This window comes from Nonomuraea sp. NPDC050733, from assembly GCF_040654215.1.
Taxonomy (GTDB): domain Bacteria; phylum Actinomycetota; class Actinomycetes; order Streptosporangiales; family Streptosporangiaceae; genus Nonomuraea.
This window is the reverse complement of the sequence record NZ_JBFAHO010000004.1, coordinates 55,937-167,521: the sequence shown is the minus strand read 5'-3', so window position 1 is coordinate 167,521 and position 111,585 is coordinate 55,937. Positions and strand designations below refer to the sequence as shown.

General features: G+C 70.7%; 110 protein-coding genes, 2 tRNA genes, 1 other RNA gene and 1 pseudogene (2 of these 114 only partly in view). 56 read left to right on the top strand and 58 right to left on the bottom strand.

Annotated features, from left to right (window positions below; genetic code table 11):
- On the bottom strand, positions 1-446 hold the 5' portion of the coding sequence (locus AB0H64_RS10365) for a LysR family transcriptional regulator (RefSeq protein ID WP_357622521.1). It extends 490 nt beyond the left edge of the window; the window shows 446 of its 936 coding nt (coding positions 1-446); it begins with the start codon at positions 444-446; the stop codon falls past the left edge of the window.
- Positions 447-525: 79 nt separating this feature from the next.
- Between AB0H64_RS10365 and AB0H64_RS10360 the strand changes: the two genes are divergently transcribed.
- The 3 genes from AB0H64_RS10360 to AB0H64_RS10350 all read left to right on the top strand — a co-directional run bounded on the left by AB0H64_RS10360 (position 526) and on the right by AB0H64_RS10350 (position 5,959).
- Positions 526-1,812, top strand: a complete 1,287-nt coding sequence (locus AB0H64_RS10360; RefSeq protein WP_357622519.1) for a pyridoxal phosphate-dependent aminotransferase — start codon at positions 526-528, stop codon at positions 1,810-1,812.
- A 141-nt stretch (positions 1,813-1,953) separates the two neighbouring features.
- A complete protein-coding gene (locus AB0H64_RS10355) occupies positions 1,954-2,598 on the top strand; it encodes a GNAT family protein (RefSeq protein WP_357622518.1) in 645 nt (214 codons plus the stop codon).
- 316 nt (positions 2,599-2,914) lie between these two features.
- The gene (locus AB0H64_RS10350; RefSeq protein ID WP_357622516.1) at positions 2,915-5,959 is read left to right on the top strand and encodes a BTAD domain-containing putative transcriptional regulator; all 3,045 of its coding nucleotides are present in this window, start codon (positions 2,915-2,917) and stop codon (positions 5,957-5,959) included.
- Between the two features lie 318 nt (positions 5,960-6,277).
- Here AB0H64_RS10350 and AB0H64_RS10345 read toward each other — a convergent pair whose 3' ends face one another.
- A complete protein-coding gene (locus AB0H64_RS10345; RefSeq protein ID WP_357622973.1) occupies positions 6,278-7,687 on the bottom strand; it encodes a class I SAM-dependent methyltransferase in 1,410 nt (469 codons plus the stop codon).
- Positions 7,688-7,847: 160 nt separating this feature from the next.
- Here AB0H64_RS10345 and AB0H64_RS10340 point away from each other — a divergent pair, with 160 nt between their 5' ends.
- A complete protein-coding gene (locus tag AB0H64_RS10340) occupies positions 7,848-8,150 on the top strand; it encodes a hypothetical protein (protein WP_357622515.1) in 303 nt (100 codons plus the stop codon).
- A gap of 23 nt (positions 8,151-8,173) precedes the next feature.
- On the opposite strand, the gene AB0H64_RS10335 is transcribed toward AB0H64_RS10340, so the two are convergent.
- Entirely contained in the window at positions 8,174-8,773 is a 600-nt protein-coding gene (locus AB0H64_RS10335) for a TetR/AcrR family transcriptional regulator (protein WP_357622514.1), read from the bottom strand.
- A gap of 26 nt (positions 8,774-8,799) precedes the next feature.
- Positions 8,800-9,282: a GNAT family N-acetyltransferase gene (locus AB0H64_RS10330; RefSeq protein ID WP_357622512.1), complete on the bottom strand. Its 483-nt coding sequence runs from the start codon at positions 9,280-9,282 to the stop codon at positions 8,800-8,802.
- Between the two features lie 60 nt (positions 9,283-9,342).
- On the opposite strand from AB0H64_RS10330, the gene AB0H64_RS10325 reads away from it, so the two are divergent.
- Together AB0H64_RS10325 and AB0H64_RS10320 are read left to right on the top strand one after the other, a co-directional pair.
- Positions 9,343-9,810 carry a helix-turn-helix domain-containing protein gene (locus AB0H64_RS10325; protein ID WP_357622511.1) on the top strand — a complete coding sequence of 156 codons (468 nt, stop codon included), beginning with the start codon at positions 9,343-9,345 and terminating at the stop codon, positions 9,808-9,810.
- A 480-nt stretch (positions 9,811-10,290) separates the two neighbouring features.
- Positions 10,291-10,962 (top strand): hypothetical protein, encoded by a 672-nt coding sequence (locus tag AB0H64_RS10320; protein WP_357622509.1) that lies wholly within the window; start codon positions 10,291-10,293, stop codon positions 10,960-10,962.
- 109 nt (positions 10,963-11,071) lie between these two features.
- On the opposite strand, the gene AB0H64_RS10315 is transcribed toward AB0H64_RS10320, so the two are convergent.
- Positions 11,072-11,719, bottom strand: a complete 648-nt coding sequence (locus AB0H64_RS10315) for a VC0807 family protein (RefSeq protein WP_357622507.1) — start codon at positions 11,717-11,719, stop codon at positions 11,072-11,074.
- A 240-nt stretch (positions 11,720-11,959) separates the two neighbouring features.
- Here AB0H64_RS10315 and AB0H64_RS10310 point away from each other — a divergent pair, with 240 nt between their 5' ends.
- Together AB0H64_RS10310 and AB0H64_RS10305 are read left to right on the top strand one after the other, a co-directional pair.
- A complete protein-coding gene (locus tag AB0H64_RS10310) occupies positions 11,960-12,775 on the top strand; it encodes an SURF1 family protein (RefSeq protein ID WP_357622505.1) in 816 nt (271 codons plus the stop codon).
- 198 nt (positions 12,776-12,973) lie between these two features.
- On the top strand, positions 12,974-14,170 hold the full coding sequence (locus AB0H64_RS10305) for an amidohydrolase family protein (RefSeq protein WP_357622504.1): 1,197 nt from the start codon (positions 12,974-12,976) through the stop codon (positions 14,168-14,170).
- A gap of 20 nt (positions 14,171-14,190) precedes the next feature.
- Here the strand turns inward: AB0H64_RS10305 and AB0H64_RS10300 are convergent, their stop codons facing one another.
- The 3 genes from AB0H64_RS10300 to AB0H64_RS10290 all read right to left on the bottom strand — a co-directional run bounded on the left by AB0H64_RS10300 (position 14,191) and on the right by AB0H64_RS10290 (position 16,351).
- Positions 14,191-14,535 carry a YkvA family protein gene (locus AB0H64_RS10300; RefSeq protein WP_310707840.1) on the bottom strand — a complete coding sequence of 115 codons (345 nt, stop codon included), beginning with the start codon at positions 14,533-14,535 and terminating at the stop codon, positions 14,191-14,193.
- 66 nt (positions 14,536-14,601) lie between these two features.
- The gene (locus AB0H64_RS10295; protein ID WP_357622971.1) at positions 14,602-15,543 is read right to left on the bottom strand and encodes an LLM class F420-dependent oxidoreductase; all 942 of its coding nucleotides are present in this window, start codon (positions 15,541-15,543) and stop codon (positions 14,602-14,604) included.
- A 139-nt stretch (positions 15,544-15,682) separates the two neighbouring features.
- On the bottom strand, positions 15,683-16,351 hold the full coding sequence (locus tag AB0H64_RS10290; protein ID WP_310707838.1) for a TetR family transcriptional regulator: 669 nt from the start codon (positions 16,349-16,351) through the stop codon (positions 15,683-15,685).
- Positions 16,352-16,627: 276 nt separating this feature from the next.
- Between AB0H64_RS10290 and AB0H64_RS10285 the strand changes: the two genes are divergently transcribed.
- The gene (locus tag AB0H64_RS10285) at positions 16,628-17,140 is read left to right on the top strand and encodes a hypothetical protein (RefSeq protein WP_357622503.1); all 513 of its coding nucleotides are present in this window, start codon (positions 16,628-16,630) and stop codon (positions 17,138-17,140) included.
- A 436-nt stretch (positions 17,141-17,576) separates the two neighbouring features.
- On the opposite strand, the gene AB0H64_RS10280 is transcribed toward AB0H64_RS10285, so the two are convergent.
- From AB0H64_RS10280 to AB0H64_RS10260, 5 genes are all read right to left on the bottom strand, one after another.
- Positions 17,577-18,635 carry an aspartate-semialdehyde dehydrogenase gene (locus tag AB0H64_RS10280; protein ID WP_357622501.1) on the bottom strand — a complete coding sequence of 353 codons (1,059 nt, stop codon included), beginning with the start codon at positions 18,633-18,635 and terminating at the stop codon, positions 17,577-17,579.
- A complete protein-coding gene (locus AB0H64_RS10275; RefSeq protein WP_310707835.1) occupies positions 18,632-19,906 on the bottom strand; it encodes an aspartate kinase in 1,275 nt (424 codons plus the stop codon). The genes AB0H64_RS10280 and AB0H64_RS10275 overlap by 4 nt, the downstream gene beginning before the upstream one ends.
- A gap of 111 nt (positions 19,907-20,017) precedes the next feature.
- Entirely contained in the window at positions 20,018-20,548 is a 531-nt protein-coding gene (locus AB0H64_RS10270) for a DUF5063 domain-containing protein (RefSeq protein WP_175590160.1), read from the bottom strand.
- Positions 20,541-21,140, bottom strand: a complete 600-nt coding sequence (gene recR, locus AB0H64_RS10265) for a recombination mediator RecR (RefSeq protein ID WP_175590161.1) — start codon at positions 21,138-21,140, stop codon at positions 20,541-20,543. The genes AB0H64_RS10270 and recR overlap by 8 nt, the downstream gene beginning before the upstream one ends.
- 3 nt (positions 21,141-21,143) lie before the next feature.
- On the bottom strand, positions 21,144-21,494 hold the full coding sequence (locus tag AB0H64_RS10260) for a YbaB/EbfC family nucleoid-associated protein (RefSeq protein WP_175604103.1): 351 nt from the start codon (positions 21,492-21,494) through the stop codon (positions 21,144-21,146).
- Positions 21,495-21,784: 290 nt separating this feature from the next.
- On the opposite strand from AB0H64_RS10260, the gene AB0H64_RS10255 reads away from it, so the two are divergent.
- The gene (locus AB0H64_RS10255) at positions 21,785-23,512 is read left to right on the top strand and encodes a GAF domain-containing protein (RefSeq protein WP_357622498.1); all 1,728 of its coding nucleotides are present in this window, start codon (positions 21,785-21,787) and stop codon (positions 23,510-23,512) included.
- Between the two features lie 481 nt (positions 23,513-23,993).
- Here AB0H64_RS10255 and AB0H64_RS10250 read toward each other — a convergent pair whose 3' ends face one another.
- A complete protein-coding gene (locus AB0H64_RS10250) occupies positions 23,994-26,714 on the bottom strand; it encodes a DNA polymerase III subunit gamma and tau (protein WP_357622497.1) in 2,721 nt (906 codons plus the stop codon).
- A 30-nt stretch (positions 26,715-26,744) separates the two neighbouring features.
- An RNA gene (ffs, locus tag AB0H64_RS10245) (signal recognition particle sRNA small type) lies at positions 26,745-26,840 on the bottom strand.
- A gap of 96 nt (positions 26,841-26,936) precedes the next feature.
- On the opposite strand from ffs, the gene AB0H64_RS10240 reads away from it, so the two are divergent.
- From AB0H64_RS10240 to infA, 4 genes are all read left to right on the top strand, one after another.
- Positions 26,937-27,024: transfer RNA gene (locus AB0H64_RS10240), tRNA-Ser, on the top strand.
- 285 nt (positions 27,025-27,309) lie between these two features.
- Positions 27,310-28,137, top strand: a complete 828-nt coding sequence (locus AB0H64_RS10235; RefSeq protein WP_357622495.1) for a hypothetical protein — start codon at positions 27,310-27,312, stop codon at positions 28,135-28,137.
- A 340-nt stretch (positions 28,138-28,477) separates the two neighbouring features.
- Complete coding sequence (locus AB0H64_RS10230) at positions 28,478-29,230, top strand: GNAT family N-acetyltransferase (RefSeq protein ID WP_357622494.1); 753 nt, start codon at positions 28,478-28,480, stop codon at positions 29,228-29,230.
- Positions 29,231-29,325: 95 nt separating this feature from the next.
- A complete protein-coding gene (gene infA / locus AB0H64_RS10225; protein WP_357622492.1) occupies positions 29,326-29,547 on the top strand; it encodes a translation initiation factor IF-1 in 222 nt (73 codons plus the stop codon).
- 129 nt (positions 29,548-29,676) lie between these two features.
- Here the strand turns inward: infA and AB0H64_RS10220 are convergent, their stop codons facing one another.
- Positions 29,677-30,117 carry a MerR family transcriptional regulator gene (locus AB0H64_RS10220; protein WP_357622490.1) on the bottom strand — a complete coding sequence of 147 codons (441 nt, stop codon included), beginning with the start codon at positions 30,115-30,117 and terminating at the stop codon, positions 29,677-29,679.
- Between the two features lie 9 nt (positions 30,118-30,126).
- A complete protein-coding gene (locus AB0H64_RS10215) occupies positions 30,127-30,903 on the bottom strand; it encodes an SDR family oxidoreductase (RefSeq protein WP_357622489.1) in 777 nt (258 codons plus the stop codon).
- A gap of 150 nt (positions 30,904-31,053) precedes the next feature.
- Here AB0H64_RS10215 and AB0H64_RS10210 point away from each other — a divergent pair, with 150 nt between their 5' ends.
- From AB0H64_RS10210 to AB0H64_RS10200, 3 genes are all read left to right on the top strand, one after another.
- Positions 31,054-31,344: a DUF1330 domain-containing protein gene (locus tag AB0H64_RS10210; protein WP_357622487.1), complete on the top strand. Its 291-nt coding sequence runs from the start codon at positions 31,054-31,056 to the stop codon at positions 31,342-31,344.
- 217 nt (positions 31,345-31,561) lie between these two features.
- On the top strand, positions 31,562-32,161 hold the full coding sequence (locus AB0H64_RS10205) for a TetR/AcrR family transcriptional regulator (RefSeq protein ID WP_357622486.1): 600 nt from the start codon (positions 31,562-31,564) through the stop codon (positions 32,159-32,161).
- Positions 32,162-32,268: 107 nt separating this feature from the next.
- Positions 32,269-33,444, top strand: coding sequence for an MFS transporter (locus tag AB0H64_RS10200; RefSeq protein ID WP_357622485.1), 1,176 nt, complete (start codon positions 32,269-32,271; stop codon positions 33,442-33,444).
- A 13-nt stretch (positions 33,445-33,457) separates the two neighbouring features.
- Here AB0H64_RS10200 and AB0H64_RS10195 read toward each other — a convergent pair whose 3' ends face one another.
- A complete protein-coding gene (locus AB0H64_RS10195) occupies positions 33,458-34,099 on the bottom strand; it encodes a LysE family translocator (protein ID WP_357622484.1) in 642 nt (213 codons plus the stop codon).
- Positions 34,100-34,264: 165 nt separating this feature from the next.
- Between AB0H64_RS10195 and AB0H64_RS10190 the strand changes: the two genes are divergently transcribed.
- Together AB0H64_RS10190 and AB0H64_RS10185 are read left to right on the top strand one after the other, a co-directional pair.
- A complete protein-coding gene (locus AB0H64_RS10190; protein ID WP_310707823.1) occupies positions 34,265-35,110 on the top strand; it encodes a neutral zinc metallopeptidase in 846 nt (281 codons plus the stop codon).
- Between the two features lie 94 nt (positions 35,111-35,204).
- The gene (locus AB0H64_RS10185; RefSeq protein WP_310707822.1) at positions 35,205-35,501 is read left to right on the top strand and encodes a type II toxin-antitoxin system VapB family antitoxin; all 297 of its coding nucleotides are present in this window, start codon (positions 35,205-35,207) and stop codon (positions 35,499-35,501) included.
- 57 nt (positions 35,502-35,558) lie between these two features.
- On the opposite strand, the gene AB0H64_RS10180 is transcribed toward AB0H64_RS10185, so the two are convergent.
- From AB0H64_RS10180 to AB0H64_RS10165, 4 genes are all read right to left on the bottom strand, one after another.
- Positions 35,559-35,645, bottom strand: a tRNA-Ser gene (locus AB0H64_RS10180).
- A gap of 10 nt (positions 35,646-35,655) precedes the next feature.
- On the bottom strand, positions 35,656-36,156 hold the full coding sequence (locus AB0H64_RS10175) for a nucleoside deaminase (protein ID WP_357622969.1): 501 nt from the start codon (positions 36,154-36,156) through the stop codon (positions 35,656-35,658).
- Between the two features lie 40 nt (positions 36,157-36,196).
- Complete coding sequence (locus AB0H64_RS10170; RefSeq protein WP_357622482.1) at positions 36,197-36,670, bottom strand: tRNA adenosine deaminase-associated protein; 474 nt, start codon at positions 36,668-36,670, stop codon at positions 36,197-36,199.
- A gap of 18 nt (positions 36,671-36,688) precedes the next feature.
- Entirely contained in the window at positions 36,689-37,198 is a 510-nt protein-coding gene (locus tag AB0H64_RS10165) for a tRNA adenosine deaminase-associated protein (protein WP_357622481.1), read from the bottom strand.
- 141 nt (positions 37,199-37,339) lie between these two features.
- Between AB0H64_RS10165 and upp the strand changes: the two genes are divergently transcribed.
- The 6 genes from upp to AB0H64_RS10135 all read left to right on the top strand — a co-directional run bounded on the left by upp (position 37,340) and on the right by AB0H64_RS10135 (position 41,400).
- A complete protein-coding gene (gene upp / locus AB0H64_RS10160; protein WP_357622479.1) occupies positions 37,340-37,978 on the top strand; it encodes a uracil phosphoribosyltransferase in 639 nt (212 codons plus the stop codon).
- A gap of 167 nt (positions 37,979-38,145) precedes the next feature.
- Positions 38,146-38,391: a hypothetical protein gene (locus AB0H64_RS10155; RefSeq protein WP_175590175.1), complete on the top strand. Its 246-nt coding sequence runs from the start codon at positions 38,146-38,148 to the stop codon at positions 38,389-38,391.
- Between the two features lie 96 nt (positions 38,392-38,487).
- Positions 38,488-38,646, top strand: a complete 159-nt coding sequence (locus AB0H64_RS10150; protein ID WP_357622476.1) for a hypothetical protein — start codon at positions 38,488-38,490, stop codon at positions 38,644-38,646.
- A complete protein-coding gene (locus AB0H64_RS10145; protein ID WP_310707816.1) occupies positions 38,643-39,173 on the top strand; it encodes a PH domain-containing protein in 531 nt (176 codons plus the stop codon). The genes AB0H64_RS10150 and AB0H64_RS10145 overlap by 4 nt, the downstream gene beginning before the upstream one ends.
- A 98-nt stretch (positions 39,174-39,271) precedes the next feature.
- Complete coding sequence (locus tag AB0H64_RS10140) at positions 39,272-40,615, top strand: helix-turn-helix transcriptional regulator (protein WP_357622473.1); 1,344 nt, start codon at positions 39,272-39,274, stop codon at positions 40,613-40,615.
- Positions 40,616-40,725: 110 nt separating this feature from the next.
- Complete coding sequence (locus AB0H64_RS10135; RefSeq protein WP_175604085.1) at positions 40,726-41,400, top strand: FadR/GntR family transcriptional regulator; 675 nt, start codon at positions 40,726-40,728, stop codon at positions 41,398-41,400.
- A gap of 165 nt (positions 41,401-41,565) precedes the next feature.
- Here the strand turns inward: AB0H64_RS10135 and AB0H64_RS10130 are convergent, their stop codons facing one another.
- The gene (locus AB0H64_RS10130; RefSeq protein ID WP_357622469.1) at positions 41,566-42,411 is read right to left on the bottom strand and encodes an SDR family oxidoreductase; all 846 of its coding nucleotides are present in this window, start codon (positions 42,409-42,411) and stop codon (positions 41,566-41,568) included.
- Between the two features lie 2 nt (positions 42,412-42,413).
- Positions 42,414-42,713: an antibiotic biosynthesis monooxygenase gene (locus tag AB0H64_RS10125; protein ID WP_357622466.1), complete on the bottom strand. Its 300-nt coding sequence runs from the start codon at positions 42,711-42,713 to the stop codon at positions 42,414-42,416.
- A gap of 57 nt (positions 42,714-42,770) precedes the next feature.
- Here AB0H64_RS10125 and AB0H64_RS10120 point away from each other — a divergent pair, with 57 nt between their 5' ends.
- Positions 42,771-43,235, top strand: coding sequence for a MarR family winged helix-turn-helix transcriptional regulator (locus tag AB0H64_RS10120; protein WP_357622463.1), 465 nt, complete (start codon positions 42,771-42,773; stop codon positions 43,233-43,235).
- 30 nt (positions 43,236-43,265) lie between these two features.
- Here AB0H64_RS10120 and dnaN (AB0H64_RS10115) read toward each other — a convergent pair whose 3' ends face one another.
- From dnaN (AB0H64_RS10115) to AB0H64_RS10105, 3 genes are all read right to left on the bottom strand, one after another.
- Positions 43,266-44,366 (bottom strand): DNA polymerase III subunit beta, encoded by a 1,101-nt coding sequence (gene dnaN, locus AB0H64_RS10115; protein WP_357622460.1) that lies wholly within the window; start codon positions 44,364-44,366, stop codon positions 43,266-43,268.
- A gap of 87 nt (positions 44,367-44,453) precedes the next feature.
- Entirely contained in the window at positions 44,454-45,107 is a 654-nt protein-coding gene (locus tag AB0H64_RS10110; RefSeq protein ID WP_357622967.1) for a response regulator transcription factor, read from the bottom strand.
- Positions 45,107-46,540 carry a sensor histidine kinase gene (locus AB0H64_RS10105; RefSeq protein WP_357622457.1) on the bottom strand — a complete coding sequence of 478 codons (1,434 nt, stop codon included), beginning with the start codon at positions 46,538-46,540 and terminating at the stop codon, positions 45,107-45,109. The genes AB0H64_RS10110 and AB0H64_RS10105 overlap by 1 nt, the downstream gene beginning before the upstream one ends.
- Positions 46,541-46,650: 110 nt before the next feature.
- Here AB0H64_RS10105 and AB0H64_RS10100 point away from each other — a divergent pair, with 110 nt between their 5' ends.
- Both AB0H64_RS10100 and AB0H64_RS10095 read left to right on the top strand, forming a co-directional pair.
- Positions 46,651-47,556, top strand: coding sequence for an ABC transporter ATP-binding protein (locus AB0H64_RS10100; RefSeq protein ID WP_357622454.1), 906 nt, complete (start codon positions 46,651-46,653; stop codon positions 47,554-47,556).
- Positions 47,553-48,287 carry an ABC transporter permease gene (locus AB0H64_RS10095; RefSeq protein WP_357622452.1) on the top strand — a complete coding sequence of 245 codons (735 nt, stop codon included), beginning with the start codon at positions 47,553-47,555 and terminating at the stop codon, positions 48,285-48,287. The genes AB0H64_RS10100 and AB0H64_RS10095 overlap by 4 nt, the downstream gene beginning before the upstream one ends.
- A 42-nt stretch (positions 48,288-48,329) precedes the next feature.
- On the opposite strand, the gene AB0H64_RS10090 is transcribed toward AB0H64_RS10095, so the two are convergent.
- A complete protein-coding gene (locus tag AB0H64_RS10090; RefSeq protein WP_357622965.1) occupies positions 48,330-49,235 on the bottom strand; it encodes an SMP-30/gluconolactonase/LRE family protein in 906 nt (301 codons plus the stop codon).
- A 68-nt stretch (positions 49,236-49,303) separates the two neighbouring features.
- On the opposite strand from AB0H64_RS10090, the gene AB0H64_RS10085 reads away from it, so the two are divergent.
- On the top strand, positions 49,304-49,744 hold the full coding sequence (locus AB0H64_RS10085; RefSeq protein WP_357622449.1) for an Lrp/AsnC family transcriptional regulator: 441 nt from the start codon (positions 49,304-49,306) through the stop codon (positions 49,742-49,744).
- A gap of 7 nt (positions 49,745-49,751) precedes the next feature.
- On the top strand, positions 49,752-50,264 hold the full coding sequence (soxR, locus tag AB0H64_RS10080) for a redox-sensitive transcriptional activator SoxR (RefSeq protein WP_357622446.1): 513 nt from the start codon (positions 49,752-49,754) through the stop codon (positions 50,262-50,264).
- Positions 50,265-50,280: 16 nt separating this feature from the next.
- Here soxR and AB0H64_RS10075 read toward each other — a convergent pair whose 3' ends face one another.
- Together AB0H64_RS10075 and AB0H64_RS10070 are read right to left on the bottom strand one after the other, a co-directional pair.
- A complete protein-coding gene (locus tag AB0H64_RS10075; protein WP_357622444.1) occupies positions 50,281-50,754 on the bottom strand; it encodes a universal stress protein in 474 nt (157 codons plus the stop codon).
- Between the two features lie 91 nt (positions 50,755-50,845).
- Entirely contained in the window at positions 50,846-53,575 is a 2,730-nt protein-coding gene (locus tag AB0H64_RS10070) for an AAA family ATPase (protein WP_357622442.1), read from the bottom strand.
- A gap of 71 nt (positions 53,576-53,646) precedes the next feature.
- Here AB0H64_RS10070 and AB0H64_RS10065 point away from each other — a divergent pair, with 71 nt between their 5' ends.
- Both AB0H64_RS10065 and AB0H64_RS10060 read left to right on the top strand, forming a co-directional pair.
- Complete coding sequence (locus tag AB0H64_RS10065) at positions 53,647-54,366, top strand: ABC transporter ATP-binding protein (RefSeq protein WP_357622963.1); 720 nt, start codon at positions 53,647-53,649, stop codon at positions 54,364-54,366.
- Between the two features lie 40 nt (positions 54,367-54,406).
- The gene (locus AB0H64_RS10060) at positions 54,407-56,845 is read left to right on the top strand and encodes an FtsX-like permease family protein (protein WP_357622440.1); all 2,439 of its coding nucleotides are present in this window, start codon (positions 54,407-54,409) and stop codon (positions 56,843-56,845) included.
- Between the two features lie 66 nt (positions 56,846-56,911).
- Here AB0H64_RS10060 and AB0H64_RS10055 read toward each other — a convergent pair whose 3' ends face one another.
- Both AB0H64_RS10055 and AB0H64_RS10050 read right to left on the bottom strand, forming a co-directional pair.
- Positions 56,912-57,604, bottom strand: a complete 693-nt coding sequence (locus AB0H64_RS10055; protein WP_357622437.1) for a response regulator transcription factor — start codon at positions 57,602-57,604, stop codon at positions 56,912-56,914.
- A complete protein-coding gene (locus AB0H64_RS10050) occupies positions 57,601-58,863 on the bottom strand; it encodes a sensor histidine kinase (RefSeq protein ID WP_357622435.1) in 1,263 nt (420 codons plus the stop codon). The genes AB0H64_RS10055 and AB0H64_RS10050 overlap by 4 nt, the downstream gene beginning before the upstream one ends.
- A gap of 610 nt (positions 58,864-59,473) precedes the next feature.
- Between AB0H64_RS10050 and AB0H64_RS10045 the strand changes: the two genes are divergently transcribed.
- Together AB0H64_RS10045 and AB0H64_RS10040 are read left to right on the top strand one after the other, a co-directional pair.
- The gene (locus AB0H64_RS10045) at positions 59,474-60,208 is read left to right on the top strand and encodes a hypothetical protein (protein WP_357622433.1); all 735 of its coding nucleotides are present in this window, start codon (positions 59,474-59,476) and stop codon (positions 60,206-60,208) included.
- A gap of 253 nt (positions 60,209-60,461) precedes the next feature.
- Positions 60,462-62,177, top strand: a complete 1,716-nt coding sequence (locus AB0H64_RS10040; protein ID WP_357622430.1) for a tetratricopeptide repeat protein — start codon at positions 60,462-60,464, stop codon at positions 62,175-62,177.
- Between the two features lie 273 nt (positions 62,178-62,450).
- On the opposite strand, the gene AB0H64_RS10035 is transcribed toward AB0H64_RS10040, so the two are convergent.
- The 3 genes from AB0H64_RS10035 to dnaB all read right to left on the bottom strand — a co-directional run bounded on the left by AB0H64_RS10035 (position 62,451) and on the right by dnaB (position 65,752).
- The gene (locus AB0H64_RS10035) at positions 62,451-63,299 is read right to left on the bottom strand and encodes a hypothetical protein (RefSeq protein WP_357622427.1); all 849 of its coding nucleotides are present in this window, start codon (positions 63,297-63,299) and stop codon (positions 62,451-62,453) included.
- Positions 63,296-63,808: a sigma-70 family RNA polymerase sigma factor gene (locus AB0H64_RS10030; protein ID WP_357622425.1), complete on the bottom strand. Its 513-nt coding sequence runs from the start codon at positions 63,806-63,808 to the stop codon at positions 63,296-63,298. Before AB0H64_RS10030 ends, AB0H64_RS10035 begins: the two co-directional genes overlap by 4 nt.
- 588 nt (positions 63,809-64,396) lie before the next feature.
- Complete coding sequence (gene dnaB / locus AB0H64_RS10025) at positions 64,397-65,752, bottom strand: replicative DNA helicase (protein WP_357622422.1); 1,356 nt, start codon at positions 65,750-65,752, stop codon at positions 64,397-64,399.
- 281 nt (positions 65,753-66,033) lie between these two features.
- Between dnaB and AB0H64_RS10020 the strand changes: the two genes are divergently transcribed.
- Together AB0H64_RS10020 and AB0H64_RS10015 are read left to right on the top strand one after the other, a co-directional pair.
- Positions 66,034-67,335, top strand: coding sequence for an MATE family efflux transporter (locus AB0H64_RS10020; protein ID WP_357622419.1), 1,302 nt, complete (start codon positions 66,034-66,036; stop codon positions 67,333-67,335).
- 67 nt (positions 67,336-67,402) lie between these two features.
- A complete protein-coding gene (locus AB0H64_RS10015) occupies positions 67,403-68,878 on the top strand; it encodes an amino acid permease (protein WP_357622416.1) in 1,476 nt (491 codons plus the stop codon).
- 18 nt (positions 68,879-68,896) lie between these two features.
- On the opposite strand, the gene AB0H64_RS10010 is transcribed toward AB0H64_RS10015, so the two are convergent.
- The 7 genes from AB0H64_RS10010 to rpsF all read right to left on the bottom strand — a co-directional run bounded on the left by AB0H64_RS10010 (position 68,897) and on the right by rpsF (position 73,286).
- Entirely contained in the window at positions 68,897-69,640 is a 744-nt protein-coding gene (locus AB0H64_RS10010; protein WP_357622413.1) for an amino acid ABC transporter ATP-binding protein, read from the bottom strand.
- Positions 69,637-70,500 (bottom strand): amino acid ABC transporter permease, encoded by an 864-nt coding sequence (locus AB0H64_RS10005; protein WP_357622411.1) that lies wholly within the window; start codon positions 70,498-70,500, stop codon positions 69,637-69,639. Before AB0H64_RS10005 ends, AB0H64_RS10010 begins: the two co-directional genes overlap by 4 nt.
- A 12-nt stretch (positions 70,501-70,512) precedes the next feature.
- A complete protein-coding gene (locus AB0H64_RS10000; RefSeq protein WP_357622408.1) occupies positions 70,513-71,397 on the bottom strand; it encodes an ABC transporter substrate-binding protein in 885 nt (294 codons plus the stop codon).
- Between the two features lie 187 nt (positions 71,398-71,584).
- The gene (gene rplI, locus AB0H64_RS09995; RefSeq protein ID WP_357622405.1) at positions 71,585-72,031 is read right to left on the bottom strand and encodes a 50S ribosomal protein L9; all 447 of its coding nucleotides are present in this window, start codon (positions 72,029-72,031) and stop codon (positions 71,585-71,587) included.
- 14 nt (positions 72,032-72,045) lie between these two features.
- The gene (rpsR, locus tag AB0H64_RS09990) at positions 72,046-72,282 is read right to left on the bottom strand and encodes a 30S ribosomal protein S18 (protein WP_020543048.1); all 237 of its coding nucleotides are present in this window, start codon (positions 72,280-72,282) and stop codon (positions 72,046-72,048) included.
- Positions 72,283-72,345: 63 nt separating this feature from the next.
- The gene (locus tag AB0H64_RS09985; protein WP_310707793.1) at positions 72,346-72,906 is read right to left on the bottom strand and encodes a single-stranded DNA-binding protein; all 561 of its coding nucleotides are present in this window, start codon (positions 72,904-72,906) and stop codon (positions 72,346-72,348) included.
- Between the two features lie 89 nt (positions 72,907-72,995).
- A complete protein-coding gene (gene rpsF, locus AB0H64_RS09980) occupies positions 72,996-73,286 on the bottom strand; it encodes a 30S ribosomal protein S6 (RefSeq protein WP_106242878.1) in 291 nt (96 codons plus the stop codon).
- Between the two features lie 264 nt (positions 73,287-73,550).
- On the opposite strand from rpsF, the gene AB0H64_RS09975 reads away from it, so the two are divergent.
- On the top strand, positions 73,551-73,787 hold the full coding sequence (locus AB0H64_RS09975; protein ID WP_357622400.1) for a hypothetical protein: 237 nt from the start codon (positions 73,551-73,553) through the stop codon (positions 73,785-73,787).
- An 81-nt stretch (positions 73,788-73,868) separates the two neighbouring features.
- Here the strand turns inward: AB0H64_RS09975 and AB0H64_RS09970 are convergent, their stop codons facing one another.
- Positions 73,869-74,048 (bottom strand): hypothetical protein, encoded by a 180-nt coding sequence (locus AB0H64_RS09970; protein WP_357622398.1) that lies wholly within the window; start codon positions 74,046-74,048, stop codon positions 73,869-73,871.
- 75 nt (positions 74,049-74,123) lie between these two features.
- On the opposite strand from AB0H64_RS09970, the gene AB0H64_RS09965 reads away from it, so the two are divergent.
- Positions 74,124-74,867: a deoxyribonuclease IV gene (locus tag AB0H64_RS09965; RefSeq protein ID WP_357622395.1), complete on the top strand. Its 744-nt coding sequence runs from the start codon at positions 74,124-74,126 to the stop codon at positions 74,865-74,867.
- An 82-nt stretch (positions 74,868-74,949) separates the two neighbouring features.
- Here AB0H64_RS09965 and AB0H64_RS09960 read toward each other — a convergent pair whose 3' ends face one another.
- From AB0H64_RS09960 to AB0H64_RS09945, 4 genes are all read right to left on the bottom strand, one after another.
- On the bottom strand, positions 74,950-76,032 hold the full coding sequence (locus AB0H64_RS09960) for a mannosyltransferase family protein (protein WP_357622393.1): 1,083 nt from the start codon (positions 76,030-76,032) through the stop codon (positions 74,950-74,952).
- Positions 76,029-77,384, bottom strand: a complete 1,356-nt coding sequence (locus AB0H64_RS09955; RefSeq protein ID WP_357622390.1) for a glycosyltransferase 87 family protein — start codon at positions 77,382-77,384, stop codon at positions 76,029-76,031. The genes AB0H64_RS09960 and AB0H64_RS09955 overlap by 4 nt, the downstream gene beginning before the upstream one ends.
- Positions 77,378-79,987, bottom strand: a complete 2,610-nt coding sequence (locus AB0H64_RS09950; protein ID WP_357622387.1) for a transglycosylase domain-containing protein — start codon at positions 79,985-79,987, stop codon at positions 77,378-77,380. The genes AB0H64_RS09955 and AB0H64_RS09950 overlap by 7 nt, the downstream gene beginning before the upstream one ends.
- Before the next feature lie 233 nt (positions 79,988-80,220).
- Positions 80,221-80,607: a DUF5318 family protein gene (locus tag AB0H64_RS09945; RefSeq protein ID WP_357622385.1), complete on the bottom strand. Its 387-nt coding sequence runs from the start codon at positions 80,605-80,607 to the stop codon at positions 80,221-80,223.
- A 133-nt stretch (positions 80,608-80,740) separates the two neighbouring features.
- On the opposite strand from AB0H64_RS09945, the gene AB0H64_RS09940 reads away from it, so the two are divergent.
- Both AB0H64_RS09940 and AB0H64_RS09935 read left to right on the top strand, forming a co-directional pair.
- On the top strand, positions 80,741-81,325 hold the full coding sequence (locus AB0H64_RS09940) for a PadR family transcriptional regulator (protein WP_355441304.1): 585 nt from the start codon (positions 80,741-80,743) through the stop codon (positions 81,323-81,325).
- A 13-nt stretch (positions 81,326-81,338) separates the two neighbouring features.
- On the top strand, positions 81,339-82,418 hold the full coding sequence (locus AB0H64_RS09935) for an inositol-3-phosphate synthase (RefSeq protein ID WP_357622382.1): 1,080 nt from the start codon (positions 81,339-81,341) through the stop codon (positions 82,416-82,418).
- A gap of 146 nt (positions 82,419-82,564) precedes the next feature.
- Here the strand turns inward: AB0H64_RS09935 and idi are convergent, their stop codons facing one another.
- Positions 82,565-83,158 (bottom strand): isopentenyl-diphosphate Delta-isomerase, encoded by a 594-nt coding sequence (idi, locus tag AB0H64_RS09930; RefSeq protein WP_357622379.1) that lies wholly within the window; start codon positions 83,156-83,158, stop codon positions 82,565-82,567.
- Between the two features lie 104 nt (positions 83,159-83,262).
- On the opposite strand from idi, the gene AB0H64_RS09925 reads away from it, so the two are divergent.
- Positions 83,263-84,552, top strand: coding sequence for an MFS transporter (locus tag AB0H64_RS09925; RefSeq protein WP_357622375.1), 1,290 nt, complete (start codon positions 83,263-83,265; stop codon positions 84,550-84,552).
- A 7-nt stretch (positions 84,553-84,559) separates the two neighbouring features.
- On the opposite strand, the gene AB0H64_RS09920 is transcribed toward AB0H64_RS09925, so the two are convergent.
- On the bottom strand, positions 84,560-85,963 hold the full coding sequence (locus tag AB0H64_RS09920) for a CCA tRNA nucleotidyltransferase (protein WP_357622961.1): 1,404 nt from the start codon (positions 85,961-85,963) through the stop codon (positions 84,560-84,562).
- 146 nt (positions 85,964-86,109) lie between these two features.
- On the opposite strand from AB0H64_RS09920, the gene AB0H64_RS09915 reads away from it, so the two are divergent.
- The 8 genes from AB0H64_RS09915 (at position 86,110) to trxA (ending at position 95,234) form a co-directional block, all read left to right on the top strand.
- Positions 86,110-86,631 carry a YbaK/EbsC family protein gene (locus tag AB0H64_RS09915; protein WP_357622372.1) on the top strand — a complete coding sequence of 174 codons (522 nt, stop codon included), beginning with the start codon at positions 86,110-86,112 and terminating at the stop codon, positions 86,629-86,631.
- A 47-nt stretch (positions 86,632-86,678) separates the two neighbouring features.
- A complete protein-coding gene (locus tag AB0H64_RS09910) occupies positions 86,679-88,907 on the top strand; it encodes a DUF6049 family protein (RefSeq protein ID WP_357622369.1) in 2,229 nt (742 codons plus the stop codon).
- Positions 88,904-90,511: a murein biosynthesis integral membrane protein MurJ gene (gene murJ / locus AB0H64_RS09905; protein ID WP_357622366.1), complete on the top strand. Its 1,608-nt coding sequence runs from the start codon at positions 88,904-88,906 to the stop codon at positions 90,509-90,511. The genes AB0H64_RS09910 and murJ overlap by 4 nt, the downstream gene beginning before the upstream one ends.
- A gap of 177 nt (positions 90,512-90,688) precedes the next feature.
- On the top strand, positions 90,689-92,209 hold the full coding sequence (locus tag AB0H64_RS09900; protein ID WP_357622363.1) for a protein kinase family protein: 1,521 nt from the start codon (positions 90,689-90,691) through the stop codon (positions 92,207-92,209).
- 16 nt (positions 92,210-92,225) lie between these two features.
- Positions 92,226-92,861, top strand: coding sequence for an RNA polymerase sigma factor SigM (sigM, locus tag AB0H64_RS09895; RefSeq protein ID WP_357622359.1), 636 nt, complete (start codon positions 92,226-92,228; stop codon positions 92,859-92,861).
- Positions 92,851-93,831, top strand: coding sequence for a zf-HC2 domain-containing protein (locus AB0H64_RS09890; protein WP_357622356.1), 981 nt, complete (start codon positions 92,851-92,853; stop codon positions 93,829-93,831). The genes sigM and AB0H64_RS09890 overlap by 11 nt, the downstream gene beginning before the upstream one ends.
- Positions 93,832-93,974: 143 nt before the next feature.
- Entirely contained in the window at positions 93,975-94,907 is a 933-nt protein-coding gene (trxB, locus tag AB0H64_RS09885) for a thioredoxin-disulfide reductase (protein ID WP_357622353.1), read from the top strand.
- A gap of 12 nt (positions 94,908-94,919) precedes the next feature.
- A complete protein-coding gene (gene trxA, locus AB0H64_RS09880; RefSeq protein WP_357622350.1) occupies positions 94,920-95,234 on the top strand; it encodes a thioredoxin in 315 nt (104 codons plus the stop codon).
- An 82-nt stretch (positions 95,235-95,316) separates the two neighbouring features.
- On the opposite strand, the gene AB0H64_RS09875 is transcribed toward trxA, so the two are convergent.
- On the bottom strand, positions 95,317-95,934 hold the full coding sequence (locus AB0H64_RS09875; RefSeq protein WP_310707773.1) for a GNAT family N-acetyltransferase: 618 nt from the start codon (positions 95,932-95,934) through the stop codon (positions 95,317-95,319).
- 267 nt (positions 95,935-96,201) lie between these two features.
- Here AB0H64_RS09875 and AB0H64_RS09870 point away from each other — a divergent pair, with 267 nt between their 5' ends.
- The 3 genes from AB0H64_RS09870 to AB0H64_RS09860 all read left to right on the top strand — a co-directional run bounded on the left by AB0H64_RS09870 (position 96,202) and on the right by AB0H64_RS09860 (position 99,896).
- On the top strand, positions 96,202-97,434 hold the full coding sequence (locus AB0H64_RS09870) for a PLP-dependent aminotransferase family protein (protein WP_357622959.1): 1,233 nt from the start codon (positions 96,202-96,204) through the stop codon (positions 97,432-97,434).
- 378 nt (positions 97,435-97,812) lie between these two features.
- Positions 97,813-98,769, top strand: a complete 957-nt coding sequence (locus AB0H64_RS09865; RefSeq protein WP_357622347.1) for a D-alanine--D-alanine ligase — start codon at positions 97,813-97,815, stop codon at positions 98,767-98,769.
- 80 nt (positions 98,770-98,849) lie between these two features.
- Complete coding sequence (locus AB0H64_RS09860; RefSeq protein WP_357622344.1) at positions 98,850-99,896, top strand: beta-eliminating lyase-related protein; 1,047 nt, start codon at positions 98,850-98,852, stop codon at positions 99,894-99,896.
- 730 nt (positions 99,897-100,626) lie between these two features.
- Here the strand turns inward: AB0H64_RS09860 and AB0H64_RS09855 are convergent.
- The 8 genes from AB0H64_RS09855 to rpmH all read right to left on the bottom strand — a co-directional run bounded on the left by AB0H64_RS09855 (position 100,627) and on the right by rpmH (position 106,252).
- A complete protein-coding gene (locus AB0H64_RS09855) occupies positions 100,627-101,592 on the bottom strand; it encodes a ParB/RepB/Spo0J family partition protein (protein WP_357622341.1) in 966 nt (321 codons plus the stop codon).
- 349 nt (positions 101,593-101,941) lie between these two features.
- On the bottom strand, positions 101,942-102,871 hold the full coding sequence (locus AB0H64_RS09850) for a ParA family protein (RefSeq protein ID WP_357622338.1): 930 nt from the start codon (positions 102,869-102,871) through the stop codon (positions 101,942-101,944).
- A gap of 137 nt (positions 102,872-103,008) precedes the next feature.
- Positions 103,009-103,680: a 16S rRNA (guanine(527)-N(7))-methyltransferase RsmG gene (gene rsmG / locus AB0H64_RS09845; protein WP_357622335.1), complete on the bottom strand. Its 672-nt coding sequence runs from the start codon at positions 103,678-103,680 to the stop codon at positions 103,009-103,011.
- 260 nt (positions 103,681-103,940) lie between these two features.
- On the bottom strand, positions 103,941-104,429 hold the full coding sequence (locus AB0H64_RS09840; RefSeq protein ID WP_310708157.1) for a R3H domain-containing nucleic acid-binding protein: 489 nt from the start codon (positions 104,427-104,429) through the stop codon (positions 103,941-103,943).
- A 20-nt stretch (positions 104,430-104,449) separates the two neighbouring features.
- Complete coding sequence (gene yidC, locus AB0H64_RS09835; RefSeq protein WP_357622332.1) at positions 104,450-105,400, bottom strand: membrane protein insertase YidC; 951 nt, start codon at positions 105,398-105,400, stop codon at positions 104,450-104,452.
- A gap of 4 nt (positions 105,401-105,404) precedes the next feature.
- Entirely contained in the window at positions 105,405-105,662 is a 258-nt protein-coding gene (yidD, locus tag AB0H64_RS09830) for a membrane protein insertion efficiency factor YidD (RefSeq protein WP_310708156.1), read from the bottom strand.
- 17 nt (positions 105,663-105,679) lie between these two features.
- The gene (gene rnpA, locus AB0H64_RS09825; protein WP_357622329.1) at positions 105,680-106,042 is read right to left on the bottom strand and encodes a ribonuclease P protein component; all 363 of its coding nucleotides are present in this window, start codon (positions 106,040-106,042) and stop codon (positions 105,680-105,682) included.
- Positions 106,043-106,114: 72 nt separating this feature from the next.
- Positions 106,115-106,252, bottom strand: coding sequence for a 50S ribosomal protein L34 (gene rpmH, locus AB0H64_RS09820; protein ID WP_043614899.1), 138 nt, complete (start codon positions 106,250-106,252; stop codon positions 106,115-106,117).
- A 458-nt stretch (positions 106,253-106,710) separates the two neighbouring features.
- Between rpmH and dnaA the strand changes: the two genes are divergently transcribed.
- From dnaA to recF, 4 genes and pseudogenes are all read left to right on the top strand, one after another.
- Positions 106,711-108,291: a chromosomal replication initiator protein DnaA gene (dnaA, locus tag AB0H64_RS09815; RefSeq protein ID WP_357622326.1), complete on the top strand. Its 1,581-nt coding sequence runs from the start codon at positions 106,711-106,713 to the stop codon at positions 108,289-108,291.
- A gap of 526 nt (positions 108,292-108,817) precedes the next feature.
- Positions 108,818-109,957, top strand: coding sequence for a DNA polymerase III subunit beta (gene dnaN / locus AB0H64_RS09810; RefSeq protein ID WP_357622323.1), 1,140 nt, complete (start codon positions 108,818-108,820; stop codon positions 109,955-109,957).
- A gap of 42 nt (positions 109,958-109,999) precedes the next feature.
- Positions 110,000-110,944 (top strand): annotated as a pseudogene (gnd, locus tag AB0H64_RS09805) (phosphogluconate dehydrogenase (NAD(+)-dependent, decarboxylating)); the annotation flags it as partial.
- A 90-nt stretch (positions 110,945-111,034) separates the two neighbouring features.
- Positions 111,035-111,585: the 5' end (the start) of a DNA replication/repair protein RecF gene (gene recF, locus AB0H64_RS09800; protein WP_310707763.1), read on the top strand. 679 nt of this gene lie beyond the right edge of the window; 551 of the gene's 1,230 nt are visible here — the first part of the coding sequence; the start codon lies at positions 111,035-111,037; its stop codon lies beyond the right edge, outside the window.

Here is a 111,585-nt window from a genome sequence, read left to right as displayed (position 1 = left end):
CAGTCGTCGACCAGGGCGATGTCCACCTCGCCCGACTGCACCTCGCGCATGCCCCGGCCGGACCGGCTCTGCCGGAGCCGGAGGGTCAGCTCGGTGTGGCGGCGCAGGGAGCGGGCGAGCGCGGGCGCGAACGCCACGGCCGCCGTCGGGAAGGCCGTCACCACGACCCGTCCCGAGGGGGTGCCGGCGTGCGCGGACAGGTCCGACTCCGCCTCCTCGACCATGGACAGGATGCGCTCGGCGTGCGCCACGAGCCGGCGGCCCGCGTCGGTCAGCTCGGCGCTGCGCGCGGTCCGGTCGAGCAGCGCCGTGCCGGTCTCACGCTCCAGGGCGACGAGCTGCTGCGAAACCGCGGACGGGCTGTAGCCGAGCGACGCGGCGGTGGCGGCGATGCTGCCTCGTCGCGCGAACTCGCAGATCAACGTCAATCGCCGCAAATCGAGCATCGGACCTCCTTACGCCTACCCACGAAAAGCCTCGCTTGTCCTGATGCAATACTTTACGCAGGCTGGGAACGTGACAAGGATGAGCATCACCCTCTCTGCCACATTGGCGGCCAACGAGGACATCGAGCGAAGACGGCGTGCCGGGGAGCGCGTGCTGAACCTGGCTTTCGGCGAGGCGGGCCTGCCGGTCCACCCGGCGCTGCGCGACCGGCTGGTCGCCGCGTCCGGCCGCAACGGCTACGGCCCCGTCGCGGGCGCCCCGGAGCTGCGCGACGCCGCGGCGGGCTACTGGGCCCGGCGCGGACTCCCCACCAACCCCGGCCTGGTCGTCTGCGGGCCGGGCAGCAAGCCCCTCCTGTACGCCCTGCTCCTCGCGATCGGGGGCGACATCGTCCTGCCCGCCCCGAGCTGGGTCAGCTACGCCGCGCAGGCGGACCTCGTCGGCTCCCGGTCCATCCTGGTACCGCCGCCCGCCGGCGAGGGCGGCGTGCCGGACCCCGGACGGGTCGCCGAGGCGGTCCGCCACGCCCGCGCGCGGGGCCGTACCGTGAGCTCCCTCCTCGTGACGCTGCCGGACAACCCGACCGGCCGCCTCGCCACCGCCGAGACGATCGGCCGGCTGGTGGACGTGGCCCGCGAGCTCGACCTCGTGATCATCTCCGACGAGATCTACCGCGACCTGATGCACGACCCCGCCCCGCCCTACACCTCGCCCGCCGACCTCGCGCCCGAGCGCACGGTCGTGACCACCGGGCTGAGCAAGAGCCTCGCACTGGGCGGCTGGCGGATCGGCGTGACCCGGCTGCCCGAGAACGCGCACGACCTGCGCGAGAGGCTGCTCGCGGTGGCCAGCGAGATCTGGTCGTCACCGGCCGCGCCGGTGCAGCAGGCGGCGGCCTGGGCGTTCACCGAGCCGCCCGAGCTGGCCGAACGCGTCGCGCTGAGCCGCCGCCTGCACGGCGCGGTCGCGCGGGCGGTCCACGCCCGCTTCGCCGCGGTCGGCGCCCGCACGCCGGAGCCGCAGGGCGGCTTCTACCTCTACCCCGACCTCGGCCACCTCCGCCTCGGCGGCTCGGCCGCCGTCACCCGCCTGCTGCTGGAGGAGCACGGCATCGGCGTCCTGCCCGGTCACGCGTTCGGCGACGACCCCTCCGCCGCCCGCGTGCGCGTCGCGGTCAGCCTCCTGTACGGCGAGACGGCCGAGCAGCGGCTGGCCGCCCTGGACGCCCCGAACCCCGTCACGCTGCCGTGGATCTCGGCCGCCCTGGACCAGCTCTCGGACGGCCTGTCGGGGCTCGCGGAGGGCCGCCCGGAAGCGGCGCGTGAACGACGGCCGGCGCTCGTGCCGACCGCATGTCACGGTTAGGCGAAATCTTCGCCCGGCGGGCCCGTCCGAAACCCGGAATCCCCCCGCTGACCTGGGCAAACACCATGTTGCCCGAAACCCGCCGAAGAAGGTGCTCGCGGCCTGGTCACAACGGGCCCGGTCAGCCCTCATCATGTGCTCATGCCCGCTCTTGTCACCCTGTCCGGGCGCCTCGTGCGCCTGGAACCTCTCAGCCCCGCGGCGATCGACGACCTCGTCGCCGCGGCGAGTGAAGACCGCTCCACCTATGCCTTCACTCGCGTCCCGAACGGCCGGGACGAGATGGTCTCCTACGTGGAGGCCGCGCTGGCTGAGCAGGCGGGGGGCCGCACGCTGCCCTTCGCCATCCGGTGGCTGCACACCGATCGCCTGATCGGTGCCACCCGTCTCATGAACCTGGAGTACTGGCAGGGCCCCATGCCCTGGCCTCCGGGCGCACAGAGCGTGGTGGGCGAGGTCCCGTCCGTGGCGGACATCGGCTACACCTGGCTGGGCGCATCGGCCCAGGGCACGGGTGTCAACCGGGAGAGCAAGTTCCTGCTGCTCTCACACGCCTTCGAGACCTGGAACGTCCACCGCATCACGCTCAAGGCTGACGTACGCAACGTCCGATCCCGGGCCGCCATCGAGGCCCTCGGCGCACACTTCGACGGGGTGCGGCGAGCGGAAAGCCGGGGCGCCGACGACACGGTCCGAGATACGGCGTTCTATTCGATCCTCCACTCCGAGTGGCCGGCCGTCCGTGAGCGGCTGGCGCGAAGACTCGGGCTGGTGGAGGCCGCGTAGGAACCATGTCCGCCAAGGCCCCGCCCGGATGATCAGGGCGGGGCCCGTATTCCGTTCCGGGAGGCATGACCGCCCCCGCGTCGTTCCGGGGCCATGCCTCACTTGATGCTCAGCATCCGCTCCGGTGCTCAACGCCCGATCAACACCGAATCAACGCCTTAACCCGGAAATACGAAGAGAATCCCGTCACCGCCCCTTTCGGCGAAGATCGCGATGTGCCGGAAGTTTTCCCGGCAGAGGGGCATGCCTATGTGTTAGGCAAGGTTCGCTCTATGATTTGGTAACAAATCGTTCCATTGCCCTGGAGACATACGGCATGGCTGGTCAGAGCGTCGAAGGCGGCATGCGGTTCGCCGTGCTCGGTCCCGTGCGCGCGTGGCGTGAGGGCGAGGAACTCGACCTGGGCACGCCCCTGCAGCGGTCCATTCTCGGCATGCTGCTCCTCCGCGAGGGCCGTGCGGTCACCCCGGCCGAGATGATCGACGCCGTCTGGGGGGACGACTCGCCGCCGAGAGCCCTCGGCGCCCTGCGCACGTACGTCTCCCGGCTGCGCACGGTCCTCGAACCCGACCGGCCCGCCCGGTCACGCCCCGAGCTCCTCACCTCGGTGGGACGCGGCTACGCGCTGCGCCTGTCCGACGGCGCGCTCGACCTCGTCCGCTTCGAGCGCGGCCTGCAGGAGGCGGAGGCGGCCCGCAAGACCGGACGGCCCTCCGCCGCGGCCGGGGCGCTGCGCGCCGCCCTCGCCCTGTTCGAGGGCGAGCCGCTGGCCGGCGCCGTCGGCCCCTACGCCGAGCACCAGCGCGACCGCCTCGTCGAGTGCCGGCTCAGCGCCATCGAGACGCTCATGGACGTGGACCTGGAGCTGGGCCGCCACGCCGACGTGGTGTCCGAGCTGATCGCGCTGACCGCCGATCACCCGCTGCGCGAGCGGCTGCGGGCCCAGCTCATGCTGGCGCTGTACCGGTGCGGGCGGCAGGGCGACGCGCTGGCCGTCTTCACCGAGACCCGCCATGCCCTGATCGACGAGCTGGGCATCGAGCCCGGCCCCGACCTGTCCGCGCTGCACCAGCGCATCCTCGCCGCCGATCCGTCGCTCGCCGCCGCCGCGCAGCCGGTCGCCGCGGTCGGCCCCGGGCCCGCGGAGGAGCCGGAGCCGCGCGAGGAGGAGCCGGTCCACGAGCTGCCCCGCCCGGCGCAGCTCCCGGCCACGGTGAGCGACTTCACCGGCCGCAAGGAGATCTCCGGGCGGCTGCGCAGGATGCTCTCGTCGCACGCGGCGGCCGAAGGCGTGCCGGTGGCCGTGATCTGCGGCATCGGCGGCGTCGGCAAGACCACGCTGGCCGTCCACGTGGCCCACGCCGCCGACGACCTCTTCCCCGACGGGCAGCTCTACGCCGACCTGCGCGGCTACACCGGCGAGGCGACCGCGCCCGAGTCGGCTCTGGGCGCGTTCCTGCGGGCGCTCGGCATCCCGCCCGACGTGATCCCCGAGGTGCCGGCCGAGCGGTCCGCGCTGTTCCGGTCACTGCTGGCCGACCGCCGCATCCTCGTCCTGCTCGACAACGCCCGCGACGCCGGGCAGGTCATCCCGCTGTTGCCGGGCTCGCCCGGCTGCGCCGCCATCGTCACCAGCCGGGTCAAGCTGGCCGACCTGCCGGGGGCGCGGCTGTTCGACCTCGACGTGATGGAGCCGGACGAGGCGCTGTCGCTGTTCGCGTCCGTGGCCGGGCCGGAGCGGGTCGCCGCCGAGCACGGGGCGGCCATGGACGTGGTGGCCGCGTGCGGGTTCCTGCCACTGGCCGTGCGGATCGTCGCGGCGCGGATGGCCGCGCGGCCGTCCTGGACGGTCGCCTCGCTCGTGCCCCGGCTCGCCGACGAGCAGCGCCGCCTCGACGAGCTCCGGGTCGGCAACCTCGCCGTGGAGGCCACGTTCGCCCTCGGCTACGGCCAGCTCGACCCCGCCCAGCAGCGCGCGTTCCGGCTGCTGTCGCTGCCCAACGGCCCCGACATCTCCGCCGGCGCCGCCGCCGCGGTGCTGTCGCTGAGCCCGTTCGAGGCCGAGGACCTGCTGGAGTCGCTGGTCGACGCCAGCCTGCTGGAGGCGCCCGCGCCGGGCCGCTACCGCTTCCACGACCTGCTGAAGCTGTTCGCCCGGCGCATCCTCGACCGGACCGAGCGGCAGCAGGCCAAGACGCTGGCGCTGCGCCGGCTGCTCGGCTTCTACCTGGCCTCGGCCCAGTCGGCGCACCGGCTGGCCTACGAGGGCAGCATGATCGCCGACAACCTCGTGGTGGTCGGCACGGGCCGGGCGTTCGGTGCGGCCGACGAGGCCGTGGCCTGGCTGATCGCCGAGGGCGACTCGCTGTTCGCCGCGATCAACCAGGCGGCGTCCGACTCGCGTACCGCCGAGGAGCTGCTGCCCGCGGCCGACCTGCTGGTGGCCATGGAGCCGCTGATGGAGTCGGGCACCCACACCCGCGAGTTCGACCACGGGACCCGGGCGGTCCTGGCCGCGGCGCTGCGCATCGGCGACGCCGGCAGCGAGCTGCGCTCCCGCTACGTGCTCGGCCGGGTGCTGTTCGCCGGCAACCGGCTGACGGAGGCCGAGGAGCAGTTCAGGACGGTCCACGAGCTGTCCGTGGAGCGCGGCGAGAAGATCGTCACGGGCGAGGTCAAGAACGCGCTCGCCGTCGTCGTCGGACGGCAGCGGCGCCACACCGAGGCCCTGTCGTGGTTCGACTCGGCCATGCGCTGGTACCGGGAGAACGGCGTGCCCGCCGGCGAGGCGCTGGTGCTCAGCTACTCCGCGCGCGACCATCTCGGCCTCAACCGGCCGGAGGACGCGATCGCCGCCGCCGAGAAGGGCCTGGCGATCTTCACGGAGATCGGCAGCGGCGCCGGCACCGCCCGCGCCCGCTACCACCTCGGCATCGTGCTGTCCCGCGTCGGCCGCCTGACCGAGGCCGTCCACCACCACGCCGAGTGCCTGGCGTTCTTCCGGGCGAGCAAGCAGCGCGTGTGGGAGCAGCGGGTGTGCTCGCGGCTGGCCGAGACGTTCATCGCCGCCAGGCGCTACCCGGAGGCCGTGCGCCACGCCGAGCAGGCGCTGGTCGTGTCGCGGGAGATCGGCCACCCGTACGGCGAGGCGCTTTCGCTGACCGTGCTGGGCAAGGCGCTCAAGGGCCTGGGCAGCACCACGCGGAGCACCGACTGCCTACGGCAGGCCTTCGACATCTTCTCCAGGCTCGGCGCTCCCGAGGCCGGGGACCTCAAGGTCCTCCTGGACTCCGCCGCCGCCCCCGCCCTCGTGGTCGAGTCCGTGGTCGAGTCCGTCGACGGGCCCGTCGTCGAGTCCTGAGTACAGCGTGTCGTCCAGTCGTGTCATCCACACATGGTTGATCAAGGCTGTCCTTAGGGAGTCACGAGCCCCCGTGACCGTTCGTCTGAGGAGTGGTGCAGCCCGGCCGGCCATCTCGGTCGCCGCGCGTCGCCAGGGGCCCGGATGTCGGGTTGCTCGGCGCGACGGCCAGCCGCCTCACACAGACGACCGGCCGGACCCGACACCGGCCTCGAACCCCCCGGGACCGGTGTCGTGCTGCAGAGCCTCCACCGGAGGGATCGACATCGGATCAACACCGGATTGCCGCACCGGTCAACGCCGTTGTGACTCGCGGAGTCAGAGCGTGAAGTAGCCCTCGGCGATGAGGGGGCGGAGGGCGTCGGCGCCCAGCACCTGGCCGTCGCCGACCAGCTCGGCGATCACGTTGAGCAGCGGGCCCAGCGCCAGGTCCCCGTCGCACACCCCGGCCAGCGCGGCCTCCACCGTGCCGACCTCGCGGCTGCGGCGCAGGCCGACCGTCTGGCGCAGCACGATCCGCATCGGGTCCTCGGCCCCGGGCAGCCCGACGCGCTCGTCCAGCAGTCCCTCGGCCGTGCGCAGCCGCGCCGTCTGGAGGTCCTCGACGCGGTGAGCCGTCGCGATGGCGTCGAGCACGTCGTCGACGTAGTCGCCCACCGGCAGCGCGACCTGGTGGGTGAGCCGCTCCAGGCGTACGACGGGGTCGAGCGTGCCGGAGTTGCGCATGGAGATCCAGCCGAAGCCGACCGCCTCCACCTTCGCCTCGTCGAACCACGACAGCCAGCGGTCGTAGTGCTCCGTGTAGCCGGGGGTGCCCTGCTCGGCCGCGTCACGCAGCCACAGCTCGACGTACTCGGCGGGGTCCTGGACGTCGCGCTCCACCACCCAGGCGTCGCAACCGGTGCCCGCCAGCCAGCCGCCCACGCGGTCGCGCCAGTCCTCACCCTCGACGTGCAGCCAGTTGGCCAGGAAGTGGGCCTGGCCGCCAGGGCTGAGGTGGCGGGGCGCCTGCCGTACGAGGTCGCGGCAGAAGTCGTCGCCGTCGCCGCCCGTCTCGCGGTACGTCAGGTGGCCGCCCGGCGAGACGACGAACGGCGGGTTGGACACGACCAGGTCGAACAGCTCGTCCTCGACCGGCTCGAACATCGACCCCGTGCGGGCGTCCACCCCCGTGATCCCCGACAGCTCCCAGCTCAGCCGGGCCAGCTCGACGGCGCGCGGGTTGACGTCCGTGGCGGTGATCTCCCCGGCCCGGCCCGCCAGATGCAGCACCTGCACGCCGCAGCCCGTGCCGAGATCAAGGGCCCTGCCCACGGGGCGGCGGCTGGCGAGCTGGGCGAGGTTCGCCGAGGCGCCGCCCGCGCCCACCACGTGGCCGGGGCGCAGGGCCGGGTCGCCCGGTCGCACCTTGCGGTCGGAGACCACGTAACCGCCGGTCTCCCACGGCTGGAGATGCACCTCGGCCCGCACCATGCCGTCGCCGGCGCCTCGGTCGGGGCCGACCAATCCGCACTCGCGCACCACCGCCGGCACCCGGTCGGCCGGAACCGGGACGCCGAGCCACCACAGCCTGATCAGCGTGCCCAGCGGATCGCCGTCCGCCGTCACGCGCAGCGCCGGCACCAGCTCCTCACGCGCCAGCGCCGAGGCCGCCACGTCGCCCAGGCGGTCGCGGACGCCGTCGATCGTGTAGCCGTTCTCCAGCAGATGGTCGCGCAGTCGTGCCAGTTCCACAGGTCCATCCTTTCACCGCAAAGGCCCGCGCATGATCCGATACCCACAGTGACCGTACTGTGACCGAGATACCCAAGCGTTCTGCAAGCGCGGGACAAGCCGGGCGCGATATCTCTTAGAACCCAGCTCGCCGTTCGCAAGAGGAGCGGAACCCATGCTCATCCCGTGCCTGGCCTGCGAGTCCCGGTTCGTGCCCGACGAGTACTTCCGCGCCTGCTCCGACTACAACCGCGGCCTGGACCTGGTGTCGTGGACCTGCCCGCGCTGCGGCAACCGCGACGACCTCCGGGTGCTGCCCGGCGAGCTCGGCTTCGGCTGCCCGCACCGGGGGCGGTTCGACGTGCACGCCCGCGTGCGGGTGCCCGGCCTGCGCAGGCAGCGCGGCGACCTGCGGCTGGACATCTCCCTCGACAAGGCGTGCTGGCGGGTGCCCACCCGGGTCCGTCAGGTCGCCTGAGGCCTTCCGCGCTCCCTGCCGGATCAGCTCTCGGCGCGCTGGCGCAGGCTCTGCCAGGCGGCCTCGCCCAGCCCTCTGATCTCCTCCTCCGTCGGCGTGTGGGCGCCGGCGAACCACAGCCGGCACATCTCCTGCGCCGGGCCGAGCCACAGGACGTAGCACATGGTCGGGTGCACGGGCTGGAGCAGGCCGTTGCGCATGTGCGGCCGCCACCAGTCGGAGACGCGGCGGAAGAATCCCCTGCGCTGCTCGGCGACCTCGGCGCCGCCCGGCTCGTGCTTGCGCGGCGGCCGCTCGCTCACGAGGAGCCTGGCGCGCTCGGGGTGCTCGCCCGCCCAGCGCATGTGGAGGGCGACGACGGCCTCGATGCCGTCGCGGGCCGACTCGTGCTTCTCCAGCTCGGCGATGAACGCCTCCTGGTAGGCCTCGAGGATCTCGGAGTACAGCACGCCGAAGACGTGCTCCTTGCTGGCGAAGTGGTGGTAGAAGCTGCCGACGCTGACGCCGCTCTCCTCGCGGAGACTGGCCAGCGTGGTGGCCGAGACCCCGTCCTGGCTGAATCGGCGCAGGGCTCCCTCGATGATCCGGGTACGCCCGTCGCGTCCGTTCTTGGCGCTCTTCACATTGTCAATGGTGATGCACCAGAACGTTATTCCGCAAATACGGGCGTCCGATTGATCATAGCCGTCACCTCGACGGTCCCGGAAGCGACCTTCATCGTGGCGTCGGGCCACTGCCTGCGGATCATCCTCAGCGCCCGCCGGTTCTCCCCCAGGACGTCCATCCCGACCGTCGTCGCGCCGCGTACGGCGGCCCTGAGCAGCAGCGTGTCGATCAGCCGCGGCCCGAGCCCGAGTCCCTGCCACTGGTCGGTCACCACGACGGCGATCTCCACGTCGGCCGCGCCGCCCCGGTAGCTCATGGCGTGACCGATGATCTCGCCGTCGAGCGTGGCCACCAGGGCGTCCCGTCGCTCGTCCAGCGCGACGAGCGCGCGCACCATGCTCGCGGCCGGGCGGCTGAAGCCGGTGAAGAAGCGCAGCGTCCGGGTCTGCAGGGAGAGCCCGGACAGGAAGCGCCCGATCCGCTCCACGTCGTCGGGGCGGGCCGGGCGAATCTGAGTTCCTAACATGGACTCAGCTTCCCGCGTGACGCCTGAGTCTGTCAATTGAACTCAGGTATGATATGACGCATGATCCTGCCTTTCCGGGCTGAAAACTGCTCCATCGAGCGCACCCTGGAAGTCGTCGGGGAGAAATGGACGTTCCTGGTGCTGCGTGAGGCGTTCCGAGGGGTACGCCGCTTCGCCGACATGCAGGTCGCCACCGGCGCCCCCCGTCAGGTCCTGAGCGCCCGGCTCGCCCGGCTGGTGGAGGAGGGCCTGCTGCGGAAGGAGCCGTACCGCGAGCCCGGCCAGCGCCAGCGTGACGAGTACCGGCTGACCGACAAGGGCCGCGACCTCTATCCGCTGCTGGTGGCGCTCATGCACTGGGGCGACAAGCACCTCACCGACGCCGGCGGCCCCCCGATGCTGCTGACGCACCGCGACTGCGGCGCCGCGATCGAGCTCCACCTGCGCTGCGAGGAGGGTCACGACGTCGAGGGTCCCCGCCAGGTCACCGCCCTGCCCGGCCCGGGCGCCCGCCTCCGGACGGCATAGGAGCTGTTTCTTGGATCTGCTGACGGTCTGCGTCTGGCAGTGGCCGTACGCGTTCCCCGTGACCGGTCTCGATTTGGATGTACCTGCGGGTAGTGACGCCCAGCCAGCCGACCCGCCAGCGAACTGACGGGGACGATCCCAACCTCTGGACCGTTCATCACGGCCAGGTCATGCTGAACGGCGTGAGCAGCCCTCTGGCGAACTCGGAATTCCTGGTCCTGCGGTTCGATCGGCGTGACGCCGGCCTGCAGGTGGTCGACAGTCTCGGCTACAGCGCGGCCAACCAGGCCGACGCGGTCAACGGCGCCAAAGCTGCCGTCGAGCAGGCGCGCGGCCTGCCGGTGGGGTTCATGGTGGTGGACCCAGCAAGGCGAGGGCCCGGACGGCGAGCAGCATGTGCTCACCGTGCCAGAGGTGCTGGACCAGGTCGAGCAGGTGGATTCCCGGGCAAAAAGATCCACACACCTGGAGGCGACTGACATGCCCATGAAGACGGTCTTCGACGTACGCCTCCAAGGCCAGCTGGACCAGCATCGCCTCAACCGGTTCCGCAAGCTGCTCAACCTCACCCCGCGGGGGCGGCTGACCGACACCGAGGACATGGAGTTCGGCAACCGCACGCTGCGCGACACGCCCGAGGAGTGGGTGTGGCTGACCCTCTGGCGGGCCACCGACCACGACTGGGACATCCGGCTGGTCTTCGCCGGACCCCCGTTGCCCCAGCCGGAGATCACCCGGTGCCTGGCGCAGATCCTCGGCGCCGCGTCCGCGCTCGGGCTCACCGTGACCAGGATCTGGCCCGAGCCCTCCGAGCCGATCCCGGCGCCGGAACCACTGGAGCTGCCCACGCGGCGGGCACTCTCGGTGCGTCTCGACGGCGAGCGGCTCGGAGGGCTGCTCGACATCCCCGTGCTCGACAAGCTGCAGCGGGCCTTGGGCCTGAACCGGGAGCGCGAGGCGACCGAGTTCGGCTGGCGCTACGTCCGTTGGGACCCGCCCCGCGATTCAGTGCTGCTGCAGGTGTTCGACGGTCCCGGCGGCACGGAGGTCACGCTGCTGTTCGACGCACAGCCGCCGGCACCGGACGTCGTGGCCGACGTTCGGCAGCGGATCGCGGCGGCGGCCGAGGCCGGCCTACGCGAGGTCGGCTAGGAGCACCCCGTTGATCACCATCCGGTGAACGTTCCACCGGCCACCACGCAGGCCGCCGACTGGCAGCAACGGCACCAACCGCTCCCACTCGGCGGTCTTTCGCGGCGGCTCAGGCGGTCGGGCGGAGGGCGCGCAGGCAGCGGCGGAAGTCCAGCAGCGTCAGCAGCGCCGCCCCCGACAGCAGCACCGCGACCGCCGACGTCCGGACCAGCAGGTACGTCTCGATCGTCTGGCTCAGCAGCAGCCACAGGCTCAGCGACGCGTTGCCGAGCTGGGCGCACCCCCAGACGAGCGACTGCCGCGTGAAGAAGCGCCGCATGACCGGCTCCTCCAACACCTGCGCCGGCAGCGGCACGAGGTCCTCGGCCACCCGCCGGGCCAGCGGCTTGCGCACCCGCGCGGTCCCCAGGAAGCCCGCGCTCGCGCAGAACACGCCCAGGGTCGGCTGGAGGAAGAACAGCACCGGGCTGTCCGCCAGCAACGCCAGCACCGCGCGCACGGTCACCATGCCCGCGGCCAGCAGCACCCCGCCCGGCACGCTCCTGCCTCGGACCAGCCGGTAGAGCACTCCCCCGTACACCCAGGTCACGGCCACCACCACGCCCCCGGCGAACCCGGACACGACCAGGCCCACGTAGAAGACGGCGACCGGGAGGATCATTCCCTCGAACACCCGCGGAACGGCGTGGCGGAGCAGGGCGGTGAGCTTGGGCAGCTCGAACACGTGCCCCTCGGGGGGCGCGGCAAGCACGGTCATGGGGCTGCTGGAGGGCCTCTCGGGGGTGCGGCTGGAGGGGAGTCCGCGGTTCCCGTGCGGGCCGCGCGGCACGAATCACGACCGTACGCGATGAACTGGCTTTCGGTAAGGGTTTCGACCGGATTGCGATAAGGTCACGCCCGCGCCACGACGGACGGTGTACGGTCCGTCCCCGTCGCGTCGCGCGAGGCGAGGCGAGGCAGGTGAGGAGGCACAGGGGGCGGTGCCTACCCTTGAAGGGTGTACCGGTTCCTGCTGACGCCCCGCTGGGTCGCGCTCCACGTCGTGGTGCTGCTCGTGATCCCCGCCTTCGTGTTCCTGGGACGCTGGCAGTTCGGACGGTTCGAGGAGCGCTCGGCCAACAGCCACCAGGTCACTGCCAACATCGAGGCCGCGCCGGTGCCCCTGGAGAGCCTGGCCGCCCAGAGCGTCAAGGAGTCCGACCGCTACCGCACCGTGACCGCGGCCGGCACCTACGACGCCGCCCACGGGCTGGCGGTGCGCCGACGTCCCCAGGACGGCCGGGCAGGCTTCTACGTGCTCACGCCCCTGGTGCTGGGCGACGGCCGGGCCGTGATCGTCAACCGCGGCTGGGTGAAGGCCGGCGCGACCGCCGACACCCCGCCGGACGTGCCCCCGCCACCGGCAGGTCAGGTAACTGTCACCGGAAGGCTACGGCTGAGCGAGACCGAGGAGTCCAGCGGCATCAGGGACCGCCCCGGCCTGCCGCCCGGCCAGGTCCTGCTCATCAACGCGGCCTCGATCGGCAAGGGCCTGCCGTACCGGCTGGTCGACGGATACGTCGAGCTCACGCAGCAGAAACCGGCCACCGATCCCGCGCCCGAGCCCGTCCCCGCCCCGGACGTGGGCGCCGGAGGTGGCCTCAACCTGGCCTACGGCGTGCAGTGGTGGCTGTTCATCGGCGTGGCCGTCGGCGGCTGGATCCTGCTGATCCGGCGCGAGGTGGCCGACCGGAAGAGCCGCGAGGACGACGACTCCCCGGACGATCCCGCGGCCGGCCCGGCGAGCCGGACTGAGTCGATCTCCGGTGGGTAGGGGGCGCCCCGGGGTTCGCGTGAGCGGCACCCTCACGGAGCGGACCCCACACGGTCCGGGACCGTCCGTCATCCCCCTCCAGGCGGTCCCGGGCCCCGGGGACCGAGCCGTGCCGGGCGTCCGGCGGAGCCGCGGTGGATACCCAACGGAGACGTCGCAGCTTGTTCGACGTTATCCCGCCGTCGTACGGTTACCTGCGTGACTACGCCGCTGCTCCCCGATCCGGATCCGAGGCGGCGCGACTATGTGATCATCTCCGCCGACGATCACCTGATCGAGCCCCCTGACCTCTTCGAGGGCCGGCTCGCGGAGAAATATGCCGAAGTCGCGCCCAAGGTCGTGGAGACGGAGGCCGGTCACCAGGTCTGGCGCTACGGCGGCGCCACCTACCCGTGCGCGGGCATGGACGTCGGCGCCGGCCTCCCCCGCGAGCAGTGGACCCTGGATCCCATCCGGTTCGAGAACATGCGCCCCGGCTGCCACGACATCGAGGCGCGCATCGAGGACATGGACCTGGCCGGCGTCTGGGCGGCCCTGTGCTTCCCCGGCATGCTGGCCAACCAGGCCGGGATGCCGTTCGCCAAGACGCGCGACCAGGAGCTCGGCCTCGCCCTCGTCCGCGCGTGGAACGACTGGCACATCGACGTCTGGGCCGGCACCTACCCCGAGCGGATCATCGGCCTGCAGCTGCCCTGGCTGCCGGACCCCGACGTCGCCGCCAAGGAGATCCGGGCCAACGCCTCGCGCGGGTTCAAGGCCGTGGTGTTCCCCGAGTTCCCGACGCGGCTGCGGCTGCCGTCGATCCACACCGGCCACTGGGACCCGTTCTTCGCCGCCTGCGAGGAGACCGGCACGGTCGTCGCCCTGCACACCGGGGCGTCGAGCTGGTCGCCCGTGCCCTCGCCCGACACGCCCATCGAGGCCATCACCACGCTGATCCCGACGAGCGCGATGTTCGCCTGCGCCGACTGGCTGTGGTCCGGCGTGCCGCTGCGCTTCCCCAACCTGCGGATCCTCATCGTCGAGGGCGGCGTGGGCTGGCTGCCGCTGCTCGCCGAGCGGGCCGACTACGCCCTCGACCACCCCGTGGCGGGCGAGGCGCAGTGGGACGGCGGCCTCAAGCCCAGCGAGGTGCTGCGCCGCAACTTCTTCTTCGGCACGCTGAACGACCACGCGCTGTCGGGGGTACGGCTGGCGGTCGGGCTCGACCACGTGCTCCAGGAGAGCGGCTACCCGCACTCCGACTCGACCTGGCCCGACACGCAGCAGTCCGTCGCGCGCAATCTGGGAGCGCTGCCACCCGCCGACATCGCCAGGGTCGCGTACGGCAACGCGGCCCGGCTGTTCGGTCACCCGCTGCCGTCACGCGCCTGGCTCCGCATGGAGGAGATCTAGCCGCCTCGGGACCTGCTCGTCTAGGCGTCGAGCGTGCCGTGCACGACCTTGCGCTCGTGGTCGAGGTAGCGGCCGCTCTCGCCGAGCAGGGACGCCATCAGCCAGAGGAAGACCCCGAAGTCGTCCGCGACGCCGATCAGGACGAGGAAGTCCGGCACGAGATCGATCGGGGAGATCAGGTAGAGCACGCCGAGGCCCATCATGGCCAGCTTGCCCTTGCCCATGCCCGCGTACCGGCCGCTCATCACCGCGCCGATCAGTCGCGGGATCGCCCGCAGGCGCGCCATCACGCCGGGGGTGCCGGGCTTCTTGACGTCCCGGTACACCCGCCAGGCCGCTGCGGCCCGTGCTGCTTTCGCCATCATGCGCCCCCTCTACCCCGGCCTCTCACGACATAACGCGTTAGCCGGGGCCCGGAGTTCCCCGGGAGGTCAGGCGGTGGGGGCGAGATCCCGTACGGCCTGCTCCAGCGGCACCTCACCGCCGGGAACGGGCGCGAGGACGGGCGTGTCCAGCCCGTTGGCCACGTACTCGCGGATCCGGGCCCGGCACGTCGCAGCGTCCCCGTGCACCACCAGCGCGTCCACCACGTCGTCGGGGATCGCCTTGAGCGCCGCCTGCCGGTCGCCCGCCGCCCAGGCCTCGCGCATGGGCCGCAGCACCTCGCCCCGCCCCAGCCACTCGTGGAAGGCCGCGTACACCGGAACGGTCAGATACGCGGCGAGCATCCGGCGGGCCAGCGCCCGCACCCGGTCCGCGTCCTCGCTCACGCACACGAACAGCCGCGCGATCAGCTCCGTGTCCGGCCCGATCTCGGCGCGCACCTTCCGGACGTCCTCGGGCGCGAGCCAGTTCGTGATGGCCCCGTCCGCCTCCTCGGCCGCCAGCCGCAGCATGCGGGGCCGCAGCGCCGCCAGCACGATCCTGGGCGGCTCCACGGGCGCCCGCTCCAGCCTGAACCCGCTGATCTCGAACGTCTCGTACGTCTCGGTCACCTTCTCGCCCGCCAGCGCCCTCCTGAGGAAGCGCAGCGTGTCCCGGGTCCGGGCGTACGGCTTGGCGAACGTGCCCGCGTTCCAGCGCTCGACGATCGCCGGCGAGGACGACCCGATGCCGAGCACGAACCGGCCGGGCGCCAGGTCGGCCAGCGTGGCGGCGGACATGGCCAGCAGGCCCGGACCGCGCGTCGAGACGGGCACGATCGCCGTGCCCAGCCGCGCCTGGGGCGCCCACTGCGCGGTCAGCGCCAGCGGCACGAACCCGTCCACGCCGCTCACCTCGGCCGACCAGACATCGGTGTAGCCGAGGGCGGGCAGCCCTTCGACCAGCTCGCGCGACTCCGCCAGCGAGCGATCCTGGAAGGGAAGGGTCATGCCCCAGCTCGGCCGGGTGGCGTGCCCGGTCGTGTGCCCGGTCGTGCGCTGGGTGGTCTGCTCCGTCATCGCGGCCTCCGGCTCGGCGTCCGTACCCCGGCGACCATACCAACCGGGCGGTATGCCGTCGCGGAGAGGCTCACGCCCGCAGCTCGTGCACCGCCGCGATGAAGTCCTTGGTGATCCCCCGCAGCCCCGGCAGGTGCGACAGCCCCACCAGCCGGTCCACCAGCGGCACGGTCACGTCGATCAGCCGGTACGTGCGCTCACAGCCGGGCGAGGTGTCGTGCACCCAGAACAGCACCATGCCCATCGACAGCAGCCACAGCAGCTCGGGCAGCTCCTCGCGCAGGTCCTGGTTCATGCGGTCGCGCGAGCCCTCGACGACCTGCCGGTAGATGGCGATCGACGCCTCACGCGCCGGCGAGGTCTGCGCGCTGAACGGGCTCAGCGGGTTGGTGGGCTCGGCCGCGTGCTTGAAGAACTTCACCGCGAACTCGTGGTACGGCTCCGACACGCGTACCCACTCGCGCAGCACGCCGCTGAGCCGTGCGGCGAAGGAGGTCTCCGTGTCGAGCAGCTCGCGGCAGGCGACCTCGTGTTCGGTCTGGGCGCGGTCGTAGTACGCCTGGATCAACGCCTCCTTGCTCTCGAAGTAGTAGTAGGCGTTACCCACGGACACCCCGGCCTCGGTCGCGATGGCGCGCATGGTCGTCGCGTCGAAGCCGCGCTCCCGGAACAGTCGCAATGCCGTCTCGACGATGACCTCTCGGGTGCTCTCCGATCCTCGGTTTCGGGCTTCGGACACGCTCGTCACTTTACGGGTTCGCACCGGGTCAGGTCATGGAGCCGCACGGTGATCGCCGCCACAAGGCAAAATCCCTGAGAGACGGGAGTTAGCCGGTGTGAAGCATGGGATTGATGTTTTCAGGCGGAAGGGCTATTTCCGCGAAAAGGCACCGACATGTGGATACGTGGAAGAGTGCGGCCCCTGCTGGCCGCGTTCCTCGGCATTGAGATCTCCATAATCGCGTTGGCGTCCGCTGCTGCGGCCGCTCCCAGGACAGGTGACGGGGAGCAGCGGATGACACCGCAAGTGATCATCAGGTCGTACTCCGTCAGCCTCCCGCGACGGGGTTCCGCCAAGCACCGGGCATCGCAGACGCCGGACCTGGAGCAGGTCCGCGCCCGCAACGCGCCGATGGTGCGGATGTCGCACGACCTCGCCGCCGGCTTCCTGGAGGAGGCGGGGATGCGCTACAAGTCGTCCGGGCACTGCACGAACCGGAAGGTCTTCACCTGTACGTCGCTGGAGTCCGTCCGAACCGGGACGATCAGCCGGATCATCGAGCTCAAGGAGGAGAGCGACTGCCGGATCACGGTGACCGGCGGCACCGAGGTGGGCCACGCGCCGGGCCGCTACAGCCACGGCGCCGGCTACAAGCTCGACATCGCACACAACCGCTGCATCGACCGCTACATCACCGACCACTACTCGCGCATCGAGACCCGGGGCGACGGCTCGCCTCTGTACCGCTCGGAAGCCGGCACCGTCTTCGCCGACGAGCCGGACCACTGGGACATCCTGTTCCGCTGACGGCTCCGCCGCCCGCCTGGGGGCGCACTCGGTGAGGACCGTCCTGTCCCACCGCATCGAGGCAGGACCGCCGCGGCCACCCGGTCGCACCGCCGCACGGCCCCGCCCGGCAGAACCCGGGCCACCACCACACCAGCACCCGGCGCCACCGCGCCACCCGTTTTGGTACGCACACGCCGCCACACCGGCACGCGTACGGAGCCTGCACGCGCAGCGCCATCCCAGAACCCGGCACCGCACACACGCCCACGGCCCACGGCCCACGGCGCCGCACGCACGGCCCTGTGCGCCACGCGCACGGCCTCGCGTCCCACGCGCACGGCCCTGTGCCCTACGCACACGGCCCTGTGCTCCATGAGCGCAAACAGGTGCAAGGAGCCACAAAAACCTCAACGGGCCGCGGCCAACAGCCGCGGCCCGACGAGCAGAGCCGGCTCTACAGCTCGCGCGCGACCAGCTCGGCGATCTCCGCCGCGTTGAGGGCGGCGCCCTTGCGCAGGTTGTCGCCGCAGACGAACAGGTCGAGCGTGTTGGGGAAGTCGAGCGCCTGCCGGATCCGGCCCACGTAGGTGGGGTCGCTGCCGACCACGTCGAGCGGCGTCGGGTAGACCCCGTTGGCCGGGTCGTCCATGAGCACCACGGTCGGCGCCGCCTCCAGCACGCGGTGGGCGTCGGCGACCGTGATCTCCCGCTCGAAGCGGGCGTGGACGGCCAGCGAATGCGTGGTCACCACGGGCACCCTGACGCAGGTCGCGGAGACCTTGAGGCCGGGGATGCCGAGGATCTTGCGCGACTCGTTGCGGAGCTTGATCTCCTCGGAGGCCCAGCCGCCGTCCTTGTACGAGCCCGCCCACGGCACCACGTTGAACGCGATGGGCGCCGGGAACGGCGAGTCGTCGGACAGCTTGTTGGCCAGGACCTTGCGCACGTCGCCGGCCGCCTGGCCGACCGAGCGGTCGCCGGCCAGCGCCTCGACCTCGTCGTACAGCCGGGCCGGGCCCGCCACTCCGGCGCCCGACACCGCCTGGTAGGAGGCGACGACCAGCTCCTGGAGGCCGTACTCGGCGTGCAGCGCGCCCATGGCGGCCATCATCGACAGCGTGGTGCAGTTGGGCGTGGAGATGATGCCCCGGGGGCGCTGACGCGCGTCCTGCGGGTTGACCTCGGGCACGACCAGCGGGACGTCCGGCTCCATGCGGAACGTGCCGGACTTGTCGATCGCGATGGCGCCGCGCTGGGCCGCGATCGGCACCCACTCGGCCGCCACCTCGTCGGGGACGTCGAAGATGGCGATGTCGATGCCGTCGAACACCTCGGGGGCGAGGGCCTGGACGACGACGTCCTCGCCGCGCACCTTCAGCGTCTTGCCCGCCGAGCGCGGGGAGGCGACGAGACGGATCTCGCCCCAGATGTCGTCACGGGTCGACACGATGTCGCGCATGACGGTGCCCACGGCGCCGGTGGCGCCGATCAGGGCGAGGTTGGGCCTGCTCATCGTCCGGTACCTCCGTACACCACGGCTTCGACCTGGTCGGCGTCGAGGTCGAAGGCGCTGTGCGCGGCCGCCACGGCCGCGTCGACGCCGTCCTGCCCGACGACCACTGAGATGCGGATCTCCGAGGTGGAGATCATCTCGATGTTGACCCCCGCGTCGGCGAGGGCCGCGAAGAACGTCGCGGTGACGCCGGGGTGGGACCGCATGCCCGCGCCGATCAGCGAGACCTTGCCGATCTGGTCGTCGAACAGCAGCGACTCGTAGGCGATGTCACCCTGGATCTTCTTCAGCGCCGTCAACGCGGTCGAGCTGTCGGCCGTGGGCAGCGTGAAGGAGATGTCGGTGCGGCCCGTCGCCGCGGCCGAGACGTTCTGCACGATCATGTCAATGTTGATCTCGGCGTCGGCCAGAGTTTTGAAGATCGCGGCAGCCTCGCCGACCTTGTCGGGCACCCCGACAACGGTGATCTTGGCCTCGCTCCGGTCGTGCGCGACGCCGGAGATGATCGGCTGCTCCATCTCGGTTCCTTCGGTGTAAGGGTCGGAGACGACCCAGGTGCCTTCCTTGGTGCTGAACGAACTGCGGACGTGGATCGGCAGGTCGAACCGGCGCGCGTACTCGACGCACCGCAGGTGGAGGATCTTGGCCCCGCAGGCCGCCATCTCCATCATCTCGTCGTACGAGATCCTGGGGATCTTGCGTGCCGGGGGGACGATGCGCGGGTCGGCGGTGAAGATGCCGTCCACGTCGGTGTAGATCTCGCACACGTCGGCCTGCAGAGCCGCCGCGAGCGCCACCGCGGTCGTGTCGGAGCCGCCCCGCCCCAGCGTGGTGATGTCCTTGGTGTCCTGCGAGACGCCCTGGAACCCGGCCACGATCGCGATGTGGCCGAGGTCGAGCGCCTCGCGGATGCGGCTCGGCGTCACGTCGATGATGCGCGCCTTGCCGTGCGTGGAGTCGGTGATCACGCCCGCCTGCGAACCCGTGAACGACCGCGCCTCGTGGCCCAGGTTGGCGATCGCCATCGCCAGCAGGGCCATCGAGATGCGCTCGCCGGAGGTCAGCAGCATGTCGAGCTCGCGGCCCGGGGGCAGCGGCGACACCTGCTCGGCCAGGTCGAGCAGCTCGTCCGTCGTGTCGCCCATCGCTGAGACGATCACGACGACGTCGTTGCCGGCTTTTTTCGTCGCGACGATCCGCTGCGCGACCCGCTTGATGCAGGACGCGTCGGCGACGGACGAACCACCGTACTTTTGCACAACGAGCGCCACGAGAGTCTCCCGATTCGGACTGTGAGCTGTCAGTCTACTGGGGGCATCTCATGCCGCTGCTGGCTCATACCACTATGTGGGACGCCCAGGTCCTCTCCGTGGACAGCCGGATCAGACCGCCGTGGTCTCCTCCGCGACGTCGAGACGGGAGTGGGCGGCCAGCGCCTGAAGGGCCCGCATGGCCGCGCCGGCGTGGTTGCCCCAGGTGTTGAAGTAGGAGTACTGCCACCACCACAGCGCCTCGTGCGGCCGGCCCGCCTGGTAGTGGCGCAGCCCGTGGATCAGGTCGGCGGCGACCGCGGTCAGGTCGTCGGACAGCCGGTACGGCGTGACGTTGGTGTCCTTGTACGGGTCGAACACCTCGGCGTAGTCGTCCACCGCCCCCAGCCGCTCGGCCAGCGCGGTGCGGACACCGTCGATGTCGGGGTCCTCGCTCAGCGGGGGCTCGTTGTTCCCCGAGAGGATCACGTCCTCGTTCGCGCCGAGCTTGGCCCCCGCCAGGCTCATCTGGGCCACCTCGACCAGCAGCAGCGACCAGATGGCGTCGCCGCCCTCGCCGCCCGCGACCCTCGTCAGGCCGTCCAGGTAGTTCTGCGCGTGCGCCGCGATCTCCTCGGCCAGCGCGCTCCACTGGTCAGACATCCAACAGCCTCCGTCCTTCGAACGCCCGGCCCAGCGTCACCTCGTCGGCGTACTCCAGGTCACCGCCCACGGGCAGGCCGCTGGCCAATCGTGTCACCTTCATGCCCATCGGCTTGACCAGCCTGGCCAGATAGGTCGCCGTCGCCTCGCCCTCCAGGTTGGGGTCCGTGGCGAGGATCAGCTCCGTGACCCGGCCGTCGGCCAGGCGCGTCATGAGCTCGCGGATGCGCAGATCGTCGGGCCCGATGCCGTCGATCGGGCTGATCGCTCCGCCGAGCACGTGGTAGGTGCCGCGGAACTCGCGCGTCTTCTCGATCGCGACGACGTCCTTGGACTCCTCCACCACGCAGATCACGTGGGTGTCGCGGCGCGGGTCGCGGCAGATGCGGCATTCCTCCTCGGACGCGACGTTGCCGCAGACCCGGCAGAACCGGGCTTTCTCCTTGACCTCCAGCAGAGCGTGCGCCAGCCGCTTGACGTCGGCCGGATCTGCCGCCAGCAGGTGGAACGCGATGCGCTGCGCGCTCTTCGGTCCGACCCCCGGCAGCAGCCCGAGCTCGTCGATGAGGTTCTGGACGACGCCTTCGTACATGGTCTAGAACCCTGGCAACTGACCGAGACCGCCGCCGCCGAGCCCCTGCGCGAGCGGACCGAGCTTCTCCTGCTGCAGGTCGGCCGCCGCCCGGACCGCGTCGCGGACGGCGGCGATCACCAGGTCGGCGATGGTGTCGGCCGTGTCCTGCGGGTCGCCGGCGTCGACGACACTTGGATTGATCTTCAGCTCCAGCAGCTCTCCCGAGCCGTTGACGACCGCCGTGACCAGGCCGCCGCCGGCCGAGCCCTCGATCTGCGCGTCGTTGAGCTCCTGCTGGGCGCTCACGAGCTGCTGCTGCATGAGCTGAGCCTGCTCCAGCAGCTGCTGCAGGTTGACATCCCCTGGGTTCACCGTCGTGCGCTCCTCGTGGCTCCGCGTTCTTGACTGCCACGAGCCTACGGTGTTTGGGGCCCGTCATGTACTGGGGGCTTACCAGTGTTTCGCCCTCGGGGGGTTTTGTTCGGCCGGGTCCCGGCCCCCCTCCAGTGTCCGAGACCCGGCCGGGACGCCGGCCGGAGCGGCCGCGCCGAGCCGGCGTTCGAGGACCGACCGTAGACTTCCTCACGTTGCACACACGTTGCGATCAGACCATCACTGTGCGCGATCCATCGAAGCACTTGCGCCGACCACCCTGAGCGCGGATGCTCGCCATACGGGTCGACTACTTGGAGTGGCCGATGAGTTACGCCCACCGCGACGCGTACTCCCGCCGCCTGCACGCCGCCCACGACGCCGCACTGAGTGATGCCGCACTGGGTGAGTCCAGGCCGGGTGACTCCGGGCTGGGTGACTCCGGGCTGGGTCGTGCCGCGCCGGGTGGTGCCGCGCGCGGTGACGCGCGACCGGGTGACCGAGGCAAGAGGAGTGAGCTCTCCGCAGCGGTCCCGGACAGGCCCGCGACGCCCACCTCGACCACCGGGGCCGCCTCAGCCTCCGGGGGCGTCCCCGGCGATCACGGGAGCGCCGGGAGCGACGAGGTCAGGGCCGGCAGCGGGGGCTCGGCGAGCGACGGGACGCGGCGGCTCATCTCCGCCTCCTGGCGCCGCTCCATCCAGGCCGGCGTCGACCCTGAGGACGGTCCCGCCCCGCTCGCCCTCGACCTGTCCCGCCTCGGCGACCTGCGCGAATCCCATCCCCTGCGCCCCGTGCTCCCACTGCTCACCGAGACGCTCGCGCGGATGGCCGACGAATCGGAGCACGTCGTGGTCATCACCGACAGGGAGGGCCGGGTCCTGTGGCGCGACGGCAACCCCGGCGTCATGCGCCGCGCCGACACCATCGGCCTGACCGACGGCCACGGCTGGTCCGAGGAGCGCATGGGCACCAACGGCATCGGCACCGCCCTGGCGGTCAGGCGCCCGGTCAACGTCTACTCCGCCGAGCACCTGCTGCGCCTGCTGCACATCTGGTCGTGCAGCGCCGCCCCCATCGTCGACCCCGACTCGGGCGAGCTGCTCGGCTGCGTCGACGTCAGCGGCACCGCGCTCAGCCTGCACCCGGCCACCGCCGCCCTGGTCGGCGCCGCCGCGCGGCTCGCCGAGTCGGAGCTCGCGCTGCGCATGTACGAACGCGACGAGCGCCTGCTCCGCCGGTACGAGGCGCTGCGCGGCCGCCCCGCCGTCCTGCTGTCGGCCACCGGCCGCGTCATCGCCGGCGACCCGGGCGGCGCCCTCGGCTCCCGCGTGCAGCTCCCGAACGGAGGCGAGCGCCTGCTGCTGCGTGACGGCAGGGTGGCGATGACGGAGCCGTTCTGGGGCGGCTACCTGGTACGGGCCACGACGACGGCCGCGACGACCGCCGCGCCGCCCCCGCTCCGCCTCGGCTTCCTCGGCGAGGGAGTCCCGACGGCCACGGTGAGCGACCGCCGCCTGCCGCTCTCCCTCCGCCACGCCGAGATCCTCGCCCTGCTCGCGCTCCATCCGCGCGGCCTCAGCGCCGAGCAGCTCTCCTTCCACCTGTACGGCGACGCGGGCAACCCGGTCACCATCCGGGCCGAGATCCACCGGCTGCGCGCCCAGCTCCGCGGCACCATCGGCGCCAAGCCGTACCGGCTGACCTCCCCCGTGGAGGCGGACTTCCTGGAGCTGAGACGCCTGCTGGCGGCCAACGACCCGGCGGCGCTGGCACGCATGTACAAGGGGCCGTTGCTGCCGCGCTCGGAGTCGCCGGAGATCCGCCGCGAACGCGACGAGCTGGAGGTCCAGGTGCGCGCCTGCCTCCTGCTGCACGGCTCGCCGGACGACCTGTGGACCTACGCCCAGACGGCCAACGGCCGGGACGACCTGCAGATCCTCGAACGACTGGCGGAGTCCTTACCCTTCACCGACCATCGCGCGGCAGCGGCCCGCGCCCGCCTCTACACCTGCTGACCCTGCCCAGCCGCCCTCCCGTCCCTCTTCGACACCCCCGCCGCCTTCTCGCGGCAGCGCCCTTGAGGTTGTCGCCCGCCCACTCCCACGCGGCCCCGGCACCTCCACACAAGTCGCCCCTCAGGCCCGCCCCGGCACACACGCCGACATATGGCCGTCCCGGCAACGGAAGCCCGACATGTGGCCCGTACCGGCGCAAGAGCCTGGCACCCGGGCCCGTACCGGCACAGGTGCTCGACACCCAGGCACGTACCGGCGCAGAAGCCCGACACCCGGGCACGTACCGGCACGGGAGCCCGACACCCGGGCACGTACCAGCGCAGAAGCCCAGCACCGCGCCCGTACCGGCGTAGACGGCTGTCACCCGAGCCACAGGCCCTGCTCGACTCCCGAGCCGCCCATCGCCGTACCGAACACGCACCGCTCCGGGCCCGGCGGGACCGGGCAGGCCAAGCCAGGGTGGGCGGGCCCCGCCTTGCCGTCAGGTGTGGTCGATCTCGCCGATGACCGTGGCGCCCAGCTCGCGTTGGAGCAGGGCCATGCCGCTCAGCTCGTCCACGTCGGCGTTGGCGTCGTTCAGGGGGTCGACCTCGTCGGAGTCGAACGCCCTGCCACGGCCCGGCACCGTCTCCGGCCAGGCGGACGTGGCCGCTTGGCGGGAGACCGGGGCGCGGGAGCCCGGAGCGCGCGGGCCCGCCTGGGCGGCGGCCTTGGCGGCGGACCGGGCGGCGGCCAGCCCAGGACCGACCGCCCCGGGGCCTGCCGTGCCCCCGCTCGCCAGGCCGGCCGCCGCCAGGGCGCCTCCCTGCGAGCCCGTCTCCCCTGCGTCCCACGACGCGGCGGCCCTGCCGGGGCTGGTCTGCGTGGGGTCGGGGGACGGCGGCGAGCCGAGTCCGGGATCGTCCGGAGCGTCGGGCCACGACTCGTCGGTCGCCGGCCTGCCACCGGCGGACGCCTGCCCGCCCTGAGGTCCCTGACCACCCTGAGGTCCCTGACCGGTCTGAGCTCCGTGACCGCTCTGAGGCCCTTGACCGCCCTGAAGTCCCTGGCCTGGCTGAACTCCATGACCGGGCTGAACTCCATGACTGGCCTGAGCTGCCTGACCGGCCTCGACCCCATGACCGCCCGGAGACCCCTGGCCCGCCAGACCACCAGATTGCGGCCGGTCGCCGGGGTTGGCCGGGGCGCCTGGCTCGCCCGCCTCCTGGGCGCCGTTCCCGTCGTGGGACGAGCCGTGCGAGCCCGTACGGCCGGACGGCGCGTGCGCGGCGGCACCCCCAGGCGCGTGGGACGCCTGGGCGGCGGGCTGCTGCGGGACCGGCTGGGACTGCGGCCTCGCCGGGCCCGGCGGAGGTCCGCCCTGTGTCCCCCGCGATCCGGCCGAAGCCGGGGAGCCGCCGACCACGGCCTCCACCCGCCACGTGTTGCCGAGGACGTCGCCCAGCGCGGCGGCCACGACCGCGTCCTTGCCGCCGCCGGTGAAGTTCTTCATCGCGCCGACCTGGCTGAAGCCGAGCGTGACGAGGTTGCCCTCGACGCCGACGACCTGCGCGTTGGTGCTGACGTTGGCCCAGACGACGATGCTGCGCTGCTTGAGCGCCGCGAGCACGGCGGGCCACTGCTGCTGCATGAGCCCCAGCCCCGACCCTCCGGCGGCGACTCCACCGGCCTGGCCGGCATGACCGGCCTGTCCCGCCGACGCGTGGCCCGGCACGTCCTGCGCCTGACTGTGAGCGCCCTGCTCGAGTCCTTGGGCGGTTTGCCCGTACGCTGAACCGCTCTGCGCCGGGGCGCCGGGACGGGCGGGCTCGGGCCAGCCGTCGTCCTCCTGCGCGGCTCGCGGCGCGCCCGCCGCCTGGCCCCCCGCCGCCTCGGCGGCCTGGCCGCCGGCGCCGGACGCCTCACCGACCGGAACGGCCTGAACGGGCTGAGCAACGTGAACGGCGGGAGCGGCTGAAACACCGGGACCGGGCGCTCCGCCGTGAGCGGCCGTACCCGTACCCGCCACGGCCGGTGCCCCCGAGCGGGTGGCCATCGCGGCGACCGCCCCGCCGCGCTCCAGACGTTCGAGCCGCGCGAGCAGAGCCTCCTCGCCCTGCGCGGCACCAGGCAGCAGGACGCGCGCGCACATCAGCTCCAGCAGCAGCCGGGGCGAGGTCGCGCCGCGCATCTCCGTCAGCCCCGCGTTGAAAACCTCGGCCGCCCGCGTCAGCTCGGCGGGCCCCATCGAGGCGGCCTGCTGAACCAGGCGCTCCAGCTCGTCGGCGGGACGGTCGAGCAGGCCGCTGGAGGCCGCCTCGGGGACGTTGGCCAGGATGACCAGGTCGCGGAAGCGCTCCAGCAGGTCGGAGGCGAAGCGGCGCGGGTCGTGGCCGCCCTCGATGACGCGGTTGACCGTGTGGAAGACGCGGGCGCCGTCGCGGGCGGCGAACGCGTTGACGACCTCGTCGAGCAGGTCGCCGTCGGTGTAGCCGAGCAGGGAGACGGCCTTGGCGTACGTGATGCCGTCGTCGTCGGCGCCCGCGAGGAGCTGGTCGAGGATCGACAGCGAGTCACGCGCGGAGCCCGCGCCGGCCCGCACGACCAGCGGCAGGGCGTTGGGCTCGTAGGGGACGCTCTCGGAGCTGAGGATCTCCTCCAGCAGCGCGCGCAGCGTGGCCGGAGGCATGAGCCGGAACGGGTAGTGGTGGGTGCGCGACTTGATGGTGCCGATGACCTTCTCGGGCTCCGTCGTCGCGAAGATGAACTTCAGGTGCGGCGGAGGCTCCTCGACGAGCTTGAGCAGCGCGTTGAAACCCTCGCGGGTCACCATGTGCGCCTCGTCGATGATGTAGATCTTGAAGCGGGCGGAGACCGGGGCGAAGAAGGCCCGCTCGCGCAGGTCGCGCGCGTCGTCCACGCCGCCGTGGGAGGCCGCGTCGATCTCGATGACGTCGAGGTGGCCGGGGCCGGTGGGGGCCAGCGCGACGCAGGACTCGCAGACGCCGCAGGGGTCGGGCGTGGGGCCCTTCTCACAGTTGAGGGAGCGGGCCAGGATGCGGGCGCTGGACGTCTTGCCGCAGCCCCGGGGGCCGCTGAACAGGTAAGCGTGGTTGATGCGCCCCGTGCGCAACGCCTGCCGCAGCGGATCGGTGACGTGCTCCTGTCCCTTGACCTCGGCGAAGGTCCCGGGTCGGTACTTGCGATAAAGCGCAAGGCTCATACGACCATCCCGCCTGCGAGGGGCCCAAACGAAGAGAACCCCTCGCACACCCGCCAGAGCCCGCTTATCCTTGCTGCCTTCCGGCCCTGGGGAGGTTCACAGGATGACGCCGCGCGAGGGGTCCTTGGACAGTCTAGCGGGATACGGCAGTGCTCGCTGCAGCGAAATCCACCTGTGAAATCGTGGTCTCCGCACCGCCGGAAGTCCGGTAAGCTCGTCGGCGGAGGATTCGCCTAGTGGCCGAGGGCGCACGCTTGGAAAGCGTGTAAAGGGCAACCTTTCGGGGGTTCAAATCCCCCATCCTCCGCCAGTTCAGAAGGGGTGTGCCGTCACGACGGCACACCCCTTCCGGCTTTCCGGGGCCGGTCGGCGACATCGCGGCACCTCGGACGCGCCACAAGCGGGGCCGACAAGAGATCGTTCGTGTCCCTCACAGCGCTCACCTCCACCCGGCTGAGTCCGTTGGAGATCCTCCGGGAGGAAGCTCCCAGCTCCTTGGGCAGCTTCTGACCGCCGACCGAACCACCTGGCGGAGATCGCCGCCGTCCATCTTCCTCTGCGTCGACGTGATGATCGTCAGCTACGATGCCGGGCCGTGGGTACGGATTGGGCGCCCGCGACCGTACGCGATGTCGCGCGGAGAGATCTCGGCGAGCTCGTACGGCTGGCACGCGCCCACGCACGCCTGGCCCACACACTCGGTCACACGCTCCGCACGGACCCTCCTGAAGAGACGAGCCCGCGGGAAGAGCTCGACCACGAAGCAATCCTCACCCAGTGGCGGGACATCGACGAGCGACTGCGCTCGCTGCTGGTCCTCGATCTGGACAACCCCCACCGTGTCTCCGTCGTCGGAACCAATCCCATCTTTCCGCCCGAGTGGCGGCAGGCGGCCTGGGCGACGTTCCTCCCCCACGAGCTGGCCGAATGGTCGGTCAGATGGCGACGCTGGTACGCCGAGACGACTGCCGGCGGTTTCCGCCACTACCGCGAGCGGCTGCGCACATGGGACACGAGCCAGCAGCTCGCCGAAACCCAGGCTCATCTCCTCGCCACGGCTCAGGCCACCGTGGACCGCACGAACGCCTGGACCCGCGAACCCGCCTTCGTCGAGGCCCGTCGTCGCGTGTTCGCTCTGCCGCCCTCACCCGTCGTGCCCTCCCCCGGCCCGCCACCGCGCGCCGCCGGGGACGACAGGGCGACGCCCGGACAGCGGGAGCACCATGAGGCGGTGACGTGGCACGGCGTGCTGCTCGATCAGGCCGCGCGCGAGTTCAGCCGTACGGTGCCGGGCGCTTTCAAACGCAACCCGCCTCCGTCACCGGCCCCGGAGGAACCTCCGCGAGATGCCTGGGTGGAGGAGTTCTTCGACTGGCTGGACCCCGTCGTACGAGCCGGTCACGGCCTGTACCTCTGGCTCTGAGCGCGGCTCGCCAGAACAACACCGGTCTCGTCGGCGCGGGCGCCCGGACCTTGGGAGAGCCGTGCGACTCGCGGCTGATGAGCGCATCGGCGGCCCGCCGAGTCGGTCGGCGGGAAAATGGTTGTACGGGATCACGTTCGGGCTGATAGCGTGCGCGAACCGTGACAGGCCACGAGGAGGTGAGACCCATGAACGCTGTATCGATGTGGGTGCTCCCCTCGTCGTCACGGTCGGGCGATTGACGTAGGTGTCGCCGGGAGCGCCTCGACAAGGCACCCCCGAAAGGCAACAACCTATGGATTCTGTGCGTTTCACCTCAGACACGGGCGATCATCCCGTAGTGGTCGCGCGGGTCGCGGAGCAGCAATGGCATGCCGTGGCGGACGACCGGGTGGTCGGCCGCGGCGACACTTCGCGCAGGCCCGACGGACGGATCTTCGTCAGCATCGACGCGTGGCACAGCGCGGTCTTCGACCAACTCGCCGAAGCCATGCTGGCCGACCTGCCGAGGCCGCTGTACACGCTGGTCGACGAGGCCGACCTCGACCTGACGTCCCACTGGGAGGGAGCCGGCTTCACCGTCCGACGCCGCGAGTGGGAGTACGTGGTGCCCACCGACCCGCAGGTCACGGGGCTCGGCTCAGCGCCACCGCCGCCGGACGTGACGATCGTGGGCCTCGGCGAGGCGCAGGAGGACCCTCTGCGCGAGCTGGACCGCGTGATCCGCGACGAGGTCGAAGCCACCGTCGGATGGCAGGAGATGCCGGCTGAGGTGTTGCCCCTCCCGGCCGGCGTCACTCTGGTGGACCCGTCGAAGTACGCGGTGGCAGCACAACCCGATGGATATGTGGGACTGGTCCGGGTGGCGCCGGTGACCCGGCGGCCACGGATCGGTCTGATCGCGGTCCGGTCCGACCGGCGGCGCCGCGGCATCGCCCGGGCGCTGCTCGCCCACGTGCTGGGTTCGCTGCACCGCCGCGGGTACGAAACGGCATCGGCCGAGGTGAACGAGTCCAACGGGGCGGCCATGGCACTCTTCGAGGGCGTCGGCGCCCGACGTGCGAGCAGCAACCTGGAGCTGGTGCTCCGCTGACGCCCCACCCATCACCGAGCGGGACGGTCGGGTCACGGCCGCCGTCCGCGCAACCGCGCCCGCCGAGGCGCCTCGATCACACTCCGGGAGACATCATGGCAAGAAAAGCAGGCGGCATCGAAGTGGAGGGCACCGTCGTCGAGTGCCTACGCAACGCCAACTTCAAGGTAGAGCTCGAGAACGGGCACAAGGTGCTGGCGCACATCAGCGGGAAGATACGGAAGAACCACATCAAGATCTTGCCGTATGACCGGGTGTTGGTGGAGCTCAGCCCCTACGACCTCACCCGCGGCCGGATCCTCTTCCGATACAGGTAGCGGCGCCCCCGGTGTCACAGCCAGATCTTGCGCCGGGGCAGCTCAGTTCATCCCCGTACAGGGCCGTTCACCAGGGGTGGCGGGGCAGCCGCGCCGCAGCCGACACCCCGGTGACCGGTCGGTGAACGCTCATGCTCGCTCGACGGGGGCTTGGAGTCGCTGATCGTGAACGGGGCGGCTGTAGGCCGGGTGGCGGGCGATGGTGCCGGGTCGCGGCGGCGTCGCGTTGCCGATCAGGGCCTCCACGAGCCGGTCCCGTACGGCGCTCAGCTCGGCGATCCGCTCGTCCAAGGCCGCGACTTTCCTGCTCACCGCTTCCACGCTGGGCGGGCAGGCCGGTCCCAGCGCGACCTCGCCGTCGTCCAGGCAGGGCAGGAAGCCTCGTACGTCCTGGGCGGTGAAGCCGTTCGACAGCAGGAGCTGGATGTTGCGGACCTTGGTCACCGCTCTGCCGTCGTACTGCCGGTAGCCGTTGGAGCTCCGTTCGGGCTGCAGGAGACCCTGCTGCTCGTAATAGCGCAAGGCCCGGACGGTGACGCCGCTCGCTCGCGCCAGCTCCCCGATCAGCACCGTCCCAGCTTATGCCTGGTGCCCCGCTGCCACGGAGAGGCCGCCGTCGACGCGGACCACCGTGCCGGTGAGGTACCCGGCCTCGGGCCGCACCACGTTCACGATCCACCAGGCGATCTCACCGGGCTGGGCGATGCGGCCGAGCGGGATGCGTTCGACGAGTCCCTGGCCCGCGGCGGCGATCTGCTCCTGGGTGAACCCGGCGTGCGCCAGCACGGGTGTGGCGGTGATGCCGGGCGCCACGGACACGACACGGACGCCCTTGGGTGCGAGCTCGACCGCCCAGGTGGCCGTCAGGAAGTCGAGGGCGACCTTGGTGGAGCCGTAGACCGAGTTGTCCGGCCAGCCGCCCCAGGGCGGGTTGGAGGACACGTTCACGATCGTCCCCCTCGCGGAGGCCAGGTGCGGCAGGGCGGCCTGGGCCAGGAAGAGGGGAGCGAGGAGGTTGGTGGCGATCTGCTCTTCGGCGGTACGGCGATCGATCGACCCGAGCGCGGCGGGCCGGGTGATCGCGGCATTGTTGACCAGGACATCGATCCGGCCCAGCCGCCGCACCGCCGCCTCGACGATCCGCTCGGGCCCGTCGGCTGCCGCGCCGTCAGCGGCGAAGGCACTGATCGAGGAGTGGCCGGCGGCGGTCTCCTCCAGCCGCGCAGCGGTGCGGCCGACGACGAGCACCTGCGCGCCCTCGGCGGCGAACCGGTGAGCCGTGGCGCGGCCGATCCCCGTGCCGCCTCCGGTGATGACCACGCCCTTGCCTGCCAAGCTGCCCGATATGTCGCCCATGAGTGTCCTCTCTGTCCGCAGGTGAGTGAAGGTGACGCTAAAGGCTGACCTGGGCGTCAAGGTCAAAGCGCGAAGCTCGGATGAGCCATCTTCCGGGAGCCGGGGCCCGGTGTCCGCTCGTGACAAGGGCGTCGAGTAGCCTGCCGCGGCGTGACTGCCTATGTGATCGCAGATGTGAGGCTCACCGGCGACGCGGACGAGCTGACCGAATACCGCGCCAAGGTGGTGACGACCCTGGAGCCGTACGGCGGGAGGTATCTCGTGCGCGGCGCCCCCTTCATGGTCCTTGAGGGTGACTGGGACCCCCAGCAGCTCGTCGTGGTCGAGTTCCCGACCGTCGAGGCGGCTCGCGCCTGGAACGAGTCGTCCGCCTACCAGGAGATCGCCCCGCTCCGCAGCCGCAACACCGACAGCAGGCGGCTGATCGTCGAAGGGCTGTGACGAAGGTCAGTGGACCTGGACGGCGACGAGCCGCACCCGGTCGCCGCAGAACCTCGCCATGTCATCGATGTCAGACGTGAGCATGACAACCGGCCGCTGTTGCCGTACGGCCATCTCCGCGACCAGGGCGTCGATCGCGTACTTGGCCGTTACGTCGTTCGTGGTCGGTCAGGCATTATTTTGCACCAAGCGATGCAGAACGAGTAGGGTTCGTCGCATGGCCCGACCGCGAACCTTCGACGAGGACCGGGTGCTCGACCAGGCGATGCGCGCCTTCTGGCGGCATGGATACGAGGGCACCTCCACGCGTGACCTGTGCGAGGCCACGGGACTCGATCGCAGCAGCGTCTACAACGCGTTCACCAGCAAGCACGAGCTGTTCAGGCGCGCGCTGGCCCGCTACACCGAGGCCATGACCGCCGCCCAGCTGGAGATCCTGGAGAGCGGCGACCGCCCCGCCGTCGAGCGGATCCGCGCCCTGTTCGCCAAGATCATCGATGACGAGTTCGCGTACCGGGGAGACGCGCCCAGCATCGGCTGCCTCGGCGTGAACACGACCGTGGAGTTCCGGGGGCGCGACCCCGAGATAGCCGGGCTCCTCGAACGCGACTCGGCTCTCCGCCTGGAGTCGCTGCGCGCGGCCGTCGAGGCCGGGCGGCGCGACGGCGACGTCCGCTCGGCCCGCGACTCGGCCTCGCTGGCCCGCTACCTCAACGCCGTGACCGCCGGCATCCGCGTCGCCGCCCAGGGAGGAGCCGACCGGGCCACCCTGGAGTCCATCGCCGAGACCGCGATGGACGCCCTCACCCTGTCCTGACCTCGCGGCCTGATCCCGCAGGCTTGACCCCGCGGGCCACCACCGGCCTGCCGCCCTTTCTCATGCCCGAATTCTGCACCGGCCGATGCAAAACCAGAGGAGCACCCTTGCCCAGATCCGTGTACGTCCTGGCCTTCGGCATCTTCGCCATGGTCACCAGCGAGTTCGCCGTCGCCGGGCTGATGCCCCAGATGGCGCGCGGCCTCGGCGCCACCATCCCCCAGATCGGGTACCTCATCACCGCCTTCGCGGTCGCCATGGCCGTCGGCGGGCCGTTCATGACCGTGGCGGTGACGCGGCTGCGGCCCAGGGCGGCCCTGATGACGTTGTTCGCCGTCTTCCTCGCGGGCAACCTGCTGGCGGCCGTGGCCCCGTCCTACCCGGTCATGATGACGGCGCGGATCATCACCGGCGTCGCCTCCCAGGCGTTCTTCGGCGTGACCGTCTCGCTGGCCGTGCGGCTGGCGCGGCCCGAGGTGCGCGGCCGGGCCATCGCCGTGGTGATGAACGGGCTCATGGTCGGCACCCTGCTCGGCCTTCCGCTGTCCACGATGATCGGCGAGCGGTTCGGCTGGCGGGCCGCGTTCTGGGCCGTCGGCGTCCTCACGCTCGTCGCCGCGCCGGCCACGCTCGCGGGCGTGCCGCGTCTCGACCGGGCGGAGAGCGACGGCGACGGCCTGCGCGGGCAGACGGCGGTGTTCCGCAGCCGCCGCCTGCTGCTGGCGCTCGTCACCAGCACGCTCATCATCGGCGCCACGTTCTCCGCGTTCAGCTATCTCAACCCGATCCTCACCGGCCTGGCGGGCTTCTCCACCGGGAGCGTCCCGTACCTGCTCGTCGCGTACGGCGCCGCGACGGTGGCCGGCAACCACGTCGTCGGCCGCCTCGCCGACCGGCACACGATCGCGGTCCAGGTGTACGGCCTGGCGCTGAACGCGGTGTTCCTGACCGGGTTCGCGCTGCTGGCCCACGTGAGCGCGGCGGCGCTGGTCTTCATGCTGGGCGTCGGCCTGGTCGGCGTCACCATGAACCCGGCCATGGTCACCCGCGTCCAGCGCGCCGGGAACGCGGGACCGCTCGTCAACACGGTCCACTCGTCGTTCATCACGCTGGGCGTGGTCATCGGCTCCTCGGCCGGCGGCCTGGTGATCGACGCGTACGGCCTGCGGGCCCCGCTCTGGCTGGGCGCGTCGCTGGCCGTGCTGGGACTGCTCGCGCTGCTGCCGGAGCGCGGCCGGACGCGTGCGCACGCCGAGCCCGTCCCGGCGAGGACCCCGGCCTGACCCTCCCGGGCGGTCAGGCCGGCAGCAGCGCCTTCGACCGGTCGGTGGCCAGGCGGATGGCGATGCCGCCGAGCACGGCGGCCATGAAGTACCGCTGGACGCGCAGCCACAGCGGGCGGCGGGCCAGGAACACGGCCAGGCTGCCCGCGCTGACCGCGATGATGCCGTTGACCAGCGTGCCGATGGCGATCTGCACCGACCCGAGCGCCAGGCTCTGGAGCAGCACGTTGCCCATGTCCTGGTCGATGAACTGCGGCAGCAGCGACAGGTACAGGATCGCGATCTTGGGGTTGAGCAGGCAGGTGAGCAGGCCCATGGCGAACAGCTTGCGCGGCGGCTCGACGGACAGCTCGCGCGGCTCGAAGGCCGAGGTGCCGCCCGGCTTGACGGCGTTCCAGGCGAGCCAGAGCAGATACGCGGCGCCGCCCAGCTTGAGCGCCGTGTACGCGGCGGGCACGTACGCGAAGATCGCGGTCAGGCCCAGGCACGTGGCGGTCAGGTAGATCGTGAAGCCCAGCGCGACGCCGGTGAGGGAGATCAGGCCCGCCTTGCGGCCCTGGGTGATGGAACGCGACACAAGGTAGATCATGTTCGGTCCGGGCGTGAGAACCATGCCGAGGGACACGAGCGCGATCCCGATCAAGCCTGCGGTCATTTCCCGAGATTATCGGACATGTCCGCGGAGAATTCGGGGGCCTGCCCGAATGCCCCGACCAGGAGACCGCCGCCCGGCGTGGAATCTCCCGCCCCCTTTCGGGAAGCTGTCATGCGGGCACGCCGAGCATGCGGCATGCGGGCGCATGGAGAAGGGACGTTGGCGATGGACTTCCGAGACGACGTCAATCTCGATTCCTCCCAGGTGGAGGACGTCGGCGGCAGCGGCGGTGGTGGCGGTGGCGGGGGGTTCCCCGGCGGGATGGTCCTGGGCGGCGGCGGCATCGTCACCCTGATCGTGGCGGTCGTGGTGTTCCTGCTGAACAACGCCGGCGGAGGTGGCGGCGGCGGAGAGCCCGCCCAGCGGCAGCCCGCCTCGAACCTCTCGCAGGAGTGCAAGACCGGCAAGGACGCCGACCAGTCGGAGAAGTGCCGGGTGATCGGCGTGGTCAACAGCATCCAGGACTACTGGAAGGACGAGGTCTCGGGTTACCGGTCCGCCAAGACCATCCTGTACTCGGGCGGCGTCCGTACGGCGTGCGGCGCGGCGGACTCGTCGGTCGGCCCCTTCTACTGCCCCGGCGACCAGCGGGTCTACCTCGACCTGAGCTTCTTCGACGACCTGCACAGCCGGTTCGGCGCCAAGGGCGGCCCGTTCGCCCAGGCGTACGTGATCGCCCACGAGTACGGGCACCATGTGCAGAACCTGACCGGCGCGCTGGAGGGCGGCGGCTCGGTGGCCACGGAGTTGCAGGCCGACTGCTACGCGGGTGTGTGGGCCAAGAACGCCATCGACACCGGCTTCTACGACAAGCCGTTCACCGACACGGACATCGCCGAGGCGCTGGACGCGGCGGCCGCGGTGGGCGACGATCGGATCCAGCAGCGAACGCAGGGCCGGGTCGATCCCGACTCGTTCACGCACGGCTCTTCGGAGCAGCGCGTCAACGCCTTCAAGCAGGGGTACGGATCGGGTCAGCCGAAGTCGTGCGCCGCTGGTCAGCTCGGCTGAGCGGGGGTCCCGGCCCGGGTCGTCACAGGCCCGCCGGCTCGGATAATTCTCGCGAACAGCACAACCAGGCTGAATCTCTCCTAAAATCGGGGGGGTGATCTTTAAGCTGGTCGGCGACGGACGCCCCTATCCCGAACATGGTCTGACCCACCGAGAGTGGGCCCAGATCCCGCCGCGTCAGGTCCGGCTCGATTCGCTGATCACCACGAAGGCGATGCTGGACCTGCACTCCCTGCTCGCCGCCGACTCCACCTTCTACGGCGACCTTTTCCCGCACGTGGTGCAGTGGCAGGGCGAGCTCTACCTGGAGGACGGCCTGCACCGGGCGCTGCGGGCCGCGCTGCACCAGCGCTCCATCCTGCACGCCAGGGTGCTGGACCTGCCCGCCTGACCTCCGAAGCCGGAAAACGCGTCGGGCCCCTGAACTGGTCAGGGGCCCGATCGGCGGCGGTGGTGGTGGGATTTGAACCCACGGATGAGTTGCCCCATCACACGCTTTCGAGGCGTGCGCCCTCGGCCACTAGGCGACACCACCGCGGATGAGCTTACCGGATCCGCCGAGTGGCGAAGAACTCGGAAAGGACGGCGGCGCACTCCTCGGCCATCACACCCATGACGACCTCCGGCCGGTGGTTGAGGCGGCGGTCCCGGACGACGTCCCAGAGGGAGCCCACGGCGCCGCCCTTCTCGTCCACCGCGCCGTAGACGATCCGGTCGACCCGGGCGAGCACCGCGGCGCCCGCGCACATCGTGCAGGGCTCCAGGGTCACCACGAGGGTGCAGCCGTCCAGCCGCCACCCGCCGCGGACGCGCGCGGCCTCGCGCAGCGCGAGGACCTCCGCGTGCGCGGTGGGGTCGGCCCCGGACTCGCGGTCGTTCCCGGCGGCGGCCAGCACCGCGTCACCCGGCCCGCCCAAGCCGCCAGGGGCTCCGGAGCCGCCAGGGACTTCGCGACCGGCAGGACCGGCGGGACCGAGGACGACCGCGCCCACGGGAACCTCGCCGCGCGCGCCGGCGCTCGCGGCCTCGGCCAGCGCCAGCCGCATCGCCTCGTCGTACCCGGACGTCACCGCGTCGCGCGCGGGGTCACCGCAGCCGGTCGAGCTCGTCGGCGAACGACAGCCGCTCGGCGATCACGGACAGGATGTCGGCCGGCAGCACGCCCTCCTCCATGCTGAGCTCCAGCAGCTCCTCCGAGCTCAGGCCGAGGTCTCTCAGCAGCTCGAAGTCGCCCGCCGGCTGTACGCCCAGCGCGTTGCTCTCCTTGTCGACGCTCACGCCCGCGAACTCGGCGAACAGCTCGCCGAGGCTGCCCGGCGCGATCGCGTGGGCGTCGGAGAGGAACACCCGCGGCTCCTCGTCGCCGAGGTAGCGCACGATGGCGAACCACTCGTCCTCGACCTCGACGCAGAGCAGCGCCAGCTCGTCACCGGACAGGCTGAGCGCCTCGGTCACGGCGTCGCCGAAGTCGTCGACGATCTCGGCCTCGCTCAGGTCGACCTCGGCCCCGCTCCAGCCGTCCGGGGTCCTGACGAAAGCCGCGGCGAACGTGTTGGCCATGTGTGCAAGCTCCAGGGGTCAGCCGAAGACCGATTCGATGGCGCGCTCGAACGGCTCGGAGAAACCGAGCCGCGCGGCGATGCTGGACAGCACGTCCTCGGGCAGCAGGTCCATGTCACCCGACAGGATGCCCAGCTCCATCTCGTCCAGACCCAGATCGGCGAAGATCGACAGATCTCCCGCGGGGAGCGCGACCTCCTCGTCCTGGAGGATCTCGTCCAGCTCGTCCTCGTCGGGGACCGGCACGTCGAGGTACTCCAGCACCTGGCGGGCCAGCGGGAAGTCCCAGGAGGCGGCGATGTCGGAGAGGAACACGTCGACACGCTCCCCCAGGGCCCGCAGCGCCACGAAGAACTCGTCACCCACCGCGACCAGGCCGATGGTCCCGCTCTCGCTCGGCTGCTGGCGAATCGCCTTGATCAGACCGTGCAGGTCCGACGTGAGCGCCACCGGCAGCATCTCGGCGTCCCAGCATTCGTCCTCGCGATAGACCACGATGGCGAAGTCGAACGCGTCCTCGTCTGTCATCGTCCACCCCACCCGATGTGGCCCGTACGGGCTCCCAATCGTTCCAGACGCCACCGGCGCCCGTGCGCCGCTCCGACCAAATCGTGGTCAAACCGAGGCACGACGTGCCGGTACGTCCCACACAAGATAGCGTTATCCGTTATGGAAACCCTCGTCGTCGACCATCCGCTCGTGGCCCACAAGCTCACCACGTTGCGCGATGTCCGCACTGACTCTCCCACGTTCCGCAGGCTCGCGGACGAGTTGGTCACACTTCTGGCGTACGAGGCGACCCGCGACGTCCGCGTGGCCGACGTGACGGTGCGGACTCCCGTGGCCGAGGCCCACGGCGTCCGGATGGCGAAGCCCTACCCCCTGGTGGTCCCGATCCTGCGGGCCGGGCTGGGCATGCTCGACGGCATGACGCGGCTGCTGCCCACGGCCGAGGTGGGCTTCCTCGGAATGATCCGCAACGAGTCGACCCTGCAGGCCGAGACGTACGCCACGAGGCTGCCCGACGACCTGTCCGGCCGGCAGTGCTACGTCGTGGACCCGATGCTGGCCACCGGCGGCACGCTGGCGGCGGCCGTGCAGTTCCTGTTCGACCGCGGCGCGGAGGACGTCACGGCGATCTGCCTGCTGGCGGCGCCGGAGGGGCTGGCGCACATGGACAAGGTGTTCGCCGGCTCGGGCAGGCCGATCCGGGTGGTCACCGCGGCGCTGGACGAGCGGCTCAACGAGCACGGCTACATCGTGCCGGGCCTGGGCGACGCGGGCGACCGGCTGTACGGCGTCGTCTGACCTGGTGCCTCTTCGGACCGCCTGAAGACTGCCTGAGAAATCACCCTTCCGTCACGCGGAGTGGTCTCTTCGTTACATACTGTGGTTGCATGGGTACGTAGCGAGAAGAAGGCAACTTCCGCATGGGCGCGAGGGGGCGCGATGAACGAGTTGGCAGGGGTGTTCTCGTGAGTGAGCACACCGAGGCGGATCCGAGTCCGTACGCGGACGTCCCGACTCCGTACGCGGACGTCGAGACCACGCTGCGTGACGAATTCGCCGGCGTCCACTCGGCGACCACCGTAACGCGTTGCGTGGAAGCGGCGCACTACGGCGCGCTGGAAGTGACCGGTTACGCGCATCCGAGCCTGGTGGAGCGGATCGCGCGCAAGCATCTTCACGTCCTCGCGCTCGTGGCGAGCGAGCGCGGCTAAGCAAGATCTCAGCTAAGCCGTGAACCTACCTTTACCCGGGCTGCCGGGTGGGTAATGTATACGGCGGGTGCAGTGGGTAAGGGTACGGAGGCCACAGTGCAGGTCAAAAAAGTCCTCTCATACGGCGGGATAGGTTTTGCGGCGTACTATCTGTTGGCACGACCGACCGACGCGGCGACGGCGGTCAAGGGTGCCTTCGACTCGATGGTCAACGCGGCCGACTCCCTGGCGCAATTCGTGAACAACCTGGCATGAGACTTGTGACCCACGGGGACTCCGCCCCGTCGTCGGTCAACCGTTACCTGCTCCCCGACGAACAACAGGTCATCATGGTGCGGCGCCACCCGGCCGTGCTGCTCCGCCCCGTCGCCGAGGTCTTCGGCGGCCTGATCATCGCCGGACTGCTCAGCAAGTTCTTCGGCGACTCGGGGGGCGGCACGGCCCTCGTGGTCGTCTGGTGGCTCTGGCTGTTGCTACTGATCCGTTTTGTATGGAAAGTCGCGGAGTGGTCAGTCGATTACTTTGTGGTGACCTCTAAGCGGATGTTGTCGACCACCGGCCTGGTCACGCGCAAGGTCGCGATGATGCCCCTGTCCAAGGTCACCGACATGAGCTTCAAGCGATCTCTGCTGGGGCGCATGCTCGGCTACGGCGAGTTCATCCTTGAATCCGCTGGTCAGGATCAGGCACTGTCCACTGTCGAGTACATTCCGTACCCCGAGACGCTGTACCTCGAGGTGTGCCAGATGCTTTTCCCGAGCAAGGACGGCGGGGACGATTAAATCCCCGCGGTGGGGATTTCTTCACCTGGGGATACCAGATTCGGCTACTTCATGCAATCATTGCGTGTTGTTGACCCTTCCCCGCCTTGAGAGATGAGATGCCGAGTCAGGGAACCATCGGTGACCGCGTCCGTGGACTGCGGCTGAACAGGCGGATGTCCCAGGCCCAGCTGGCCGGGCCCGACCTGTCTGACAGTTATGTCTCCCTCATCGAGTCGGGTAAGCGAACTCCGACTCCGGTGGTGGCCCGGCTCCTGGCGGAGCGGCTGGGATGTACCACCGAGTTCTTGTTGCACGGCATCGAGCCCCGCCAGCGCATCGACACCGAGCTGGGGCTGCGCCACGCCGAGCTGGAGTTGCAGCACGGCGACGCGGCCCTCGCGGCGGAGCGCTTCACGGAGATCGTGAAGGCCGCCGACGAGGAGAACGCCATGCTCACGGCGCACGCCCGCTTCGGCCGGGCGCGGGCGCTGGAGGCGCAGGGCCGGCTGGGTCAGGCCGTGGAGGCGTTCGAGCGGCTGCGCAGGGAGGCCTCGGCCCACCCGGAGCGGCTGGCCGATCTGCCGCTGGCCGTGGCGCTGAGCCGCTGCTACCAGCACGCCGGTGACCGGCTGCGGGCCCGCGATCTCGCCGCCCACGCGCTGCAGCAGGCGGAGCGGCTGGAGATCTCGCAGGGTGAGATCGCCATCGACCTCGCCGCGGCGATCGTCGAGGCGCGCGAGGAGATGGAGAGCGGCTCCGCCGAGCTCGCCTACGTGCGCCGGGTGCTCGACGTCAACGGCGTTCCTGACGTGGTGGACCGTTCCGCTGAGATCGACGCCCTGTGGCAGGCGAGTGTCGCCGCCGCGGCGGGCGACGACTCGGCGCTGGCGGTACGGCTGGCCGACGACGCCATCACGGCGGGCCGTTCGGCGCGGCTGGGGCTCCAGCTCGCGCGGGTGGCCGTGCACTGGGCCCGGCTCGCCGGCACGCCGGTCGCCGAGGCCGACCGGCTGGTGGAGGCCGCGGCCAAGGCGTTCGCGTCGGCACCGGGCACCGGCCGGGAGCGCGGCGAGGCGCTGATCGCGCACGCCCGGGTCCGGCTGCGCGCCGGCGACCTGGCACGTGCCGGTGAGCTGGCGGCCGCGGCGCTGGAGGCGGCGCCCGACGCGGCGCGCACCACACCGGCCGAGGCGCGGCTGGTGCTCGCGACCGTGGCGCTCGACCTCGGCGGCGACGCCGCAGGGCACCTCGCCACGGCTCGGGACCTGCTGCGGTCGCTCAGCGGGCCGATGTTCGGCTCCGACCGTCAGGCGGCCCGTTGCTGGCGCGAGCTGGGCGACCTGTACGGCCGGGCCGGTAGCCGGGCGCAGCAGACCGCCGCGTATCGTAAGGCGCTGGAAGCTGCGGGGGTCCGCTCCGCGCTGGCGGGACTGCCGGTCAACGCCGCGGTCTCCGGCTGATCGGACAACGCCTCCCGGGAGTTCCAGATTTGTGTTCTTGGGTCTGGAATAATTAGGGTCTACCAGTCATTGACTCATAGGATGATTGGTTTCCCCGGAGGAGGCGGACTGTGAGTCTGCGTACGGCGCAGCGGGCTTCGCTCGTGGACCAGGTGATCGATCAGCTCAAGGAGCAGATCACATCAGGGTCGTGGCAGATGAACGGCAAGATCCCGACCGAGACGGTGCTCGCTGAGCAGCTCGGGGTGGGACGAAACACCGTTCGCGAGGCCGTACGCGCACTGACTCACGCGGGACTCCTGGAGTGCCGTCAGGGGGACGGGACCTACGTCCGCGCGACGAGCGAGCTCTCCGGCGCCATGCTCCGCCGCCTCCGGCAGGCGGAGCAGCTGGAGATCCTGGAGGTGCGGCGCGCCCTGGAGGTCGAGTCGGCGCGGTTGGCCGCCACCAGGCGCACCGACGAGGACATCCTGCGCATCGAGGCCGCTCTCGCCGAGCGGGAGCGGGCCTGGGACCTCGACGACCCCGACTTCTTCGTGGAGGCCGACCTGGCCTTCCACATGGCCGTCGCGCACGCCACGCACAACCTCGTGCTGATCGACCTGTTCGAGGACTTCTCGGCCGCGCTGCGGGCCAGCATCACCGCCGCGGGCACATCGCTCAACAAGAGCTACATCCCGCACGACGCGATCGCCCGCGCGATCGCGGCCGGCGACGCGACCGCCGCCGAGCGCGCCAGCCACGCCTGCATGGAGCACATCCTCATCGCCCTGACGGACGCGTAACCTCTTTCCTGCTGTTACGGCACAGCCCGGCAGGCCCCAGTCGCCGTACAGGGCTGGGGGCCTCCAGGGACACGGCCGCTGAGCCCGCACGGGGCCGGTCGCCGATACGCGCGTCAGGTCGGCCATGGCTTCCGGTCCACGCCTTGCCCCGTTGCTTCGCCGAGGTCATTCCTGGCCGGAGAGAAGCCGGTCCGCGTGGGCCCTGGCGAAGTCCGTGAAAGTGCGGGCGTCCCTGCCCGTCACCTTGCGGTAGTCGGCCGTCGTGTAGTCGCCCCACCCGTCCGCGTAGGCCCGCAGGTACTCCGTGTTGACCGCGGCGATCCAGGCAGGCAGTCCCGCTTCCAGCATGGCGGCGTGGGCCTGCTCCGGCGCCGTCGGCTGGTAGGCGATCGGGCGGCCGTACACCTCGCCGAGCGCCTCCGCCGCCTCGGCCAGGGAGATGCTGGCCGGGCCGGTGAGGGTGTAGACCTTGCCTGTGTGCGGTCGGGGGTCGGTCAGCAGGGTGGCGGCGAAGTCGCCGATGTCCCGCACGTCGATGAGGCCGAACCGGCCGTGCCCGGTGGCGCCGTACAGGGTGTCCCCGGCGACGGAGCCGAACAGGTTCTGCATGAAGAAGGCCGGGCGGACGATGGTCCAGCCGAGGCCGGACGCCTGGAGCTCGGCGTCGGACAGGGCGTGCAGGCGGCCGTTGCGCGTGGGCGCGTCGTGCGCGGCGCCGATCGCCGACATACGGACCACGTGCCGCACTCCCGCCCGGCGGGCCGCCCAGACCGCGTTCATGCTGGCGTGCGGCGCCTGCGGGCCCATCGCGGTGAGCAGCCAGAGCGTCTCCACGCCGTCGAACGCGTCGTCGAGCGTCGACGGGTCGTCGAGGTCGCCGACGGCCACCTCGTACCCGGCCGGCGCCTTGGCCGGGTCTCGCACCAGCACCCGCACCCCGTCCTTGCCGGGCAGCGCGTCGAGCACGGCGCTGGAGACGGTGCCGGTGGCTCCGGTGATCAGGATGGTCATGGTCAGCCCTCGCTGTCTTCCGTGGTGCCGTCTTCGGCGGACACCAGCTCGTCGATCAACTCGAAGAAGGCCCGGATGCCGGGCAGGTTGCCGCCCTTGGCGGCTGAGGCGGCGCGGTCCTCGGGCGAGCGCCACTCGACGATGTCGAGCCACTCGTCACCGAGGAGGCGCACCAGGCGTGCGCCGAGAAAGCCCGCGCGGTCGGCACGGAAGTCCGCGAGCATTCCGGGACGGGCGGCGAGGAGCCGCTCGGCGTTGTCCGGAGCCACGCGGAACCGGGTGAGTTCCACTGTTGTGGTCATGAGGACAACCATATAGTAAAATTCAGTGACTATCAAGAAAAGTGACTAAATGGAGGCGTGGCGGTGCGTAGAAGCCAGCGCAAGCAGGACAACCCGGACCTCGGCATCCTGGCCGGGCGGACGCTGTTCTCGGTGCAGCGGGAGCTGTTCGGGGCGGTCGCCGAGCAGGGACATCGGGAGATCCGGCCGCGTCATGGCGCGGTGCTGGCCTACCTCGACGAGGAGGGCAGCCGGGCCACCGACCTGGCCGCGCAGTCGGGGCAGCACAAGCAGGTCATCGGCACGCTGGTGGACGAGCTGGTCGAGCTGGGCTACGTCGAGCGGCAGCCTGACCCGGCCGACCGCCGGGCCAAGCTGATCGTGCCCACGGCCAAGGGGCTGGACGAGATGGCCAAGTCGGACGCCGCCATGGCCGCCATCGAGACCGAGCTGGCCTCGGCCGTGGGCGAGGAGGCGTACGCGGAGTTCAAGCGCGTCTTCAAGCTGGTCGCCGACCGGCAGGCGGCCCGCAGGCCGCAGTGACACCCCGCTCCCGGGAGAGCCGGGGCGGGATCAGGCGCCGAGGCGCAGGGACATCACGAGGTAGCGGAAGGCGGGGTCGGCGTCTCCGGGGACGTCCTGGATCAGCGCCGGCCGCGTCGGGGACTCCATGTTGAGGCGGGCCAGCTCCGTCTCGATGCCGGTCAGGCCGTCGAGCAGGAACTGCGACTGGAAGGCGATATCGATGTCGTCGCCCCGCAGCTCGCACTCCAGTACCTCGATGCCGCGGCCGATGTCACCGCCGCCCGCCTGGATCGTCACCTGCCCCTGGGTGAACGACAGCCGGATCGCGGTGTTGCGCTCGGCCACCAGGGCGACCCGCTTGATGGCGTCGACGAACGGGCCCACCCGCACGTCGGCCCGGATCGACCAGTCGGAGGCGAGCCGGGTGCGGTAGTCGATGAACTGCTCGTCGAGCAGCCGCACCGTGGTGCTGCGCCCGACGCTCTCGAATCCGGCCACCCCGTCGCCCATCGCGATCTGCACCTCGCCGCCGCGCAGCGACCTGGCCACCTCGACCAGCACCCGCGCGGGCACCATGGCCGAGACGGCGATGTCGGGCCGCACGGGCCGCCAGTCGAACTCGCGGGCCGCGATCCGGTAGCGGTCGGTGGCGGCCATCGTGACCGTCTCGCCGTCGATGTCGACCCGGATGCCGGTGAGCATCGGCAGGGTGTCGTCACGGCTGGAGGCGGGCGCGGCCTGGCCGACGGCCGAGGCGAACACGCCGCCGCCGACGGCCCCGATGGCGGGCGGCATCGTCGGCATGGTCGGGAAGTCCTCGACCGGCATCGTGATCAGGCCGAACTCGGCGCTGCCACAGGTCAGGATCGCCTCGGAGCCCTCGGTGACGATCTGCACCTCGTCGCCGGGCAGGCTGCGGCTGATCTCGGCCAGCAGCCGGCCGGGAATGAGCACGCCGCCGGCCTCGGCCACGTCGGCGTCGATCCGCGCCTGGGCGGAGACGTCGTAGTCGAACGCGGACAGGCTCAGCTCCTCGCCGGCCACCAGCAGCAAGCCGGAGAGCACGGGCATCACGGGCCGGCTGGGGAGGACCCGGGCGGCCCATGCCACGGCATCCGCCAGAACATCGCGGTTAACCCGGATTTTCACCTGATTCGGCCCCTTCGCTCGCCTGCCTCCTATGAAAGGTAGCCGGTCGCACCGACAATCCCGTGCAGCTTGTCGACCAGGCGGGATTCAGCGGCTGTTGAGGTAGGCGAGCACGGCGAGCACCCTGCGGTTGTCGTCGTCGGACGGGGCCAGGCCCAGCTTGGCGAAGATGCTCGCGGTGTGCTTGGCCACCGCGCTCTCGCTCAGGTAGAGCCGCTGCGAGATGGCGGCGTTGGAGCGGCCCTCGGCCATGGCCTCCAGCACCTGCCGCTCGCGCGGCGTCAGCGCGGCCAGCGGCTCCTTCCGGGCGTTGCTGGCCAGCAGCTTGGCGATGACCTCGGGGTCCATGGCGGTGCCGCCCCCGGCCACCCGGCGCACGGCGTCGACGAACTGCCCCGCGTTGAGCACCCGGTCCTTCAGCAGGTAGCCGATCGCGCCGGAGCCGTCGGCCAGCAGCTCGCGGGCGTAGAGCTGCTCGACGTGCTGCGACAGCACGAGGATCGGCAGGCCGGGCACCTGGCGGCGGGCCTCCAGCGCCGCCTGGAGCCCCTCGTCCGTGAACGTCGGCGGCAGCCGCACGTCCACGACCGACACGTCGGGCCGCAGCTCCACCAGGCCCTTCAGCAGCTCGGGGCCGCTCTCCACGGCGGCCACGACGGTGAACCCGTGGGCCTGGAGCAGGTGGACCAGCCCGTCCCTGAGCAGGTAGAGGTCCTCGGCGATCAGCACCCGGTCGCCCATCAGCACAGCCCCAGCCGGTGCGGCGCCTCGGCCATCCAGCGGTCCCGGTTGTGCTTGGCGGGGATCGCGATGGCGGTGGCGTACATGCCGAGGCCCAGAGCGATCATGAAGAGGATGATCGGCCACTGGAGGGGTTCGGGGGCGTACAGGGCGACGAACCACGACTTCTCGGGCAGCGCGAAGGTCTTGAACACGGCGGCGACCATCCCCTGCGGGAACAGCGGGCACCAGGCCAGCGTCCAGCACAGCGCCACCACGGCGGTCTTCCAGCGCGGCAGCTTGTCGCCCTCCGCCCAGTGGACCGGGAGCACCTTGGGCAGCACCATCATGACGCTCGTCGGGCCGCCCGGCGGGCTGTTGATCGCCATCACGCCGTCGAAGGCGGCCAGCCGCCGCTCGATTCCGCGCAGGCCGCTGCCCTTGGCGGGGTCCGCGCCGCCCAGGCCGTCGTCCGTGACCGTGACGCGCAGGGCCCGCCCGTCGGAGCTGATGTCCACGGTCGCCGAGCCGGCGTCGCCGTGCCGGGCGGCGTTGGCGAGCAGCTCGCTGACCGCGAAGTAGGCCGCGGCCTCCACCGGAGGCTCCGGCCGGTGCGGCAGGTCCACCTCCACCTCCACCCGCAGCGCGGTGTCCATCGCGAGGGCGCGCACGGCGTCGGCGAGCCCCCGCTCCGCCAGCACCGGGGGGTGGATGCCGCGGATGAGCCGCCGCAGCTCGGTCAGCGTGTCGGCGGAGGCGTCGCGGGCCTTGGTCATCAGCGTCTTCGCCGCGGCCGGGTCCGAGTCCATCAGCTCCTCGGCCGCGCCCAGGGTCATGCCGATCGCGATGAGCCTGGCCTGGGTGCCGTCGTGCAGGTCGCGCTCGATACGCCGCATCTCGGCCGCCTGGGAGTCCGCGGCGATGCTGCGTGACTGGTGGAGGTGGGTGAGCTGGCCGCGCAGCACGCTCGTGCGGGTGGAGGACAGCAGCAGGACGCACCACTGGCCGTACACCCGCAGGCCCCGGGCGGGCGCCACGAGCAGCATCGGCAGCAGGGCGATCTTGATCAGCGGGTCCAGACCCAGCCACAGCAGGTCGCGCCAGGTCGCCGGGTCGGTGGACAGCCACTTCCACCGGGCGTTCCAGGCGGGGACGCGGGGCGACTTGTACAGCGTCCGCTCGTAGCGGTACATCCCGTCCGTCAGAGGCTGCGGCGGCGGCGGTTCCGGGAGGTACGGCGAGTCGATCCGGATCCCGGACCAGGCACCGATCCGGCGCCGGGTCTCCTCCGCCGTCTCCCGCACCATGCGCATGGCCGGCGGGTAGAGGAAGACCAACCCCAGCGTGAACGTCAGGATCACCGCCGGCAACACCAACAGCAGGATGCCGATCTGGACGATGATCATTCCGAGCAGCGCGGACACCCGGGCCGTCCCGGTCAGTCGTCGGAGCATGTCACCAGTGTGCGTGAACAACGACAGGACCCGCACTGTACCTAGGTACACCTTCACCGGGCATCCAGCCCGATTCCCGGCAACCGGCCCCGATTCCTACCGTCGAGGCCATGAAGGTCATCGAGGTGAGGAACCTCCGCAAGAGCTACCCCCGTCACGTGGCGGTGGAGGACGTGTCGTTCGAGGTGGCCGAGGGAGAGATCTTCGGCATCCTCGGGCCCAACGGCGCCGGCAAGACGACCACCGTCGAGTGCGTCGCCGGTCTGCGGGTGCCCGACTCCGGCACCGTACGGGTGGCCGGGCTCGATCCGCACCACGACCGCGACGAGCTGCGCCGCGTGCTCGGAGCGCAGCTCCAGAGCGCCGCGCTGCCGGAGAAGATCAAGGTCTGGGAGGCCCTGGACCTGTACGCCTCCTTCTACCCGCACCCCGCCGACTGGGAGGAGCTGATGCGCCGGGTCGGGCTCCACGACAAGCGCGACACCGCGTTCGGCAAGCTCTCCGGCGGCCAGCGCCAGCGGCTGTCGGTCGCCCTGGCCCTGGTCGGCCGGCCGCGCGTGGCCGTGCTCGACGAGCTCACCACCGGCCTCGACCCGCAGGCCCGCCGCGACACCTGGGAGCTGGTGGAGCAGGTGCGCGACTCGGGCGTCACGATCGTGCTGGTCACCCACTTCATGGAGGAGGCCGAACGGCTCTGCGACCGGCTCACCCTCATCGACCGGGGCCGCGTCGTGGCCACCGGCACCCCGGGCGCGCTCGTCGCCCAGGCGGGCGGGGAGCAGCGGCTCAGGTTCCGGCCGTCGGCGCCCGTGGACCACGCGCTGCTGCTGGCGCTGCCCGAGGTCCGCTCGGTCACCGGCAGCGGCGGGCACCTGGAGGTCACCGGCGTCGGCGACCTGGCGCCGGCCGTCACGCTGGCGCTCGCCGAGCACCGGATCGTGCCCACCGATCTGCGCGTCGAGCAGGCCACGCTCGACGACGCCTTCCTCGCTCTCACCGGAAGGACGCTGTCATGAGGAAGATCCTCGCCGTCGAGACCAAGCTCTACCTGCGCGAGTGGCCCGTCATGCTGTACACGATCGTGCTGCCGGTCGGGCTGCTGCTGGTGCTGGGCAGCATCCCCGACATGGGCGAACCGGACCCGGCGCTGGGCGGTCAGCGTGTCACCGACACCCAGTTGCCGGCCATGATGACGCTGCTGGCGATGCTCACGCTGGCGTTCACGGTGCTGCCGACCGTGCTGACCACGTACCGCGAACGGGGCGTGCTGCGGCGCATGTCGACCACGCCCGTCCACCCCGTGCGGATGCTGGCGGGTCAGCTCGCCATCAACGTGGCCGTCGGCGCCGTGTCCACCGTGCTGGTCGTCGTGCTCGGCCGGCTCGTGCTGGGGACGGCCATGCCGCGGCAGCCGGTCGGGTTCGTGCTGGTGTTCCTGCTGGGCACGGCCGCGCTGATGGCCATGGGGCTGGTGATCGCCTCGCTGGCGCCGTCCGGGAAGGCCGCCTCCGGGATCGGGTCGGTGGTGATGTTCCCGCTGATGTTCGTGGCGGGCATGTGGATCCCGCGCGAGGTCATGCCGCAGGCGTTGCGCGCCCTCAGCGACTACTCGGTGGCCGGCCCGTTCGCCCAGGCCATGCGCGCCACCTGGGCAGGCGACTGGCCGCAGCCGCTGCACCTGGTGATCATGGCGGCCGGGCTGCTGGTCTTCGGCTGGCTGGCCGTGCGCCTCTTCCGCTGGGAGTGAGCCCTGTGGCGAGCCCTGTGGTGAGCACTGCGGGGGCGGGCGTCAGGCCCAGACGGGGCGGGCGCCCGTGACGTTCAGCATGATCGAGTAGAGCGAGGTGGAGGCGGCGACGAACAGCCGGTTGCGCTTGAGCCCGCCGAACACCAGGTTGGCGACGTAGTCGGGCAGGTGGAGCCGGCCGATCAGCGTGCCGTCAGGGTCGTAGCAGTGCACCGACTTGCCCGCCGCCGCCCACAGGCGGCCGGTGTCGTCGAGCCGCATCCCGTCGTACGCATCGCCGGCCGCCCCCTCCGCGAAGATCCGGCTCTTCTCCAGGGTCCCGTCGCCGGTCACCTCGAAGACGCGGATGTGGCGGCGCCGGGTGTCGGCCACGTACAGCAGCCGCTCGTCCAGGGAGAACGCCAGGCCGTTCGGCCGCTCGAAGTCGTCGGCCACGATGCTCGCCTCGCCGGTCACCGGGTCGATCCGGTAGACGTGGCAGCCGTCGATCTCTTGCTCGGCCCGCACCCCCTCGTAGTCGCTGGTGATCCCGTACGACGGATCGGTGAACCAGACGGAGCCGTCGGAGCGCACGACCGCGTCGTTGGGACTGTTGAGGCGCCTGCCCTCCCAGCGATCGGCGAGGACGGTGATCGAGCCGTCGTGCTCGGTGCGGGTGACGCGGCGGTTGCCCTGCTCGCAGGAGATCAGCCGGCCCTCGCGGTCGAGGGTGTTGCCGTTGGTGTACCCGGCGGGGGTGCGGAACGGGCCGACAGTGCCGGTGAACTCGTCCCAGCGCAGCATGCGGTCGTTCGGGATGTCGCTCCAGACGAGGAAGCGGCCGGCGGGGAAGTAGACGGGGCCCTCGGCCCAGCGGGTGCCGGTGTACAGCCTCTCGACGACGTCGTCGCCGGCGACGCGGGCGAACCTCTCGTCCAGGACCTCGAACTGTGTGGGGATCACATCCATCATGCTGAAAGCCAAGCGCACCTGATCTCGTTTGGTCAAATCCAGATTTTCCTGGATATGATCTGGTCGTGGATGAGATCGACAGGAAGCTGGTCGGGCTGCTCCAGGACGACGCCGGCCGCTCGTACGCCTCGCTGGGCCAGGCCGTGGGGCTGTCCGGCGCGGCGGCGCACGAGCGGGTGCGCAAGCTGCGCGAGCGGGGCGTCATCAGGCGCACGACCGTCGACGTCGACCCGGCCGAGCTCGGCCGGCCGGTGACGGCGTACGTGCTCGTGGACGGCAGCACGTGGATGGGCGACACCGCCGAGCGGCTGCGCGAGATCCCCGCGATCGAGGAGGCGCATGTGATCGCCGGCCCCGCCTCGCTCCTGCTCAAGGTGCGCACGGCGACGACCCGCGACCTGCAGCGGGTGCTGCGGCAGGTGTTCGAGGTGGAGGGGGTGACCAGCACGCAGACCGTCGTGGTGCTGGAGACCTTCTTCGAGCGGCCGAGCAATCCTGAACTATAGTCGAGGTGTGACCAGAGCCCTGTGGAACACCAAGGAGCTGACCGTCGGGCAGCTCGCCGAGCGCAGCGGCGTCGCCGTGTCGGCCCTGCACTTCTACGAGACCAAGGGGCTCATCACCAGCCGCCGCACCGCCGGCAACCAGCGCCGCTACACCCGTGACACGCTCCGCCGGGTCGCCTTCATCCGGCTGGCCCAGCGCATCGGCATCCCGCTCAAGACCATCAAGGACGCACTGGAGACGCTGCCGGAGGAGCGCACCCCCACGCGCGGCGACTGGGCCCGGCTGTCGGCCACCTGGCGCGGCGAGCTGGACGACCGCATCGAGCAGCTCCAGCGGCTGCGCGACGACCTGACCGACTGCATCGGCTGCGGCTGCCTGTCGCTCGACCGGTGCGCCCTGGCCAACCCGTACGACCGGCTCGGCGAGGAGGGCCCGGGCGCCAGGCGCATCGACACCCACCTGATCCATGCCGGGCCCGCCGCGGCCAAGACCTCCCCCGCAGGAGAGTGCTGTATCTGACCGCCCTCCCACGGAGTCAGCGGGCGCCGTCCTTCGCGGGCGGAGGGACGATCAGCGTCGGCCGGCGCGCGTGGTGCAGCACGTGGTTGGAGACGCTGCCCAGCAGCACCGACCGGGTCTCCGACAGGCCACGCGAGCCGGTGACGATCAGCGAGGCGTCCAGCTCGTCGGCCACGTCCACGATCGTCTTCCAGATCGACTCCCGGTCGGCCACGGCCCGGTGGGTCACCTCGGAGATCCCGGACGCCCGCGCCAGTTCGGCGCCCTCCTCGGCGTTCCGCTCGGCCAGCTCGCGCCACTCGTCGGTCCCGTCCGAGACCGCCGCGAGGTCCGCCGGCGGATACCTCCTGAGCTGCACCAGCAACGGCTCCCATACGGTCACGACGACGACGGGCTCGGGGGCCAGATGCTTGGCCGCGAACTCGATCGCGGAACGTGAGTCGGCCGAACCGTCATAGGCGATCACCACGGACGTTGAGGATGAAGACATGGCCTGCTCCCTTCACAACTGCTCTCCTCCTGTGCAGCACCGCGTTGATCAGCCGGGATTCCTGTCCGGCCTGTCTGGTGCGTCACACCTGTCAGGACAGGTCGAGGCCGGCGAGCTGGGCGCGGCTGGCCACGTTGAGCTTCGGGAAGGCCCGATAGAGGTGGTAGCTGACCGTCTTGGGGCTGAGGAACAGCTGCGCCCCGATCTCCCGGTTCGTCAGCCCGGCCGCCGCCAGCCGGACGATCTGCAGCTCCTGCGGTGACAGCGCGGAGACCGCCTCGTCGTGCCCGGCGGGAGCGGTGGTGTCGCCCGCGGCCCGCAGCTCCGTCCGCGCGCGTTCGGCCCACGGCCGGGCGCCCAGCCGCTCGAACGTCTCCAGCGCCGCCCGCAGGTGCGGCCGGGCGCTGCCCTTGTGCCGCTCCCTGCGCAGCCGCTCGCCGAAGGCGAGGCGGGTCCGCGCCGCCTCCCACGGGCGCCCGCTGTCGGCGTGCAGCCGTACGGCGGTGCGGAAGTGCTCGTGGGCGGTGTCCCAGTCGGGTTCGAGCAGGGCACGGCAGCGGTGGAGCACGGCGCCGGCCCAGTCGAGGCCGGAGGCGTCCGCCCACTCCTCGAACCGCCGCAACGGCTCGCCCGCCGGGGCGCCCAGCCGGACGGCCGCCTCGATCTGGTCGGGCGCGAAGTACACCGCCTGGATCTGGTGGCGCACCGGCCCCTGCAGGGCGGCGTCGAGCCGGTCCAGCGCCTCGGTGAAACGGCCCTGGCCGAGCTCCAGCAGGGCCAGCGCCCATTCGGCCCAGGCGGGGCCGTTGGCGATCCGGTTGGCCTCGAACCGGTCGAGGCACCGGCTCGCCAGCCGGGAGCACTCGGCGGCCTCGCCCCGTACGGCGGCGATCCAGGCGAGCATGCCTTCGAGGTAGCCGGCCCGGTTCGGCTGGCCGGTGTCGGCGGCCAGCCGCAGCCCTTCGGTGGCGCCGGCCACGGCGTCGTTGAACCGGCCGAGGTAGAGGTCGGAGGCCGTGAGCGTCAGGAGGGCCAGCGGCAGCTTGCCGATGTCGCCGCGCGCCCGGCACTCGGCGGCGACGGCCGCGGAGATGTCACGGCCGGCCTGGAAGTCGCCGACGAGGCCGGCGACGAAGGCGGCGTTGACCCGCAGGGCGTGCGCTCCCTCACGGATCCGGCCGCCGTCGGCGACCAGGCCGCGCATGGTGGCCAGGGCTCCGGCCGGCCCCTTGGCCAGGAACTCGGCCGCGCCCGTGACGGCGTCCACGGCGGGGCCGAGGCGGTCCTCGGGCCGGAGCCCGAGCGCGTGCAGCCGGCCGGCCGCCTCCGCGACGCGGTCGGGGTCGCTGAGCTGCCAGGCGTTGCGGGCGGCGTCGATGAGCATCAGCCCGGCCGTGACGCGATCGGCCGCGACGGCCGGGTCACCGACGGCCGGGTCACCGGTGGCCAGGTCACCGGCGATCAGGTCCGCGCCCGACAGGAGCAGGTCGTGGGCCAGGTGGGGCGCCCCCTCGTCGAAGGCGACACGGGCCCGCAGCTCGGAGAGCCGGGCGAGCGACCGAGGGTCCGTCAGCAGGTGACCGGCCCGGTCGATCAGGTCCTTCGCCCGGCCCGGCTGGCCGGCGTCCGCCGCCGCCACCGCCGCGGAGGTCAACCGGCGGGCCCGCACGGTGGTCTCCGCCGTCAGCTCGGCGGCGCGTTCCAGCGCGGCGGACGCGCCCGCGTTGCCGCTGCGCTCCCTGGCCCGCTCCGCGGCCTGCTCCAGCGCCAGCGCGGCCGTCTCGTCCGGGCCCGTCGCCGCCGCGGCCAGGTGCCACGCCTGCCGGTCCGGCCGCCCGCCGAGGAGCCGCGCGAGGACCCGGTGCAGCCGCAGCCGCTCGGCGTACGTGCCGTGCCGGAACGCGGCGGCGCGCATGAGCGGGTGCACGAACGTCACCTGCGCCCCGTCGATCCTGATCAGCCCGGACCGCTCCGCCGTGTCGAGGGCCGTGGGGGCGACGCCGAGCTCCTCGGCGGCTCGCATGATCACGGGCAGCTCCCCACCGTCCTCGACGGCGGCCAGCACGAGCACGGTCGCGGCGTCCGCCGGGAGCCGGGCGATGCGCGCCGCGTACGCCTCCTGGATGCGGCGCGGCAGCGGCAGCGGGCCCTGGGCGGGGGCGCTCTCCTGGAGTTCGAGCAGGGCGAGCGGGTTGCCGCCGCTCTCTTCGATGATCCGCTCGCGCATGGGCCCGGCGAGACCCGGCGCGCGGCCCGTCAGCAGCCGCTCGGAGCTCTCCCTGTCCAGCCCGGCGAGCACGTGCTCGGGCAGCCCGGCGGCGTCGAAGCCGTCACGGGCTCCGAACAGCAGCACGACGCCCTCCGCGTGCAGACGGTGAGCCGCGAACCGCAGCGCCGCCGCCGAGGCCCTGTCCAGCCAGTGCGCGTCGTCCACGAGACACAGCAGGGGGCCGTCGTCGGCCAGGTCCGACAGCAGGGACAGCACGGCCAGGCCGACCAGGAACTCGTCGTCCCGGCCGGCGGGCCCGATGCCGAGCGCGCCCCCCAGCGCCGCCGCCTGCCGCTCCGGCAGCGTGCCCACGCGGGCGAGGACGGGACGCAGCAGCAGGTGCAGCGAGGAGAACGGGATCTCCGCCTCGGTCTCGATGCCGGTGCCACGCAGCACGGTCATGTCCCCCGCCCGCTCGCCCGCGTAGGCGAGCAGCGAGGTCTTGCCGATGCCGGGCTCGCCGCGGATCACCAGCACGGCGCTGCGGCCCTCACGGGCCCCGCCGAGCAGCGTGTCCAGCCTCGCCTGATCGGCGGCGCGTCCTTCGAGCACCTGCGGAATCCTAGTCACTCGTCCGGTACCCCGTCTCGTCGGGCGTCCGTAGCGTTCGGACCGTGGATCTCATGCAAGGGGTCGATCTGACCTCGGTCACCAAGCAGTACGCGCACGGCGTCACCGCGCTCGACGACGTGACGATCGGCTTCCGGACCGGCACGTTCACAGCCGTGATGGGGCCGTCCGGTTCGGGCAAGTCGACGATGCTGCAGTGCGCCGCCGGGTTGGACCGGCCCACGTCCGGACAGGTGACGGTCGACGGCCGTGACCTGGCCCGGCTCACCGACAAGCAGCTCACGCTGCTGCGGCGCGACCGGATCGGGTTCGTCTTCCAGGCGTTCAACCTGCTGCCGTCGCTCACCGCCGCGCAGAACGTCGGCCTCCCCCTGCGCCTGGCCGGCCGCCGCCCCGACCCCGAGCTGGTACGGCAGAGCCTCGCGGCCGTCGGCCTGGCCGGCCGCGCCGGGCACCGGCCGGCCGAGATGTCGGGCGGCCAGCAGCAGCGCGTCGCGATCGCGCGGGCCCTGGTCACCCGGCCCGCCGTGCTGTTCGCCGACGAGCCGACCGGCGCCCTCGACGCCAACACCAGCCGGGAGGTGCTCCAGCTCCTGCGCACGCTGGTGGACCGGCACGCGCAGACCATCGTGATGGTCACGCACGACCCGGTCGCCGCCTCGTACGCCGACCGGGTGGTGTTCCTGACCGACGGGCGCGTGTACGGCGAGCTGGCCGACCCCACGGCCGAGCTCGTCGCCACCCGCATGCTGCAACTGGAGGCGTCGTGCTGACGATCACCCTCGCCGCCCGCATGCTGCAACTGGAGACGTCATGCTGAGGATCGCCCTCGCCACCCTGCGGACGCGGTGGGTGTCGTTCGCCGGCACCTTCGCCGCGCTGGCCCTCGGCGCCGCCCTGATCGCCGCGCTCGGCCAGGTGCTCGCGACCACCACCGGCGCCCCCGACCGGGGGCCGCAGCGCTACGCCGCCGCGCCCGTCGTCGTCGTGCCGGACGACCGGCTCACCGTGCCCACCTGGCAGGGCGGCAGCAGCGCGCCCCTCGCCGAACCCCGCGGCATCCCCGCCGACGTGGCCGCGCGCCTCCCCGGAGCGGTCGTGGACCGGGCCTTCCCCGCGCAGCTCGCCGGCGGCCCTCCGGCCGTGGGGCGCCCGTGGGCCGCCGCCAGGACGGCGCCGCACCGGCTGCTGACCGGCCGGGCCCCCGCCTCCGCGCGGGAGGTCGCGGTGACCGGCGGCGCCCGGGTCGGCGATCGGGTGTCCGTCGTCACGGCCTCCGGCGCCGGCGCGTACACGGTCGTGGGCGTCACGTCCCCCGGCCCCGAGGCCACCGTCTTCTTCTCCGACGCGCAGGCCGCCCGGCTCTCCCCGCGCGTCACCGCGCTCGCCCTGTGGAAGCCCGCCGCCGAGGTGACGGCCGTGGCCGGTGGGAAGGCGCGTGTCCTGACCGGTCAGAGCAGAGCGCTCGCGGACCCCTCCCGCGCGGCCGACGAGAACGCGCGGGACAACGCCAACACCATCGTCGGCATCGCCGCCGGGTTCGCCGGGTTCATCGCCGTGTTCGTGGTCTCGTCCACGTTCGCTTTCGCGGTGGGGCAGCGGCGGCGGGAGTTCGCCCTGCTGCGGACGATCGGCGCGACCGTGCCCCAGGTCAGGCGCATGGTGTACGGCGAGGCCCTGCTGGTTGCGGTGACCGCCTCCGCGGCCGGCGCGCTGCTCGGCCCCTTCGGCGCCCGTCCCGTCCTGGACTGGCTGGTCGGGCTGGGGATGGCTCCGGGCTGGCTGGTGCCGAGCGCCTCCCGGGTGCCGTCGTGGATCGCCTTCGGCACCGGCGTGGTCGTCGCGCTGCTCGGCGTGGCCGTGTCGGCGCGGCGGGCGGGCCGGGTGCCGGCGGCCGAGGCCATGCGTGAGTCGAGCGTCGAGCAGGGCGCCATGACGCCCGGCCGCTGGGTCGCGGGCCTGGCGATCCTCGCCACGGCGCTGGTCAGCATGACCGTGACGGCCGTGGGCAACCCGTCGTCCGCGACCGGCAACAAGTCGTACATGCCGGTTCTGATGCTGCTCGTCGCCGCCGTCGGCATGCTCGCGCCCGTTGTGGTGCGGCCCGTCACCCGCCTGCTCACCTGGCCCGTCGAGCGGCTGCGCGGCGCCGGCGGCACGGTCGTCGCCGCCGGGGCCGTCGCCTCAGCCCGGCAGACCGCCGCGACGGCCGCGCCCGTGCTGGTCACGGTCGGCCTCGCCGCCTCGCTGCTCGGCGCCGCCGCCATGAGCGACGCGGCCAGGACCACGCTGGAGACCCGGCCGGTACGCGCCGACTATGTCGTGATCCCCACCGGCTCCGCCGGGCTCGACCGGCAGCTCGTCCGGCGCCTGCGCGACATCCCGGGAGCCGACGTCACCACGACCACCCCGACCAGCGTCTACACCCTCGAAGGCAGGACCGCGCTGATCCGGCGACCGGCCGAGGCCGTCGACCCCGGGGCGCTGCTCCGCAGCATCGACGTGCCGGTCGTCGCCGGCTCGCTGGCCGGGCTCCGCGACGACACGATCGCGGTGTCCGCGACATGGGAGCTGAACGTCGGCCAGTCCGTCACCATGTGGCGCGCCGACGGCAGCGAGACGTCCCTCACGGTCACGGCCGTGCTCGGCGACCGCTCCGCCGCCGACTCCTACGTCACCCCGGCGCACGCCTTCTCCGCCCTGCCGTCCAGGGCGTACGTCAAGCTGCGGCCCGGTGCGACGCCGGAGCAGGTCGGGGCGGCGCTCCGGCAGGCCACCCGGGGCCACAACGCCGACGCCCTCACCAAGGCCGCGTGGGAGCGGCAGATCGACACGCGCCGCGCCTCGGCCAGCCGGCTGGGCCTGCTGGTGGTGCTGTGCATCATGCTGGCCTACACCTCGATCGCCCTGGTCAACACCCTGCTGATGGCCGCGTCGGACCGCGAGGCTGAGCGCGGGTCGCTGCGGCTGCTGGGGGCGACGCGGACACAGATCCTGAGGTACGTGATGGGCGAGGCGCTGCTGGTGGTGGCGGTCGGGACCGTCCTGGCCGCGCTGGCCACGGCACTCAGCCTCTTGGGTCTGTGGACGGCGCTGGTCCAGCTCACCGGGCCGGTCGGGGACACGCTGCCGTGGGTGGCGATGCCGTGGGGGACGGTCGCCGCGGTGACGGCAGGCTGCGCGCTGCTGGCCGTGCTCGCGGCGGTGGTCCCGGCCCTGTCGGCCAAGGGCTTCAGATCCCCGGCGACCTGACCGGGACCGCGTACAGGGCCGGGCCGGATCGGGCGGCGAGAAGCCGGCCCGGGGAGCGCCCGCCGGTCAGCGGCTCACCAGTCCTGTCCGGTACGCGATGACGACCAGTTGCGCACGGTCGCGCGCACCCAGTTTCGCCATGGCGCGGCTGACATGGGTGCGCGCGGTCGCCGGGCTGAGGAACAACTCGGCGCCGATCTCGTGGTTGCTCAGGCCCTGCCCCACCAGAGCCAGCACTTCGCGCTCGCGCTCGGTCAGCACCGCGAGCCGATCCTCCGCGGTCCGGACAGCTGTTCGTCGCGCGGTGAACTGGCCGATGAGGCGCCGGGTGATCCGCGGCGCGAGCAGCGCCTCTCCGGCGGCGATCACCCGGATGGCATGCAGCAGCTCGGCCGGTCCGGCGTCTTTGAGCAGGAAGCCGCTGGCGCCCGCCTGCAACGCGTCGAAGACGTACTCGTCGGTGTCGTAGGTGGTGAGGATCAGGACTCGGACCCGCTCCAACCCGTGCGTCCCGGCGATCTGCGCGGTGGCTTGAATCCCGTCCAGTTTCGGCATGCGGATGTCCATGAGGACGACGTCGGGGCGAGTGGCGCGAGCCCGCTCGACGGCTTCGGCGCCGTTGGTGGCTTCCCCCACCACCGTGATGTCGTCCTCGAGGTCGAGCAGGACCTTGAACCCGGAACGTACGAGACCCTCGTCGTCGGCGACCAGTACCTTGATCGGAGCGTTGGCCGGCACTGACGCGGCCGCCGCGTTCACAGGCGCGACCCGGTCGGCGCGAGGGGCAGTCGTGCCCTGACCTCGAACCCGCCGCCGGGAAGCGGTTCGGCGTCGAGCTCTCCACCCAGCAGCTGACAGCGCTCGCGCATACCGAGGATGCCCCGGCCGGGCTCGGCCGAGCCGCCGGTGCCGGCCGGATGCCGGGCCGGCAGGTGCGGGCCCGCGGGGTCGTCATCCGGGACGGCACGGCGGCCCTCATCGGTCACGCGGATCTCCAGCACCTCGACCCCGGGGTTCACCGCCACCGTCACCCGGGTCGGGCCGGCATGACGGATCACGTTGGTGATCGATTCCTGGAGGATTCGGTAGGCGGCGCTCCCCACCGCGCTCGGCAACGGCGCCGCGGGCGAGGTCTCCTCAAGCTTGACGTCGAGTCCCGCTTCGCGCGCCTTGGCGGTCAGCTCGTCGATCTGCCCCAGCCCGGGGTACGGCCCGCGCCCGTCCTTGCCGTCACCGTCACCGTCGTCGTCGCGGAGCACCCCGAGGATGGCCCGCATCTCCCGCAGCGCCCGGGAGCTGGTCTGCTCGATGGCTCGCAGCGCCTCACGCGCCACTTCCGGCCTCCTGTCGAGCACGTGCGCGGTGACACCGGACTGGACGTTGATGATCGCTATGGCGTGAGCGACGGTGTCGTGGACCTCGCGCGCGATGCGGAGCCGTTCGGCGTCGACACGGGCCCGCGCCTCCTCCTCGCGGGTCCGTTCAGCCAGCTCGGCGCGCTCCTGGGCCTCGGCCGCGATGACCCGCCGGGACCGGACGGACTCGCCGAGAGCCGCGCTCATGACCGACGCGCCGATCCGGAAGAACACCCAGCCGATGGCGGCACGTGGCTCGACGTCGGCCGCGGCGACCAGCCAGACGACGGCGAGCACCGTGATACCCGCACCGGCTGTGACCAGCGACCGGCGCCCGTCACCGTACGCGGCGAGGGTGTAGAGGGCGACGAAGAGCCCGAGCCAGCCCGGCCCGTCCGGGAAGTCGAGGGTGTAGTACACCAGGCTGGCCAGCGCGGCGATGACGAACACCGGCATCGGCCAGCGGCGGCGGGCGGCGACGACCGCGCCGCTCACGACCAGCAGGACGTAGCCCAGGTTCCCGAGATCGGTGAGGGGACGCTGTACCACCTCGCCGGCATTGCGGACCACCGTGCCCTGAACCTGCATCACGGTGACGAAGACCGTGAGCAACACGTCCTGCGCCGGCACAGGCAGGCGTAACGACGCCACGCGGTCTTTCATGCCACGATCCTACGGTTCGCGGGCGCGAGAACACTTCCGCCCGGACGCGCGACCGCCTACGACGACGGGCGTACCTGGCACGGGTGGCATACGTAGGGCTGCGTAGACGTGGACCCGCCGCCGGCCGCAGGCCGACCTGGACACCTGGTCCGCTGATCCGGGTGCGGTCCGTCCTGACTCTGGGTAACTACTTAATGTCAACAGTTCAACACTCCAAGTAGTCACGGAGGAATGCATTGGCTGGACTCCGACGACGGCTACGTCTGCGCCGTACGCTCCTCCAGCCAGCGGTGGAAGTTCCTGGGCAATGGCGACCAGGTCGAATGGTGGCAAGACGAACGGCCCGTAGTGGTCCGCAACAGCGGGTCCAGCTCCGACGGGGGCAGCGGCAGCCGACCGCGTGCCCAGTACCGCGCCACCCCGCAGACCTACACCATCCGCCATATGTAGCTCCAGCGAACACAGACAGCATCCGCGACCCGCGAGGGGCAGGGTTGCGGCACACACTCGCGAGACAACCACGGCCGGCGGCCGCCTACGCCGCCTGCCCACACGCGGTTCGGCCCCTTCCCGGGACAGCCGCGTCAGCCGTCAACGGTAAGGGAGCACCATGAGCGACAACACGGAACCGAAGCTGATCCACGGCCACGGGGTCGAGGCGTGCCCGGAGGGGCACTTCTGTCTCTACCGGGCCAATGACTTCAACGCGGGTACGACCCCGGGGCGTGGCGACAAGATCCTGGCCATCCCGCTGGGCGCGTACGTCAACGACTTCTCCGAGTACGGCTTCGACCACAGCGGCGACGGGGTGAGCGCCGTCGTCAACAACACGGTCGAGGACAACGCGCTCTTCTCGGCCGCCGACCAGCAGGGACACTCGCTACCGGTGGAGCGTGGGGCCTCGATCGCGAGACTGTCGGAGATCCCCATGGCCGGGAGTCCGAACGGCTCCTGGAACGACCAGGCCCAGTCCGCGCTGGCGTCCCGCTTCGTCGGGAATCTGCGCGTCGACCAGGAGCTGCGGGGCAGCTGGCCGGAAGGTTCGGGGCACCTCTACTCCTACCGGCTCACGATGCACGCCGAGGACACCCGCGTCATGAGATGGGCCGTGGGCTTCGGTGGACTGCCGGAGGGAAGCTCGCTGTCCAAGAGCTTCGCCGACACCTTCTGGGGCGAGATCCTCCGCGACGGCACCGACGGCGCCGTCCTGCTCGGCTCCCCCGCCGACGGCGGACACAGCGTCGATCCCGGGACGGCCCTCCCCATCGACATCCAGGTCGTGTACCCCGCCCAAAGCCCCGCCTACGAACACCTCTCAGGCCTGAACGCCCAACAGCTGGGCTGACCCGGACCCCCGCCCGCCCCTGCTCCCCCGGATGGCCGCATCCGGGGGAGTTTCTGAAGGGTCTCCGCGACCTGGATGCTCAGTGCGCGCGATCGCTCCGTCCCTGACCTGTGGGGATGTGGCTACACGCAGCTCGCCGCTGACGCCGCCGGCAGCTCCTTCAGAATTCCCGAAGTCTCAGCTCCTCGGAACTTTCGCCGCGCATACGGAGTCGTTGGCTATAACTGATCGATTCCGTTGCTGTGGGGGAATAGTGGAACTCGCCAACTCAAGGGCGGAGAAGGCGGCGGAGCGCGGGGAGGAACACCGGCTGGCGGAGCGCCACGAAGCGGCCGTCGAGGAGTTCACCAGGGCCATCGACCTCGTCCCCGACCACACCTACGCGCTCGGCTCGCGCGGACAGGCGCTCAGCGCCCTGGGACACATCGAGGCCGCGCTCGCCGACTTCGACCGGGCCGTCGAGCTCGATCCCGACCTCGGCTGGATCTACGTCGAACGAGCACGCACGCTGGCCGACGCCGGCCGCGAGCAGGAGGCCCTGGCCGACTACGACAGAGCGATCGCGTTCTTCCCGGACGACGCCGGCGTCCACACCGCCCGTGGTGACCTGCTCTGGCACGACCCGGAGGCAGCGGTCGACGCCTACAGCAGAGCGATCGAGATCGACCCTGACGACAGCTTCTGGGCACTGATCGGGCGGGCCACCCTCCACCGGCTCGACGAACGCCTGGAGGAGGCGCTGGCCGATCTGGACAGGGCCGTCGCACTGAACGCCGACGTGTCGTACGTGTTCACGGAGCGCGGCCGGGTCAACCTGCGGCTGAAGAGGTACGAGCAGGCGCTGGCGGACCTGGACCTGGCGATCGAGCTCCACCCGGACAACAGCGACTCCTACACCGAGCGCGCATGGGTCAAGTACGAGCTCGCACAGGCCGAGGAGGCCATGGCCGACGTGAACGTAGCGCTGGCCGCGACCCCCGACGACAGCAAGAGCCTTGAGTTGCGGGGCATCCTGCACATAGTCGGGGGCCGGACCGCGACGGCGGTGGCCGACCTGGACCGGGCGATCGAGCTGGACCCCGAGGCGCTGTTCGCCGTGCTGGTCCGCGGCCAGGCCCACATGGAGCTCAAGCTGTACGACGCCGCGTACGCCGACTTCAGCAGGGCCATCGAGCTCGGGATCGACGACGCCGACACCTACGTCAGCCGTGGTGACGCGGCCCTGCAGCGCGGTATGGCGGAGGATGCGCGGGCCGACGCCGAGCTGGCGCTGGAACGCGAGCCCGATCATGTCCACGCGCTGGTCCTGCGCGGGTTCGCCAACCGGATTCTCGGCCGGCTGTTCGAGGCGCAGCTCGACCTGATGAGAGCCGACCACCTTTCGCCTGGCTCCCCTGTGGTCGCGCGCTGCATCGCGGAGATCGGGCCCACCCTGGACGGCCAGATGGAGGAGGTCCTCATGACGTCCTTCGCTGAGACGGTCGCCGACTCCGCGCGGGAGCTCGTGGCGGTCGGGGCCGCCGTCGAGGAGACGCGCACGACGGAAGCGGCCGAGTTCGCGGCCATGGTGTTCGCGCTGCGCGATGCGGATGAGGCGCACATGGAGGACGCCGCCGTGGTGGAGGCGCGGCTGGCACGCGACCCCGGCGACCCTTACGCGCTGGCGGTGCGGGCGGTGCTGCACCGGTCCGCGGGCCGCCACGACGCCGCGCTGGCCGATCTCGACGCGATCCTGCGGGCCGAGCCCGGCGCCTGGTGGACGGCGGCGCTGCGGCGCACGGTGGACTCCGGCGACGGACGGCGGGAGGAGCAGGACGGCGATCTCGCCTGGGCGTACCGGCTCGGGAGGCTCGGGCTTCCGCCGGGCGTCGAGGTGATCTGCGCGATGGCGGTGGCCGGTGGCGCCGAGCTGATACGAACGGTGTTCCCCGCCGGCTCACAGACGCTGCTGGAGATGTTGGAGGACTGAAGGAGCAGTCACCGGCCTGCCTCCCGTCACCATGTGTAGGTTCCGTGTTTCGGTGTCACATGCTGGTCCTGTGAGCTGGGTGTTTTGGCGGCTCCCCGCTCCGTGTCACCTTGATCGTTCCGCGCTTGGTGTCATTTTCTCGGCGTCCGGTGGAAAGACAGCATCTGTGAAATCGGCCTTGGGTGTGGCTCTTCCGCAGTGGCCTTCTGAACTGGGCATTTACTGGCCTGGCTGTCTGAGCGTGTAACCGTCTTCTAGGTATCGTGACAGCGCTCAGCCGCCGTCGGTGCACCCGGCTTGGGCGTCGTGATACCACGGCGAGGCCTCAGCCTGTTGGGGACCGGCATAAATGACGACCTTGGTACGCCCCAACAAGACCACGTCTGATGGCCACCATGCATCGGGCACGTTCGGGCGAACTTCTCTCTTGGGCCCCACGCGGAAGGAGTCGATTCCCAGCCCGCGCTTGGCCAGCTCACCGCGAAGCTGCCCTACCGTCATGCGCATGTAGGGCACGCAGTGCAGCACCTCTCCGGGGGCGCTGATCTCGCCGGTGGTGGTGTAGTTCTCACCCTCCCTGGCGGGTCTGCCCAGGATCACGCTGTTGGGTCCTGCCAGATCGGCTGGAATCCGGAGCTTCACCGTGCAAGGGTCTTCGAAAGCCGGGCAGTTCGGGTCGGGGATCGGCTCGATCTGCGGAGTCTCCTCCTCGACCGACGTGCCCTGACCACCGACCACCTTGCCCACCAGGCTCGGCGACACCGGCTCCAGCTCCAGCTCGACCGGCAGTCCACGCGCCCGGAACTCCTCGGCGTACTTCTCCGGCGCGGCGTACACGTCCTTCACGGTGACGATGTAGTCCTTGCCCGACCTGGTGAAGTCCAGCGCCTCCGCCGGTCGCGACCAGACCACGACACCAAGAGCGGCCACGGCGATGACGGTGCCCAACGCCACGGCGAACACCGCCGGCTTCCATGTCCTCCTGCGTGGCACGGGCTGTGGCCTGGACGCGGCCATGATGTGCCGCGCGTGAGCCGCCAGATCCGATGGGTCGGCGCGCACGCCGGAGGCCGGATCGTGCGCCCGCAGCATAATCGTCAGCTGCCTGACATCGTGGTTCATACGGCACTCTCCCCGAATTGCGGCTGGTGCTGAGGGTGGTCGGCGAGGGACTGTTCGAGTCGTTTGCGGGCGCGGTGCAACCGCATCGTGGCCGTTGGTCTGGAGCAGCCGGCAACTTGGGCTGCTTCGCGGAGGTCGAGCCCTTCCCAGGCGACCAACAGCACCAGTTCCCTGTCGCTCTCGCTCAGGCTGTTCAGTGCCGTCAAGGCCGCCTGCCGCGCGACAACCGCGACGGCGTGATCGTCGATGTCGCCGACGTCGTGGACCGCGAGCAGTCCTTCGCGCCTCTTCTCCTTCTTGACGAGGTTCCGGATCAGGTTCCGGGCTGTGACATACAGCCATGGCAGCGGCCGATCGGGCGGTATTTCCCGGTGCTTCTCCCACGCGATTCTGAACGTCTCGTTGGCGATGTCCGGGGCGTCCGTTGGGCCGACGCGCCGCCACGCATATCGAAGGACCGACTCATAGTGCTCCTGGAACAGGCGCGTGAAGTCTGCTTCTTCATCCACAGTCACACCCCCTATATGTCACCGGGCCACCCGACATCACCGAGGACGATGCGACTGGGGGTGTCCGTTCGGCGTAGCGGCTCGCCTCGCGCGCCTGCACCCGCGGTAGTCCGGGATATGGCGACACCCGGCCCCTCGACGTGTGCTGTCATCAGGAACGGCTGCGCCACGATCCGTGAGACCGACGGGTCGAAGTCGGCGAACAGCAGCCGCGCCGGCTCAAGCCTGGACTCGTCGATCACATGCGAGGATTCGGTGGCTGACCAGTAGGAACCCGAGTAGTGCCGCTGGCCCCGATGCCAACGGAAGACCCGTCATGGCCCGGCACAGAGCAGATCCGCGACCGGTGCGTGACTGAACCGGCCCTCGACCGACACAGCACCGTTTGGCGCCTTGGCCTGGATCGCGGCGGACGATATGACGCGAGAGTTCGGCATAGCCGCTCGACCCCAACAAGGCGATCTCGTCTACGCCGTCACCATGACACCAGCAGTTGTCACCCGATCGAGGGAGCAAGCTGACCTGCCAGTCCGCGATTCATGTCGCAAGCGACAGACAGACGACACGGAAACGCGGACTACGACAACCCTAGTGTTGAGCCATGTCGACGAAGCGGGAGTAGTGCCCTTGGAAGGCGACGGTAACGGTGGCGGTCGGTCCGTTTCGATGTTTGGCGACAATCAGGTCCGCCTCGCCGGCCCGTGGCGACTCCCGCTCGTACGCGTCCTCCCGGTGCAGCAGGATGACCATGTCAGCATCTTGCTCGATCGATCCCGATTCGCGAAGGTCGCTCACCGCTGGGCGCTTGTCGGTGCGCTGCTCGGGGCCACGGTTGAGCTGGGAGATCGCGATGACCGGGACCTCCAGCTCCTTGGCCAGCAGCTTGATGGCACGCGAGATCTCCGAGACCTCATTCTGGCGGCTCTCGGTCTTCTTCGGCGAGCTCATCAGCTGGAGGTAGTCGATGACCACGAACCGCAGGTCGTTGCGCTGCTTGAGGCGGCGGCACTTGGCCCGGATCTCCATCATGGACATGTTGGGCGAGTCGTCGATGAACAGCGGCGCCTCGGCCACCTCGCTCATCCGGCGCGCCAGCCGCGTCCAGTCGTCGTCGCCCATCATGCCGGAGCGCATCGCGTGCAGCGCCACCCGCGCCTCGGCCGACAGCAGACGCATGGTGATCTCGTTGCGTGACATCTCCAGCGAGAAGATGACGGTGGTCATGCCGTGCTTGATCGCCGCGGACCGGGCGAAATCCAGACCAAGCGTGCTTTTCCCGATTGCCGGGCGGGCGGCCACGACGATCATCTGGCCCGGGTGGAGGCCGTTGGTGAGCTGGTCGAGGTCCTGGAAGCCGGTGGGGACGCCGACCATCTGGCCGCCGCGGCTGCCGATGGCCTCCAGCTCGTCCAGGGCGCCCGGCATGATGTCGGCCAGCGGCGCGTAGTCCTCGGAGGTGCGGCGCTCCGTGACCTTGTAGATCTCGGCCTGCGCGCGGTCGACGAGGTCGTCGACCTCTTCGTTCTGGCCGCCGTAGCCGAAGGAGACGATGCGGGTGCCGGCCTCGATGAGGCGGCGCAGGATGGCCTGCTCGCGGACGATCTTGGCGTAGTAGCCGGCGTTGGCGGCCGTGGGGACGACGGCGGTCAGCGTGTGGAGGTAGGCGGCGCCGCCGACCCTGGCCATCTCGCCGCGCTTCTGCAGCTCGTCGAAGACGGTGACCGCGTCGGCGGGCTCGCCCCGGCCGTACAGGTCGGTGATGACGTCGTAGATCATCTGGTGGGCGGGCCGGTAGAAGTCGTCGGAGCGGATGATCTCGACGACGTCGGCGATGGCGTCCTTGGACAGCAGCATGCCGCCCAGGACGGACTGCTCGGCCTCGATGTTGCTGGGCGGTGTGCGTTCGAAACCCGGGCCGGCGCCCGTCTCCTCGTCGATGCTCACGGTGCCCCCTCAACAGCTTCCGTCGGTCGCACCACCCCCACTTGTAGTCGACCGGTCTGACAGTTTGGCCGCTTCCCGGGCGGACAGCAACGCGGCCTGTGGATAACCCTGTGGACAAGCTGTGGATTATCGCGCCCAACATGTGAAAGCTCTGTGGACGAGCCTGGGGATAACTTGTTCACTTCTCAACGACCATGAGGCCGACCAGGGGAAACACTGTCCACCGGCTGTGGAGGAAAGAAAGTTAGCCCGACATGCCAGGTAAGGGCCATAATAGGCAAATGCCCATTACACGCCAGGATAAGGAGATCCTCCGCCTTGCCGTGCCGGCGTTCGGCGCGCTGGTGGCCGAGCCGCTGTTCCTGCTGGCCGACTACGCGATCGTGGGGCACGGGCTGGGCACCGTCGCCGTGGGCGCTCTCGGCGTGGCGGGCACCGTCCTCGCGACGATGGTCAACCTGTGCGTCTTCCTCGCGTACGGCACCACGGCGTCCGTGGCGCGGAGCACCGGGGCGGGCGAGCACGGGCGGGCCATGCGCGACGGTGTGGACGGCGTCTGGCTGGCGCTCGGCATCGGCCTCGGGCTCGTCGCGCTCGGCTGGCCCCTCGCGCCGGCCGTCGTGAGCCTGTTCGGCGCGAGCCCGGAGCAGGCCGCCGAGGCGGTCACGTACCTGCGCATCAGCCTGCTCGGCGCGCCCGGCATGCTCGTCGTGCTGGCCGGCACCGGCGTGCTGCGCGGCCTCCAGGACACGGTCACCCCGCTCGCGGTCGCGGTCGGGTCGTTCGCGCTCAACGCGGCACTGAACGCGTGGTTCGTGCTCGTGCTCGGGTGGGGCATCGCCGGCTCGGCCTGGGGCACCGTGCTCGCGCAGACGCTCGGCGCCGTCGTCTACGTGGCCGTGGTCGTCAGGGGCGCCCGGCGGCTCGGCACGCCGCTGACCCCCGACGTGGCGGGCGTCAGGCGGGCGGGTATGGCCGGCTTCGCGCTGTTCGTCCGTACGGTGTGCCTGCGGGTCGTGCTGGTCGTGGGGACCGTGATCGCCACCCGGATGGGCGAGTCGCAGCTCGCCGCGTACGCCATCGCCACGCAGCTGTGGACGCTGCTGGCCTTCGCGCTCGACGCCATCGCGATCGCGGGACAGGCGATCACCGGCCGCACCCTCGGGGCCGGCGACGCGGACGCGACCAGGGCGGCGACCGTGCGCATGGTGCGCTGGGGGGTGTGGTCCGGCGTGCTGCTCGGCCTGCTGGTGGTCGCGGCCCGGCCGCTGCTCCCCGGGCTGTTCGACGCCGATCCGGACGTCACCGGGCAACTCCTGGCGGTGCTGTGGCCCGTGGCGGCCTTCCAGCCCGTCTGCGGCGTGGTGTTCGTGCTCGACGGGGTGCTGATCGGCGCGGGCGACCAGCGCTACCTCGCGTGGGCGGGGGTGTGGACGACGCTCGCGTACCTGCCGGCGGCCCTGGTCGCGGCCGATTTCGGCATCGTTGCTCTCTGGTGCGCGCTCGGGGTGTGGATGGTGGCACGTCTGATCACGCTCGGCCGGCGGGCCGCGGGCGCTGACTGGCTGGTGACCGGGGCGTAACCGTCCCGTGCTTGCTGTTGCAGAAGTGGTGGGGCACTGTGGGCGAGTCCCATGAGTGGGGTGTGCTTTGTCCACGATTCTCCGACGCCTGCCGCCGACCGAGGCGAGCGGGCTGCGCACGGGAGCCCGGCACGGTCTCGCCGAGCTCTACCGGCCGGCCGACCTCGTCGTGCTCGGGCTCGGCGTGATGATCGGCGCGGGCATCTTCAGCATCGCCGGGCAGCAGGCCGCGACCATGGCGGGGCCTGGCGTGATCCTGTCCTTCATGATCGCGGGCATCGCCAGCCTGCTCGCCTGCCTGTGCTACGCCGAGCTGGCGTCCACGATCCCGGCCTCGGGCAGCGCCTACACCTTCGCCTACGTGATCTTCGGTGAGGTCTGGGCGTGGGTCATCGGCTGCGCGCTGATCCTGGAGTTACAGCTCGCCGCCGCCGTGGTGGCCAAGGCGTGGGCGGAGCTGACGGTCCGCGCCATCACCGACTTCGGGCTCCACCTGCCCCACCAGGACCTGGTGAGCGGCCTGCTCGTGCTGTTCATCCTGGCGGTGCTCACGGGTGTCGTGGCCCTGAACGCCCGCATCGGGCTGCGAGCCCTGTGGATCATGGTGGCGGCCAAGCTGCTGGCGATCGGCGCCGTCATCGTGGTGGGCGCCACGTACGTCAAGGCCGCCAACTTCGGCGACCTGTACGCCCCGCCCGAGCCGCTGGACGTGGCGCCCTCGACCGTCTTCGACGTGGTCGTCGGCCAGAGCCACGCCTTCGGCTGGTCCGGCATCTTCGCGGCGGCGCCGGCGATCGCGTTCGCCTACGTCGGCTTCGACATCGTCGCGACCGCCGCCGAGGAGACCGTCAACGCGCCCCGCGCGGTGCCCAAGGGCATGATCCGCAGCCTCGTCGTGGCCACCGTCATCTACATCGCGGTGGCCGTGGTCATGGTGGGCATGACCCCGTACACGCGCATCTCCATGGACGCGCCGCTGTCCAGCGCCTTCCGCGGCGTCGGGGCGGACTGGATGGTGCACGTCATCGACATCGGCGCCGTGCTCGGGCTGACGACCGTGATCCTGGTGCTGATCGTCGGGCTGACCAGGGTGCTGTTCTCGATGGCCCGCGACGGCCTGATCCCGCGCGGGCTGTCCGCGATCAGCCGCAGGTACCACACGCCGTCCCGGGTGACGCTGGTGATCGGCGTGGTGGCGGTCCTGCTGGCCGAGTTCGCGCCTGTGTTCACGTTGCAGCAGCTCGTGGTGATGGGGGCGCTGTTCGCGTTCCTGTTCGTGTCGGCGGGCGTGATCGTGATGCGCCGCCGGATGCCGCGCCTCGACCAGGGCTTCCGGGTGCCGCTCTCGCCGCTGCTGCCCGCGCTGTCGCTGGCGGCGACGCTGTGGCTGATGGTCAACCTGCAGCTGCTGACGTGGGCGTGGTTCGGGCTGTGGATGGTGTTCGGGATGCTGGTCTACCTGCTGTACGGCCGGCGGCACAGTCTGCTGGCGCCGCCCCGGGAGGAGCCGGCAGAGGCCGCCCGGGGCCGCCACCGTCGCTGACCCCCGGCCGTCCGCCCGCTACAGTCGTCGCGCTTCGAGCACGCTGCGCAGGAAGTCACGGGTACGCGGCTGGTCCGGGTCGCTGAAGATCTTCTCCGGCGGCCCCTTCTCCAGCAGCACGCCCCCGTCGAGGAAGCACACCGTGTCGGAGATGTCGCGGCAGAACCCCATCTCGTGGGTGGTGAGGATCATCGTCATCCCCGACTGCTTGAGCTCGCGGATGACCTCCAGCACCTCCACGACCAGCACCGGGTCGAGCGCCGAGGTGACCTCGTCGAGCAGCATCAGCCGGGGCTGCGTCGCCAGCGCCCGGATGATGGCCACCCGCTGCTGCTGGCCGCCGGAGAGCTGGTCCGGGTACGCCGTGGCCTTGTGCGCCAGCCCGAACCTGGTGAGCAGCGCGTGGGCCTCCTCCTCGGCCCGCGCCCTGGGCACCTTGTGCACCTGGCGCGGCGCCAGCGTGACGTTGTCCAGCACGGTCATGTGCGGGAACAGGTTGAACGCCTGGAACACGATGCCCAGCTTCTTGCGCACCTGGTCGGCGTCCACCCGTGGGTCGGTGACGTCCTGGCCCTCCAGCAGGATCGCGCCGTCGTCCACGGTCTCCAGCAGATTGACGCAGCGCAGCAGCGTGGACTTGCCCGAGCCGGAGGCGCCGATCAGGCTCACCACCTCGTGCGCACGCACCTCCAGATCGATGCCGCGCAGCACGCTGTGGCCGTGGAAGTTCTTCCACACGCCGTCGATGGTCAGCAGGCTCATGCGCCGCGCCTCCTCCTGGTGCGCTCGGCCAGGTAGTCGGTGAACCTGGCCATGGGGATCGTCAGCAGGATGAACAGCAGGGCGGCCGCCAGGTAGGCGGTGTAGTTGAACTTGCTGGAGGCGTAGATCTGCGCCTGCCGCAGCGCCTCCAGCACGCCCAGCGTGGCCACCAGCGCGGTGTCCTTCTGCAGCGAGATGAAGTCGTTCAGCAGCGGCGGCACGACCCGGCGGGTGGCCTGCGGCAGCACCACGAAACGCATCGTCTTGCCATGGCTCAGTCCCAGCGAGCGGGCCGCGGCCACCTGGCTGGGATGGACCGACTCGATTCCCGAGCGGAACACCTCGGCCACGTACGCGCTGTACGAGAGCGTCAGCGCGATGACGCCCAGGGTGGTGTAGTCGTTCGGGATGCCCTGCAGGCGCAGGGCCGGCAGGCCGAAGCCGACCAGGTAGATCACGAGCAGCGTCGGCACGCCGCGGAAGACGTCGACGTACAGCGTCGCGAGCGCCCGGATCGGGAACAGGGCGGCCGTCCTGGTCGCCCGCAGGAGCGCGACGAGCAGGCCGACCACCAGGATGATCGGCTCCGCGATCAGGAAGATCTTGATGTTCAGCCAGAACCCGGTGAGCACGTCGGGCAGCGACCTGACGAAGTGCTCGGGGTTGAAGAACGTCTCCTGCACGCGCGGCCAGCCCGGCGAGCTCGTGACGATCCAGCCCACCAGGACGACGAAGACGAAGGTGGAGGCGGTGGCGATGGACGCGGAGCGGCGGGTCCGCGCCCTGCGGACCCGCTCCCGCTCCACCTGTCGATCGCTCTTGACCCAGACCGGGCCGGCCGGCATGTCAGTCATCGGCATGTGCGGCGGTCGTCACGTCAGCTCGGGCGCGCCCGCCGCCGAGCCGAGCCACTGCTGCTCGATCTTGGTCAGCTCCCCCTTGGACTTCAGCGCGTCCACGGCCTTGTCCACGCAGGTCTTGATCGGGTTGCCCTTCTCCATGACCAGGCCGAACTCCTCGGGCGTGCCACCCGTCGAGCTGAACTGACCGACGATCTTGGAGCCCTCGACCTGCGCGGCCGTGACGTAGAACGCCGTCGGCAGGTCCACGACGATGGCGTCGACCTGCTTGTTCTTCAGTGCGTTGACGGCGTCGACCTGGTCGTTGAAGACGTTGGGGTCGGTGGCGGGCTTGACGACGTTCTTCACCGCGTCGAGCGAGGTCGTGCCGACCTGCACGCCGATCTTGGCGTCCTTGAGGTCGGCCAGCGTCTTGGCCGCGGCGAACTTGCCGTCGCCCAGCGCCACCACGGCCTGCTTGACCGTGTAGTAGCCGTGGCTGAAGTCGACCACCTTGGCCCGGTCGGGGGTGATGGAGACCTGGTTGACGTCGAAGTCGAACGGCTTGGCGCCCGGGGCGAAGGCCGAGTCGAACTTGACCGTGCTCCACTGCACCTCGTCGCGGTCGAAGCCGAGCTCACCGGCGACCGCGAACGCCATCGCGCTCTCGAACCCCTGCCCGTTGGCGGGGTCGTCGTCCTTGAACCACGGCTCGTAGGCGGGCTTGTCGGTGCCGATGGTCAGCTTGCCGGCGTTGACGAGCTTGAGCTGGTCCTTGGTGCACGCCGTGGACGCTCCGGACGCCGTGGAGGTCGTCGTGCCCGAGGGGTCGGCGCTGGTCGCCGTGTTGTCGACGGGTGCGCACGCGACGGCCGCGGCGAGGGCGCCCAGCGCGAGCAGCGTCGAGGGACGGACCATGGGTGGTGCCTCCAGGAGGGGGACGCGGGGAAGAACGAGCCGATTGTACGCTGCCGTGCTAGGAAATACGCCGCCACCTGGGCTCATACCGCCCCACACCGGACGTGCCGTCGCGGCCGGGCCCCGGAGACGCGCACGGCCCCCGCTCCCGGGAAGGGAGAGGGGGCCGTGGGCAGGCGTGCCGGCGTCAGCCGGCGACGACCTCGACGTCGACCGAGGCCGACACCTCAGGGTGCAGCTTGACGCTGACCTTGTGGCTGCCGACGCTCTTGATCGGGTTGATGATCTCGATGCGGCGGCGGTCGAGGATCGGGCCGCCGGCGGCCTTGACGGCGTCGGCGATGTCGCCCGTGGTGATCGAGCCGAACAGGCGGCCGGAGTCGCCCGCGCGGGTGGTCAGCCGCACGCGCAGGGCGCCGAGCTGGCCGGCGACCTCCTTGGCGGTGCCCAGGTCGCGGATCTCGCGCGCGTCACGAGCCTTCTTGATGGACTCGATCTGCTTCTCCGCGCCGCGCGTCCAGCGCATGGCGTAGCCGCGCGGGATGAGGTAGTTGCGGCCGTAGCCGTCCTTGACCTCGACGACGTCACCAGGGGTGCCGAGGCCGGAGACCTCGTTGGTGAGGATGAGCTTCATATCGACAGGCCTCCTTAGCGCGCGGTGCTCGTGTAAGGCAGCAGAGCCACCTCACGGGCGTTCTTGATCGCGGTCGCCACGTCGCGCTGGTGCTGGGTGCAGTTGCCCGTCACCCGGCGCGCACGGATCTTGCCGCGGTCGGAGATGAACTTCCGCAGCAGCGCCGTGTCCTTGTAGTCGACGTAGGAGATCTTGTCGTGGCAGAACAGGCAAACCTTCTTCTTGGGCTTGCGCAGTGCCGGCTTGGCCATCGTGGTGCTCCTTTCAGAGCCCCGCCGTTGAAGCGGGAATGGTCTCGGGCTTGTGGACTGGGTCTAGAAAGGCGGTTCGTCGCTGAAGTCGCCGCCGCCGCTGAAGCCGCCGCTCTGCTGGCCGCCGCCCTGGAAGCCGCCGCCGCCGCCACCGCCGAAGCCGCCGCCGCCCTGGGGCGGAGCGGGCGACGCGGAGGCCCACGGGTCGTCGGCCGGGCCGCCGCCGAAGCCGCCACCGCCGCCACCCCCACCCTGGCGGGTGGTGCGGTTGACCTTGGCGGTGGCGTTGCGCAGAGACGGGCCGACCTCGTCGACCTCGACCTCGTAAACGGTGCGCTTCTCGCCTTCCTTGGTCTCGTAGGACCGCTGCTTGAGCCGCCCCTGCACGATGACCCGCATGCCGCGCTGGAGGCTCTCGGCGGCGTTCTCCGCCGCCTGCCGCCACACGTTGCAGGTCAGGAAGAGGCTCTCGCCGTCCTTCCACTCGTTGGTCTGACGATCCATGAACCGCGGAGTGGACGCGATGCGGAACCGGGCCACCGCTTGCCCCGTCGGGGTGAAGCGCAGCTCGGGATCGTCGACAAGATTGCCGACGATGGTGATTACGGTGTCGCCTGCTGCCATGGCCAGCGCTCGCCTTCCTGCACGCCTTCGCTTTGGGTTACGGCTCAGAGTACGGCCGACGCCCGACAAAAAGCCGGGCGACGAGCTGCTTAGTGCACGTCGGGGCGGAGAACCTTGGTGCGCAGGATGCCCTCGTTGAGGTTCATCTGGCGGTCGAGCTCCTTGACCGTCGCGGGCTGCGCGGACAGGTCGATGACGGCGTAGATGCCTTCCGACTTCTTGTCGATGTCGTAGGCGAGACGGCGACGGCCCCAGACGTCGACCTTCTCCACGGTGCCGCCGTCGTTGCGGACCACGGTGAGGAACTGGTCGAGGGACGGCGCGACAGTGCGCTCATCGAGCGAAGGGTCCAGAATGACCATTACTTCGTAACGACGCATGCGGGACTCCAACCTCCTCTGGACTTTTGCGGTCACGACACTCTGCCGTGACAGGAGGACGCTGACGTCTAGGCCCCGGCGCCCCTTTCGGCACCAGGGTGTGACGGTTCACCCATCACAACGCAGCCTGACCAGGTTACCAGCCGAGTCCATGTGGGAAGGCCTGTAGGAAACCAGGCGGTGATAGTTGTGCCACACATCCTCCAACCTTCCAGAAACCAGCGGTTCAGGCTCACGCTCAACAGCGACGGACGGCCCCATCCGGTGGAGAACACCCTGGCGGTCGTCACCGTGATCTGCGGTCTGACGGCCTTCGTCGCGGCGTTCGTCCCCGGCGGTCACGTCGTGGCTTCCTGGGCGGGCGCGCTGGGGTTCGGGACGGGCCTCTACTCCCAGTACGTCTCGGCCACGACTCCCCAGCGGGCCCTCAACATCGTCGGCGTGGTGGCGTCGTTCGTGGGCGTGGCCCTCGGCATCGCCCACGGCGGTTTCCTGCCCTGACCCCGGCCCCGACCCCGTACGGACACAGAAACAGAAGAAGAGGACGGCCCCGGCGCGGCCGGGGCCGTCCGCGATATGGGGTCATCCTCCGATGTGCAGGTCCACGCCGAGCAGCACGAGGAACCAGAGGAAGACCGCGAGCAGGGCCTCGGCGATGTCCTTGAGGATCGCCGGAGTGATGTAGTGGTACACCCAGGCCACGTAGAGGCCGATCACGACGTAGATCAGGATGACTAACGAGCGCCATCGCCATCTGGCCATATGCGTCTCTCCTCGCGTAGGGGGCGTCTGGCGACTTCCCTGGGGCAGGTACGGCAAACGGATAGGCTCGGTGACATGGTGCGCATCGGAGCTCACGTCGGCCAGGACGATCCCGCCGCCCACGCCGCGGCGGTCGGGGCCGAGGTGGTGCAGTTCTTCCTCGGCGATCCCCAGGGCTACGACAAGCCCGTGCTGCCCGCCAAGCCGGTGGAGGGCGTCGACGTCTACATCCACGCCCCTTATCTGGTCAACGTGGCGACGACCAACAACCGGATCAGGATCCCCAGCCGCAAGCTGCTCGCCCAGCACCTGGAGGCGGCGGCCGGGCTGGGCGCCAAGGGCCTGATCGTCCACGGCGGCCACGTCAACAAGAACGACGACCCGCAGACGGGCTTCGACAACTGGCGCAAGGTGTTCGAGCGGCTGGAGTGCCCGATCCCGGTGCTGATCGAGAACACCGCGGGCGGCGGCAACGCGATGGCGCGCAAGCTGGAGCGCATCGCGCGGCTGTGGGACGCACTCGACGGGTTCGACGTGGGCTTCTGCCTCGACACGTGTCACGCGCACGCGGGCGGCGAGGAGCTGGTCGACCTGGTGGACCGGGTCAAGGCCATCACCGGGCGGATCGACCTGGTGCACTGCAACGACTCGCGTGACGCGTTCGACTCGGGCGCCGACCGGCACGCCAACCTGGGCAAGGGGCAGATCGATCCGGAGCTGATCCTCGCGGTGTGCCGGGCGGCCGGCGCGCCGATCGTGGTGGAGACGCCGGGCGAGGGCCAGGCGGCCGACATCGCGTTCCTGAGGGAGAACCTGTAGGACGTGGGAGTCCACAGATCGGATACACACAGGCTGTGGATAACTTCCCTGGATTACCGGGCCTCGAAAGTGGGTACAGACGTCAGCCGGCCCACGCGCCGGTGAGGAACCGGATCGTGTTCAGCACCATGAGCGGCCCGGCGACCAGCCCGTACACGGCCAGCGTCCACGGCCGCCGGGCGGCCAGCCAGGCGACGGCCGTCCACAGGGGGAACCACAGCAGCAGCGAGCGCGGGACCGACAGGTAATAGGCCGAGGTCATGAGCGCCGCGGCCTGCAGCCCGGTGTAGACGACCTCGCTCCACCGCCGCCGTACGGCCAGCCAGACCAGCACCGCCACCGCCACCACGGCCCCGGCGATCTCCATCCGGAAGGCCACCGCGAAGTCGTCGTTGCCCGTCGCCGCGTGCCAGGTCGTGGTCCACGACTCCCACGGCCACACCGTCTCGCGGCCCCACCCGGCCTCCTGCGCGTGCTTCCAGGCGAGCCAGTCGCCCGAGCGGCGGTAGTGGAAGAACGAGTAGAACACCAGCGGCAGGAACGGCACGGCGAGCAGCGGCCACGGCGCCGGCCGCGCCGGCAGCTCGCGGGAGCGCCGCCCGAGGACGTACTCGACGACCAGGGCCACCGCCAGGAACAGCCCCGTGATCCGCACGCACGACGCCCCTGCGGCCAGGATGACGGCCGCCGGCCACTGCCCGCGCCGGGCGGCCAGCCACGCCGGGATCGCGAACCCGAGGAACAGCGACTCGCTGTATCCCGCGGCCAGGAACACGGCCGTCGGGAAGAGCAGCAACGCCAGCACCGCCATCCAGCCGGGGGCGCCCTCCAGCTCGGCCAGCCGCGCCAGCGCGACCATGGCCACCGCCCCGGCCACCAGCGACACGATCAGCCCGCACGCCGTCCAGTCCGGCACCACCAGGTGGACGATGCGCAGCATGGCGGGCAGCCCGGGGAAGAACGCGGGCAGCCCCGCGTCGGGCGGGGCGGCCGGGTCGCCGTCGTAGCCGTACTGGGCGATGACGACGAACAGCCCGGCGTCCCACTGCTTCCAGCGGGCCACGTAGGCGCTCAGGGCCGAGCCGAGCAGCGTGGCCACCAGCAGCCCGGCCCGCGAGCCTAACCAGACCAGCAGCGCGTCCCGCGCGGCCGAGCGGGTGATCACCGGTACGAGGAGGCCAGCGTGAACCGGTCAGGGGCGTCGTCGAACACGCCGCCGGCCTGGTCGTCGACGCCCGTCTGCCGTACGACGTCCTTGTGCGGGCGCAGGATGTCACGCACGACGAACGCCATCATCACCACGATCGTGATCACCCGGCCCCAGACGGCGGTGAAGTACGTGTCGTCGCCGATGCCCAGGTCGTCGCGCCCGAGCGGCTGCTGGGAGAGCAGGTAGAGCCAGATGGCGAAGAAGTACCAGATCTCGGCGAGCTGCCAGAGGGCCAGCGCCTTCCAGTTGGGCCGGGCCAGCACCGCGAACGGCACCAGCCAGAGCACGAACTGCGGCGACCACACCTTGTTCGTCATCATGAACGCGGCCAGCGCGAGGAAGCAGATCTGCGCGAGCCGGGGCCGGCGCGGCGCGGCCAGGGTCAGGACCGCGATGCCCAGGCACAGCACGGCGAGCGAGGCCATGCCGAGCGTGCTGACGTCGGAGTCACCGAGGATCGGCCAGCCCTTGCTCTGGAAGAACAGCCACGGCGAGCCCCAGTCGACCCCGCGCTCCTGCGAGAAGACGTAGAAGCGCCGCCAGCCGTCCCAGGCGAACACCATGAACGGCACGTTGACGACCAGCCACGCGCCCGCGGCCGCGCCCATCGTCACCAGGAACGGCCGCCAGCGCGCGGTGCGCAGCGTCAGCAGGAACAGCGCCCCGGCGAACATCAGCGGGTAGAACTTCGTCGCGATCGCCAGCCCGAGCAGCACGCCGGCCGACACCTGCCGCTGCCGCGCCCAGGCCAGCAGCATGCCCATGGACAGCGCGCCGGCGACCAGGTCCCAGTTGATGTACGCGGCCAGGATCACCGACGGCGCGAGCGCGTACCACAGGGCGTCCCAGCGGCGGGTGGGCCCGGCCACGGCGGCCATCAGCACCACGCCCACGGCCAGGCAGACGCCGAGGAAGACGGCCGTGCCGTCGTAGAAGCGGACGGCCTGCTGGATGGGGTCGGACTCCAGCCAGCGGGCGATCCAGGCGAAGAACTGCATGACCTCGCCGAGCACCACGGGGTACTCGACGTGCTTGTCGAACGGCACGTCGGCGAAGTACGGGCTCTGCGTGGCGAGCTGCCGGTCGAAGTACAGCGGGTAGATGTCGGTGTAGCAGAAGTTGGTGTAGGTGCTGACCTGTTCGTTCCAGCCGCCGGTACGGCACGGCAGCCGGAACACGTACGCCAGGCTCGCCCCCAGCGCCGCGAACAGCGCCAGAGGCAGGTACGGCACGGCACGCGCGAAGAGCGGCGGGCGGTGGACCGGCTCGTCCACCGTGCCGTCCCCTACCTGGTCCGTCTTCACCACTGCTCGCGCCCCGAGGGCATCGTCTCAGGCTCGATGAAGGGCGGCATCCCCGGGTCCTGACCGCCGCCCAGCAGCCCGTTGTCGTCGTCGAACCCGTTGTTCTCGTTCGGGTCGATGGTGATGATGCGGCCGCTGTCGTCGTCGCACGGGTCCATGACGCAGGTCACGTCGTCCGGCTGCTCCTCGTCCGGCTCCTTGGTGGCCGTCGGCGTGGGCACGGGCTTGGGCGCGAGGTTCTCGGGGACGCCGGTGTCCACGCGGGACGGGAACTGCTCGACCTTCTGGCCCTTCATGGCCTCGGTCATGAAGGTCTTCCAGATGGCCGAGGGGTACGTGGCGCCCTGGAAGGCGCTGCCCAGCGTCACCTCGTACGCCGTGGTGTACGGCTTCTGCGGCGTGTACTTCTTCTCCTTGGCCTTGTCCTTGCCCCGCCACCACGGGCAGTTGTCGTTGACCGGCTGGATGACCTTGCCGCCCTTGCTGCGGCACTCCTGGCGGAACATGCCGACCGCGGTGGACAGCTGAGGGGTGAAGCCGACGAACCAGGCTTCCTTGTTCTCGTTGTTGGTGCCGGTCTTGCCGGCCACGGGCCGGTCGTAGAGGGCGGCGTTGCGGCCGGTGCCCTGCTTGACCACGGCCTGGAGGGCGACGGTGGCGTCCGCCGCGGCCTCCGGGGAGATCACCTGGGCCGGGGTGCTCTTCTCCTGGTACTTGGTCGTGCCCGACCGGTCCTTGACCTTGATGATGACGTGGTTCTTGAAGTGCTTGCCGCCGTTGGCGAAGATCGAGTAGCCGCCGGCCTGCTCGACGGCGGTCACCTGGCCGGAGCCGATCGTGATCAGGTAGTGGTGGCGGTTCCTGGCGTCCTCCAGCCGGTCCTTGCTGAGGCCGGCGCGGCTGGCGATCTCGATGACCTTCTCGAGGGTGACCTTCTCCCCCATCTTGGCGAACGCGGTGTTGATCGAGTGGGCCGTGGCGTCGACGACGTCGATCGACGAGGAACTGGAGGCGTGGTCGTTGTTGATCGGGGTGGTGCCCTCGAGCTTGAGCGGGCCCTTGGCCGGCAGGTAGCTCCTGAGGCTGTAGCCGGAGTCGAGCCAGGCCGCGAGCACGTAGGGTTTGAACGCCGAGGCGGCCTGCTTCTGCGACAGGAAGGCGTCGTTCCAGGCGTCCTTCTCGTAGTCGTCGCCGCCGTAGAAGGCGCGGATCCGGCCGTTGGTCGGGTCGACGGCCGCCAGCGTGGCGTTGATCTCGCCGTTCAGGCCGGCGGTGTGCTTGTTGACGGCGTCCCTGGCGGCCTGCATCAGGTGCTTGTCGAACGTCGAAGTGATCTTGTAGCCACCCGTCTCGACGTCCACCTTGGAGATGTTGTATTCGGCCTTCAGCTCGTTCAGCACGGCCTCGACCATGTAGCCGGTCAGGCCCTTGAAGTAGTCCCTGTTCTTGACCTTGACGCGCTTGGGCGAGGACGGCGACTTGGCCGGCAGGGTCCCGTACGCGGCGGGGTCGAGCTTGGCCATCTGCCCGACCACGTAGACGTAGCGCTCCTCGGTGGGCTTCATGTTGCCCGCGATCTCGGCCCGGTCGAACGCGTCGGGGTTCTGGATGCGGCCGGCCAGGTACGCGCCCTGCTGGGGTGTCAGGTCCTTCACCGGCTTGCCGAAGAACTGCTGGGCCGCGGCGCCGATGCCGTACGCGCCGCGCCCGAAGTAGATGGTGTTGAGGTACTGCAGGAGGATCTGGTCCTTGGTAAGCGACTTGTTCAGCTTGACCGCGACGAAGATCTCCTTGATCTTGCGCTGGACGCTCCGCTCCTGGGAGAGGCCGTCGTAGTAGTTGCGGGCCATCTGCTGGGTGATGGTGGAGGCGCCCTGCACCTGCTGGCCGGAGACCGTGCTGAAGACGGAGCGCACCATGCCGGAGAAGGAGATGCCGGCGTCCTCCCGGAAGGAGCTGTTCTCGGCGGCGATGACCGCGTCCTGCACGTGCCGCGGGATCCCGTTGATGTCCTTGACCGGGACGCGCTTGGTGCCGAGCTTGGCCAGGGTCTCGCCGTTGGCGTAGTAGATGGTGCTGCCCTGGTCGTCGACCGTGTCCTGGACCTGGTCCTCGGTCGGCATGGGCATGTTGGCGTAGGCGACCGCGATCATGCCGAAGACGCCGGCGGTGACCACCGCGACGCCGGCCAGCACGATCTTCCAGCTCGGCAGGAACCTGCGCCACGCCGGGCGCTTCTCCCCGGAGTCGCGCGGCGGCTCACCGGGTCCCTGCGGCCCGCCGGGACCCCCAGAGCCGCCTGGCCCGCCGGGCCCACCGGGCCCGCCGTTGCCGCCCGCGCCGCGACCGCGGGCGCGGCGCGGCGCCTCGCTGATCATCGTCTCCTGATCGCTGCGCCGCCTGCCCTCGCGCCGGGCGGGCACGCGCGGCGCCGGCTCGCCGGGCATCCCCATCGCGACGGTCTCCTGCGCGGGACCCGCGGGAGCGCGCCGCCCGGACTCACGCCGCTGCGGCTCACGGCCCTGGGATTCACGGCCCTGCGGCTCACGGCCCTGCGGCTCACGGCGAGGCGGCTCGTAAGGCTGTTCGTACGACTGCGCGGCCATGGCGCCGGTCTGCTCGTAGGCCGCCTCCGGACGGCGGGACGGCTGCCCGGCGTCCCGGCCGGGATCCCCGGTTTGCGGCGCGGGAGCCTGGGGAACGGAACGGGATGAGCTGGAGCGACGGCGCCTCCCCGGGCGAGCCGTCCCCTCGTCATGGCTGAAACTCAACACGTCCTCGCATCGTCGTCGGATAGCACGGCGGGTTGGGCGTGGTGGTGCCTGTCCGCCTTCGGTCTCTAATCTCGGCCGACGAGATCCGGCGGTCCGTTGCCGAGGACGAACGAGACCGTCAAGTGGTTCCAGGAGCAACCCTGGCAGACCTCGACCACGTACACACGGAACTCGTCGTAATCATGGGCCATTTCGACGAGATCTGACGTCGCCTTTGCCTGACCCGCGTGCCGCCTCAGGGAATCCCCGCCGACATAGGTCACGTTGGCGACGTTCTGCCTTTCGCACACCGGGCAGAGGCGTTCGGTCGGTTCGCCGAGGTGCCGGGCCGCCCGAAGGAGGTACGGCTGTGCGTCACACACGTCGCCGGGCGAACCGTGCCCGGTACGCGGGCCGCGGACCACTGCTCGCTCGGCGAGACCGTAATCCACCACCCTTCGCTGTGACCACATGAGCGCCAGACTACGGCTTTTTGGTGATTGCTCCCAACGACTTGGCAAAGTCAGTGATTGCAGCGATATAGCGAATCGACGTATCCTCGGGATGTATCGGCTAGATACATCGACGCGAGAGGGGGCGGTTCCCGTGGCCAGCGGACAGGGCAGAGTGCTGGAACTGGCCGTGCTCGGGTCGCTGCACGAGACCCCGCTCCATGGCTATGAGCTGCGCAAACGGCTCAACGCTCTGCTGGGGATGTTCCGTGCGTTCTCCTACGGGTCGCTCTACCCCTGCCTGCGATCGCTGCTCTCCCAGGGCCTCATCGCCGAGGAGCAGCCGGCTCCGGCCACGATCGTGGGCGGCCGATCGAAGATCGTCTACAAGCTGACGGCCGAGGGGAAGGAGCGGCTCCAGGAGCTGCTCACCCAGGCCGGCCCGTCGGCCTGGGAGGACGAGAGCTTCGGCGTCCACTTCGCGTTCTTCAGGCACACGGAGGCCGAGGTGCGCCTGCGCATCCTCGAAGGCCGCCGCAGCCGTCTGGAGGAGCGCCTGGACAGCGTGCGCACCGCCCTGGCCCGCACCAGGGAGCGCCTCGACAGCTACACGCTGGAGCTGCAGCGTCACGGTCTCGAATCGGTCGAACGCGAGGTGCGTTGGCTGAACGAGCTGATCGCGACGGAGAGACGGGCATCGCAAGAGCCCGAGAGAGATACCACGTCAACTGATGAGTAAGGGAGCGAGTGCGATGGGTTCGGTTCGCGTGGCCATTGTCGGTGTCGGCAACTGCGCTGCGTCACTGGTCCAGGGCGTCCACTACTACAAGGACGCCGACCCGGCGGTCCGGGTGCCTGGCCTGATGCACGTGAAGTTCGGCGACTACCACGTGGGCGACGTCGAGTTCGTCGCCGCCTTCGACGTGGACGCCAAGAAGGTCGGCCGTGACCTGTCCGAGGCGATCGTCGCCAGCGAGAACAACACCATCAAGATCGCGGACGTCCCGCCGACGGGGGTGGTCGTGCAGCGCGGCCACACCTTCGACGGCCTGGGCGAGTACTACCGGGAGATCGTCGACGAGTCCGACGAGGAGCCGGTCGACGTCGTCCAGGTGCTGCGCGACAACCAGGTGGACGTCCTCGTCTCCTACCTGCCGGTGGGCTCCGAGGAGGCCGACCGGTTCTACGCGCAGTGCGCGATCGACGCCAAGGTCGCCTTCGTCAACGCGCTGCCCGTCTTCATCGCCTCCGACCCCGAGTGGGCCGAGAAGTTCACGCAGGCGGGTGTGCCGATCGTCGGCGACGACATCAAGTCGCAGGTCGGCGCCACCATCACGCACCGCGTCATGGCCAAGCTGTTCGAGGACCGCGGGGTCGAGCTGCTGCGCACGTACCAGCTCAACTTCGGCGGCAACATGGACTTCATGAACATGCTGGAGCGCAAGCGGCTCCAGTCGAAGAAGATCTCCAAGACGCAGTCGGTCACCTCGCAGATCCCGCACGAGATGCGCAAGGCCGACGTGCACATCGGCCCGTCGGACCACGTGCCGTGGCTGGACGACCGCAAGTGGGCCTACGTCCGCCTGGAGGGCCGCTCGTTCGGCGACACCCCGCTCAACCTGGAGTACAAGCTCGAGGTCTGGGACTCGCCGAACTCGGCCGGCATCATCATCGACGCGGTGCGCGCCGCCAAGATCGCCCTGGACCGGGGCATCGCCGGCCCGATCCTCAGCGCGTCGTCCTACTTCATGAAGTCACCGCCCGAGCAGTACTCCGACGACGAGGCGCGCGACTACGTCGAGAAGTTCATCCGCGGCGAGGTGGACAGATAACCATCTTTCACGGCACAGCCGAGGAGGGCCCAGTCGCCGTACGTGGCTGAGGGCCTCCAGGGAGACGGCGGCTGATCCCGCACGGGGTCGGCCGCCGTCACGGCGTCTCGTGGGCCGTCGCCGGGGCCAGGCGCCCGGGTCAGGCGTCAGCCGGTGGGGACCCGGGCCGCAGGGGGCAGCTCGGCCTCGGCGGCCGTGGGCCAGGCCATCGGGTCGGGGCCGAGCTCGACCAGGAGCGGCACCTGTTCGGCGCACCACGGCGAGATGGCGAGCTCCCCCTTCAGCACGCGTGCGGCGAACTCCTGCCACGGCATCCACAGCGTCTCCCCCACCTCCTCCGGGTTGAGGACCGCCGCGGCCTCGGCCGTGACGCGGTAGACGGGGCACAGCTCGTGCTCGACGATGCCGTTGCCCATGACCGCCCGGTAGGCGAACGTGGGCAGCACCAGGTCGGCGCGCTCCACGGCCAGGCCCAGCTCGTAGGAGAGCCTGCGGGTGACGGCGTGGTCGAGCGGCTCGCCCGGCAGCGGGTGGCCGCAGCAGCTGTTGGTCCACACGCCGGGCCAGGTCAGCTTGTGGTCGGCGCGCCTGGTCAGCAGCACGCGGCCGGCACGGTCGAAGACGTAGCTGGAGAAGGCCAGATGGAGCGGCGTCTCCCGGCCGTGCACCGACATCTTGGGCGCGGTGCCGACCGCGCGGCCCTCGCCGTCGACCAGCACCACCAGTTCATCAGTCGTCACGCTACGAAGCGTACGTGATCATGTCGGCGGGCAGAACCTGCTTCGCGCACCTGCTGCGCCAACTCTCGCGCCTGGGACGTCGTGGGCGGGACTAGGCTGACTGCGTGTCGTTCGTCGCCGATCTCCGGATAGTCCTGCAGGGCCGGGACTTCCGCCGGCTTTTCGGCACGCGGCTGGTCTCGCAGTTCTCCGACGGGATCTTCCAGTTCGGCGTGGCCGGGTTCGCCTTCTTCAGCCCGGAGAAGCAGACCACCGCGCTGGCCGTGGCCGCCGGGCTCGCCGTGCTGTTGCTGCCGTACAGCGTGCTGGGGCCGTTCGTCGGCGTCTTCATCGACCGGTGGTCGCGGCGGCAGATCCTGGTGATCGCGCCCCTCGTGCGCGGCGGGCTGCTGCTCGCGGCGGCGGCGCTCGTCGCGGCCGGCGCGCCGGAGCCGGTGTTCTACGCCGCGGCGCTCGGCGTCCTGGCGGTCAACCGGTTCTTCCTGGCCGCGCTGGGCGCGTCCCTGCCGCACGTGGTGCCGGTGGAGCGGCTGATGGCCGCCAACGCCGTCACGCCCACTTCCGGCACCGTCGTGACGTTCGTGGGCGCCGGGGTGGGGTTCGTGCTGCGCGAGGCGCTCGGCGGCGGCGCGTCCGGCACGGCGGTGCTGCTCCTCGTCTCGGGTGTCGTGTTCGGGCTGAGCGCCCTGATCGCGCGCACGATGGAGCGCTCGCTGCTCGGCCCCTCCTACGCCCCCGACCGGCCGCAGGCGAGCCAGGCGGTCAGGAACGTCGTCGCCGGCCTCGTGGACGGCGCCCGTCACCTGGCGCGCCACCGCAGGGCCGCCGCCACGATGGGCGCGATGGCCGCGCACCGGTTCCTGTACGGCATGGCGACCGCGCTCGGCATCATCCTGTACCGCTACTACTTCACCGACGGCGACCCCGACGCGGCCCTGCGCGGCATCAGCGTGGTGGTGGCCACCTCCGGCGTGGGCTACTTCCTCGCCGTCCTGATCACGCCGTGGGCCACGGAGCGGTTCACGATGGAGCGCTGGGTGCCGATGGCGCTGGCCGCGGCCGGCGTGCTCACGGCGCCGGTCATCATGCCGTTCCAGGAGTGGGGGCTCCCGGTGGCCGGGTTCGTGCTCGGCATCGCCGGCCAGAGCGTCAAGATCTGCGCCGACACGGCCGTGCAGCGCGACGTCGAGGACGCCTACCTGGGCCGGGCCTTCTCGATCTACGACATGCTCTTCAACGGCATGTACGTGCTGGCCGCGGCGCTGTCGGCGGCCATCCTGCCGCCCGACGGCAAGTCCTACCTCACCGCGGCGATCATCTCGGCGGGCTATCCGGTGGCCGCGCTGGTCTACCGCCTGATCGTGCGGCCCCCGGTGCCCACGCCCTCGCGCTGACCGGCCGTCAGGAGCTGATCAGGCCGTTGCCGCGGGCCCACTCCAGCAGCGCCTCGGTGGCCGCCTCGGTGCCGATGACGCCCTTGTCCAGGCGCAGCTCCAGCAGGAACTTGTAGGCCTGGCCCACCACCGGTCCGGGGCCGACGCCGAGGATCCGCTGGATGTCGTTGCCGTCGAGCTCCGGCCGGATCTTGGCCAGCTCCTCCTCGTCGGCCAGCCGGGCGATGCGCTCCTCCAACTGGTCGTAGGTGCGCGACAGCGCCGCCGCCTTGCGCTTGTTGCGGGTCGTGCAGTCGGCCCGGGTGAGCTTGTGCAGGCGGGTGAGCAGGTGGCCGGCGTCGCGCACGTAGCGGCGCACGGCGCTGTCGGTCCACTCGCCCGTGCCGTAGCCGTGGAAGCGCAGGTGGAGCTCCACCAGCCGCGACACGTCGGCCACGACGTCCTTGGGGAAGCGCAGCTCGGCCATGCGCTTCTTGGTGAGCTGGGCGCCGACCACCTCGTGGTGGTGGAAGGAGACCCGGCCGCCGGGCTCGTGGCGGCGTGTCTTGGGCTTGCCGATGTCGTGCAGGAGCGCCGCCCAGCGCAGGATGCGGTCGGCCCGGCCGTCCTCCTCCTGGGCGATCGCCTGGTCGAGCACGGTCAGGGTGTGCTCGTAGACGTCCTTGTGCCGGTGGTGCTCGTCGATCTCCAGGCGCAGCCGGGGCAGCTCGGGCAGGACGTGTTCGGCGAGTCCGGTGTCGACCAGCAGCCGCAGGCCCTCGCGGGGCCGGGCGCCGCAGATCAGCTTGTCCAGCTCGTCGCGGATCCGCTCGGCCGAGACGATCTCGATGCGCTCGGCCATGGAGGTCATCGCCTCCACGGCGGCGTCGTCCACGGCGAAGCCGAGCTGGGAGGCGAACCGCGCGGCGCGCAGCATGCGCAGCGGGTCGTCGCCGAAGGACCGCTCCGGGGGGCCCGGCGTGCGCAGCCTCCTGGCCGCCAGGTCGGTCAGGCCGCCGTACGGGTCGACGAACTCGTGGCCGGGCAGGCGCACGGCCATCGCGTTGACCGCGAAGTCGCGCCGCTCCAGGTCGGCCTCCAGCGTCTCGCCGTACATGACCTCGGGCTTGCGCGACTTGGGGTCGTAGGACTCGCTCCGGTACGTCGTGATCTCGATCAGCCAGCCGCCCTTGCGCACCCCGACGGTGCCGAAGTCGATGCCGATGGTCCACACCGAGTCGGCCCAGTCGCGTACGAGGGACAGCACGCGCTCGGGGTGGGCGTCGGTGGTGAGGTCGAGGTCGTTGCCGGTGCGGCCGAGGAGCATGTCGCGCACGGGGCCGCCCACGAGGGCCAGCTCGTGCCCCTGGTCGGCGAACAGGCGGCCGAGCTCGTCGGCGACGGGGGCGATCTTGCGGAACAGGTCGCTCATGGCCCGCTGCTGGTTGTCGGTCAGATTTGAGTCGGACAAGCTGGGTAGGTCCTTCGATTCCGGAACATATCCCCCGGGCCACATGAGGTCCGGGTTACCGTCGGTCAAGAGGACCGTCGGGGGCCAAGGAACGAAGGAGCGTGTTCATGAAGGACGCCCTCGCGATCCACCGCTGGCTCCTCGCACACCAGGTCCATCATGAGATCGTACGCCTTCCGCGTCCCATCACCACCGCGGACGAGCTGCCCGAGACGATCTCCGCCGCGCCCGACAGGTGCGTCGCGGTCACGGTGTTCGAGGCCACGACGAGGCTCGGGCACGAGGTCGTCGCCGTCGTCTCCTCGGTCGCCGCGCCGCCGCGGCCCGGGGCGGTCGGCGGCCTGCTGGGGGCGCGTGACGTGCGCCACGCCCCCGCGTTCCTGGTCAACTCCACCACCGACTACGCCGCCGGCCTGGTGTGCCCGCTGCTGCTGCCGCGCCGGCTCCCGCTGCTCATCGACGACCGGCTCAGCTCCGACGGGGAGCCGATCTTCATGGCCAGCGGCGAACGACACACCGCGGTGCGCATGCGCGCCCTTGACCTGCTGTCCCTCCTGTCCGGCAAGACCGTGGACCTCAGGATTCCCCGGCCCAGGGGACCACGTGAGGCGATCGCGCTGCGGCACTGAGCCCGTACCATTGCGGGCGTGCGCCGTACTCCAGCCCGGGCGGACGCGTGATCCGTAAGGCCACGCTGCTCGCCGTCGTCTCCGCCGCGTTGCTCGCGCCCCTGGGCGTGGTGACGCCGGGCGCTGCTGCCGCGAGGACGACGACCGCCTCGGTGCCCGCCCAGGCATCCGCCCAGGCCGCCCGCCAGGGGCTGGCCCTCACCGTGTCCTCCATCACACCCGAGTGGGCCAAGGGCGCCGCCGACGAGATCAAGATCTCCGGCACCCTGCGCAACGACACCGGCACCGCCCTGACCGGCCTGCTCGTACGGCTGCGCTACTCCCCGCAGCCGCTCACCGACCGGGCCGCCGTCGAGACCTACCAGGCCGACCTGAGCGACCCGCAGGTCCCGCGCAGCGTCTCCGACGTGTCCGCCATGACGATCGCGTCGCTGGCGGCGGGCGCCTCGACGCCGTGGGAGATCACGCTGACCCCGGCGCAGCTCGCCGCGCCGGGCACGCCCCGCTTCGGCGTCTACCCGATCGCGATCGAGGTCCAGCAGCTCGGCTGGCGGCAGCTCGCCGTCCAGCGCACGTTCATCACGTACGCGCCCCCGCAGCCCAAGCCGGTGCGCAACAAGCTGGCCGTCGCCCTCCCGCTGATCGACCAGCCGCACCGCGCCGACGACCCCAACTTCGCCGACGACAAGCTGGGCCCGGCGCTGACCGGCAAGGGCCGGCTCGCCGACCTGCTCCGCATCGCCAAGGACGCGCCCGCGAAGGTCACCTGGTTCCTCGACCCCGCCCTGCTCGACGACGTGACCGCCATGTCCAAGCCGTACACGGTCAGCACCAAGGACGGCCCGGTCAAGAAGCCCGCCGACAGCGCGGCGGCGCAGTGGCTCACCGACCTGCGGGCGGCCCTGGCCGACTCCCCCGTCATGGCCACCCCGTACGCCGACCCCGACGTGGCCGCGCTGGCCCACAAGGGCTTCGACACGCAGGTCGGCCGGGCGATCGAGCTGGGCGGGCAGAAGGCCACCCAGCTCCTGCGGCCCGAGGTGTCGACCTCGATCAACTGGCCGGCCTCCGGCCTGCTCGACGCCGACGCGCTCGACCTGCTGGCCGTCGGCAAGCCCGGCGTCGCCCAGGTGCGCAAGGTCCTGCTCAACTCCACCAACCTGCCGCCGCAGGGTCAGCAGCAGCAGGGCACGGAGACGACGCAGCAGGCCGCCCTCACGCCCGGGGCCGTCACCCCCGACGCCGCCGCCACTCTGTACAGCGTCGCCGGGCCCGTCACGGCGCTCGTCGCCGACCCCGCGCTCAGCCGGCTGTTCGAGCCGGGCGGCGGCGCCGGCTCGGTGCTGCTGAGCCGCCAGCGCTTCATCGCCGAGACCGCGATGATCTCCGCCGAGCCCGGGCAGACGACCCCGCGGTCGCTGGTCGTCGCGCCCTCCCGCCGCTGGGACCCCAACCCCACGCTGGTCTCCGGCCTGCTCAAGACCGCGAACAGCCTGCCGTGGCTGACGCTCACCCCGCTCGACTCGGTCAAGCCGGCCAAGGCCAAGACGGTCCAGACGGGGCAGCCGGCGCGCGCCGGCCTCACCTACACCGATCAGGACCGCAAGGAAGAGCTCGGCGCCAAGTACCTCACCCCGATCAAGGACGTCGCCCGCAAGGCCGACCTCACCTCGCTCATCACCACGGCCAAGTCGCCGTCGGCGTTCGACGCGGCCGTGCTGCGGCTGACGTCCTCCGCCTGGCGCAACCAGACGCGGGCCGGGCGGGCGGCGGCCAGGCTGGTCAAGGACGCCGTGGACGCCCGGATGGACATGATCACCATCACCGGCGCCGACCCCGACCGGCCGCGCACCCTCGCCGGGTCCGACGGCGTCGTGCCCATCAGCGTCAAGAACTCGCTGCCGGTCAAGGTCACGGTCGACGTGGATGTCGTCTCCACCAACCACAAGCAGCTGCAGATCCGCCCCCAGCCGTCGCGCAGGCTGGTGATCGAGGGCAACGGCCAGAGCGGCACGCTCAAGGTCCCGATGACGGCGGCGGCGGGCGTCAGCGGCGACACGCCCGTGACCGTCCAGCTTCGCACCTCCGACGGGCAGCCGTACGGCAAGCCGGTGAAACTGATCATCCGGACAACCGGCTACACCGGCGTCGCCCTCGTGATCGTCGGCGCGGCACTGACGGTCATGCTCGCCGCGGTCGTGACGCGGGTCCTCAGGCGCAGATCGCAGCGACGGCTCGAACGGGCCGCCAAGAGTCGGGAGAGTGAGACCGTATGAGCCGCATGCTCCGGGCCAGCGCCGTCATGGCCGCGGGGACCATGGTGTCGAGGGTCACGGGCTTCGTGCGCACCATGGTGCTGGCCATCGCGATCGGCACGGCCGGCATGGGCGACGCCTACAACGCGGCCTACTCCATCCCGTACAGCATCCTCGACCTGCTGCTGCTCGGTGTCCTGAGCAGCGTCGTCGTGCCGATGATCGTCCGGGCGCAGAAGCAGGACCCCGACGGGGGGCGCGCCTACGAGCAGCGCCTGCTGAGCCTGTCAGCGGTCGCGCTGGCCGTCGTCGCGGTGATCGCCGTGCTGGCCGCGCCGCTGCTCATCGACCTCTACACCACGGGCTGGAGCGGACGTAAGCTCGACGTCGCGGTGACACTGGCCCGGTTCATCCTGCCGCAGCTCGCCTTCTTCGGCGTCGGCGCGGTGGCGGGCGCCATCCTCAACACCCGCGACCGCTTCGCCGCCCCCATGTGGGCGCCCGTGCTCAACAACATCGTGGTCATCTGCGTGCTGCTCGCCTACGTGGTCGTGGTGGGCGACGCGGGCGACGACATCGGCCGCGTCACCGACGGGCAGCTCGCCCTGCTGGGCCTCGGCACCACCGCCGGCATCGTGGCCCAGGCGGTCGTGCTGATCGTGGCGCTGCGGCGGGCCGGGTTCGCGTTCGTGCCCCGCTTCGACCTGCGCAACGCCCGGCTCGGCGAGATGGGCCGGGCGGGCGCGTGGACCATCGGCTACGTGGTGGTCACCCAGCTCGGCTTCATGCTGACCACCAACCTGGCCAGCTCCGCGGGCGACTCCGTCTCCGGCCACGGCATCAGCCCCTACACCTACGCCTTCCAGCTCTTCCAGCTCCCGTACGGCATCATCGGCGTCTCGGTGATCACGGCGATGCTGCCGCGCATGAGCCGCGCGGTGAGCGAGGGGCGGCTCGGCGACGTGCGCAGCGAGTTCGCCTCCAGCGTGCGGCTCATCGGCTCCATCATGGTGCCGGTGTCGCTGCTGCTCATGGTGCTCGGCCCCGCCATCACCGTGCCGATCTACGCGCACGGGTCCGTGCCGCTCCAGGACGCCGTCTACATCGGCAACGTCCTGCAGGTGTACGGCCTGGCCCTGGTGCCGTTCGCGATCTTCCAGCTCCTGCTGCGCGTCTTCTACAGCTTCGGCGACACCCGGACCCCGGTGTACGTGGGGGCGGCCACGACCGTGGTCAACGCGCTGCTCATGTGGATCATGTATCAGGTGCTCCCGTATGCCTACACGGTGATGGGACTGGCCTTCGCCTACGCCGTCGCGTACGCTCTCGGGGCGGTGGCCGCCTGGTGGCTGGCCTCCCGGCGGGTGCACGGGCTGGGCGGCTGGCAGATCGGCATGGCCATGACCCGGATGTACCTCGCCGCCCTGCCCACGGCCGTGCTGGCGCTGGCCGTGGTGTGGCTGGTCCAGCTCGCGTTCGGCGGGCTGAGCTTCCTCACCTCGGTGATCATCCTGGTGGTCGGCGGGGGCGTGGGCATGCTGCTGTACCTCGCCGTGGCTCACCGGATGCGCATTCCCGAGGTCAACTCGATCGTGGGGATGGTTGCCGGGCGGTTGGGCCGGTAAGGAAGGCCGTAAGGAACACGGGCGGAACCGGCGCGGCACTACCATGGTGCCCACACGCGCGAATGGAAGCAGGAGGGGCGTGGGCGGATCCACCCGGCATAGCGTGCCTACGTGGGACACGACCACGCAGGCCACCCGAGTCATGAGCACGCCCGATCAGCCGAGCGGAGTGAGTCAGTGAGCACGTCGGCGGTCGAACCCGGCACTCGTCTCGCCGAACGCTTCCGGCTTGAGGACCGGGTCACCGAGTCCGACGGCGCCACTCTGTGGAAGGCCATAGACGAGATCCTCGCCCGCCCCGTCGCGGTCCACACCTTCTCCCCCGACTTCCCCCGCGTCCACGAGGTCGTCACCGCCGCCCGGGCCGCCAGCCGGCTCACCGACCCGCGGCTGACGCAGGTGTTCGACGCGGCCGAGGAGGAGGACTACTCCTACGTCGTGAGCGAGTGGGTCACCGGCGAGACCCTGTCCGACCTGGTCGCGGCCGGCCCGCTGGACCCGGAGCGGGCGGCGGGCCTGGTGGCCGAGGCCGCCGAGGCCCTCGCGCACGCCCACGAGGCCGATCTCCACCACCTGTGCCTGCGCCCCGCCCACCTGGTGTGGACGACCGGCAACACCGTCAAGGTGCTGGGCGTCGCGGTCGACGCGGCCCTGTCGGGGCTGACCACCGACCAGCCCGCCCTGGACGACGCCGAGGGCCTCGGCCGGCTGCTGTACGCGGGCCTGACCGGCCACTGGCCGGGCGACGAGGAGGAGGGCGGCCTGCCGCCCGCCCCCATGACCGACGGCCACTTCTGCACGCCACGCCAGGTCACCGCCGGAGTGCCGAGCTACCTCGACACCGTCACGGTCAAGGCGTGCCTGCCCGAGTCGCGCAAGGGCCACGGCGCCCTGAACAGCCCGGCGGCCGTGGCCGAGGCGCTGGCGGGCGTCGCGCGGCCGATGCCGATCCCCATCGACTACAACGCCGCCCCGCCCTCGGTGACGGTCACCTCGCCGTCCGAGGGCCTCGACACCGACGTGCGGCCCCCGCGGCCCCAGCCGCCGATCCAGCACCTGAGCGTCCCGCAGCGCGGCAGCTCCCAGCGCGGCGGGATGGTCAACCGCATGCTCATGACGGTCGTGGTGCTGCTCGTCATCGCCGCGGTCGGCGTCGGCGCGTGGACGATCGGCCGCAGTCTGGGCAGCGGCAAGGGCGACCCGGAGGCGCAGGGCACCCCCAAGGCGACCTCGGCGTCCGTCACCGCGGCCCCGCAGGCGGTCAAGCCGAAGAAGGCGATCGCGTTCGACCCCTTGGGCGACAAGGAGGAGAACACCGGCGCCGAGCTGGCGATCGACGGCAAGCCCAGCACGCTCTGGAAGACCGACAACTACAACACCGCCGAGCTGGGCAATCTCAAGGAGGGCGTCGGCCTGCTGCTCGACATGGGCAAGCCGGTGCAGATCAGCGACGTGGTGGCCACGCTGTCCAGCGCCAGCGGGGCGAGCGTGGAGCTCAAGGTGGGTGACTCGCCCGATCTGTCGGCGCTGAAGACCGTCATCAAGGAGAAGGGCGCCTCGGGGAAGGTCACGCTGAAGCCCGATCAAGCGGCCACCGGGCAGTACGTTTTGATCTGGTTTACGCGGCTTCCGGCAGATGCGGGCGGCTTTCATGGCACCATCTATGAGGTAGTGGTCCACTCCCCCGGATCGGCATAAACCAGGAATCCCTCTTGTGAACTCCCCACCCGAGACACCCTCATCAGCGGAGCGGCCGGCGATCAGTGACGCCGCGCTGCTGACCGCGCACATCGACGGGGATCCACACGCGTTCAGCGAGATCGTCAAGAGGCACCGAGACCGCATGTGGGCGGTCGCCCTGCGCACGCTCGGCGACCCCGACGAAGCGGCCGACGCCGTACAGGACGCGTTCGTGTCCGCCTATCGCAAGGCGGGCTCGTTCCGCGGCGAGGCGGCCGTCACCACCTGGCTCCACCGCATCGTCGTCAACGCCTGCCTCGACCGGATGCGCCGCAAGTCCATCCGGCCGGTCGCCGACGACGAGCTCATCGAGGCCGCCGAGCGTGAGACGCCCCTGCCCGACCAGACGGTCGAGCGGGAGGTCTCGATGGAGGTCTCCGCCGCGCTGAAACGGCTCCCGGCCGACCAGCGGGCGGCTCTCGTACTCGTCGACATGATGGGTTATTCGGTCGAAGACGCAGCTCAGGTGCTCGGCGTGCCCAGCGGCACCGTCAAGAGCCGATGCGCCCGAGGCCGGGCGAAGCTTGCCCCGATTCTTTCGCATCTGCGGAACCGTTCGGACCTCGGTCGCGTCTCATCCGGGAAGGGAGCAGAACTTCGTGACGGGTGATACGCACTACGATCTGGAGATCCTCGCCGAGTTGGCAGAGGGCCTCCTGGACGCCGGCACGGCCCGCCAGGTCCGCGACCATCTCGCGGTATGCGACTCCTGTGGGGAGCTCCTGGCAGACCTGGCGGCGGTTCGCGAGGTGCTCGCGGCGACTCCCACACCGGCCATGCCGATGGGTGTCGCACTGCGCATCGACAAGGCGCTCGCCGCCGAGGCACTCGCCGCCGGGGACGAGCAGCGGCGCGGGGGTGTGGACCTCGCCGAGGCACCGGACTGGGACAGACTCATGCGGGACGCTCCATGGGAGCGGCCCGCCGAAGTTAGTGAGCCGGTCCGCCTCAGGCCCGCCGCGCGCCTGGCGCCGGAGCCGGTCCACACGGTCCCCTCCTACGAGGAGCCGGCCCACGCGGCGGAGGCCGAGGAGACCGTACGGCTCGGAGTGGTCGCCGACGACGGGACCATCGTCCCGGCGCGGCGGGTGGCTCGACGGCGCCGGTGGGCTCTGCCGGCGGTCGCGGCCGCTGCCGCGGCGGCCGTCGTGGGCGGCGTCGTCGTCTCCGGCAACCTGCTCGCGACCGGTGGCGGCGGTGCGGGCTCCAGCCGGCAGGTGATGGCCCAGCCGGCCCCCGCCCGGACCAAGGAGGTGCCGAAGGCCAGGCCGTACGCGCTGACCGACAGCGGCCACAACTACAGCGACGGCGAGCTGCGCCAGCCCCTGGAGGGCTTCCTCGCCCCGGCGCCGATCGTGGCCGGTGTCACGGCCGACACCAACAAGGTGGCGACGTGCGTCAATCAGGTCGCCGGCCGTACCAAGCTGAAGATCTTTGCGGTCGACCAGGGACAGTACAACGGCCAGGAGGCCGTGATCGTGGCGTCCCGGCGGGACGAGGCGGCCAAGCGCATCCGCGTCGACGTCGTCGACCCGTTCCACTGCAAGAACCTGCGCAAGCCGAAACTCGGCCGCTGGTGATCTGTCGATCGTGAGCACACGTCAGAGCCCGCTTCGGCGGGCTCTTTCGTTTGATCCGGGCGTCGCGGGTAGGGGTGGGAATCACCGCGGCCTAGGATCTGTTGACGCCACTGGCAAAAACAGACGAGGAAGGCGTGGGAGCGTTGAGCGACGTTCGTAACGTGATCATCATCGGGTCCGGGCCCGCTGGCTACACCGCGGCCGTCTACTCCGCGCGCGCCGAGCTCAAGCCGCTGGTCTTCGAAGGCTCGGTCACCGCCGGTGGCGCCCTGATGAACACCACCGACGTGGAGAACTTCCCGGGGTTCCCCGACGGCATCATGGGCCCCGACCTGATGGACAACCTGCGCAAGCAGGCCGAGCGGTTCGGCGCCGAGCTGATGGCCGACGACGTGGTCGAGGTCGACCTGGAAGCCAACCCCAAGGTGATCAAGACCTACACCGACACCTACTACGCGAAGTCGGTCATCCTGGCGATGGGTTCGCGCTACCGCGAGCTGGGCCTGGAGAACGAGAAGCGGCTGTCCGGCCGGGGCGTGTCCTGGTGCGCCACCTGTGACGGCTTCTTCTTCCGCAACAAGGACATCGTGGTCGTCGGTGGCGGTGACACCGCGATGGAGGAGGCCACGTTCCTGACCCGGTTCGGACGCATGGTGACGGTCGTCCACCGCCGCGACCAGCTCCGCGCCAGCAAGATCATGCAGGAGCGGGCACTCGCCAACGACAAGATCCGCTTCGTCTGGGACAGCGAGGTCGTGGACGTCCTCGGCGACTCCCGGGTCGAGGCCGTCAAGCTGCGCAACGTGAAGACCGGTGAGGAGTGCGAGCTCGCCACCGACGCCCTCTTCCTCGCGATCGGCCACGACCCGCGCACCGAGCTGGTCAAGGGCCAGATCGACCTCGACGACGAGGGGTACATCAAGGTCGCCTCCCCCAGCACCCAGACGAACATCGACGGCGTGTTCGCCGCCGGCGACGTCGTCGACCACACCTACCGTCAGGCCATCACCGCGGCCGGCACCGGCTGCTCGGCGTCGCTCGACTCCGAGCGCTGGCTCGCCGCACTCGAAAGCTAAGGAGCGCACACCGTGAAGGCAGTAACCGACGCCACGTTCGAGGCCGACGTCCTCAAGAGCGACAAGCCCGTTCTGGTCGACTTCTGGGCCGAGTGGTGCGGCCCGTGCCGTCAGGTCGCGCCCATCCTCGAAGAGATCGCCAAGGAGCACGGCGACAAGCTGGAGATCGTCAAGCTCAACATCGACGAGAACCCCAACGTGCCGCGCGACTACGGCGTGCTGCAGATCCCGACCATGAACGTCTTCAAGGGCGGCGAGGTCGTCAAGCAGATCATCGGCGCCAAGCCGAAGGCCATGCTGCTGCGCGAGCTCGACGGCATCATCTGAGGCTCCGCGGTCACCCTGTACCGATGACGAAGGCCCTCCGCTCGCGCGGGGGGCCTTCTCGTTGTACGGGCCTGGAAGCGGCTCAGACGGGGCGAAGGGCGCGTTCCGGGCTCATGGAGCCGAGGAGCCGCTCCAGCGCCACCTCGACGTCCTCGCGCCACGACACGGCCGTCTTCAGCTCCAGCCGTAGCCGGGGGAAGCGCAGATGCGGCCGTACCGTCTTGAACCCGACCGAGAGCAGGTAGTCGGCCGGCACCACGCAGCTCGGCTCCTCCCACTTCAGGTCGCCGAACGCCTCGATGGCCTTGACGCCCCGCCGGGTCAGGTCCTTGGCCATGCCCTGGATCAGCATCCGCCCCAGGCCGCCGCCCGAGAACTCGGGGATGATGTGCGCCGTCATCAGCAGCACCGCGTCGGCGCTGACCGGCGAGGTCGGGAAGGCGAGGGAGCGCGGGGTGTAGAGCGGCGGGCTGTACAGGACGAACCCGGCGGGCACCCCGTCGACGTACACGATCTTCCCGCAGCTGCCCCACTCCAGCAGGGTGGCGGAGATCCACGCCTCCTTCTCCAGCGCGGGATCCCCCGAGTCGACAGCGCGCTCGCCGCCGAGGGGGTCGAGCTCCCAGAACACGCACCGCCGGCAGCGGCGGGGCAGATCGTCAAGATTGTCCAGGGTGATGTTGACCAGCCGGCGCGACAACTACGGCCCCAATCGTTGACCCGGAAAAGCCCGCGAAAACCGCGTCCCCAGCTGGCATCGTAGCTCAGTGGAACGCCGTCAGCGGGTACCACGGCGTCCAGCCCGGTCACGGGCGACATGCCCGACTGGCGTAATCTGTTGTTCCAGGTCTATCTGACACCGAGGAGGTGGACCGTGACAGAAGAGCTCAATCACGGTCAGACACCCGCGATCCATGGATCGCGCATCGACGCCTACGTCGACCGGTACGCCGCGCGAGCTACCGGGATGGTCGCCTCCGAGATCCGAGCTCTCTTCGCCGTCGCGTCGAGACCAGAGGTGGTCTCGCTCGCCGGCGGCATGCCGTACGTCACGGCCCTTCCCCTCGACATGGTCGGCGAGCTCGTCTCCGACCTGGTCACCAGGCGTGGCCCGGTGGCCCTGCAGTACGGCTCCGGCCAGGGCGATCCGCACCTGCGCGAGCAGATCTGCGAGGTCATGCGGCTGGAGGGGATCCAGGCCGGGGCGGACGACGTCGTCGTCACCGTGGGGTCGCAGCAGGCGCTCGACCTGATCACCCGCATCTTCATCGACCCCGGCGACGTGGTGCTGGCCGAGGGCCCGTCCTACGTGGGCGCCCTCGGGACGTTCGCCGCGTACGAGGCCAAGGTGGTGCACGTCGCCATGGACGACCAGGGCATCGTGCCCGAGTCGCTGGCGCAGACCATCTACGCCCTGGAGACCGCCGGGGCGCCGATCAAGTTCCTCTACACGATCCCGACGTTCCACAACCCCGGCGGCGTCACGCTCAACGTGGCCCGCCGTCAGCAGGTGCTCGACATCTGCCAGCGGGCCGGCGTGCTCATCGTCGAGGACAACCCGTACGGGCTGCTCGGCTTCGACGGCGAGCCGATGCGCGCCCTGCGCGCGGACAACGCCGACGGGGTCGTCTACCTCGGGTCGTTCTCCAAGACGCTCGCGCCCGGGTTCCGCGTCGGCTGGGCGCTCGCCCCGCACGCCATCCGCGACAAGCTCGTCCTGGCCATGGAGTCGGCCGTCCTGTCGCACTCGTCGTTCACGCAGCTCGCCGTCGGCCAGTACCTGGCCACGCAGCCATGGCAGGAGCAGATCAAGTCGTTCAGGGAGCTGTACCGGGAGCGCCGTGACGCGCTGCTGGAGGCCCTGGGGGCGCTCATGCCATCCGAGGTCACCTGGACGCGGCCGGGAGGCGGGTTCTTCGTCTGGGCGTCGTTGCCCGAGGGGCTCGACTCCAAGGCCATCCTGCCGCGCGCGGTGGCGGAGCGGGTGGCCTTCGTGCCCGGCACGGGATTCTTCTCGGACGGGAGCGGGGCGCGCAACATGCGCCTGTCGTACTGCTACCCGGAGCCGGACCGCATCCGGGAGGGCGTCCGACGGCTCGCCGGGGTGATCGAGCAGGAGATCCAGCTACGCGACACGTTCGGCACGGGCTCCACGCGCGGGCACGCGGGTGTCGACACGCCGGGCCCCGACCTGGCCTGAGGCTTTCCCTCCCGCCTGCTCCTGGTTCCATTCGCATTCGCACCTGTACGGGCCGGCGTCCCCGCGCGGACGCCGCCCGTACGGTCCCTTCTTGGTGCGGGCTCGCCGGTATGACGGGTGCTGCGTGATCACAGGGCAGGGACCGCACCGTACGGATCCCAGCAGCACCACCACCTCCACCGCTCAGCACCGCACCGCGGCCGACACCGGAACGGCCGACACCGCATCGCGGCCGGGCACCGCACCGTGGTCGGCACCGGATCGGGCGGCGCGCGGACGACCGGATGACGCCACGCGGTCGCCGGTGCCGCCCGCCGTACACCAGGGCTGCCCGCCGCCGGTACGGTTGGACAGCGTGCCATCAGCGGAGGAGATGTGATGAGCGATCTGGGCCACGTGCTCGTGCTGGCCGGGGGCCTCTCGTACGAGCGTGAGGTGTCCCTGCGCTCGGGCCGCCGCGTGAGCGAGGTGCTGCGCGCGGCGGGCATCGACGTGGAGACCCGTGACACCGATGCGTCGCTCGTGCCCTCCATCCTCGCCGATCCGCCGGACGCCGTCTTCGTCACGCTGCACGGCGGCGCCGGCGAGGACGGCGCGATCCGTACGGTGCTGGAGCTGCTCGGCGTGCCGTACGTCGGCGCGGACCCCGACGCGTGCCGGGTGGCCTTCGACAAGCCCACCGCCAAGGGGGTCGTCCGCTCGGTCGGACTGCGCACGCCGGAGTCCGTCACGCTGCCGAAGGAGACGTTCCACGACCTGGGCGCCACGGCCGTGCTCGGGCGCATCGTGGATCGGCTCGGCCTTCCCCTCTTCGTCAAGCCCGCCCGGGGCGGCTCCGCGCTGGGCGCCTCGTTCGTGCGCACCGCCGAGGAGCTGCCCGCCGCGATGGTGGGCTGCTTCGCCTACGGCGACACCGCGCTGATCGAGCGGTACGTGGAAGGAGTGGAGGTGTCGGTCTCGGTGGTCGACCTCGGGCACGGTCCCGTGGCGCTGCCGCCGGTCGAGATCGTTCCGGACGCGGGGGTCTACGACTACGCGGCCCGCTACACGGCAGGGCACACCGAGTTCTTCGCCCCGGCCCGCCTCACGCCCGACGCCGCGGCGGCCTGCGCCGAGGCGGCCGTGAAGGCCCACACCGCGCTGGGACTGCGCGACATCTCCCGAACGGATCTCATCGTGGACGCCTCGGGACAGCCGCACTTCCTGGAGGTCAACGTCGCGCCCGGCATGACCGAGACGAGCCTCCTGCCGATGGCGGCGGAGGCGGCGGGTCAGGACCTGGGCGCCCTCTGCCTCATCCTGCTCCGCCACGCGGCCGGCCGCGCCCAGGGCTGACCGCCGTCGAGGAGCCCTTCGGTGGGGAGGGCGGCCTTCCCTGGGGAGGCCGGCTCGGCCCACATCAGTAGCCTTGACATGTGCTGATCGATTCCATCTATCCCAAGAGCTTCGCCAGCGACAACCACGCCGGCGTGCATCCGGCCGTTCTCGACGCCATGACGGCCGCCAACGACGGCGACGCCCCCGCGTACGGAGGCGACCGATGGACCGAGGGCTTCGAGCGTCAGGTCAAGGAAGTGTTCGGCGGCGCGGCGGAGGGATTCGCCGTGTTCAACGGCGCCGGGGCCAACATGGTCGGACTGGCCCTCATGCTGGGCCGCTACGACGCCGTCATCTGCCCGGAGAGCGCGCACATCGCCACGCACGAGACCGGCGCGGCGGAGCGGCTGCTGGGGGTCAAGCTCATCACCGTCCCGACGGAGGACGGCAAGCTGCGACCGCACCACATCACCAGCCGCCTGGGTGTTCTGGGCCTCGCGCACGAGCCGCAGCCGCGCGTCGTCTCCGTCTCCCAGGTGACCGAGCTCGGCACCTGCTACTCCCCCGACGAGCTCGCCGCGCTCGCCCGCGTCGCGCACGACTCGGGAATGCGCCTGCACGTGGACGGCGCCCGGCTGGCGAACGCCGCGGCGTACCTGGAGTGCGATCTCCGGACCATCACGACGGACGCCGGTGTGGACGTCTTCAGCTTCGGCGGCACCAAGAACGGCGCGCTGGGGGCCGAGGCGGTGGTCGTCCTGGATCCGTCCCTGGCGCACGCCGTGCCGTTCCTGCGGCGGCAGTCGCTCCAGCTCGCCTCCAAGATGCGGTACGTCTCGGCGCAGCTCTCGGCTCTGCTGACGGACGAGCTGTGGCGCCGCAACGCCGCCCACGCGAACGCCATGGCCGCCCGCCTGGCTGCCGGGATCGAAGGACTGCCAGGGGTCTCACTGGCCTACCCGCTGCAGAGCAACGCCGTCTTCGCCGCCCTGCCGAAGGACGCGGCCGCCGCGTTGCTGGGGCGCTACCTCTTCCACTACTGGGACGAGGACGCGGGTGTGGTCCGCTGGATGACCGCCTTCGACACCACGCCGGAACACGTGGACGACTTCCTGGACGACATCCGCAAGGCAGTCGGCACTTGAGTGGTGCTCGACGGACATCCTCCAACGCCTGCGTCCCACGCCTATGTTTCACGTGAAACTGCGTCACTTGGACGCGGCTGGTGATGGGCAGTCCCGGCTTGCCTTCGCTCTGCGGGCGCTGTTTCACGTGAAACAGCCACTCGCCAGCGGTCCGTTGTTTCACGTGAAACCCGAACGGTAGGACGACGGAGTTTCACGTGAAACGCGAACGCCGAGCCGTCCGGCACAGCCGACGCCCGAGAAGTCGCACGAGTCAGCGGGGACAAGCGGCTCAGCGGGGACAAGTGGCCAGTGAGGACCACGGGTCACTGAGGACCACGGGCCAGTGAGGACAATTGGCCAGCGAGGACCAGCGACGACTGATGGCCGACAGGCGGCACGGACCGGCACGCGATGGCCGGCGGGCGACACGGGTCAGGCACGAGCGGCGATGAGCCCTACCGGTGGGGGAAGCGGCCCAGGAGCGTCTAGCTGCGCCCCGAGCGAGGACCCATGACGGCCGTGCGACGCCCGACATTGAGAGGACGCCCCAGGCCGACGGCGAGCGGCGCGGACGACAGACGGGCGAATAGTGGGACGCGGTCGGCCACGTTGCGGTGCCATGGGTGACAGGCGACGGCGTCGGGCCGTTGCGGTGCAGTGGTAACACGGGGATGGCGGCAAGAACCCTGTGGTTTCACGTGAAACAGCCGCAGCGGTCACGGCGGTGTTGTTTCACGTGAAACAGGAGTCAGGCGTCGGCTTCACGCATGGCGCGGGCGGCCTCAGGAGCCATGGTGCCGATGATGCGCTCCAGGTCGTCGATCGTGGCGAACTCCACCACGATCCGCCCCTTGCGCCGGCCGAGGTCCACCTTGACCTTCGTCTCGAAGTGGTCCGAGAGGCGGTCGGCGAGGTGGGTGAGTCCGGGGGCGGTGGGCCGGTTGGTGGGGCGGCGCTCGCGGGCAGGCTTGGGGGCCGCTGTCGCACCGCCGAGCGCGACGATCTCCTCCACCGCCCGCACCGACAGCAGCTCGGCCACGATCCGGTCGGCCAGCCGGATCTGCTCGGCCGCGCTGTCGAGACCCAGCAGGGCGCGGGCGTGCCCGGCGCTGATGGTGCCGGCCGCCACCCGGAGCTGCACCTCGGGCGGGAGGTTGAGCAGACGCAGGGTGTTGGTGATGTGGGAGCGGGAGCGGCCGACCTTCTGGGCGAGCTGCTCGTGCGTCGCCCGGAAGTCGTCCAGGAGCTGCTGGTAGGCGGCGGCCTCTTCGAGGGGGTTGAGCTGCTCGCGCTGGAGGTTCTCGATGAGGGCGTCACGGAGGAGGTCGTCGTCCTGGGTGTTGCGCACGATCGCCGGCACCGGGTCGAGCCCCGCCAGCCGGGAGGCACGCCAGCGCCGCTCCCCCATGATCAGCTCGTACTCGCCACCGCCGACCGAGCGGACGACGATCGGCTGCAGCAGGCCCACCTCGCGGATGGAGGCCGCCAGCTCTTCCAGCCGCTCCTCGTCGAAGATGTCACGTGGCTGCCGAGGGTTCGGCACGATGGCTTTGAGGGGGATCTCCCTGAAGTACGCCCCGGCGATCGGCAGGGGGCCGCTCTCGGTGGTCGTGCCGTTGGCGGGGTCCGGCGCCGTCCCCGTGCCGTCACCGATGGGACCGGTCGGGATGAGCGCCCCGAGCCCCTTGCCCAATCCCCGCCGCTGCTGACTCACTGCGTCTCCTCCACCCGGCCGAATCCGGTCACTCCAGGAGAGGTTACCGGTGCCGACGCGGCCCGGTGTGTCCTCGCCACACGCCGTTGTGCCTGATTTACACCTGGCAAGCCGGACCCCGGGCATGACAGGGCGGACACATGGCGCGCCCATACCCGCGCCACCTGCCGAGCCTCAGCGGTTGAGGTCACCTGCCAAACGTCCCGAACCGACTCCCCACAGCCGCACTCCCGGGGCCCCCCTTTGCTGCGCGGGGGTGCCACAGGCGCCACCGCCGGCGTTGTGCGGGTTCCGGTGAGAAGTTCTTCTCCGCAGCGGGCCGGGAGTTCCCGCCGGTTCGGTAGCGGTGCTAGACCACGACGTGGTGGGCGATCTCTCTGGCCGCGTCCATGTACGCCATGGCGCCGCTCGATCCCGGGTCGTACGTCATGACCGACTGCCCGTAGCTGGGCGCCTCCGACAGGCGGACGCTGCGCGGGATCACGGTGTTGAGGACCGTCTCACCGAAGTGTGCCCGGACCTCCTCCGCCACCTGCGACGCCAGGCGCGTGCGTCCGTCGTACATGGTGAGGACAATCGTCGACAGCCGCAGCGTCGGGTTGAGGTGCGCCTTGATCAGGTCGACGTTGCGCAGGAGCTGGCCGAGGCCCTCCAGGGCGTAGTACTCGCACTGGATGGGGATCATGACCTCGTCCGCGGCCACCAGTGCGTTGACCGTCAGCAGGCCGAGCGACGGCGGGCAGTCGATGATGATGTAGTCGAGCTCGGCGGTGTACGCGCTGAACGCACGGCGCAGTCGCGCCTCACGGGCCACCAGCGAGACCAGCTCGATCTCCGCACCGGCCAGGTCGATCGTGGCAGGAGCGCAGTACAGGCCCGGCATGTCGGGTACCTGCTTCACGATGTCGGCCATCGGGAGGTCGTCCACCAGGACCTGGTACACGTCGGGGACGTCACCGCGGTGCTCGGTGGCCAGCGCCGTTGAGGCGTTGCCCTGGGGGTCAAGATCAACGACCAGGACGCGCTGGCCGTTCATGGAGAGCGCCGCCGCGATGTTGACGGACGTCGTGGTCTTGCCGACGCCGCCCTTCTGGTTGGCAACCGCGATCACTCTGCACTTCGACGGGCGGGGCCAAGCACTCTCACTGCCGCCGGGGGCGTCTCCGGCTTGGGTGGCCGCCTGAGTCGCAGATGTTTCACGTGAAACCACGGAGGTGAGCGCCTCTCGTACCAAAGGGGAATCGCCGGGGTTCAGTGGGGTCTGGGTCACGATGGCCATCCTTTCAACCCGTGGTGGGCCGGTGTCGGGAATTCGCTGCGGCGACACGCCCAATTCGGGCCAGCCCACGCCCGTGGGACTTTCGGCCAGAGGACCGTCGGGCCAGCCAAGACCGCTTGACGCGACTGGCACCACCGTCACCTCCTTCGTCGCCGCCTGGCAACCTCCGGCGCGCGACCTGCTACCACCCGGACCAGTGTCGCAGGCGGCTCGACCTTACCGCGCCCGACTGTGACAAGCTCAGCCGTCCTCGCTCCAACGGCGCGGAGCTGTGGCTCGGCCTCGGTGAGCTCCTCGGCGGCGCGCTCCCCCTTCATGGCGATCAGCTCGCCGCCTTCGCGCAGGAGCGGCATGGCCCACTTCAGCAGCCGGTCCAGCGGCGCGACCGCGCGAGCGCTCGCCACGTCGAACACCCGTTTGCCCGCCAGCTCCTCCGCCCGGCCGCGCACCACCTCGACGTTGCTCAGCTTCAGCGCCTCGACGCACTCCTCCAGGAAGACGGTGCGGCGCAGCAACGGCTCCAGGAGGGAGACCTGAACGTCCTGCCGGACGATCGCCAGCACCAGTCCGGGAAGCCCGGCGCCGGAGCCGATGTCGACCAGGCTGACGTCCTCGGGCACGGCCTCGGCGACGACGGCGCAGTTGAGCAGGTGGCGGTCCCAGATGCGCGGCACCTCGCGCGGGCCCAGCAGGCCGCGCACGACGCCGGGCCCGGCCAGGAGCTCGGCGAAGGTGTTCGCCCGGTCCCATGCCTCGCCGGTGAAGACGTCCCGTGCGATGCCGGGCGGAGCGGGTAGCTCATCGCTCACTGGTAGGTGGCCCTTTCTCGGGGTGGTGACGGATGACGTCTGCGGCGGTCCGCGGGCGGTGTCGAGTCAAGGCTAGCCACCTTCTCGAGTGCGGCTCGTACGAGACGTCACCGGGAGACCACCGAACCACCCCGCCGGGCGTCCCGCGCTTCCGTACGGAGTCGCGTACCTCCCATGGCGGGCGAATGGCGGGATACATGCGAACGGCCGCCAGCCCTCGCGTGTCGGGGCTGGCGGCCGGACTGGTGCACGGGGCCGGGTCAGGCGGGGAAGACCACCACGTACCGCTGAGGCTCCTCGCCCTCGGACTCGCTGCGGAGCCCGGCGGCGGCCACGGCGTCGTGGACGATCTTGCGCTCGAACGGGGTCATGGGGCTCAGCGACTTGGGCTCGCCCTTCTCCCGGACCTGGTGGGCGACCTCGCTGCCCAGCTTGGTCAGCTCGGCGCGGCGGCGCTCGCGGTAGCCGGCGACGTCGAGCATGAGGCGCGACCGCTCCCCGGTCTGCCGGTGCACGGCCAGGCGGGTGAGCTCCTGGAGCGCCTCCAGGACCTCGCCCTCGGGTCCGACGAGCTCGTTGCCCTTGAGCCCGACGACGGAGACGAGGGCACGGTCGCCCTCGACGTCCATGTCGATGTCGCCGTCGATGTCGGCGATGTCGAGAAGGCCCTCGATGTAGTCGGCCGCGATCTCGCCCTCCTGCTCGAGCGCGTTGAGATCAGGAGCCTTCTCCTGCTCGGCCTCGGTCATGACCGCCCTCTCCTTCGTGTTCACGACTTCTTGCTGCCGGTTCGCTTGCTGCGGGGCTGGCGGGTGGGCTGCTGTCTGACGATCTTAGGCTCGGGCGGAGCGGGGGGCGCCTGCTCTTCGGGAGTAGTGCCACGGATCTTGGAGATGAGCCCCTGCTTGGGCTGGACGGGGATGACGTTGCCCTTGGCGTCGTACTGCGGCATGGGGTGCCGGCTGTAGAACCAGTGCTGCTGGCCGAGCGTCCACAGGTTGGTGGTGACCCAGTAGAGGATCAGGCCGAGCGGGAAGTTCAGGCTGAAGAAGGCGAACAGCGGCGAGATGTACATGAGGATCTTCTGCTGCTGCGCCATGGGGTTGTCCGGCATCTGGGCCATGGAGCGGCCCACACTCTGCCGGACGGTGAGGAACGTGGTCAGCGAGCTGATCGCCACGAAGATGCCGAGCACGATCTTGGTCTGGATGACCGTCGCGTCGAAGCCCGTGATCTGCGCCTCGGACATGAAGAAGCTGGCCGGGAGCGGCGCGCCGAAGATGTGCGCGGACCTGGCGCTGTCGACGAGCTCCTGCGTCATGCCGTAGACGGCGCGGCCGTCGGCCATCGCCCGCAGCACGGTGAACATGGAGATGAAGATCGGGAACTGCGCGACGACGGGCAGGCAGCCACCGAGGGGGTTGGCGCCCTGCCCTTGGTACAGCGCCATGACCTCCTGGTTCATGCGCTGCTTGTCGTTCTTGTACCGCTTACGAAGCTCCGCGACCTTGGGGGCCAGTTCCTGCATCTTCCGCGACGAGCGCATCTGCTTGAGGAACAGGGGGAAGATCAGGATCCTCATGAACACGGTCAGCGTGATGATGGTCAGCGCCCAGGTCAGCCCGCCGTCCGGGTTGAGGAACGTGCTGTATCCCGTATGGATCCAGATGATGACGTGGGCTACGGCTTCATAGAGCCAGCTCAGCCAGGACAGCTCCACCGAGCTATCTCCCTTGCATTTCGTGGGACCGAACCGGGCGTGGGGGCACCGGGTCTATACCTCCGGGGTGAAATGGATGGCACCGCCCGATGCGCCGGACAGTCAGCCAGGTGCCGCGCAATGCACCGTGTACGGCGATCGCCTCGAGCCCGTATGCGCTGCACGAAGGATGGAAACGGCAGTGCGGACCGAGCATCGGGCCGATGAAGGCCCGGTAGAACCGGATGGGGAGGATCAGTGCCCGAGCGGCGAGGCTCGGCATCCCCTGCGGCTGCTCCGTCATCTTTGTCCATCCATCGAGGACTCGCGCCGCCTCAGGAGTCGATCCAGTGCGAGGTCAAGCTCGGCGGCTAGGTGCTCGGATCGCGCTGACGCGGCCGGTGGATTGGCGCGTACCACAAGCAGGCTACCTCTCGGCAGCCGTGCGAGACGGTCCCGCATCAGGTGTCGAAGCCGACGCTTGACCTTGTTGCGGATGACGGCGCCACCGACGGCTCGGCTCACCACGAAACCCACCCGAGGTGTCTCATCCCCCGAAATAACGAGATGCACCACCAAAGTGGGGCGACCGGCGCGTCTGCCGCGCTTGATCGCCTCCTGGAACTCCTCCCCGCGCCGCATGCGGGATTCTCGGGACAGCACGTGAAAGGACCGTATACGCCTATCGCCCGCCGGCGGACATCACCGGCGGGCGGACTATCAGGCGCGGGGCGATCAGGCCGACAGCTTCTCGCGGCCCTTGCGACGACGGGCGGCGAGAATGGCGCGGCCGGCCCGGGTGCGCATCCGCAGCCGGAAGCCGTGGGTCTTCGCGCGACGACGGTTGTTCGGCTGGAAAGTACGCTTGCTCACGGGTGGGCTCCAGGCTTGATGGTGCGCCCAGGGGCGCTTTAAACACATGGCTGGCCTGCCGTGGGAGCGAGGGCACGCGAAATAGCCGTCGCGTGGCAAGCCGACCGTCGTACGTTACGGGCCAGACGCGTCCTAGGTCAAACCGGCGGACGCCGCCGCGAGGTTATCCACCTATCCACAGGCGGGTTTTCCACCGCCCCGGCCGTGTCCACAGTATGTGCACCCAGGTGCCACTAGGCTGTGGACAACGTCTTGAACACAGCTGTGCACATAGCTACTGTCGGCCAGTCCGGGGCCATGTGAGGCTGTGGACATCCTGTGGATCGCCTGTGGAGATCCTGGGCCGCGCGCCCGGTTCCCGGGCTGTGGACGGACGGGGTCGACCGTCACACAGGCGGCACCCGGGTGTGGATAAACAATCGCGGGGGGCCGCGGAAAGGAAGGAGGGGAGTGGCGCCATGAACGCTGCCGAGCTCGCCACGGTCTGGTCCAGGGCTCTGGGCAACTTCATCAACGAGAACGTCCCCGTGCAGCAGCGCACGTGGCTGTCCATGGTCCGCCCGATCGCCGCGGCCGGCGACACGATCGTGCTCGGCGTCCCCAACGACTTCCTCAAGGACCTCATCGAGGGCAAGCTGCGCCAGCCGGTGACGACGGCGCTGTCGCAGGAGCTCGGCAAGGCCGTGCGGCTGGCCGTGATGATCGACACGACCGCCCCCGAGCAGCCCTCCGGCGAGACTCATCAACAGCCTGTGGGCAACGGTTATCCCCAGGGTGTGGATCAGCAGCTGCGTTTCCCCCAGCCCCCGTCGTCCCAGCATTACGCGGCTTCAGAGCCCCCGCAGTTCTATTCTCCACAGGCCGAGCCGGCTCAGTCGTCCACCGAATATCCACAGCCTGGCTTCAGTTTTGAACAGGCACAGCCGTACACACCGCCTGTGGAAAAGGCGCCGGAGCCGCCGCCGAACCGGTGGGAGGCGAAGAGCACGAAACCCAGCGAACCGGCCAGACTCAACCAGAAGTACACGTTTGAGACATTCGTCATCGGGGCCAGCAACCGGTTCGCACACGCCGCGGCCGTGGCCGTGGCCGAATCCCCCGCGAAGGCGTACAACCCGCTCTTCATCTATGGCGACTCGGGGCTCGGCAAGACGCATCTCCTGCACGCCATCGGTCATTACGCGCAGAGCCTGTACGACGGCGCGCGGGTGAGGTACGTGAGCTCGGAGGAGTTCACCAACGACTTCATCAACAGCATCCGCGACCACAAGGCCGACGGCTTCCGCGGGCGCTACCGCGCGATCGACATCCTGCTCGTGGACGACATCCAGTTCCTGGAGGGCAAGGAGCAGACGCAGGAGGAGTTCTTCCACACCTTCAACACCCTGCACAACGCCAACAAGCAGATCGTCATCTCCAGCGACCGGGCGCCCAAGCAGCTCATCACGCTGGAGGACCGGCTGCGCAACCGGTTCGAGTGGGGCCTGATCACCGACGTCCAGCCGCCCGAGCTGGAGACCCGCATCGCCATCCTCCGGAAGAAGGCGATCCAGGAGGGCCTGGCCGCGCCGCCCGAGGTGCTGGAGTACATCGCGAGCCGCATCTCCACCAACATCCGCGAGCTCGAAGGCGCCCTGATCAGGGTGACCGCGTTCGCCAGCCTCAACCGGCAGGGCGTCGACCTGCAGCTCGCCGAGGTGGTGCTGAAGGATCTGATCACCTCCGAGTCGGGCCCGGAGATAACGATCGCGACGATCATGGCCAAGACCGCCGAGTACTTCGGCATCAGCATCGACGACCTGTGCGGCAGCTCGCGCAGCCGGGCGCTGGTGAACGCCCGTCAGATCGCGATGTACCTCGCCCGCGAGCTGACGGAGCTGTCGCTGCCGAAGATCGGCCAGCAGTTCGGCGGCCGCGACCACACGACGGTGATGCACGCGGAGCGCAAGATCCGCTCCCTCATCGCGGAGCGCAGGTCGATGTACAACCAGGTCAATGAGCTGACAATGCGCATCAAACAGACCACCAGCGGGTCCTGAGCAGTTATGCACAGCCTGTGGATAACACTGTGGACCAGGGGAAACGCGCACGGAGGGCCGTCAGCCGCCCCACAATGCCCGGAAATTTCGCCCACAGGGGCTGGGGATAAAGGTGGGGACATCCTGCGGATAACTTGGGGACAACCTGTGGATGCCCTGTGGACGCCCTGTGCACAGTCATTTGAGGCCGCGCGAACAGGCGGTTTACCCCGTGGATAACCGGTGGAAACCTTGTGGATGACCGGTGGATGAACACCCCCTTGTCTGGGGACAGCGTGTGCACAACTTTCCGTCATCCCCAGGCGGCGAAGTTGTCCCCAGGCGTCACCCACAGGGGCGGTGGATGAAAACAGGCGGCCTGAGCAGCGGAAACGCCGGTTGTCCACAGTATCCACACCCCCTAGTGTGATGACCACTTATCTCTTCTAGAAAGAACTCAAGACCCATAGAAGGGTTCTCCCGGACCGGAGGTGCGGGAGGCGAGACACTTTGAAATCTCAACGAGGCACCCAGGAGGCTGATCACGGTGATGTTCCGAATCGAGCGAGACGTCCTCGCTGAGGCGGTGGCGTGGACGGCGCGCAGCCTTCCCGCCCGCCCGTCGGTGCCCGTGCTCGCCGGCATGCGCATGGAGGTGACCGAGGAGCAGCGGCTCAAACTCTCCGGCTTCGACTACGAGGTCTCCGCCCAGGTGACGCTCGAACTCCAGACCGGCGAGCCGGGAGTCGTCCTCGTCTCCGGCAAGCTCCTCGCCGAGATCACCCGCGCCCTTCCCGCACAGCCTGTGGACTTCGTGGTGGACGGCGCCAAGGCGGTCGTCACGTGCGGCAGCGCGCGGTTCACACTCCTCACCATGCCTGTGGAGGACTACCCGACGCTCCCGGCCATGCCGCCGGCCGCCGGGCGGGTCGGCAGCGACGTGTTCGCCTCCGCCGTCGCGCAGGTCGCCGTCGCCGCCGGCCGTGACGACACGCTGCCGATGCTCACCGGCGTCCGCATGGAGATCGAGGGCGACCTGGTCACCCTCGCCGCGACCGACCGCTACCGCCTGGCCGTGCGCGAGCTGAAGTGGCAGCCCGGCCAGCCCGACATCTCGGCCGTCGCGATGATCCCCGGCAAGACCCTCGCCGACACGGCCAAGGCACTCGGCTCGTCCGGCGCCGAGGTGGAGATCGCGCTCAGCTCCGCCGGCGGCACCGGCGAGGGCATGATCGGCTTCTCCAGCGGCGGCCGGCGCACCACCACGCGCCTGCTCGACCCCGAGTTCCCCAAGTACCGCTCGCTGCTGCCCACCGAGTTCTCCGCGCGCGCCGACCTGTCCACAGGCCCGTTCGTCGAGGCGGTCAAGCGCGTGGCCCTGGTCGCCGAGCGCAACACCCCCGTGCGTCTCGCGTTCAGGAGCGGCGAGGTGGTGCTGGAGGCCGGCAGCGGCGACGAGGCGCAGGCCGTCGAGGTGCTGCCCGTGGACTACGAGGGCGAGGAGATGAACATCGCCTTCAACCACCAGTTCCTGCTGGAAGGGCTGGGTGCGATCGACTCCGACGTGGCCCGGCTCCAGATGACCACGTCCACCAAGCCCGCCATCCTCACCGGGGGCAAGCCTGTGGACGGCGACGGCGCTCCCGACTACCGTTACCTGATCATGCCGATCCGCCTGTCAGGCTGAAGCTGACATCAGGGATGATGGAAGCCTGACAAGGGGGTAGAGAAGATGCAGATCGGCATGATCGGGCTCGGCAAGATGGGTGGCAACATGGCCGAGCGCCTCCGGCGCGGCGGCCATGACGTCGTCGGATACGACCACCACCGCGAGGTCAGCGACGTGGGCAGCCTGAAGGAGCTGGTCGAACGGCTGGAGGCGCCGCGCGCGGTCTGGGTGATGGTCCCGGCGGGCAAGCCCACCCAGCAGACGATCGACGAGCTCGGGCGCCTGCTCAGCGAGGGCGACATCGTCGTCGACGGCGGCAACTCCCACTACGTCGACGACCAGAAGCACGCGGCGGAGCTGGCCGAGAAGGGCATCGGCTTCGTCGACTGCGGCGTCAGCGGCGGCGTCTGGGGCCTGCAGAACGGCTACGCGCTCATGTGCGGCGGCGACAAGGCCGCCGTCGACCACCTGATGCCCGTGTTCGAGACGCTGAAGCCCGAGGGCGAGGACGGCTTCGTCCACGCGGGTGACGTCGGCGCGGGCCACTTCGCGAAGATGGTCCACAACGGCATCGAGTACGGCATGATGCAGGCCTTCGCCGAGGGCTGGGAGCTGCTGGAGGCGTCCGACGTCGTCAAGGACGTGCGCGGCTCGTTCAGCAGCTGGCGCACCGGCACGGTCATCCGGTCGTGGCTGCTGGACCTGCTCGTCCGCGCCCTCGACGACGACGAGCGCCTCGACCAGCTACGCGGCTACGCCCAGGACTCGGGCGAGGGCCGCTGGACCGTCCAGGCCGCCGTCGACCACGCGGTGCCCCTGCCCGTGATCACCGCGGCGCTGTACGCGCGGTTCGCCTCGCGGCAGGACGACTCCCCCGCGATGAAGGTCGTCGCCGCGCTGCGCAACCAGTTCGGCGGCCACGCGGTGACCGCGGCCGAGGGCTCCACCGAGAAGGGCGCGGACGCGCCCGGCGCCGACGTCACACCGCCGCGCGAGGCCCAGTAGGACTTCCGCGCCCGGCCCGTCCCCCAGGTTTTCCACAGGTGGGCAAGCCGGTTGCCCACGTGACCGGCGTGGCCCACTAACCTTCGTGGGGTGCATGTCGCCCACCTGTCGCTGACCGACTTCCGGTCCTACGCCTCCGTGGAGCTCGGCCTGGAGCCGGGCGTCACGGCGTTCGTGGGACCCAACGGCCAGGGCAAGACCAACCTGGTCGAGGCCCTCGGCTACGTCGCGACGCACTCCAGTCACCGGGTGGCCACCGACGCGCCCCTGGTGCGGCAGGGGGCGAGCCGGGCGATCGTGCGCTGCGCCGTCCACAGGGACGACCGCCGGGCGCTGGTGGAGCTGGAGATCAACCCGGGCCGGGCCAACCGCGCCCGGCTCAACCGCTCGCCCGCGCGGCCGCGCGACGTCATCGGGCTGCTGCGGACGGTCCTGTTCGCCCCGGAGGACCTGGCGCTGGCCAAGGGCGACCCCTCGGAGCGCCGGCGCTTCCTCGACGACCTGCTGGTGGCGCGGGCGCCCCGGTTCGCCGGGGTGCGGGCCGACTACGAGCGGGTGCTCAAGCAGCGTGGCGCGCTGCTGCGCACGGCCGCGCAGGCCCGTAGAGGCTCCAGGAGCCCCCGTAAGGCCGAGGGTGACTC

Bases quoted from the DNA above. Each gene is read 5' to 3' on its own strand.
- AB0H64_RS10360 (WP_357622519.1), top strand. From the start codon at position 526: ATGAGCATCACCCTCTCTGCCACATTGGCGGCCAACGAGGACATCGAG.
- AB0H64_RS10355 (WP_357622518.1), top strand. From the start codon at position 1,954: ATGCCCGCTCTTGTCACCCTGTCCGGGCGCCTCGTGCGCCTGGAACCT.
- AB0H64_RS10350 (WP_357622516.1), top strand. From the start codon at position 2,915: ATGGCTGGTCAGAGCGTCGAAGGCGGCATGCGGTTCGCCGTGCTCGGT.
- AB0H64_RS10340 (WP_357622515.1), top strand. From the start codon at position 7,848: ATGCTCATCCCGTGCCTGGCCTGCGAGTCCCGGTTCGTGCCCGACGAG.
- AB0H64_RS10330 (WP_357622512.1), bottom strand. From the start codon at position 9,282: ATGTTAGGAACTCAGATTCGCCCGGCCCGCCCCGACGACGTGGAGCGG.
- AB0H64_RS10325 (WP_357622511.1), top strand. From the start codon at position 9,343: ATGATCCTGCCTTTCCGGGCTGAAAACTGCTCCATCGAGCGCACCCTG.
- AB0H64_RS10320 (WP_357622509.1), top strand. From the start codon at position 10,291: ATGCCCATGAAGACGGTCTTCGACGTACGCCTCCAAGGCCAGCTGGAC.
- AB0H64_RS10315 (WP_357622507.1), bottom strand. From the start codon at position 11,719: ATGACCGTGCTTGCCGCGCCCCCCGAGGGGCACGTGTTCGAGCTGCCC.
- AB0H64_RS10300 (WP_310707840.1), bottom strand. From the start codon at position 14,535: ATGATGGCGAAAGCAGCACGGGCCGCAGCGGCCTGGCGGGTGTACCGG.
- AB0H64_RS10295 (WP_357622971.1), bottom strand. From the start codon at position 15,543: ATGACCCTTCCCTTCCAGGATCGCTCGCTGGCGGAGTCGCGCGAGCTG.
- AB0H64_RS10285 (WP_357622503.1), top strand. From the start codon at position 16,628: ATGACACCGCAAGTGATCATCAGGTCGTACTCCGTCAGCCTCCCGCGA.
- AB0H64_RS10280 (WP_357622501.1), bottom strand. From the start codon at position 18,635: ATGAGCAGGCCCAACCTCGCCCTGATCGGCGCCACCGGCGCCGTGGGC.
- AB0H64_RS10270 (WP_175590160.1), bottom strand. From the start codon at position 20,548: ATGTCTGACCAGTGGAGCGCGCTGGCCGAGGAGATCGCGGCGCACGCG.
- recR (WP_175590161.1), bottom strand. From the start codon at position 21,140: ATGTACGAAGGCGTCGTCCAGAACCTCATCGACGAGCTCGGGCTGCTG.
- AB0H64_RS10255 (WP_357622498.1), top strand. From the start codon at position 21,785: ATGCTCGCCATACGGGTCGACTACTTGGAGTGGCCGATGAGTTACGCC.
- AB0H64_RS10250 (WP_357622497.1), bottom strand. From the start codon at position 26,714: ATGAGCCTTGCGCTTTATCGCAAGTACCGACCCGGGACCTTCGCCGAG.
- infA (WP_357622492.1), top strand. From the start codon at position 29,326: ATGGCAAGAAAAGCAGGCGGCATCGAAGTGGAGGGCACCGTCGTCGAG.
- AB0H64_RS10215 (WP_357622489.1), bottom strand. From the start codon at position 30,903: ATGGGCGACATATCGGGCAGCTTGGCAGGCAAGGGCGTGGTCATCACC.
- AB0H64_RS10205 (WP_357622486.1), top strand. From the start codon at position 31,562: ATGGCCCGACCGCGAACCTTCGACGAGGACCGGGTGCTCGACCAGGCG.
- AB0H64_RS10195 (WP_357622484.1), bottom strand. From the start codon at position 34,099: ATGACCGCAGGCTTGATCGGGATCGCGCTCGTGTCCCTCGGCATGGTT.
- AB0H64_RS10190 (WP_310707823.1), top strand. From the start codon at position 34,265: ATGGACTTCCGAGACGACGTCAATCTCGATTCCTCCCAGGTGGAGGAC.
- AB0H64_RS10175 (WP_357622969.1), bottom strand. From the start codon at position 36,156: ATGCGGCTGGCGCTGGCCGAGGCCGCGAGCGCCGGCGCGCGCGGCGAG.
- AB0H64_RS10170 (WP_357622482.1), bottom strand. From the start codon at position 36,670: ATGGCCAACACGTTCGCCGCGGCTTTCGTCAGGACCCCGGACGGCTGG.
- AB0H64_RS10165 (WP_357622481.1), bottom strand. From the start codon at position 37,198: ATGACAGACGAGGACGCGTTCGACTTCGCCATCGTGGTCTATCGCGAG.
- upp (WP_357622479.1), top strand. From the start codon at position 37,340: ATGGAAACCCTCGTCGTCGACCATCCGCTCGTGGCCCACAAGCTCACC.
- AB0H64_RS10145 (WP_310707816.1), top strand. From the start codon at position 38,643: ATGAGACTTGTGACCCACGGGGACTCCGCCCCGTCGTCGGTCAACCGT.
- AB0H64_RS10140 (WP_357622473.1), top strand. From the start codon at position 39,272: ATGCCGAGTCAGGGAACCATCGGTGACCGCGTCCGTGGACTGCGGCTG.
- AB0H64_RS10130 (WP_357622469.1), bottom strand. From the start codon at position 42,411: ATGACCATCCTGATCACCGGAGCCACCGGCACCGTCTCCAGCGCCGTG.
- AB0H64_RS10125 (WP_357622466.1), bottom strand. From the start codon at position 42,713: ATGACCACAACAGTGGAACTCACCCGGTTCCGCGTGGCTCCGGACAAC.
- AB0H64_RS10110 (WP_357622967.1), bottom strand. From the start codon at position 45,107: ATGGGCGACCGGGTGCTGATCGCCGAGGACCTCTACCTGCTCAGGGAC.
- AB0H64_RS10105 (WP_357622457.1), bottom strand. From the start codon at position 46,540: ATGCTCCGACGACTGACCGGGACGGCCCGGGTGTCCGCGCTGCTCGGA.
- AB0H64_RS10100 (WP_357622454.1), top strand. From the start codon at position 46,651: ATGAAGGTCATCGAGGTGAGGAACCTCCGCAAGAGCTACCCCCGTCAC.
- AB0H64_RS10095 (WP_357622452.1), top strand. From the start codon at position 47,553: ATGAGGAAGATCCTCGCCGTCGAGACCAAGCTCTACCTGCGCGAGTGG.
- AB0H64_RS10090 (WP_357622965.1), bottom strand. From the start codon at position 49,235: ATGGATGTGATCCCCACACAGTTCGAGGTCCTGGACGAGAGGTTCGCC.
- AB0H64_RS10075 (WP_357622444.1), bottom strand. From the start codon at position 50,754: ATGTCTTCATCCTCAACGTCCGTGGTGATCGCCTATGACGGTTCGGCC.
- AB0H64_RS10065 (WP_357622963.1), top strand. From the start codon at position 53,647: ATGCAAGGGGTCGATCTGACCTCGGTCACCAAGCAGTACGCGCACGGC.
- AB0H64_RS10060 (WP_357622440.1), top strand. From the start codon at position 54,407: ATGCTGAGGATCGCCCTCGCCACCCTGCGGACGCGGTGGGTGTCGTTC.
- AB0H64_RS10050 (WP_357622435.1), bottom strand. From the start codon at position 58,863: ATGAAAGACCGCGTGGCGTCGTTACGCCTGCCTGTGCCGGCGCAGGAC.
- AB0H64_RS10045 (WP_357622433.1), top strand. From the start codon at position 59,474: ATGAGCGACAACACGGAACCGAAGCTGATCCACGGCCACGGGGTCGAG.
- AB0H64_RS10035 (WP_357622427.1), bottom strand. From the start codon at position 63,299: ATGAACCACGATGTCAGGCAGCTGACGATTATGCTGCGGGCGCACGAT.
- AB0H64_RS10020 (WP_357622419.1), top strand. From the start codon at position 66,034: ATGCCCATTACACGCCAGGATAAGGAGATCCTCCGCCTTGCCGTGCCG.
- AB0H64_RS10010 (WP_357622413.1), bottom strand. From the start codon at position 69,640: ATGAGCCTGCTGACCATCGACGGCGTGTGGAAGAACTTCCACGGCCAC.
- AB0H64_RS10005 (WP_357622411.1), bottom strand. From the start codon at position 70,500: ATGCCGATGACTGACATGCCGGCCGGCCCGGTCTGGGTCAAGAGCGAT.
- AB0H64_RS10000 (WP_357622408.1), bottom strand. From the start codon at position 71,397: ATGGTCCGTCCCTCGACGCTGCTCGCGCTGGGCGCCCTCGCCGCGGCC.
- rplI (WP_357622405.1), bottom strand. From the start codon at position 72,031: ATGAAGCTCATCCTCACCAACGAGGTCTCCGGCCTCGGCACCCCTGGT.
- rpsR (WP_020543048.1), bottom strand. From the start codon at position 72,282: ATGGCCAAGCCGGCACTGCGCAAGCCCAAGAAGAAGGTTTGCCTGTTC.
- AB0H64_RS09985 (WP_310707793.1), bottom strand. From the start codon at position 72,906: ATGGCAGCAGGCGACACCGTAATCACCATCGTCGGCAATCTTGTCGAC.
- rpsF (WP_106242878.1), bottom strand. From the start codon at position 73,286: ATGCGTCGTTACGAAGTAATGGTCATTCTGGACCCTTCGCTCGATGAG.
- AB0H64_RS09970 (WP_357622398.1), bottom strand. From the start codon at position 74,048: ATGGCCAGATGGCGATGGCGCTCGTTAGTCATCCTGATCTACGTCGTG.
- AB0H64_RS09965 (WP_357622395.1), top strand. From the start codon at position 74,124: ATGGTGCGCATCGGAGCTCACGTCGGCCAGGACGATCCCGCCGCCCAC.
- AB0H64_RS09950 (WP_357622387.1), bottom strand. From the start codon at position 79,987: ATGGCCGCGCAGTCGTACGAACAGCCTTACGAGCCGCCTCGCCGTGAG.
- AB0H64_RS09945 (WP_357622385.1), bottom strand. From the start codon at position 80,607: ATGTGGTCACAGCGAAGGGTGGTGGATTACGGTCTCGCCGAGCGAGCA.
- AB0H64_RS09935 (WP_357622382.1), top strand. From the start codon at position 81,339: ATGGGTTCGGTTCGCGTGGCCATTGTCGGTGTCGGCAACTGCGCTGCG.
- AB0H64_RS09920 (WP_357622961.1), bottom strand. From the start codon at position 85,963: ATGAGCGACCTGTTCCGCAAGATCGCCCCCGTCGCCGACGAGCTCGGC.
- AB0H64_RS09915 (WP_357622372.1), top strand. From the start codon at position 86,110: ATGAAGGACGCCCTCGCGATCCACCGCTGGCTCCTCGCACACCAGGTC.
- murJ (WP_357622366.1), top strand. From the start codon at position 88,904: ATGAGCCGCATGCTCCGGGCCAGCGCCGTCATGGCCGCGGGGACCATG.
- AB0H64_RS09870 (WP_357622959.1), top strand. From the start codon at position 96,202: ATGGTCGCCTCCGAGATCCGAGCTCTCTTCGCCGTCGCGTCGAGACCA.
- AB0H64_RS09865 (WP_357622347.1), top strand. From the start codon at position 97,813: ATGAGCGATCTGGGCCACGTGCTCGTGCTGGCCGGGGGCCTCTCGTAC.
- AB0H64_RS09850 (WP_357622338.1), bottom strand. From the start codon at position 102,871: ATGGCCATCGTGACCCAGACCCCACTGAACCCCGGCGATTCCCCTTTG.
- AB0H64_RS09840 (WP_310708157.1), bottom strand. From the start codon at position 104,429: ATGACCGAGGCCGAGCAGGAGAAGGCTCCTGATCTCAACGCGCTCGAG.
- yidD (WP_310708156.1), bottom strand. From the start codon at position 105,662: ATGCCGAGCCTCGCCGCTCGGGCACTGATCCTCCCCATCCGGTTCTAC.
- dnaA (WP_357622326.1), top strand. From the start codon at position 106,711: ATGAACGCTGCCGAGCTCGCCACGGTCTGGTCCAGGGCTCTGGGCAAC.